The sequence below is a fragment of the Paraburkholderia sp. genome (assembly GCF_050742655.1).
In the GTDB taxonomy this organism is placed as follows: domain Bacteria; phylum Pseudomonadota; class Gammaproteobacteria; order Burkholderiales; family Burkholderiaceae; genus Paraburkholderia.
Genome location: NZ_JBOIGG010000008.1, coordinates 1 through 115,343, shown reverse-complemented (window position 1 = coordinate 115,343; position 115,343 = coordinate 1). Strand labels below are relative to the sequence as shown.

Genomic DNA, 115,343 nt, shown 5'->3' with positions numbered 1-115,343 from the left:
GACAGCGTGTGGTCACGGCGTCCGCAGCGAGCCGGCATCGAGACGGTGAATACGACGGGGGAGCGTGGCGCGTCGTAGGCGGTAGCGTCGTCACGCACGCAAAATGAAAAACGCCACCGGCTTTTGCAGCCGGTGGCGTTCTTACTGAAGCCCACATAACGAACAGTCGACTCGACGTCTAGAAGTCCGTCGTCATCGACAGCAGGAACGTACGCGGCGCACCCTGCGTCAGATATCCGCCAACCGTCGATGCCCAGTACCCCTTGTTAGCGACGTTGCGCACGCTCGCGCGGAACGTCGTCGGCCGGCCGAACAACGCGGTGCCGTAGCGCGCGCCAAGATCGAATCGATCCCACGCGGGGATCGACGCGGTGTTCGTCGCGTTGAGATACTGCGACCCGGTGTGGATCCAGCGCGCGCTCAGCGTGAGACCGGTCAGCAGCGGCACGTCGTATTCGGCGCCCAGATTGAACTGGAAACTCGGCACACCGATCGGCCGATTGCCGTCCGTCGCGCCGCCGTTGGTGTCGAGTAGTTCGGCATTGATCAACGACGCGCCGGCCAGCAGCCGCACACCCTTGTACGGTTCGCCGTGCACTTCCGCCTCGAGTCCGCGATGCCGCTGCGTGCCGTTCGTCGTGAAGATGTGCGTCGTGCTGTCGGTATAGGCGGACGGCTGCTCGATCTGATACGCGGCAAACGATGCGCCGAGACGCGCCGTGTCGTACTTCACACCGACTTCGTACTGCTTCGAACGGTACGGCGCGAGCGTCTGGCCCACGTTGATCGCGGTCGTCGGCGCCTGCTCGCCCTTCGCGAGCGCTTCGGTGCGATTCGCGAAGAGCGCGAGATTCTCCGACGCCTTGACGACGAGACCGAAGAGCGGCGTCGTGATGCTGTCGTCGTAGTTCGCGTTCTGCACGCCGGTGTAGCTGAAGCCGTTCTGATGGATCGACTGATGGCGCGCACCGACCGTGAACAGCACGCGGTCGTGCAGGAAACCGAGCGTGTCCGACACCGCGACGCTGCGCATCAACGTGAGCGAAACCGTGCCGGGGTCGCCGAGATCGCCACCGACATAACGGTCGGCGGGACGCGGCAGGTTCGGCGTGTTGTAGAGGTCGGTCGCGACCGTACCCGAAAGCGTATAGGCGGACTGGCTGTCGATGCGCGTAATCGACGCGCCCGCCGTCACCCTATGCGTCACCGGACCGGTCGCGAAATGTCCGCGCACGCCGGCTTCCGCGGACACCGCATCTTCCTTGTGCGGCACGCCGAGCCGCGAAAGGGTCGTGGTACCGGCCGCGCCGTTATAGGTCGGCGACGCGTAATCGCCGTGCTCGCTCGTGTGGCGCGTGCCGCCCGCGACGTAGGCCGTCCACGCCGGCAGAAAATCGTACTCGGCGCGCACGATGCCGACCGTGTCCTCGAGATCGCTGAACGACCACGTCTGCGCATAGTTATGAGTCGCCGACGGCACCGCGGGAATCTGGCTGCCGGTCACGTAGACAACCGGACGCCCGTCGTCGACGCGTTGCCGCTGATACAGAAAATCGCCGTACAACCGCAGCTTGTCGCCGCGCCAGTCGAGCGCGACGGCCGTCGTATTGTTGCGACGACGCTCGCCGTCGATGCTGGTTTCGCCGTCGCGATTCGCCTGGTTCACGCGAATGCCGAACTGCCCTTCGCTGCCGAAGCGACGGCCGATGTCGACGCGCGCGCCGAGCTGGCCGGAGCCGGAGCCGCTGCCGTCGACCGTGACGCGCGTGAGCGGCTTGTCGTCCGCGCGTTTGAGCTGCAGGTTCACACCGCCGCCGATCGCCGAGCCCGACGGCGACGCGCCGTTCAGAAACGCATTCGCACCCTTGAACACGTCGACACGTTCGAGCGCTTCAGTCGAGACAAGCTGCCGCGGCGTGACGCCGTACAGACCGTTCAGCGACACGTCGTCACCCTGCAACACGAAACCGCGAATCACGAAGACCTGCGCGAAATTGCCGTAGCCGGACGACACGCGCACCGCGGCGTCGTTGTCCAGCACGTCGCCGAGCGTCTCCGCCTGCTGGTCTTCGATCAGCTTCGACGTGTAGGTGGTCATGCTGAACGGCACGTCGATCATTTTCTGCTTGCCGAGCACGCCGAAGTCGGCGCCTCGCGCGACCTGGCCGCCTGCGTAGGTCGGCGCGAGATCGCCAGGCAATTCCACCGCGGACGCCTGCACCTTGACGGCGGGCAGCACGGTGCCGGGCGCGGCATCGGTCGTGGTGGACTGGGCGAAAGCAGGAGTGGAATAGCCGAAGGCGAGAGAAATGGCGGTACCGATCGCGAGGCGACTGGCCGCAAGTTTCGTCGGATGAACCGGCGAAAGAGGACGACGGGAAACGGGCATGTTGACGAAAGACGGGTTGGTCCGAATATCCGTCCCAGGGCGCGAATGGAATCTGGGCGGCGCTTTTCTTCGATTCGCTCGCCCCTCATTACAGAACACGAACGCGAATCTTATACGCGAATCTTATATATGACCAACGAGTATATCGCAAATGAGAATTATTATCATATAGAAAATGTAATACGCATGCAGAAGAGTCCGCGTCCAGCCTTGTACAGGGCCCCAAGCTTCGCAAAAGCCGTGCACTCCATGCAAAAGGCCGCTTCACAGCGGCCTTTCGTTTCCTTCAAACAGCCTTCCCCGGAATCAGGCGGCAACCGCCTCGACGGATGCCGACAGCAGCACGGGAATCGATTTCGACGTCGGCGTGCCCGCGCCGTCGGCGACCGATTCGAGCGGTACTAGCGGATTCGTCTCCGGGTAGTACGCGCCGAGACAACCGCGCGGAATGTCGTATTCGACGAGCAGGAAACCGTCCACGCGACGCTCGATGCCATCGTCCCAGACGCTCGTGATATCGACCCACTGCCCCGCCACGAAGCCGAGCATCGCGAGATCCTCGCGGTTCGCGAACAGCACGCGACGCTGGCCGAACACGCCGCGATAGCGGTCGTCGAGACCGTAGATCGTCGTGTTGTACTGATCGTGCGAACGGGTCGTCATCAGCGTCATCAGACGCTCTCCGTGACGGCTGCGCGCGCGATGGATCGGCGTATCGACGGCAATCGCATGCACGAGGAACTGCGCCTTGCCGCTCGGCGTCATCCAGATCCGCTCGCGCGACGCGACGCCGAGATGGAAGCCACCCGGATGCTTCAGCCGCTCGTTGTAGTCCTCGAAGCCGTCGATCACCTTCGCGATGCCGTCGCGGATCAGCGCGTAGTTCTTCGCGTGCGCCAGCCAGTCGACCTTCGCGCTGCCGAGCGTCGCCTGCGCCATCCGCGCGACGATCGCGATTTCCGACAGCAGGTTCGGCGACGCGGGCTTGTTCATCCCGTAGGAGATATGCACCATGCTCATCGAATCCTCGACGCTCACGCCCTGCGCGATGCCGTCCTGCAGATCGATCTCGGTGCGGCCGAGTGTCGGCAGGATCAGCGCGTCGCGGCCATGCACGAGATGGCTGCGGTTCAGCTTGGTCGTGATGTGCACGGTGAGATCGCACGAACGCATCGCGTCCCACGTGCGTGGCGTGTCGGGCGTCGCGATCGAGAAATTGCCGCCGAGCCCGATGAACACCTTCACCTTGCGCTCGAGCATCGCCTGAATCGTGTTGACGACGTCGAGACCGTGCTCGCGCGGCGGTTCGAAATCGTAGGTGGCGCCGAGCCGGTCGAGAAACGCTTCAGTCGGCTGCTCTTCAATACCGACCGTGCGATCACCCTGCACGTTCGAATGGCCCCGCACCGGGCACAGCCCCGCGCCGCGCCGGCCGATATTGCCGCGCATCATCATCAGGTTCGACAGCAGCTGCACCGTCGGCACCGAATTTTTGTGCTGCGTGAGTCCCATGCCCCACGTCGAGATCACCGCGCGGCCGCGCACGTAGATGTCGGCGAGCTTCAGCACGTCGTCGTAAGGCACGCCCGATTCCGCGACGATCGTGTCCCAGCGCTCGGCGCGCAGATCGTCGGCGAATGCGTCGAAGCCGACCGTATGTTCCGCGAGGAACGCGACGTCCAGCACGCGTTCGAGGCCCGACACGCGCGCTTCGTCGTCGAGTTCGATCACGCGCTTCGCGACCCCCTTGATCAGCGCGAAATCGCCGCCGACTTTCGGCCGGATGAACACGGAGCTGATCTTCGTGCTGCTCATCGTCAGCATTTCGACCGGATGCTGCGGGCTCGCGAAGCGTTCGAGTCCGCGCTCCTTCAGCGGATTGATCGACACGATGGTCGCGCCGCGCTTGGCACACTCGCGCAGCTCGCCGAGCATCCGCGGATGGTTTGTCGCGGGATTCTGGCCGAACAGCAGCAGCGTGTCGGCATGCTCGAAATCGTCGAGCGTGACGGTGCCCTTGCCGACGCCGACCGTGTGCGGCAAACCGCGGCTCGTCGCCTCGTGGCACATGTTCGAACAGTCAGGGAAATTGTTGGTGCCGTACATACGAACGAACAGCTGATACAGGAACGCAGCCTCGTTACTCGCGCGGCCCGACGTGTAGAACGCGGCGCGGTCGGGATCGTCGAGCGCGTTCAGATGCTTCGCGATCAGCGCAAACGCGTCGTCCCACTCGATCGGTACGTAACGGTCACGGGCCGCGTCGTAGACGAGCGGATCGGTCAGGCGGCCGTGCTGTTCGAGGTCGAAGTCCGATTGCGCCATCAGCTCGGTGACCGTGTGCGCGTCGAAGAACGCAGGCGTCACGCGCTTGCCGGTCGCCTCGGCAGCCACCGCCTTCGCGCCGTTTTCGCAGAACTCGAACGTCGATGCGTGCTCGCGGTCGGGCCATGCGCAGCCCGGGCAATCGAATCCGTCCGGCTGGTTCTGCGCAAGCAGTGTGCGGTAGTTGCCGCCCGCTACCCTCTCCTTGAGCAGATTGATCGCGACGTACTTCAGCGCGCCCCATCCGGCCGCGGGGTGGGTGTACGGTTCGATCCGGGCTTCGGGTTTCTTCTTCATGATGGGTCGCTGAAACGAGGGGCGCACTGCGCCGATGACCCCATCTTACTGTGCCCCAAAATACGCCCGGCACACAGAAAATGCAAAACTGAAGGAGTACAGTTGCGCCGATCTGCCCTACACTCGTACTGTTCCTGCTGCGACCGGATGCCGTGAAACTCTACGAACAGCTTGCCGATGAAATCGAGGCCACCGTACGGCGCGGCGTGTTTGCGGCCGGAGAGCGGATTCCATCGGTGCGCCAGGCGAGCCAGCAGCACGGAGTCAGCATCAAGACCGTGCTGCGCGCGTACGCGCTGCTGGAAAGCCGCGGCATCGTCGACACGCGGCCGCAGTCCGGCTACTTCGTGCGCGAACAGGCACGGCCGCGCGCCGCGCGCAAGCCCGCCGCGCAAACGCCGGCGGTCGCCGCGGAAGTCGACGTCAGCGGGCTCGTGCTGTCCACGCTGCGCAGCATCGGCAGCCGCGATGCGATGCCGCTCGGCTCGCCGTACCCGGACCCGTCGCTGTTCCCGTGGCGCAAGATCAACCAGTATGCGAACGCGATTGCGCGACGCCATGCGAGCTGGAATCTGATCGACGACCTGCCGCCCGGCAATCCCGAACTGATCCGCCAGATCGCGCGGCGTTACGCGGAAAACGGCGTACCCGTCGACCCCGACGAAATCGTCATCACGGTCGGTGCAACCGAGGCGATCAACCTGAGCCTGCAGGCGGTCGCAAAACCAGGCGATACGGTCATCGTCGAATCGCCGACCTACTACGCGATGCTCCACGCGATCGAGCGGCTCGGCATGCGCGCGATCGAGGTGCCGACGCATCCCGCTGATGGCATCGATCTCGACGTGCTCGCGCAGATCGTCGGCCGGCGAAAGATCGCCGCGTGCATGGTGATGCCGAACTTCCAGAATCCGCTCGGGTTCCAGATGCCCGACGAGCGCAAGCGAAGGCTCGTCGAACTGCTTGCCGCACACGAGATTCCGGTCATCGAGAACGACGTGTACCAGGAACTCTATTTCGGCGACACCCGCCCATCGACGCTAAAGAACTTCGACACGCGCGGGCTCGTGCTGCATTGCGCGTCGTTCTCGAAGAGCCTGACCGCGTCGTACCGGATCGGCTGGGCGATGCCTGGCCGTTATCGTGCACAGGTCGAGAAGCTCAAATTCCTCAACACGCTGACGACACCGTCGGTTCCACAGGTCGCGGTCGCGGACTATCTGCGGCAGGACGGCTACGACCGCCATCTGCGGCACGTGCGCAAGATCTATCGTCAGCAGGCGCGGCTGATGGCGGCGATGGTGCAGCGGTTCTTTCCCGACGGTACGCGCACGTCGTCGCCGCAAGGCGGATACGTGCTGTGGGTCGAGCTGCCGCCGCGCGTCGATTCGATGCGGCTCTATCAGGCGGCGCTCGCGCGCGGCATCACGATCGGTCCCGGCCACATGTTTTCGACGCGCAACGACTTTCGCCATTTCATCCGGCTGAACTACAGCTACCCATGGACCACTGCCATCGAGCATGCGCTCAGGACGCTCGGCGAACTCGCTGCGCAGATGGCTTGAAGAAGGACTGGCCAATGAACGATGCAATCGACCCCGCCCTCGTCGCGATACTCGCGCAGTTGTGGCGCGCCCAACAGGAGACGCCGGGCAAGGCATGGTCGCTCGCGAAGCTGTCGAAGCAGGCCGGCCTGCCGATGAGCGGCTTGCGGCGTCAGCTGACGGCGCTCGTCGACGGCGGCATCGTCGAGACGACATTCACCGAAGACGGCACCGGCACCGCGTGCCTCACCGATGCCGGACGGCAACTGTGCGCCGACGTGTTCGCCGGACCGACGACGTAACTTGTCCTGACGTGAGGCCGCGCGCAACCACGCTTGCTATAGTTCGACAGGCATGGTGCTTGCGTCACGCAGGCTGATTCGCCGCTGCAAGGCGTCACGATCCCGACGGGAAGGACCAGCATGGATACGTTCTCATCCGACAAGCTGCAGACAGCGGCCCGCAGGCAGGCTTCGTGGGCCCTCGGCGCCCTCCGGCAATTCTCCGACAACCGTTGCGCGGCGATGGCCGCGGGCATCGCGTTCTATGCGGCGTTCTCGCTTGCGCCGACCCTCGTGATGGTGATCGCGGTCGCCGGCTGGTTCTTCGGCGCCGACGCGGCACGCGGCGAACTGTTCCGTCAGGTGCACGGCGTGCTCGGCAACGAAGCGGCCGCCGGCATCTCGACGATCGTCGAGAACGCGCATCGCAGCGGCAACGCCGGTGGCATCGCGGCGATCATTTCGTTCGTGTTGCTCGCGATCGGCGCATCGGCGACGTTCTCGTCGCTCAACAGCGCGCTCAATATGGTGTGGCCGCCGGTGCGGTCGCGCGCGTCGAGCGTCGTCGCGCTCGTGCGCGTGCGGCTGATCTCGTTCAGCCTCGTGCTGGGCGTCGCGTTCCTGCTGATCGTGTCGCTCGTGCTCGATACCGCGATCACATTCATCGGCCAGTGGCTATGGGGCAATTCGCCTTACGTGATCATCGGCAACGTGCTGCAACTGCTCGTCGGCCTGTTCGTGCTCGCTGTCGCGTTCGCGGCGTTGCTGAAGTTTCTGCCCGATGCGATCGTCCGCTGGCAGGACGCGATGGTGGGTGGTCTCGTCGCGGCGGTGCTGTTTTCAGCCGGCAAAAAACTGTTCGCGCTCTACCTCGCGCACGCGGGCATGGCGAATTCGTTCGGCGCCGCGGGATCGCTGGCCGTGCTGTTGATGTGGCTGTACTTCTCGGCAGCGGTGCTGCTGCTCGGCGCCGAATTCTCCGCCGCGCGCGGACGGATGCACGACCCACGAGGCGCATGGGGGTTGCAGGACAGCGAGCCGCCGCCGGGCAGTCGCGCGAAGCTCGCGTCGGTTCTCGCGGCGTCGACAGTCGCGTCCCAGGCGCCACGTCGCCTCGACGAACCCGCGACGCTCGCCGCCGATCCCTCCACCAAACCGGCAGCGAGGACGAGTCCACGGCCCGAAGCCGTGCCACTCATGGCCGCATCGAAGCCAGTCCCTGAACGGGTGCCGGCGAACGGCGCGGTGCGCTTAGGCCGCACGGTTGTGCGCGTGGAAAACCAGGCGACGCGCGCCGCGGCCGCCACGCTCGTACAGGCCGGCCGCAAAGCCGTCGCCGCCGAGCGCTACGTCAAGCGGCATCCATGGGGATCGGTGCTGCTCGCGGCCGGTGCGGCACTCTTCGTGACCGCGGTCGCCGGTCGCCGCAATGGGAACAACGGAACTGACGCGCGGCCGGCGGCGAACGACGACCGCTAAAGGCACTGCGCGGCGGCTTAGTCCCCTTCACGCCGTCTGTCCAGTGCTTCTTTCGAGCGCCACGGACAACCCATCGAAAACGCATTAAAAGCAATGGTTCGATTGCCCGGCGGGTGGTCAAGTGCATTACTTCAGACTTTCAGTCTCACGTCACATTTGCAAAGATCGCCGGGATCACCATCAACAAAACAACAATAATGCTCATTCAGAGATGAAATGTTGTCAAATCAGGAATAGTCGACGAAAGGCTTTGTAGACAAGGCTCCGCGCGTCTTGTCACATTTTGGCTACAGTGTTTTTTTTTCAGTTCTTACACCTGGACACACTGCGCTATTCTGCTTTCCGCAACAACGAAACTAATCATCGCGTGGAGAAATGGATGAAACGAATCGCACTATCTACCCTCTCGCTGGCCCTACTGGGTGTCACGGGCGCGGCACATGCTCAAAGCAGCGTAACCCTGTACGGCTTGATCGACGAGTCCTTCCAGTATGTGCATCACGCTGACGCCAGCAACAACAACCTGTACCAGCTCTATTCGGGCAACCTGCAGGGTAGCCGTTGGGGCCTGAAGGGCACCGAAGATCTGGGTGGCGGCCTGAAGGCAATCTTCCAGTTGGAAAACGGCTTCAATCCGAACAACGGCAAGCTCGGTCAGGGCAGCCGCATTTTCGGTCGTCAGGCATACGTCGGTTTGACGCACGATTCGTACGGTACGGTGACCCTCGGTCGTCAATATGACCCGGTGGTCGACCTGGTTCAGCCGCTCACGGCAGACAACTACTTCGGCAGCACGTTCACGACCCCGGGCGACGTCGACAACAACGACAACAGCTCGCGTACCAACAACGCGATCAAGTACACGTCGCCGGTGTTCAGCGGCTTCCAGTTCGAAGGCTTCTACGCGCTGGGCGGCGTCGCAGGCCAGACGGGTTCGGGTCAAACGTGGTCGGGTGCGGCAACGTATGCAACGGGTCCGTTCAGCCTCGCGGCCGGCTACATCCGCATGGACAACGCCAGCTCGTCGACCCTGCGCACCGCGTGGGGCGGCACGTCGGACGGCACGTTCGACAGCGTGATCAACAACGCGTACCAGACGGCCAAGTCGATCGGCATCGCGTCGGTGGCAGCCCAGTACATCGCGGGCCCGTTCACGTTCAGCCTGCGTTACAGCAACGCTCAGTACAAATCGGATGCGGCATCGGCATTCGGCGGCACCGAGAAGTTCAACGTCGGCGCCGGCTACGTGGGCTATCAGCTGACGCCGGCTATGCTGCTGGGTCTGGGCTACACGTACACGCACGGCACCGGCGATACGAAAGCGACCTATCATCAGATCTCGCTGGGTGGCGACTACTCGCTGTCGAAGCGCACGGACCTGTATCTGGTCGGCGCCTACCAGCACGCGAGCGGCAGCCAGCGTCTGGCCGATGGGACGGTGGTCGGCGCGGGCGCTTCGGTGGCCGACTACGGCTACGATTCGAACTCGACGGGCTCGGAAATCGTCAGCCTGGGCATTCGCCACAAGTTCTAAGCATCTGGTCTGCGGCTGAAGTACCGAGCTGCAGCAAAGCCAGCCTGAGGCGCAAGCCGAAGGCTGGCTTTTTTATTGGGCGGATGGATTTGTGTGAACGGTCGCGTGTTACGGGCGCTGGTGCGCCCGCCCGCCTTACCGTTGAGCCTTTTGCTGCGCAGCCTGTGCAAGCGTCTGCTCGGGCATTGCGTCGGAGGCATTGGGCGTCGCGCCAGGCCCACGATAGGTGACCGGTCCGCGATCGCGTTGCGGCAGCGGCACGGGCGCCGCATCGCGCCAGTCCGGATCGGGAATCTCACTGAAGATCTGACGCAGCCGCTCACCCCACGTGCGATGGATCATCTCGTAATACGCGTTGTCGTGATCGATCGACACGAAGCGCGTCACGTGCAGCGCATCCGTTTCGTAGACCAGCAGATCGAGCGGCAACCCCACCGAGAGATTCGAGCGCAGTGTCGAGTCCATCGAGATCAGCGCGCACTTCGCGGCCTCGTCGAGCGGCGTGGCCGGCGTCAGCACGCGATCGATGATCGGCTTGCCGTACTTCGATTCGCCGATCTGGAAGTACGGGCACACCGTCGACGCTTCGATGAAATTGCCCGCCGCGTAGATCATGAAGAGCCGGGGCGCGTGCGGCTTGCCGCCGTCGAGGCCGATCTGCCCGCCAAGAATGAAACTGCAGTTGAAGTCGACGCCGAACTCCTGCAACGCCGCCGCTTCGCGCTGATGAACCGCACGCACCGCATCGCCGACGACGCGCGCCGCGTCCGCCATCGTGGCGACACTCCATAGCGTCGCGCGACCGTCGTCCGACGGCTCGTCGAGTTGATGCAGCACCGCCTGGGTCAGCGACAGGTTGCCCGCGCCGAGCAACACGAGCACCCGTTCGCCGGGCTGCTCGAAGACGGACATCTTGCGCGCCGTGCTGATGTGATCGACGCCCGCGTTGGTCCGTGTGTCCGACAGGAACACGAGGCCATCGTCGACACACATCGCCACACAGTAGGTCATGGGTTCATCCGGTAAGAAAAGACGCGCTATTGTAATGCCGCCGCATCGGCGATCGTCGGCGCGCGTCTGCTGTGACGTCGTTTCATGCAAAAAACCGACACACGCTCCGTGCACGCCACGTCATTTCATCGCTTTGCTACTTCGTCACGCGTCAATAAAAAATCCCCGCGGGTTACACCCGCGGGGATCGCATACTGCCGGCAGTGAATGCCGCCGCCCGAAGCACGACGGCACTCGAGTCCGTTCAGGCAGCCGCTGCGTCCTTCAGCTTCTTCAGCGCGCGTGCCTTGATGCGCACGCTAGCCGGCTTGGCCGGGAACCAGCGCTCTTCGCCCGTGAACGGGTCCTTGCCAAAGCGCTTCTTCTTCGCCGGCACTTGTTGCGCGACGATCTTCAGCAGACCCGACAGCGTGAATTCGCCAGCACCCTTCTTGTGCACCGCGCCGAGGATCGTATCTTCGAGCGCGGCCAGGACGGCCTTGGCGGACTTCGGTTCAACACCAGCGCGTTCTGCGACATGAGCAGCCAGCGAGGCCTTCGTGAAGGTGTCCTTGATCGGCGACAGTGCGCCGGACGCCTTCACGGCGACCTTCTTAGCTGCGACTTTCTGCGCAGGCGCTTTCTTCGCAGCAACCTTTTTGGTAGCTGCAGGAGCGGCCTTCTTGGCCACCTTTTTTGCGGAAGTCGGCATGTTTCTCCTACCTGTTGTGGTCAGTGAGTGCACGAAGCGCACACGGTATGCACACGCTTCAACGCCGGATTCTACAAGCGCTGCGGCGTTTCGCGCGAATCTTTTGTGCGTGAAACCCGGGTTTGTTGCGTGGTGCAGACTCCACGATGCATTTCGATGCCTGTTTTAAGGGGTAAACGTGGATTCGCTCCGCTCGTCCGATGCCGCGTGTGACCATGCACCGTGTCGAAAAGCCCATGAAAAGCGGGCTTTTTGTATCGACGAAGCGAACGCGCGCTGACGTGACACGGCATGGCGGAAGCTGAAACGGATTCGTCAGCGAGTCGGGGCAAGCGGTTTTCATCGACGTGCGAGCGTGGGCATCAGTCGCGCGAGCCGGCCGAGCGCCGCGTCGATATCGTCGGCGGCGATCCCGCCATAGCCGAACAGCAACCCCGGACGCGGCGGCACGCGCACGTGAAACCGCGCGAGCCCATAGAGGCCGATCGACGCGTCGCGCGCGGCCGCGACGAGCGTCGCTTCATCGAGCGGCGGTTTCAGATGCGCCGCGAGATGAATGCCGGCGTGCGGCACGATCGGTTCGAACCACGGCGCCAGGTCGCCGCGCAGATGCTCGAGCAGACACGTGCGTCGCGTCGCGTAGACCTTGTGCATCCGGCGCAGATGTTTCGCGAAATGGCCGTCGAGGATGAAGCGCGCGAGCGCGGTCTGCGTCAGCGTGCAACCGTGCCAGTCGCCGACCTGACGTGCCTTGCGCAGCGGCGCCTGCAGCGACGCGGGCGGCACGACATAGCCCATCCGCAGCTCGGGCAGCATCGTCTTCGAGAACGTGCCGACGTACGCGACGAGTCCTGCGCGGTCCAGACTCTTCAGCGGTTCCATCGCGCGCCCCTCGAAGCGGTATTCGCAGTCGTAGTCGTCTTCGACGATCAGCGCGCCGCGCTGCTGCGCCCACTCGAGCAGTTCGACGCGCCGCTCGAGACTCATCGGCATGCCGAGCGGAAACTGGTGCGACGGCGTCACGTACACGAGCCGCGCGTGCTTCGGCAGCTTCGCGACGATGAGCCCCTGCGCGTCGACCGGCACCGGGACCACTTTCGCGCCGAGCGCGGCGAAGCAGTCGCGCGCCGGCGGATAACCGGGATCTTCGACCGCGGCGACGTCGCCCGGACGCAGCGTGACGCGCGCGATCAGATCGAGCGCGTGCTGCGCGCCCTGCGTGACGAACACGTCCTCCCAATTGCCGGGCACCGCGCGGCTGAAGGCGAGATAGCGCGACACCGCGAGCCGCAGATCCTGTTCGCCCGCGGCTTCGCGATACGTGCCGCGACCGCGCGCCTGAACGCGCAACGCATGGTTCACGCAACGGCGCCACGCGTCGAACGGAAACAGCGTTTTGTCCGTCACGCCGCCGATGAAGTCGTGCGGCACACCGGCGGCCGGTATCGGCATCGGCGACGCGCGCAGCAACGTGTCCCAGACCGGTTGTGCCCTCGCGCGCGGCTTCGACTGCGAACGCGCCGTAACGGCTGCGCGGGTTTGCGCAGAGCTCCCGACCGGCAACCGACCGAGACCCTCCGCGACGAACGTGCCGGCACCGGCACGCGCGACCAGATAGCCTTCGGCGAGCAGCCGCTCGAACACGTCGAGCGTCGTCTTGCGCGATACGCCGAGTCGACCAGCAAGATCGCGCGTCGACGGCAAACGCGTGCCGCCCGCGAGTCGGCCCTCCACGATCCCCGCCCGCAGCTGTCGATAAATCTGTCCGGCGAGATCGTGCCGGCCTTCGATCGCGAGATGGATGTCCATCTGAACTGGTTACCTCGAATATCCAGAAAATGGTTATTTTACGCGACCACTATACGGCCTAAGCTTGATTCCGTCGCCCGCCAACGGGCATCTTCAACAGGAGCAGGTCATGCAATCACGTCTCGACTACTACAAGGCGAGCCCGGACGTCACGAAGGCAATGCTGGCACTGGGGGAACGGGTCGGCAGGAGCAGTATCGAGAAGCCGCTCGCGGAACTGGTCCGGCTGCGCGCATCGCAACTGAACGGCTGCGCGTTCTGTGTGGACATGCACGCCACCGACGCGCGCAAGGGCGGCGAAACCGAGCGACGGCTCACCGCGGTCGTCGTGTGGCGCGAAACGCCGTTCTTCACCGACCGCGAACGTGCCGCGCTCGAATGGACCGAGGCTGTCACGCTGATCGCGCAGACTCACGTGCCCGACGACGTGTGGGAAGCGGTCAAGCCGCACTTCAGCGATCAGGAAATCGCCGACCTCACGTTGTTGATCGTCGCGATCAACGGCTGGAACCGGATCGCAGTGTCGTTCCGCCAGATGCCAGCCTGACAACGGCCGAACGGCTCAGGCGCCGACTCCGCTCCGGCGCCCGACTTCCCCTCCTCCACAGCCGCCCGGCCCCGTCGGACCCACCGCTCCGGCGCACATTTTCCCGACACAAGTTTTCGCCATCGAAACACCGTTATTACCGCCCGACAGGTGTAGTATTTTTCGGTGCCTTTATGCGCGAAAACGTTAAATCATGACCGAAACAGAAGACAGCCTCGCTGCCTTGTGTCCAATCGTCGAACCGTCAGGATTAATGCAGACCGTGGTATGTTTGCCGATCGAAAACGGGTGTCCCGGACTGCCCCGCTTTCAGCGCGAAACAACACGCCGCGAACGGCATATACCGCCGGACAGTAAAAATCCATCAGAAATCGTTTTAATATGGCGCACGGCCGATTGCCCGCCACGCGAGCCGTCGCGGCTTGTGTCTGCCGGCCGGCCATGTTGTTTTTGCCCGACCGCATTTCGTTTTTGTTTTATCGATCGATCCGTTTCGACATCAGACTTTACTGTTCAGCTCGTATAAACGTCACAGGGGTATCTCGTATGTCCAAAGATATGACGACCGCCAGTACCAGCACGAACCCGGGCAAGGTCAAGCTCATCAAGTGGGGCATTATCGGTTTGTCGATTATCGTCGTCGCTCCGCTCGTGGTTCTGCTGCTGAAGGGTCTGGTCGGCCTGATCGCGGCGGGAATCATCGGGCTCGCGGCGATCAATTTCACGCCCGTCATCGCGATGAAATTCGCGAACCAGAAGGTCAAGATGATGGTGAACGAGGCCGGCACGAATCCGATCGAAACACTCTACAACCAGCTGGCCGAAAAAGAACAGGCGGCGCAGAAGTTCAAGGACAGCATCACGAGCTTCCGCACCGAGGTCTCGAACTTCGCGGCCAAGACCGCGCAGTTCAAGAAGCAGTACCCGGACGACGCCGACCGCTTCGAATCGCAGCTCGCGACGATGACCAAGTTGCTCACATATCGCGAGACACGCTACAAGCAGGTGCAGGCGGAACTACAAAACTTCTCGAACGCGATCGACCGCGCGAAGGCGCTGTGGGACATGTCCCAATCGGCGCAACGGATGAACAAGATCGCCGGCATGCAGACCAGTAACACGTTCGAGCAGATCAAGACCGATGCGGCAATCGACGCGGTGACGAACTCGGTCAACAAGGCGTTCTCCGAAATGGAAACGTCGCTGATGGAGAACCCGGAAGTCCAGCAGGCCCAGGCGGCAGTCGCTGGCGTCACCGCATCGCAGACCGCGCTGCCGACGTCGATTGCCTCGAAGCAGTGAGCGCCCGAACGGCGAATTCGACAGTCCAACCTCCGTATCCAATACGATGAAAAAAATACTCGGCTCGGCACTCTTTCTGATCGTTCTCGTCGCAGGCTGGCTGATCTACCAGGGCGGCCTGCTGCGCAACTTCCAGTCGCCTGCGCAGACCAGCGCCACCAGCCCGGCGAATTCCGGCACCGATAACAGCACCAACACAAGCAGCAACAACAGCACCGCCGCACCGAAGGTCGTGCAGTCCGTCGCGGTGGACGGCTTCGTGCCGGACAAGAACACGCTGAAATCGATCGTGACGAACGGCGTGGTCCGTGTGAGCGTCGAGAATCCGTCGCGGCCGTTCTATTCGGAAGTCGACGGCAAGGCGCAGGGCTTCAACGTCGACTTCGCGAAACTGCTGTTCGCGCAGAAGGAATTCACATCGGGCGATCACAGCACGATCAAGGTGGACACCGGGCACGGCGTGGACACGTACCCGGCGGTGCCCGCACAGCTCACGCAGACCGACAGTCAGGGCAACGCGGTGGTCGACGTGGCGATGGACGGCCTGACCTTCCCCGACGATTCGCCGAACGGCGTCGTCTACACCGTGCCGTACATCGACGACTTCGGCTATTCGCTGATCGTGCGCAAAGGTTCGCCGATCCATTCGGCAGCCGATCTCAGCGGTAAGACAATCGGCATCCTGCAGGGCGATCCGGACGTCAAGGCGTTCGTCACGAAGGCGTTCCCGGACAGCCGGGTCGTCGAACTGTCCGATGCCAGCATCAACGGCGAACGCTCGTGGATGGCGCATTTCCTGAACAACCGGCAGGTCGACGCGATCGTCTACGACTACCCGTTCGGCGTCGCCGAAATCGAAGGCACGGACCTCACGTTCGCGGTGACCAAGCTCGACGGCTCGAACCTCGCGTACAAGATCGGCGTGCGCAAGAGCGACAACGATCTGCTGGTGTACCTGAATTCGGCGATCGCGAAGGTCCGGCAGTCGCCCGAATACCTGGCGCTGCTGCGCAAGTACTTCATCAGCAACCAGATCGCGACGACCGCCGCGAGCGGCAACGAAAAGACCTACGTCGTGAGGTCCGGCGATACGCTCAACCTGATCGCATCGAGCCAGCTGGGCAGCGCGCAGCGTTACGTCGAGATCCAGAAGCGCAACAACCTTCCAAACCCGAATCTGATTCTGGTCGGCCAGCGGCTGGTGATTCCGCGCGGTTAAAGGTTTGATCTGAAAACGAAGCGGCCCCGGCATGGCATGCCGGGGCCGCTTCGTTTCAACCCGCGCGTATCCGTGCGGAAACGCGCAAAAACGCTAGTGCTTCGCGGCGACAGCCAGCGCACCCGGCGTATCCGCCGCCCGCTGAACACGCTGCTGATCCGCTCGCGCCTCCTCGCAGCAACGCTCATGCTCGCGCGACAACCGGCGCATCAGCGGCAGCAGCAGCACGGCGATCAACACGCCGAGCGCCGCCAGCCAGCCGAGCCCGTTGAAGAGCTTCGTGTACAACGGCAGCGACTGCAGCGGATCGAGATCGCCGGACGGCATCTGCGCGAAGTTCGCGACGACGCTGCCCAGATACTGCGACACGCCCGTCGCGACAAAGTACGCGCCCATCATGAAGCCACCCATCCGCACCGGCACGTAACGCGCGATCATCGCGAGGCCGAGGCCGCTGACGAGCAGTTCGCCGAGCGAATACAACCCATAGCCGCCGACCATGAACCACGACGACACGCGTCCGTCGACCGCATAGCGGCCACTCAGCGCATAGACGAAGAAGCCCGCCGACACCACCGCGAAGCCGAGCGCGTATTTCGCCGCGACCGACACGTCGCTGCCACGCCTGGCGAGCCGCGTGTACAGCAGCGCGAGCAGCGGGCTCAACAGCATGATCCAGATCGGATTCAGCGCCTGGAACTGCCCGGCGCTCCACGAGAACAGCGACACACCGAACAGCGAGAAATGCGGATCGACGTTGCGCAGCGCGAACAGCGTCAGCGACGTCGACATCTGCTGATAGAACACGAAGAACAGGATCACCTGCAGCGTGAGGATCAGCGCCGCGACGAGTCCCGCGCGCTCCGCCCGTTCGCAGCGCGTAAGCATATAGCCGAAGATCGCGAGGATCGCGACGCCGGCCACGTACACGCAGGCCACCGCGATCGCCTTGTGTTGCAGCACGTAGGTCGTCGCGAAGGCGATCACGACGCCGCCCGCCGCGATCGCGCCCAGCGCCTTCCAGCGCACCGGTTCGGCGTCCGGTTCCGAGCCGATGTGTGCCAGCGAGCGATACAGCAGGAAGAAATTCAGCACGCCGAGCAGCATGCCGGCGCAGCAGACGCCGAACGCCGCGTGCCATCCCCAGTGATCCTTGATCCACGGCGTCGCGAGGATCGACAGCGTCGAACCGATGTTGACGGCCATGTAGTAAATCGTGAACGCGCTGTCGATACGCGCGTCGTCGCCCTCGTAGATGCGCCGCACGAGGTTCGCCGCATTCGCCTTGAAGAGCCCGTTGCCGACGACGATCACGCCGAGCGACACATACATGTGGGCAAGGCTGTCGGTCGGCATCGCGAGCATCAGGTAGCCGCCCGCGAGCACGACTGCGCCGCAGATCATCGTGCGGCGCGTGCCGAGAATCCGGTCGCCGATCCAGCCGCCTATCGAAGGCGCCGCATAGACGAGCGCCGTGAACGCGCCCCAGGTCAGATTGGCGTGGCTGTCCGCGAAGCCGAGCCGGTTCACCATGAACAGCACGAGCAGCGCCGCCATGCCGTAATAGCCGAAACGCTCCCACATTTCGATCAGGAAGACCGTCGAGAACGATCGGGTCTGGGAGACGGGAGATTTCATCGTCGTATACCTCTTGTGCATGTACAGATAGCGACGCGCGCAGGTTGGGCGCGGCGCGGGAAAACCAGTCCGGAAACCGTCGCGCCATGGCGTGCGACGCTTGTCGAAACTGTGGAATCGGGAAATGGGAAGCAGGCACCGCGCCGCACCGCCGGGACGGCAGCATGACGGATAGGCCGTAGAGGCGCGATGCGGACCGTCACCGTCGGGCAGGCGGTCTCGCGAGGAGGGGCGCTGGGTCGTGCCGCGCGTGGAACTGAAGCGCGCGGACGACCCACGTCGAAATAGAAGGTGTCGTTCATGTCGATCAAAAACCGGCGATCCGGATAGGACCGGCCGGTCGAATAGCCGCGGCAGGATCGCTGCGCTGCGTGAATTTCCACAAGCGTTTCCGCAAGCAGACCGAAAGATTCGACGGTCCGCAAGCGGTGGCGATTCTGCTGATGGATGGCGGTGGCGTCACTCCGGGTATCCACTGAGATCGAAACGCATATCCACGCCCGGCATGATTTCCGGCCGGTCGACGTGCGACGGGATCGCTCGCTGTGTGCACAAGGCGTTATGCGGATCGGGTCTAATCACTTACTCTCCCGTTATTACTTCGCATCCAGCGGTAAGAACACCGCTAATTTCGACAAGTTTCATGCATTTAGCGGTTGGACGGGAGGGTTCTGGCGACATAGAGTGTGGTCTCAAAAAAAGCAGGGAGCCGGGTCGCGGGCACGAAACTACGGATCGCCGACGACCGGAAGGCTATCAAACAAGATTTACTTATATCAAACAAATTTTGACGGGGTGATTTCGTCCTGATATGGTCTCGACACTCGAAAAAAAGGATCCCGCTCTAGTGCTGGGCAGCAAGATACGCGCGTTGAGGCATCGCCTGAAACGCACCCTCGACGACACGGCAAGTGCAGCGGGCATTTCGAAGCCGTTCCTGTCGCAAGTCGAACGCGGCCTCGCGTCGCCCTCCATCACGTCGCTGGCGGGCATCGCGCACGCGCTCGGCGTGACTGTGCAGTACTTCGTCGATACGCCGAGCGAGGAGCGCTCGGTCTGTCGCGGCGATCAGTTGAAGTTTTTTGGGTTCGCGGATTCCGCGAACCTGTTTGCCCGGATGACCAATCTTTCCGGAGGCCGCCAGCTGGAGGCGATCCTCGTGAAGATGCCGCCGGGACAGAAGCGCTCGGAAGTCACGACGCATGCGGGCGAAGAGTTTCTCTACGTGATCGCAGGCGAAGTGTCGCTGACGCTGGAAGGCAAGACGTTCGTGCTGCACGGCGGAGATAGCGCGCACTACGAATCGACCGTGCCGCATAGCTGGGCCAATACGGCCCGTGTGGAATCGGTTGTCGTCTGGGTAGGTACACCGAGACTGTTTTAGATCGCAGGCGTTCGGATCGTTCACATGCGTCGAGCGGAATGCCTGCGTTACGTTTTACAAGGATTCCTGCATGCTGGACAGACAACAGGGGCCTCCCCGGCCCCGCGGCAGATAACCGGGCGCGCCGCCGCGCACCGGTAGTCCTTTCCACACTTTCTCTGCGATCTCACCCATGAAAAAAACGACCGCCTTCGCGACGGCGCTGGCCGCGCTCGTCCTCGCCCTGACCGGTCCCGCCGGTGCTGTTACCGTGCCGCCCGGCGTCACGCTCTCCGCGAGCCAGGAAATCACGCGCCAGGTGCGCGGCGAAGTCGAGTCGCTCGACCCCGCTCACATCGAATCGTGGAACGCCAATACCGTGGGCCTCGATCTGTTCGAAGGGTTGACGCGCATCGACGCGAGCGGTGCGGTGGTACCGGGCGTTGCACAGTCGTGGAAGCGTACCGGACCGGACACATGGGTATTCAAACTGCGTCACGACGCGAAGTGGAGCAACGGCCAGCCGGTTACCGCAGCGGACTTCGTGTATGCCTGGCAGCGCGTCGTCGATCCGAAAACCGGTTCGAAGTACACGATCCTCGTCGAGTTCGTGAAAAATGCGGAGGCGATCATCGCGGGCAAGATGCCGCCGTCGAGCCTCGCCGTCCGCGCCACCGATCCCTACACGCTCGAAGTCACCACCGCGGTGCCGGCCGCGTACTTCCCCGAACTCACGGCAATGGCGACGATGGTCCCGGTCGATCGCGCGACGGTGACGAAGTTCGGCGATGCGTGGACCCGTGCCGGCAACCTGGTAGGCAATGGTGCCTATACGATGACCGACTGGCAGCCGAACAACCGTATCGTGATGGTGAAGAACACCCACTACTGGAATGCGCCGAAGGTGGTGATCTCGAAGGTGACGTACCTGCCAATCGAAGACAACGAAACGGCGATGCGCATGTATCAGGCGGGCCAGTTCGACTACACCTACTCGATTCCGTCGGGTATCTACGCGCAGGTGTCGAAGCAGTTCGGCGGCGAACTGCGCACCGGCCTGCAGATCGCCACTTACTACTACAGCCTCGACAACAACGACCCCGCCTTCAAGGACAAGCGCGTGCGCGAGGCGCTATCGATGGTGCTGGATCGCGACCTGCTCACCTCGAAGCTCACGCAGGCGGGCGAACAGCCGGTGTACGGCCTGATCGTGAAAGGCACCAAGGGCGCGGGTACGTTTACCCCCGACTGGGCCGCGTGGCCGATGGCCAAACGTGTGGACTACGCGCGCAACCTGATGAAGCAGGCCGGCTACTCGGACGCGAAGCCGCTCACCTTCACGCTCACGTACGACACCAACGACCTGCATAAAAAGGTGGCGCTCTTCGTGACCTCCGAATGGCGTACCAAGCTCGGCGTCACTGCAAAGCTCGAGAACGTCGAGTACAAGGTGCTGCTCAAGCAGCGTCATGACGGCAAGGTTCAGGCGTCGCGCGATGGCTGGTTCGTCGACTACAACGACGCAATGTCGTATTTCGACCTGATCCGCTGCGGCGGCGTGCAGAACGACGTACGCTACTGCAATCCGAAGGTCGACGCGCTGGTCGCACAGGCCAACCAGCAACTCGACGACGCGCAGCGCACCGCCCTGCTCACGCAGGCGTTCGACCTCGCGATGAACGACTACCCGATGATCCCGCTGTTCCAGTATTCGGCGGACCGGCTCGTGAAGTCGTATGTGGGAGGCTACCTGCCGACCAATTACATCGACATGCGCGAATCGCAGGACCTGTACCTGCTCAAGCACTGAGCCCAGGAGTCCCGTCATGCTGGCGTACACCCTAAGGCGCACGCTGTGGGCGATCCCGACGATCCTCGCCGTGATCACCGCGTGCTACCTGCTGCTGCATCTGACTCCCGGCGGTCCGTTCGACACCGAAAAGCATCTGTCGGCGGCCGTGATGGCCAACCTCGATGCGAAGTACCATCTCGACCTGCCGCTGTGGCGCCAGTACCTGCTGTACCTGAACTCGCTGCTGCACGGCGATCTCGGGCCATCGTTCCGCTACGTCGACTGGTCGGTCAACGATCTGGTGTGGCGGGCACTGCCGGTGAGCCTCGGTGTCGGCGGCATCTCGGTGCCGATCGCGTTCGTGATCGGCGTACTGCTCGGCACGATCGCCGCCGTGCGACGCGACAGCGTGATCGACTACGGCGTGATGGTGCTCGGCAATATCGGCAACGTAATCCCGCCGTTCGTGCTCGGCCCGGTACTCGTCTGGGTCTTCGCGATCCTGCTGAAGGGTTCGGCAGGCCACGGCCTGCTGCCCGCCGGCGGCTGGGGCGACGGCGAATGGCACTATCGCGTGCTGCCGATCGTGCTGCTCACCTTCATCAACGTCGCCGCGATCGCGCGCGTGATGCGCGGCAGCCTGATCGAGGTGCTGTCGGGCAACTTCATCCGCACCGCCCGCGCGAAGGGTCTGCCGGGACACATCATCATCCTGCGTCACGCGATGAAGCCCGCACTGATGCCGGTCGTCTCGCTGATGGGTTCGGTCTGCATTTCGTCGATCACCGCTGCGGTCGTCACCGAGTCGGTGTTCGCGCTGCCCGGGCTGGGGCAACTCGTCGTGAACGGCGCGATCAACCGCGACTACACGCTGGTGCTCGGTCTCGTCGTGCTGACGACGGTCGTGGCCGTCCTGTTCAACCTGCTGGTCGACCTCGCGTATGCATGGCTCGACCCGCGCATCCGGTATTGATCCCATGAGCCGCCTCTCTCCTGCCTTCGACGCGCCGCCGGACGTCGTCGCGCCGCCCCGCTCGCGCGGCCCGTTGGCCACCGCCTGCGCACGCTTCGTGCGCAACCGTGCGGGGATGGTCGGGCTCGCCATCCTGCTGCTGATCGTGATCGCGTGCTTCGTCGGCCCGTGGCTGTTGCCCAACAATCCAATCGACAGCGACTGGGGGTCGATCAGCCTGCCGCCCACGTGGGCAAACGCACACTGGTTCGGCACCGACGAACTCGGCCGCGATCTGCTCGTACGCACGCTGGTCGGCGGCCGCGTGTCGCTCGAGGTCGGGCTGCTCGGCACGCTGGTGTCGGGGCTCTTCGGCGTCGCGTGGGGCGCGACGGCGGGCTATCTCGGTGGGCGCGTCGACAGCGCGATGATGCGCATCGTCGACATGATGTACGCGATCCCCTACATGCTGATCGCGATCCTGATGATGACGCTGTTCGGCCGCGCGTTCTATCTGGTCGTGCTGACCATCAGCGCGTTTTCGTGGCTCGACATGGCGCGCGTCGTGCGCGGCCAGACACTGTCGCTGCGCTCGCGCGAATTCGTCGACGCGGCGCGGGCAATCGGCGTCGGCTCGCGGCCGATCATCACGCGTCACATCGTGCCGAACCTGATCGGCGTGGTGGTCGTCTACGCGACCGTCACCGTACCGAACATCGTGCTCACCGAATCCGTGCTGTCGTTCCTCGGCCTCGGCGTGCAGGAACCGATGACGAGCTGGGGCGTGCTGATCCAGGATGGCGCGCAAAAGCTCGAATCGATGCCGTGGCTGCTGCTGTGTCCCGCGGTGCTGCTGTGCGCGACGCTGTACTGCGTGAACTTCGTCGGCGACGGTCTGCGCGACGCACTCGATCCGAAGGACCGCTGACATGGCACTCCTCGAAGTCAAAGACCTGAGCGTGCGCTTCACGCGCCGCGAGGGACCGCCCGTCGACGCCGTGCAGCGCGTGTCCTTTTCGCTCGAAGCAGGCCGCACGCTCGGCATCGTCGGCGAATCGGGCTCGGGCAAAAGTCAGACCGTAATGGCGCTGCTCGGACTGCTCGCGTCGAACGGCAAGGTCACCGGCGAAGCGCGTTATCGCGGCGACGATCTGCTCGCGATGAACACCGCCGCGCTGAACCGCATTCGCGGCGACCGCATCGCGATGATCTTCCAGGACCCGATGACGTCGCTCAATCCGTTCCTGACGATCGAGCGGCAGATGACCGAAACGCTGCAGCTGCATCGCCGCGCGACGCGTCGCGAAGCGCGCCGTCGCGCGATCGAAGCGCTCGAAACGGTCCGCATCCCCGACGCCGCGCGCCGCATCGGCATGTATCCGCATGAGTTCTCCGGCGGCATGCGCCAGCGCGTGATGATCGCGATGGCGCTGCTGTCCGAACCCGAGGTCCTGATCGCCGACGAACCGACCACCGCGCTCGACGTCACCGTGCAGGCACAGATCATTGAATTGCTGCGCGAGCTGAACCGCGAGCGCGGCACCGCGATCGTACTGATCACGCACGATATGGGTGTCGTCGCGGGGCTGTGCGACGACGTGATGGTGATGTACGCCGGCCGCACCGTCGAACAGGCGCCGGCGGAAACGCTGTTCGCCACACCCACACACCCGTACACGATCGGCCTGCTGAATGCGCTGCCGCGTCTCACCGACGATCACGGCGGCGCGCTGCGCACGATTCCCGGCAATCCGCCGCTGCCCGGCCAGGCCGGCGCGGGATGCGCCTTCGCCGCGCGCTGCGCGTTCGCGCGCGACATCTGCCATACCGCGCAGCCGGTGCTGTCCGCGCTCGATGCGCAGGACCACACGCGCCGCGCATGCCACCGCCCCGTCAACGAAATCGTGGAGGCGCTGTGACGACCGCCCAGCAGATAAACACAGCAACAGATGCAGGCTCGCCCGTGCTGCTGTCCGTCAACGATCTGAAAGTGCACTTCCACGTGTCGCGCGGCAGCTTGCCGTGGTCCGGCAAGGCGACGCTGCGTGCCGTCGATGGCGTGTCGTTCGACGTGCGTCGCGGCGAAACGGTCGGGCTCGTCGGCGAATCGGGCTGCGGCAAGTCGACGCTCGCGCGCGCGATCGTCGGCCTCACGCCGGTCACCGCCGGCGGCGTGCAATGGCTCGGCAAAGAGACCGTGCAGGCCGAAGGCCGTCACGCGAAGCGCGACACGACGCAGTTACGCCGCGACGTGCAGATGATTTTCCAGGACCCGCTCGCGTCGCTCGATCCGCGCATGACGATCGCGCAGATCGTCGCGGAGCCGCTGATCACGCATCGTCCCGGCATCGGTCGCGAAGACGTGCGCCGCCGCGTGCTCGCGATGATCGAGCGCGTCGGCCTCAACGAGCAGCATCTGCGCCGCTATCCGCATGAATTCTCCGGCGGCCAGTGCCAGCGCATCGGCATCGCACGCGCACTCGTCGGCGAACCGCAACTGGTGATCTGCGACGAGCCGGTGTCCGCGCTCGACGTGTCGATCCAGGCGCAGATCGTCAATCTGCTGCGCGACCTGCAACGCGAACTGCATCTGTCGCTGCTGTTCGTCGCGCACGATCTCGCGGTGGTGAAGGCAATCAGCCAGCGCGTGCTCGTGATGTACCTCGGCCGCGTGATGGAGTTTGGCGAACGTCACGACGTGTACGGCGCACCCAGCCATCCGTACACGCGCGCGCTGCTGTCGGCGGTGCCGGTCCCCGATCCGGCAATCGAACGCGCACGCAGCCATCTGCTGCTGCGCGGCGAGATTCCATCGCCGCTGTCGCCACCGTCGGGCTGCGCGTTCCGCAACCGCTGCCCCGACGCAATCGACGCGTGCGCGGGCGAAACGCCGCTGCCGCTCGTCCGCGGCGCGACCAGCGCACGCGTTGCGTGCATTCGCGTCGGTAGCGGCTAGCACCGGCTAGCTCTCGCCGCGGCTCCACGCAGCCGCAGCGCTCCCCTGCCTCCCCCCCTTTCCCCGGCGCGGCCGACCGCCGCGTCGATGGAGACGCTCGTCCTGCGACAACAGGATGGGCAAACGCGTGGACTGGCCGACCGCCAGCCGAAGACTGACAAACATAAGAAGAGACGTTTAATGAACCTTACCCTTGGAAAGTCGGATCATCCGAAACGAAGCTGGCTGGCGCTCGGCCTGCCCGCCCTCACCGCGCTCGCCGCAACCTGCAGCGCTTACGCGGACGATGCCGTGCCGTCGACCGCTGGCGCGAAACCCGCGCAGAGCAAGCAGGGCACGCAGATCGCGCAGTCCGCGCCGGTCGGTACGAACAATGCCGTGGTCGACGCCGAAGCAACGCAGACGAAGCTGCCGCCCGAGCAGCTGTCGAGCCAGGCGAAGAGCAACGGCTTCGTCGCCGACAGCCACCTCAACCTGCAATTCCGCAACTACTCGGATTACCTCGAGATCAAGAACACCGTGCATCGGCACGCATGGATTCAGGGCGTGCAGGCGAACTACGAATCGGGCTATACGCAGGGCTTGATCGGCCTCGGCGTCGACGCGTCGCTGTTCGGCGCGCTGAAGCTCGACGGCGGTCAGGGTGCGGGCAACATGGTGCACGTAGCGCCGGGCGGTGGCGGTTCGAACCAGCTCGCGTGGGCTTACCCGGGCATGTATGACATCAAGGGGCGTATTTCGGAAACGGTCGTGAAGTACGGTCTGCAGATCGTGACCAACCCGTTCCTCGAGCCGCACGACAACCGCGCGCTGCCGCCGACCTTCCTCGGCGTCTCGCTCGTCAGCAAGGACGTGAGGGACATGTCGCTCGAGGCCGGCAGCTTCACGAAGACCGACGCGCGCGGGCAAACCCATCTGACCTCGCTGTCGACGTCGTACGGCGGCGTGAAGTTCGATCGCCTGAGCTATGTGGGCGGCAGCTGGAACTACTCGCCGAATGGCACACTGTCGCTGTACGCGGATCAGGCCGACAACGTGTGGCGTCAGTACTTCGCATCGGTCACGCATTCGATCGGCGACCCGTCGACGATCAAGTGGACCGGCCTCGCGAACATCTACTCGACGCACGACGCCGGCGATTCGCTCGAAGGCCACATCAACAGCAACGCGTACAGCCTGTCGATCTCGGCACAGCACGGCGCGCACTCGCTGCTGCTCGGTTTCCAGCAGGTGCTCGGCGACCAGTTCTTCGACTACGTGAACGAAACCAACGGCATCTACCTGACGAACTCGATGGACGTCGACTACAACGCGCCGCATGAAAAGTCGCTGCAGCTGCGCTATTCGGTCGACGGCAAGTACCTCGGCGTGCCGGGTTTCAAGGCGATGCTGTGGGGCCTGACGGGCTGGGGCGCGGACGCATCGGCGGAAGCCGCGGCGAATGCATCGACGTCGAGCCCGCTTCACAACCTGTACTGGAAGAACGGCGAACCGGTGCACGGCCGCCATCACGAGATCGGCTTCATCCCGAGCTATACGCTGCAAAGCGGCCGCTTCAAGGACACGAAGATCACGTTCATCGCGATGTGGCACGTCGCGCAGGCGCACTACTCCGACAGCAACAACATGGAGTACCGCCTCGTGGTCAATGTGCCGATCAAGGTGTTCTAAGCCTCGCGCCTGCGGCCACCTGAAAAGAAAAGATCAGCCGATCGTCCCGGTCGCAATCGGGACGATCGCCTGCATCGGCCGTCGCAATGCCGCGTCGAACGGATTGGTCTGCGGACCGATCGCATCGGCCTGGCGGCGCAGCAGTTCGACGACCATCGGCAGACGGTCGTCGCCGAGCCGCGACGCGAGCGTCCCGACGCTCAGCGCGGCCACCGCGGTCCCGGTCCGGTCGAGCACCGGCACCGCCACCCCCGCCATCCCGTCGAGCAGACCGCTGCTGCGCCCCGCATAGCCGAGCTGCCGCACGCGTTCGATCTCCGTGCGCAGAAAGACTTCATCGAGTACGCCGTAGCCGCGAATGCGCGGCACGTTGTAGCGGATGATCTCCTCACGTTCCGCTTCCGGCAGGAACGCGAGAATCGCGAGACTGCCCTGGCCGACGCCGAGCGCAACCCGCCCGCCGATGTCGCCGGTGAACGAGCGGATCGGAAACGGCCCTTCGCACAAATCCAGACAGACCGCGTCGAAGCCGCTCTTCGCGAGCAGGAAGATCGTGTCGCCGAGGCTCGCGCACAACCGCAGCAGCGCCGGCCGGCACAGCGTGCGCATCCCGTTCGGATTGCCCGCCTGCGCAGCGAGCGCGAAGAACTCGACGCTCAGACGGTACAGCTTCGACTGCTCGTCCTGCTCGACCATCCCTTCGGCGATCAGCGACTGCAGGATGCGGTGCACGGTGCCTTGCGTGAGCCCGACGGCTTTCGCGAGCCGCGTGACGCGCGCACCGTCCTGCATGCCGGCCAGCGCGCGCAGCACCGCGAACGCCCGTTGCAGCATGCCGGGGCCGGGCGCGGCCGGGTCATCTGGTTCCTCTCGAGCGGCGATTGCCATCGTTTTTCTCCCCATCTATTCCATTTAATGGAATATTAGCACGATCGCCTTTCCGATGATCAAGAGCCAGTTACAGCGGCCTTTGGCTTAAATTATCGGAAAAATTAGGGGTAACCCGAATCCATTCAAACGGAATCTCTTTTCTCTAACTCATCAATTCGTTCCGTTTATCGGAATCTTTTTAAAATTCTTCTCGGTTAACGGAATTCCAAATTGACGCCCCGTAATTTGGCTGGCTAGAGTCGGCTCCAATGAAGCCCGGCAACTCGCCGGCGCGCATCGAAGGGCCCATCCCATGTCGTTCCTCACGCTCACGGACCTGACCAAATCGTTCGGCGACCTGCACGCGGTCCTCGACGTGAACCTGTCGGTCGAAAAAGGCGAGTTCGTGTCGCTGCTCGGTCCGTCCGGCTGCGGCAAGACCACGACGCTGCAGATGATCGCCGGCTTCGTCGATGCGACGCGCGGCCGCATCTCGCTCGACGGCCGCGACATCACGGAGATGAAACCGAACCGCCGCGGGCTTGGCGTCGTGTTCCAGAGCTACGCGCTGTTTCCGCACATGAGCGTCGCGGAGAACGTCAGCTTCGGGCTCGAGATGCGCGGTATCGACAAGGCCAAACGCACAGAGCGGATTCGCGAGGCGCTCGCGCTCGTGCGACTCGATACGCTCGCGCACCGCTTCCCGCGCGAACTGTCCGGCGGCCAGCGGCAGCGCGTCGCGCTCGCGCGCGCGATCGTCATCGCACCACCGGTGCTGCTGCTCGACGAACCGATGTCGAACCTCGATGCGAAGCTGCGAGAAGACATGCAGTTCGAACTGCGCGCGATCCAGCGCAAGATCGGCACGACGACAATCATGGTCACGCACGATCAGTCCGAAGCGCTGTCGATCAGCGATCGCGTCGTCGTGATGGAGGCGGGACGCATCACGCAGATCGACACGCCGTATCACGCATACGAACGTCCCGAGAACCTGTTCGTGTCGCAGTTCATCGGCAAGGCGAACATGCTGGCGGGCACGGTCGTCGCCCGCGACGGCGACGCGATCCGCATCGACCTCGGTCACGATCTCGCCGAAACCGGCCACACCGCGCAGTTGCCGATGCGCGAGCGCGCGGTGAACGTCGGCGACCCGGTGACGCTGTGCATCCGGCCGGAAAAACTGCGGCTCTGCGCACCCGGCAGCGGCCGGCTGTCCGCGACGGTGACGAGCCGGTTCTTTCTCGGCAGCCAGTGGCTGTATCGCGTCGACAGCACGCTCGGCGAAGTGCTCGTGTGCTGTCAGAACGAAGGCACGGAGCCGCTCGCGGAAGGCACACCGGTCGGCATCGACTGGAACAGCGACGCGATCCGTTTCATCCAGCGCGAGGCCCGCCATGGCTAGCGCGCTGCCCGCCTCGACGCCCTCACATGTATCACGTGCGCCGTGGCACGCGTACCTGCCGTTGTGGCTGATGTGCGCGCCCGCGTTCGCGCTGTTCGCCGTGCTCGTACTCGTGCCGCTCGCGATGACGCTTATCCTCACGTTCTATCGCTTCGATCCCGCGAGCGGCCCGATCGCCGCGTTCCAGTTCGGCAACTACGCGGACGTGCTGACGTCCTCGTACTTCCACACGATCTTCGCGCGCACCTTCGGCATCGCCGCGCTCACGACCGCGCTGTGCATCGCGATCGGCACGCCGGAAGCGTATGTGCTGTCGCGGATGCGCGATCCGTGGCGTTCGCTGTTCCTGCTCGTGATTCTCGCGCCGCTACTGGTGTCGGTCGTGGTGCGCGCGTTCGGCTGGAGCATGCTGCTCAACACCGATGGCCTCGTGAATCACGCGCTCGGCGTGTTCGGCCTCGGGCCCTACAAGCTCGAATACACGACGTTCGCAATCGTGATCGCGCTCGTCCACGTGATGCTGCCGTTCATGGTGATCCCCGTCTGGACCGCGCTGCAGAAACTCGATCCGCAGACGGAGAACGCCGCGCTGTCGCTGATGGCGTCGCCTGCGACCACACTGCGCCGCATCGTGCTGCCGCAGCTGATGCCCGGCATCCTGTCGGGCAGTCTGATGGTGTTCGGTCTGTCCGCGAGCGCATTCGCGATTCCGGGCCTGCTCGGTGGACGCCGTCTGAAAGTCGCAGCCACTGCCGTCTATGACGAGTTCCTCGGGTCGCTGAACTGGCCGCTCGGCGCGACGATCGCGCTGCTGCTGCTCGCCGCGAATCTCATCGTGATGCTCACGTACTACCGCGTGCTCGAGCGTCGCTACGCACGCAGCATCGGCTAGGGGCCCGCGATGAGAAAGAATGGCCCGCTGGCCCTCGCCTTCCACACGCTCGTGATCCTGTTCGTGCTCGCGCCGCTCGCGATCGTCGTGCTGGTCGCGTTCACACCCGACCAGACACTGACGCTGCCCACACACGGCTTCTCGCTGCGCTGGTTCCGCGCGATCCTCGACTACCCGGATTTCATCAGTGCGTTCTTTAACAGCCTGAGGCTCGCGTTCGCGTCGGCGACGCTGTCGCTTGTCGTCGCACTGCCCGCCGGTCTCGCGATTGGCCGCGCACGCTTTCCCGGTCGCGGCTTCCTGAACGGTCTGCTGCTGTCGCCGCTCGTGATTCCCGGCCTCGTACTCGGCATCGCGTTGCTGCGCTTCTTCGCGCTGATCGGCGCGACCGGCTCGTTCGCGTGGCTCGTGCTCGCGCACATGATCATCATCACGCCGTTCGTGATGCGGCTCGTGCTCGCGTCGGTGAGCGGGCTCGACCGCAGCATCGAACACGCCGCGTATTCGCTCGGCGCCGACAGCTGGACCGCGTTCCGCCGCGTCACGCTGCCGATGATCCTGCCGGGCATCACTGGCGGCTGGCTGCTCGCATTCATCAACAGCTTCGACGAGCTGACGATGTCGATCTTCGTCACGTCGCCGCAGACGGTGACGCTGCCGGTCCGCATGTACATGTACGCGACCGAATCGATCGACCCGATGATGGCGTCGGTGTCGGCGCTCGTGATCTTCATTACCGCAGGCGCGATGCTGCTGCTCGATCGCGTGTACGGACTCAACCGCATTCTGATCGGCCAACATTGATGTCTTCTTCCGATTCGCTCAACGCCCAGGCGGCCGGTGCGCAGTTCGTCCGGCTTGCCGAGACGCAGCGCGCACCGCTCGCGTTCGTGCTCGACGGCCAGCCCGCCGCCGCTCTCGCTGGCGACACCGTGCTCACCGCGATCCTCATGCAGCAGCGCAGCGTCCGCGCAAGCGAATTCAGCGGCGAGCCGCGCGCGGGCTTCTGCCTGATCGGCGCGTGTCAGGACTGCTGGGTCCGCACCGAGGACGGCGCACGCGTGCGCGCGTGCTCGACCGTTATCACCGACGGCATGCGCATCGTCACGCGCACAGCGGGAGCCAGCCGATGACGTCGACTGCCCGCATCGTGATCGTCGGCGCCGGACCGGCCGGCGTACGCGCCGCGCAAACGTTGGTCGCCGCCGGTCTCGCACCGGTCGTGATCGACGAGAACGCGCGCTGGGGTGGCCAGATCTATCGTCAGCCGCCGGAAAGCGGCGCGTTCGCGCGGCCGAAAAGCGCGCTGTACGGTTTCGAAGCGCACAAGGCCGACGCGCTGCACACGACGATGGCCGCGCTGCTGCCGAAGCTCGACTACCGGCCCGACACGCTCGCGTGGGCCTGCGAGCCCGGTCATCTCGACACGCTGCATGCGGGCCGCGAAGCGCGCGTGCCGTTCACGCATCTGATCGTCGCGAGCGGTGCAACCGACCGCGTGCTGCCGGTGCCCGGCTGGACCCTGCCGGGCGTCTACACGCTCGGTGGCGCGCAGGTCGCGCTGAAAGCGCAGGGCTGCGCGATCGGCCGGCGCGTCGTGCTCGCCGGGACCGGGCCGCTGCTCTATCTGGTCGCGTATCAGTACGCGAAGGCGGGCGCGCAGATCGCTGCGGTGCTCGACACGAGTGCGTGGTCGCAACAGATCGCCGCGACGCCGCGGCTCGCGCGGCTGCCTTCGACGTTCGCGAAGGGGCTCTACTACGTCGGCTGGCTGAAGGCGCACGGCGTGCGGATCGAACGCGGCGTGACGCTCGACGCGGTGCGCGGCGAACGCTTCGTCACCGGCATCGCGTGGCGCCGCAGCGAGCACGACACGACCGTGCAGACGCTCGAGTGCGACGCGGTCGGCATCGGCTTCGGATTGCGGCCCGAAACGCAGCTCGCGGATCTTGCCGGTTGCCGCTTCCGCTTCGATGAACTCAATCGCTGCTGGCTGCCGGAACTCGATGCACACGGACGCAGTTCGGTGCGAGGCATCTATCTGGCCGGCGACGGCGCGGGCATCGCCGGTGCCGATGCGGCCGAAGCCGCAGGGCGCCGCGTCGCACTCGCGCTGCTCGACGACCTCGGTATCGAAGCGCAGCCAGTCGCAGGTCAACCCGGCGCGGCGACACTCGAACGTCGTCTGCAACGCATCGCCGTGTTCCGCGCAGGCATCGAAGCGGCATTCGCTCCGCCCACGCGCTGCGCGTCGCGCTGGCCCGACGACATGACCGTGTGCCGCTGCGAGGAAGTCGATGCGGGCACGCTGCGCCAGTGCATCCGCGCGGGCGAAGCGACCGAGATCAATCGTCTGAAGGCACTGACGCGCGTCGGCATGGGTCGCTGCCAGGGCCGCATGTGCGGCGAAGCGGCCGCCGCGCTGCTCGCCGACGAAACCGGCCGACCGTTGCATGCGGTCGGCCGATTGCGCAGCCAGCCGCCGGTCAAACCGATCCCGATGTCGCCGATGCTCTACACCGAAGGCGTGACCTCGATTCCCGAGGAGGCGCGCGATGAGTGACGCACTGCACTACGACGTCGCGATCGCGGGCGGCGGTCTCGTCGGCGCATCGACGGCGCTTGCACTCGCGCGACGTGGTCTGCGCGTCGGGCTGTTCGAGCGGCGCTTCTGCGGCGCGCAGGCGAGCGGCGTGAACTACGGCGGCGTGCGCTGCCAGGGACGCCCCGCCGAACAGTTGCCGCTCGCGCTGCGTGCGCGTCGTGTGTGGGACCGGCTGCCGGAGCTGATCGGCATCGACGGCGAATTTGTCGTGTCGGGTCACCTGCGGCTCGCGCGCAGCGAAGCCGATCTCGCCGCGCTCGAAGCGTATGCGCAGCTCGCGCGCGAACATGGCCTCGATCTGCAACTGATCGCCGGCGCGACGTTCCGGCAGCGCTATCCGTGGCTCGGCGAGGCAGCGCTCGCCGGCTCGCTATGCGCGACCGACGGCCACGCGAATCCGCGCCTCGTGTCGCCCGCGTTCGCACGCGCGGCGCGCTCGGCCGGCGCTGACGTGCGCGAACAGACGCCGCTCATCGATGTCGCCCACGACGGCACGCGTTTCCAGCTACGCGCAGGCGAACGAGGCGAGCTTCGTGCAAGCGCCGACTGGCTGATCAACTCGGCGGGCGCATGGGCGAACACGATCGCGGAACGCTTCGGCGAAGCGGTGCCGATGAAACCGATCTACCCGAACATGTGGGTCACCGAGCCGTTGTCGCCGTTCATCACGCACAACCTCGGCGTGTACGGCGGCGGCATCTACGCACGCCAGGTCGCGCGCGGCAACTGCGTGATCGGCGGCGGTCGCGGGCACGGCGACGCGGAATACGGCCAGCCGTCGACCGAGACGACCCGCGCTGTGATGCGCGACGCGTGCGCGCTGCTGCCCGCGCTGCGCGACGCGCTGCTGATCCGGACGTGGAGCGGCGTCGAGGGCTGCACGCCGGACAACAACCCGATGATCGGCGCGAGCCGTAGCGTGCCGCGTCTGCTGCATGCGTTCGGTTTTTCCGGCGGCGGCTTTCTGCTCGCGCCGGGCGTCGGCGAAGTGCTCGCCGAGATGGTCATCGACGGCACGAGTGCGACGCCGCTCGATGCGTTCGCGATCGACCGCTTCGCGTCCCTGCCCGTTCCATCCGTCAACCTTTCCTGAGCCCCTTGAGGAGACCCCCATGAAACTGTCCCGAACGATCGTGGCCGCTGCCGCGTTCTGTCTGATGAGCGCCACGGCCCCCGCCTGGTCGCAGAGCAAAACGCTATACATCGGCATGAACGGCGGACCGATGGAAAAGGCGTACACGACCCAGGTGCTGCCCGACTTCGAGAAAGCGAACAACGTAAAAGTGGTCGTCGTGCCGGGCACGTCGTCGGACGTGCTCGCGAAGCTGCTCGCAAACCGCAACAGCCCGCAGATCCACGTCGCGTTTCTCGACGACGGCGTGATGGCGCGCGCGGTCAGCATGGGTGTGTGCCAGAAGCTCGACGATTCGCCGGTACTGAAGGAGTTGTACCCGTTCGCGCGGATGAAGGGCGACGTCGGCGCAGGCGTGCAGCTCGGCATGACCGGCATCGCGTACAACAAGAAACTGTTCGCGGAAAAAGGCTGGGCACCGCCGACGTCGTGGATGGACTTCGCCGATCCGAAGTACAAGGGCAAGGTGGTGTTCCAGTCGGCGTCGAGCAGCACGTTCGGTTTGCACGGCTTTCTCGCGATCAACCGGCTGCTCGGCGGCAGCGAGCAGAACGTCGAGCCCGGCTTCACGAAATGGGCGACCACGGTCGGCCCGAACGTCGTCGAATACATTCCGAACTCGGCGAAGATTTCGGAGATGGTGCAGACCGGCGAAGCGGGTCTCTTCCCGCTCACGCCGACCGCCGTCGGCGACCTGCAGGACAAGGGCATTCCGGTCGCTTACGTGAACCCGAAGGAAGGACCGGTGCTGCTGCTCGTCGACGTCTGCGTCGTGGCCAACAACCCAGACCCGCAGCTCGCACAGAAGCTCGTGCAGTTCCTGCTGTCCGCACCGTCGCAGACGAAGGCGGCCGAAACCAGCAGGCAGATTCCGACCAACCGCCTCGCGAAGATGCCCCCGTCGATGCAGCAGAGCCTCGGCGACCTCAACGCACTCGTGAGCAAGGTCACCGTGGTCGACTGGGAGACGATCAACGCGCACCGCGCGCAGTGGGACACGCGCTGGAACCGGCAGATCGAGCGCTAGGGGCGCTCGCTGCCGCCCGCGTCAGGCGCCGCGTGCCTGACGCGCCTCGTAGGCCTTCAGATGGTTGTACGCGATGCGCAGCAGCGACAGCGTGCCGCCGTTCTGCGGGTCGCCGCCGCGCGCGATCAGGTCGCCGAGAATGTGATCGGCTTCGATCGGTGCGTGGTTCTCGACGTCGCGCAGCATCGATGCGGTCATCGGCGAGCCCTGCGTGAACAGCACCGTGTTCGCACGGCCCTCAAACGCCTCGCCGACCGGATGCCCGTTGTGCGCCGCCACTGCACGGCACTCGGCGAGCAGCCCTTCGATCACACGGCGGCCGTCCGGTGCCGCGAGAATGTCGCCGATCGCCGCGCGGTTCAGACACGTCGCGGACGCGAGCGTCGCGAGAAACACCCACTTGTCCCACATCTGCTGCGGCACGTTGTCGACCGCGTTCGCATCGAAGCCCGCACCCTGCATCTGCGCGGCGATCGCCTGCACGCGCTCGCTCGTACCGCCCTGCAGTTCGCCGAACGTGATCGAATGCAGGTCGTTTAGATGGACGATCTCGCGCGCGGGGTTCAGTGTCGCCGCGATCACGCACAGGCCACCGAGCACGCGCTGCGCGCCAAACTTCTGCGTCAGCACGTCGATATGACGCATACCGTTCAACAGCGGCAGGATCGCGGTATCGGGACCGACGGCCGGTGCAAACGACGCGATTGCGTCGTCTAGATGGTAGGCCTTGCAGCTGAGCAGCACGACGTCGTACGGTCCGTCGATGGTATCGGCCAGCACCGTCTTCACGTCGCGCAGCGTCGCGTCGCCACGCGGACTGCGGATCACGAGACCCGCGTCTTTCAGCTGTGCGGCACGCGCAGGCCGCACGAGAAACGTCACGTCGCGCCCGGCCTGCGCGAGACGTCCGCCAAAATAGCCGCCGACGGCCCCCGCTCCCACCACGAGAATACGCATTACGCCTCCTGTATCGATCTGTTCGTGAGCGGCCCGGCGCGATATCGGTGTGATCCGGCCGCGACAACCGCAAGCCGGTCACTGTAGCAAGATTCGCTTACGCGCACCTGCAACCGCGCACGAATCCTTGCCGTCGTCAGGGTTACCCGCGCGGCGACATGGCGTCAGGCTTTACAGCACCTCCAGCGCAAGCGCGATCCCCTGGCCGCCGCCGATGCATAGCGTCACGATGCCGCGTTTCAGGCCGTCGCGACGCATCGAATGGATCAGACGCGTGGTCAGCACCGCGCCGGTCGCGCCGATCGGATGGCCGTGCGCGATCGCGCCGCCTTCGACGTTCACGATGTCCTCCGCGAGCCCGAGCTTGTCGATCACCGCGAGCGGCACCGCGGCAAACGCTTCGTTGATCTCGACGCGCTCCACGTCCTTCAGTTGCCAGCCCGCACGTTCGAGCGCGAGCCGCACCGCGGGCACCGGACCGAGGCCGAACAGACCCGGCTCGACCGCGGCGACGCCGTACGCGACGAGACGCGCGAACGGTTCGATGCCGCGCGCTTCCGCGAAGCCGCGTTCCGCGACGAGCATCGCCGACGCGCCCGCATTCAGACCCGGCGCGTTGCCCGCCGTGATCGTGCCGTCGGGGCGAAAAGCGGGGCGTAGCTTCGCGAGCGTGTCGATCGTCGTGTCGGGTCGCGGCTGTTCGTCGCGAGCGAAGCGCACCGGCTCCTTGCGCCCTTCGAGTTCGAGCGCGACCAGTTCTGCATCGAACAGGCCGCGCGCCTGCGCCGCGGCGAAGCGCTGCTGCGAACGCGCGGCGAACCGATCCTGCGCGTCGCGCGTGATTGCGCATTGCGCGACGAGGTCTTCGGTGTGCCAGCCCGAGTGTTCGCCGGAGAACGCATCGACGAGCCCATCGCTCAGCATGCTGTCGTGCACCTGCGCGTTGCCCATCCGGTAGCCCCAGCGACTGCCGTCGAGCAGATACGGCGCACGATCCATGTTCTCCATGCCGCCCGCGACTGCCGCGTCGCCGAAGCCGAGCCAGATCTCGTGCGCCGCCGACGCGATCGCCTGTGCACCCGAGCCGCACACGCGATTGACGGTCAACGCCGGCACCTCGACCGGCACACCGCCGCCGATCGATGCCTGGCGCGCCGGGTTCATCTTGTTGCCGGCCTGAATCACATTGCCGAGCACGACGCTCGCCAGCTGCGCGGGATCGAGCCCACTGCGACGCAGCGTTTCACGCACGACTGCCGCGCCGAGCGCGGTAGCCGGCGTGTCCTTCAGTGCGCCGTTGAACGCGCCGATCGGCGTTCTTACTGGATGACAGATCACTACTTCTCGTGTGTTCATATCGATACTCCTCTGGATGATTCAAATCGTGCAACGTGCGTTCAATGCACCGACGCAACGTCCGTGCTTGCCGCGCCCTGTTCCGCTTCCCAACCGCCACCAAGCGACCGATACATCGCGACCGCCGCGAGCGCATGCTCGCGCTGCGCCTCGTTCAGCGACTGCGCATCACGCAGATACACCTCCTGCGCATCAAGCACGTCGAGGAAGCTCGACGCGCCGTTCTTGTACAGCGCATTCGACAGCCGCAGCGCATCGCTCGACGCGGACAGCGCGCCGCCGAGCCGCTGCACCTGCGTCTCACCGCTGACGAGATCGCTGCGCGTGTCCTCGATTTCCTTCAGCGCCTGCAGCATCGTCTGCTGCAGATTCAGCTGCGATTCGCGCATGCGGCTCTCGTTCTCGCCGATGTTCGCGGTGATGCGGCCCGCGTTGAAGATCGGGCTCGTCGCGCTCAACGCGGCGCTGAACAGGTTGTCGGTCAGCGTCGGCAAGCCGAGGTACGACGATGCGAGCAGACCATCGGTCAGGCTCAGCCGGAACTGCGGATAACGCTGCGCCTTCGCCGCGCCGACTTCGGCGGCGCGCTGTTCGACGCCCGCATACGCGGTCAGCACGTCGGGGCGGCGCAGCAGCGCTTCGGACGGCAGCGTCTGCGGCACACCGGCCGGCGGCACGGGCACCGTCACCGGCTGCGCGGTTGCATCGTTGACGAGCAGGCCGTCGACGCTTTCGGGCGTGCGGCCCGAATACACCGCGATCAGGCTCATCTGATGCTGGATCGTCGACTGCACGCGCGGAATCCGTGCCTGCAGATCTTCGAGCTGGTTGCGTGCCCGCGCGACATCGAGTTGCGTCGACAGGCCGTAACGCAAGCGCTGCTGCGTGAGCTTCAATGCGCGCGCGCGAATCTGCTCGTTTTCATCGAGGATGCGCAGATCGGCCTGCGCCCAGCGCAGATCGACATACGCGCTCGCTGTGTTCGCCGCGAGCGCGAGCCGCAGTTCGCGCAGCGCGGATTCGCGACCGCTCGTCTGCGCGCGTGCCGCGAGCACCGCGAGACGCTCGCCGCCGAACACATCGGGCGTCCAGCTCGCGGCCAGGCCGAAACCGGCTTGACGGACGTAGCCGAGCGGTGGCGGCGCATTCTGGCGCTCGTCGGCGGCCTGCGCGTTCGCATCGAGTTCGGGCAGCAATGCGGCGCCGCGCTGTGTCTCGATCGACTGCGCCTGCTTCACGCGCTCCACTGCGGCTTTCACGTCGAGGTTGCCGTCGAGCGCGGACTGGATCAACTCATGCATCACCGGATCGCCGAACTGCGTCCACCACGCGTCGGCGTCCTGCGCATCGTGCGGGTCTTGCGGCCCATCGACGCTCCAGGCTGCGGGCGCAACGGTCTTTACGGTCTGCGGCAGATCCGCGTGGTCAGCGGGCGGCACCGCGCACGCGGCAAGCATCGTGAGGGCGACGGCCAGCAGGCCGTTCGTAGCGGCGCGTGTTGTTGCCGAATTTGTCAGGATCGATCTCACGGCAATTGTCTTAATGAGCCTCGGGAGGCGGCGCAGTGTTGCCGAACCGCCGCGTGAACAGCACGCTTAGCAGGCCGACGACGAAACACAACGCCACCGCGTAAAACGTGTCGGAGAAAGTGAGAACCAGCGCTTCGCGCAGCACCAGCGCGTGCAGCGTGCCGAGCCCGGCGTTCGCTGCGTTCAGCGCATCGCCACCTACCGCAGCAAAATGCGCGGTCTGCGATTGCAGCACCGATTCGACGACAGGCCGCCCCGCGGTGACGTGCTCGTCGAGCCGCAGATAGTGCAGATTCAGCCGGTCGTTGAGCATCGTGCTCGTCACCGCGATGCCGATCGCGCCGCCCAGATTGCGCATCAGGTTGAACAACCCGCTCGCCGATTTGAGCCGCGACGGCGGCAACGAGCCGAGCGCCATCGTGACGATCGGCGGCACTGCGAACTGCTGACCGATACCGCGCAGCGCCTGCGGAATCAGCAGTTCCTGCCAGCCCCACTGGCTCGTCAGTGGCACGTACAGATAGCAGCCCAGGCCAAAGCACACGAGCCCGAATATCAGTAACCAGCGCATGTCGATGAAGCGCGCGAGCTGCGAGTACGCGGCCAGCGCGACGAGCTGGAAACAGCCCACCGACAGCAGTGCGACACCGATCTGCAGCGAATCGAAACCGCGCACCCGCGACAGGAACAGCGGCGTCAAAAACACCGCGCAAAACAGACCAATGCCGGTAATGAATGACAGCAGACTACCGATGCCGAAGTTGCGGATCGCGAGCGCGCGCAGATCGACGATCGGATCCTTCGCGGTAAGCGCGTGCACGAGAAACAGGAAACCGCAGATCGCCGAGATCCACGCGCAGAAAAGAATCGCGTGATCGCCGAACCAGTTCTTGCGCGGCCCTTCCTCGAGCACGTATTCGAGGCAACCGAGAAAGCCCGACATCAGCAGGATGCCGAGGTAGTCGCCTTTTTTCAGCAGCGACAGATCCATGTCGTCGAAGTGCACGAAACGCGGCACCAGCACCGTGACGAGCAAGCCCGGCACGAGGTTCAGATAGAACAGCCACTGCCACGACCATTGCGATGTGATCCAGCCGCCGATCACCGGACCGATGGTCGGTGCGAGCGACGCGAGCGCTCCGATCGACGTCGACGCGATCAGCCGCTGCTTGCCGGGAAACAGCATGAACGCGGTGGTGAACACGGTCGGAATCATCGCGGCACCGAGCGCGCCTTGCAGACAGCGAAACAGGATCATCGAGTTGATGTCCCACGCGAGGCCGCACAGCATGCTGGTCACCGTAAAGCCGAGCGCGGACGCGGCGAAGACCCAGCGCGTCGAGAACACGCGTGTGAGCCAGCCGGACATCGGAATCACGAGAATCTCCGCGATCAGGTAAGACGTCTGCACCCACGAGAGTTCGTCCTGGCTCGCGGACAAGCCGCCGCCGATGTCCTTTAGCGACGACGCGACGATCTGGATGTCGAGCGTCGCCATGAAGAAGCCGACGCACATCAGCACGAACGCGAACACTTTCGTGCGCGTCGGGAGGTCGGCGGGATTGGCGGGAGCGCGGGCGGCAGGGTTGAAGGTAGCGGCGGTCATGATGCGCGCGGGCCGTGCGTTACGAGCGTGCGGACGCGTCGTCGCGCGCGCCGCGGATATGAACGTCGACCGTCGCCGACAGGCCCGGGCGCAGCACACCCCGCATGTCGCCCGGCACGTCGAGCCGCACGCGCACCGGCACGCGCTGCACGATCTTCGTGAAGTTGCCGGTCGCGTTTTCGGCGGGCAGTATGCTGAACGTCGCGCCCGTCGCCGGTGCGAGGCTTTCCACCGTGCCGTGCAGTTCGCGGTTCGATGCGTCGAGCGACACATCGACCGGATCGCCCGCGCGCATCTGCTTCAACTGGTCTTCCTTGAAATTCGCATCGATCCACAGACCGCTCGCCGGCACCACGGTGAGCAGCGAGACGCCTACGTTCGCAAGCAGCCCGACACGCGCCGTGCGGTTGCCAACGTAGCCGTCGATCGGCGAGCGGATCGTCGTGTATTCGACGTTCAGTGCGGCGACACGCTGTGCGGCCTGCGCGGTCGCGACCCGCGCCTGCGCATCGCCGACCTGCGCATCGAGCACCGCAAGCTGGCGCTGCGCGGCGAGCAGCGCTGCGTTGCTGCGATCCACCGCGGCCAGCGCCTTCGTGTGATCCGCATCGGCGCGCTCGACGATCTGGTTCGATACCGCATCGTCCTTCACGAGTTCGCGATAGCGCGTCTGGTCCGATGCGCTACGTGTCAGCTCCGCGCCCGACGCCCGCACTTCCGCGGACTGCTCGTTGATCGTCGCAAGCTGCAGCGATTTCCTCGCCTGCAGTTCGGTCACCGACGCCTGCGCGCTCGCCACTTCCGCATCGGCCTGCGCGAGACGCGCGTCGTAGTCGCGCGCGTCGAGCTGGATCAGCACCTGGTTCGCGTGCACGAACTGGTTGTCCTTCACGAGCACGTCCGTCACGAAGCCATTCACTTTCGGCGCCATCACCGTGACGTCGCCGCCGACATACGCGTCGTCGGTCGACTCGATGAAGCGGCCGACGAACAACCAGTACGACACCGCGGCTGCAAGCACGACGACCACGATGACGATCGCGAGCAGCATCCATGGAATGCGGCGCGGCGGATGGGCGGAACCGGCTGCGTCCGGTGCGAGGGTCGACGGAGAAGTGGACATGGTCTTTTGTACGTGCGTATGCACTCGTTAGCGTTAAAAAAAAGCGCGTCGGGCGCCGGGTCTTTATCGATGCGGATGCGGGCGATGCCTGAAACTAGCTACCGGTCATGTCCAGCAGTTCGCGCCGCAGCACAGCCGAACGCTGCGCGCCGAAGCGTTGCTCGAATTCGTTTTGCGCGGCTTGCCAGTAGCTTTTCGCCGCTTTCAGCCGCGTGAGGCCTTCGTCGGTCAGCACGAGCGAGAAGAACCGGCGGTCCGTCGCGGTTGCATCGTTCCCGACGAGACCGTCGCGCTGCAGCGGCCGAAGCGCGCGCAGCAGCGTCGTGCGTTCCATCACCATCTCGTCGGCTAGCGTGCGCATCGTCAGCCACCGGCCGCTGCTGAGCCGATGCAGGATCGAGAACTGCGTGATCGTCAAGCCGACATTCGCCAGATGCCGGTCGTACATCTGCGACGCGTAACGCGCCGCTTGCCGGACTGCAAAGCAGTCGTCGTCTGGAGTGAATTCCATCGGTTCGCACCTCGCCGGTCGTTGATAAGCACATCATGTAGTGCATATACACTCACGCGCCTGAAAAATTACCCGGATCGACCGCGTGCTACCTGTTGCGGTCGAAATCCGGGTTACCGATCATCCTGTCGTGACGTCGAACAGCTCGGCGCGCAACGCCTTCGCGCGCGTCTTGCCGAACTTGCTTTCGAATTCGTCCTGCGCCGCGCGCCATGCGATCACGGCCTGTTCGAACGTGTCCTTGCCCGCTTTCGACAGGCTGAACTGATACGTGCGGCCGTCGTGGTCCGACGCCTTCGACTCCACCAGTCCGTCGCGCTGCAGCGGCTTGAGCGCGCGCACGAGCGTCGTGCGGTCCATCACCATCGAATCCGCGAGGTCCATCATCGTGAGATGCGGCTTGCGCGCGAGCTTGGCGAGGATCGTGAACTGCGCCGCCGTCACGCCGACCTGCCCCATATGGCGCTCGTAAATCTGCGTAACGAAACGCGCTGCCTGCCGCAGCGCGAAGCAGTTGCACTCGTCGTAAGAGAGAGGTTTGTTCATGATGGTGCAGTCTATATGTGCGTATGCACGCTGTCAAGCCGAATTGCACGTCCGGGCGCATTGCGGTATGGTCCGGGACCGGGATAACCGAAGCCGAGCCTCGAAACCCAACTGATCCACCGGTGCGCGTCACAGCGCGCCGCCACATATCGGAAGGGCTTTATGGACTCGCGCATCTACTGGCTGGCGGCCACGGTTTTTCTCGCCGGCATCGACGAAAACATCTGCATCGGCATTCTGCCGGCCATTGCGGGCGATCTGCGCGTCTCGCTCGCCTCCGCCGGGCAACTCACCACGATTTTCTCCTGCGTATTCGCGGCGACCGCGTTCGGTCTGTCGCTACGCATCGCGCGAAGCAACCGCAAGCGATTGCTGCTCGCGGCGCTCGGCGTATTCGCGGTGAGCAACCTGCTCGCCGCGATCAGTCCCGGCTATGCGTCGCTGTTTGCCGCGCGGATCGCGATGGCGGCCAGCTGCGCGACCGCGATTCTCGTCGCGACCCGTCTCGCCGCCGACCTGGCCCCCGCCGACGCGCGCGGCCGCGCGATCGGCATCGTGTTCATGGGGATCAGCGGGTCACTGGTGCTCGGCGTGCCCGCCGGGATGACGATCGCCGATCTCGCGGGCTGGCGCGTGGTCTTCATTGCGATCGCGCTGCCGGTGCTGCCGCTCGCGGTTTATCTCGCGTCGCGCTTGCCCGACTCGCGGACAGCCGCTTCATCCACACCGCCGTTGCGTGCGTATCGCGCGCAACTCGCGCATCCGAAGATGCTGTGCGGGCAGCTTGTATCGGTCGCGATGATCGGCGGGCACTTCACGCTGTTCGCGTATCTCACGCCTTATTTGCAGGCGCGGCTCGCGCCGGCCGCGGGCACGCTGACGCTGCTGTATGCGGCGTTCGGCATTGCGGGTGTGGCGGGCGCGTGGCTCGGTGGCTGGTTCTCGGACCGCGCGGGGACGGCACGCGCGCTCGTCGCGTGCCCGGCGGTGTTTCTGCTGGCGATGGCCGCACTGCCACTCACGGGTCGTAGCCCTGCGCTGTTCGTCCCTGCGATGATGGTCTGGGGCTGTATCAGCTGGTCGATCTCGCCGATCGTGCAGAACTATCTGATCCGCAGCGCACCGGGCGCCGCCGACGCGAACGTCGGCATCAACGTATCGGCGATGCATCTGGGCGTGGCGCTCGGCGCGGGGGCCGGCGGTCTGCTGGTCGAACGCGGCGCGTTGCTCGCGACACCGTGGGCCGGTTGCGCGATCGTTGCGCTCGCGCTGGTGCTCGCATGGGTGTCGACACGCACGGCCGCGCCGGTGGATGCGATGGCGGACACACGAAGCACGAACGGCCGCACCATGGACGCCTGAACACACGGCACCGCACAGCACGGCACGTCGCCACGCAACGTGCCGCCCGCAACACCGTCCGCTACTTCTTCTGCTGCAACAGCGCCTTCAACTCCGCGACGTTCTCGTCGACGCGCTTTGCGATCACGGCATACGATTCCGCCTGCGAACGGTATGCCGCCTGCGCAAGCTGCTGCATGTCGGCGAGCGCCTTGTGCAGCGTCTGCTGGACCAGCTCGGCGGTCTGCGCCGACGGCGCACCGCCCGACGCCGTCACCTGCGTGGCCACCGACTGCAGCTCACCGAGTGTGCTGCGCAACATGTCGGCCTGCTTCTGCGCGAGCGCCTGCATGCCCTGCAACGCAGTCTGATTCGCGGTCACCAGTGCCTCGACGTCCTTGCGACGCGCGTCCATGATGGCGGGCACGTCGAAGCCCGGCAGCTTGAACTGTTCGAGCAGCTTGAAGAAGTCGCCAAACGGATTGGCCGGGTTCGGTTGTTCCATGCTCGAGTCTCCCTGACGTGTGCGCAGGCCCTGCGCAATGGGTGCACCGCCCACTGACGGCGTGCCACACGATCATGCCCGTTAGCAGCCCGTTACGCCAGCGAACGATATTGCGCGCCGCGACAGAGCAGCACCGCGTCAGCGCCGCCCGGATTCCACAGTAGAGTGCCCCAAGCCGTGCCTTTGGGCCGATGTTTGCCTATGCTTTGATCTCGCTGAGCGGTGTTATGCATCGCCACGGCAACCCTTAAGCAACCTTCAAGCAACCCGTTTCGCTGGAGAAGCCGGACCATGGATACCGCGACGAGCAGCGCCGCCACCGTGCGGCAGATCGCCGACCTGCCCTGCCCAAAGGGCTTGCCGCTGATCGGCAATCTGCATCAGCTGACGCCGTCGAAACTGCATCTGATCCTCGAACGCTGGGCGAACGAGCTCGGTGCGCCGTATCGCTTCCAGATCGGCGGCAAACCGATCGTCGTGTGGACGGATGTCGAACTCTGCCAGACCCTGTCGCGCGAACGTCCGCATCGTTACCGGCGCTTTCGCGTGCTGGAATCCGTGCTGCAGGAGATCGGCAGCAACGGCCTCTTTTCCGCCGAAGGTGCCGCATGGGAGCCGCAGCGCCGCCTCGTGATGCAGGCGCTGTCGATCCCGCACATCAAGGCCGTGTACCCGACGATCGCCGGGATCACCGGGCGGCTGCACGAACGCTGGCGCCGCGCCGCCGCGAACGGCGAGACCGTGGAGATGACAAAGGATCTGAAACGCTACACCGTCGACGTGACGAGCGCGCTCGCGTTCGGCGAAGACCCGCGCACGATCGAGAAGGACAGCGGTGTGATCCAGGAGCATCTCGCGCTGATCCTGCCGCTCGTCACGGCGCGCATCAATGCGCCGTTTGCGTACTGGCGTTACGTGAAGCTGCCGCGCGACCGGCGCGCGGACCGCGCGCTCGTCGAAGTGCATCGCTACGTGCGGCGGATGATGCAGCGGGCGCGCGAGCGCATGCGCGACGAACCGTCCGACGAGCCGCGTCATCTGCTCGAAGCGATGCTCGCGATGCGCGACGCGCCCGATTCCGGCATCACAGACGACCAGGTCGCCGCGAACGTGCTGACGCTGCTGCTCGCCGGCGAGGATACGACGGCGAACTCGATCGCGTGGGCGCTCTACTACGTCGCGACAGATTCTGCGCTGCAGCAGCGTCTCGCCGACCAGTCGCGCGCGGTGCTCGGCAGCGCGAACGTGTGCCCGGACTATGCACAGGTGAAGGATCTCGAACTGCTCGAAGCGGTCTGCACGGAAGCGAGCCGGCTGCGGCCGGTTGCAGCGGTGAGTTCGTTCGAGCCGCTGCAGGACGTGCAGCTCACCGACGTCCATGTGCCTGCGGGCACGACGATGTTTTTCGTGAACCGGCCGTCGATGCTCGACGAACGCCATTTCGCGCAGCCGCAAACCTTCGATCCCGACCGCTGGCTGCGTGCCCGCGATGCACAGACCGGCGCGCACGATACGCGCGCGTATCTGCAGTTCGGCGCGGGGCCGCGTGTCTGTCCGGGGCGGCACCTCGCCGGTGTCGAGATGCGGCTCGTGTTGTCGATGTTACTCGCGAACTTCAGGATCGAACTCGCCGTCGAGCCTGAGAGCATCGAGGAAATCACCGCGTTCACGATGGTGCCGAGCGCAATGCCGATGCGCGTGTCGCTGCGCACGTAAAGGTTCGGTCTCTCTCGACTGCCGGATTACGCGCAGCTATTCGCGCACGGTCCGGCGCGGGCGTTTGCCCGGCGCCGGCGTCGGCGCTTTCGGCGCGGGTGCGCTCTGCTGCGCGAGTTGCTGCGAGCGCATCATCCAGCGCTCGACGGCTTGCGCGCGGTTGGGCAAATCCGCCGCGTCATTCATGTCATTCGCTCCGTTCCCCACGCCATCGCTCATACCGCTCATACCGCTCACACTGCTCGCCCGCGCATCGGGCGTGAAGCCGTAAGCTGCGCCCTCTGCAGGCTCCGCGGCGTTCTTCATCAGCAGTTCCGCGTACGCGACGAGCGCCGCCTGCGCGCCATGGAAACTCTCCTGCGCATCGGCGGCATCGGCTGCATGTGCAGGTGCGGCCGAGGTGTCCCCCGGCGCGGTCCCGATCATCGCGGCCATCGCAGGCGCCGCCTGCTGTGTCCCGGCGACCTGCCCGACACTCACCGGCGTGTCGTCGCGCGGCTCCGCAAGCGACAGCGCATGCGCAAAGCTCGCAATCGCATTGACGCCCGGCGCCGGCTGGATGCGCCGGCACAGATACGGCAGCCCCCACTTCTCGCACGCGTAGCGCAGGATGCTCGTGTGATCGTAGACGGTGTGGTCGACGCCCTGCTTCACCCACGGCGACACCAGGATCGCCGGCACGCGCACGCCCAGCTGGTCGAACCCGAACGGCATCGCAGGATCGGTATGGTCGTCGGGTGCAATGGTCGGCGGCGGCGTCACGTGGTCGTAGAAGCCACCGTGCTCGTCGTAGGCGACCACGAGCAGCGTGGACTTCCATAGATCGTCGTTCGCGCGGATGCGGTTGTACACGTCGGCGATCAGTTGTTCGCCGGCGGGCACGCCTACCGGCGAGTGCTGGTCGTTCTCGACGCCGAAGATGCCCGCGAAATAGCGCGGCTCGATGAACGCATACGACGGGAAGTCCTTTTCGTCGCCGTCGCAGGCGGTGTAAAAATCGCTCATCGACTGATAGCCGCTGCCGAAGAAGCGCGGCTTGAGCTGGTCCAGCACGATCGATTGCGGAATGCTGTCGTGATAGATCTTCCACGAAACGCCCGCCCGGTCGAGGCTGTCGTAAAGCGTCGGCTGCGTATAGCGGCCGACGAACGCCTCGACCGCACCGGGCGTCAAGCCGTTGGGCATCAGTACGTCGCCAAGGCTCGTGCCGCTGTGCACGAACAGCCGGTTCGGCCAAGTCGGCCCTGGCAGCGACGAAAACCACGCGTCGCAGATCAGGAAATTTTTCGCGAGCGTGTGCAGCACCGGCAGATCGCCGTCCTTGAAATACGCCATCACCTGATCGCCGTCCGTCTCCGGCGAACCGGGATTCGCGTTGCGGTACGCGTCGATGAAATGCCCCATCCGGTCGCTGATCTGCTCGCGCACGTCGACGAATTCGTGCGGCACGTTGAAGTTCGTGCGCACGAACGGCTGTGCGATGGGTTGCTGCGCGACGGTGCGGTTGAACGCGGCATCGGCGTTCGTGCCCGGATGATCCGAATCGACACCGTTGATGTCGGTGTTGAAGCTCGCGCGCAACGCGCCGAGCATGTGATCGAACGAGCGGTTCTCGAGCATCAGCACGACGACGTGACGAACCGGATCGGCGACCGGCTGCGGCGTGTTTGACAGCGCAGCCTGTGCCGCGCCCTGCACGGCCCCCGGTGCGGCCGCGGCCAGCCCCGGACCCGGTGGGCCCGACGATGCGTCGCGCACACTGCCGTTGCCCGGGTGACTGCGCCGGTACACGCGGCCGCTGTGCGTGGCCGCCTTCAGATCGAAGCGGCGCAGCGCGGTGCGATCGAGGCCAAAGAACTGCCTGCTGCAATCCGACGCCGGATCGAAGTAGCCGATATAGCCGCCGGGATTCACGCCGAACGACGGCAACGTGGTACCGCAGAAGTCGTTGCGCGCGCTGCTGTCCGTTCCGACAGCGAAGTACTGCGGCAGTACGAAGTTCGACACCGACACGCCGTCGATCTCGTAGCTTTGTCCCTGCACCGCGTCGCACATCTCGAAGTAGTGATAGACCGTGCGCGACGGCGTCTCCGGATTCGGTCCCTGGACGAGCAGGTTGCACTGCGGATCGCCGATCAGCTCGAGTGCTTCGTGCGACAGCGTCGTCGACCATTCGTCGCCGAGCGCCCGGCACAGGTCCAGATAGACAAACCCGTATGGAATACCCGCGAGATTGCGCGTGTGATATCCGAGCGCATCGCTCGATGTGGCCGAATCGACGACATAGAGAAGCGCATCGCCGCGCAGTTCCGCCAGCTGGTTCAGCGACGCGGACGGCCCGGCCGGCCCATCGACGCGCAGCCGTCCGCCGAACGCCCAGTAGGGTTCGAAGTCTTCGGCAATCTGCCGGTTGATCGCGCGCACGACGCGGTGCATCTCGCGCTCCGCAATCGAACTCGACCGGTTCACGACGGAAATCTGGAACATGCGCGCTCCTTCTGTTCTCGCTGTGTCGCATCGCATGCGACGTCCGCCCCCGTTATAGACGAACCGGCCATGCATTTTTACATGGGGAAAACGCGCAGGTCCTCATGCCCGCATAACGGGCATGCATCATGCGACCGGTGTACTGTTACAAAAAAACGGCATCGTCAACGGAGGCATCATGCACAGATGGTTGATCGGCGGCGCGCTCATGGCCGCACTCGGCGCAGCAACATGGTCCGGCACGGCGTCCGCACAAAGCCAGGCGTACACGAACGTACCGGTGAACGTCCGTGCCGGCCCCGCTCCGGACTACCCGGTGGTCGCACAGTTACCCGGCGGTGCGAGCGTGTCGGTGATGGGCTGCGTGAGCGGCTACACGTGGTGCGACGTGGCGGTGCCGGGACTGCGCGGCTGGGTCTACGGCGGCAGCCTCAACTATCCGTATCAGGGCGCAACGGTACCGCTGATGAGCTACGGGCCCACGATCGGGCTGCCGATCGTCGTGTTCTCGCTCAACACGTACTGGGGCAGCTACTACCGCAACCGGCCGTGGTATCGCGACCGCTCGCGCTGGATGAATCGTCCGCCGCCGCGGCCGGGGCGACCCCCTGTACACGGCGGAGGGCGACCGCCGGGCCAGGGCAACGCGCGGCCACCGGGACCGCGGCCGCAGCCGGGCCAGGGCGCGGGCAGACCGGGGCGGCCAGGCGGTCCCTCGGCGGGCGGGCAACGGCCCGGCGGCCCAGGTGCACAGCCAGGCGGTGGCAGGCCAGGCGGCCAGGGCAATGCGCGTCCGCCGGGCGGGGGCAACAACGGCGGAAATCGCGGCGGGAATAACGGGGGAAGTAGAGGAAGCGGAGGCCGCGGCGGCCCGCCTCCGCGCAACTAGCGGCGAGCGCCGAACCCCATGCGCTAGAAAGACGTGCCGATCTGGAACTGGAACTTCTGGTATTGATCGCCCGCGTGACGCACGATCGGAAAGCCGATGTCGAGCTTCAGCGGTCCGATCGGCGAGATCCATTCGAGGCCTACGCCGTAGCTGTAGCGCAGGCCGTTCGCGCCGGTGCTGCTGCTGCCTTCGCTGCCCCACACGTTGCCGCCGTCGACGAACGAGAACACGCGCAGCGTGCGGTCGTAGCCGGTACCCGGCAGCGGGAACGTCAGTTCGACGTTACCGACGACCATCTTCGAACCGCCGATCGGATCGCCCGTCGACGTGTCGCGCGGCCCGAGCGAACCCGACTCGTAACCGCGCACCGAACCGATGCCGCCCGCGTAGTAGTTCTTGAAGATCGGGTACGGCTTGCCATCGAGCCCATTGCCGTAACCGGCCTGGAAGTTCAGCCCGAGTACGAAGCCGCGCGAGAACGAATAATAGTATTGCGATTGCACGTCGGCCTTGTAGTACGGCGTGGTACCGAGCGGCGTGCCGTACTCCGCGTTGGCCTGCGCGAAGTAGCCGCGGCTCGGCACGAGCGCGCTGTCGCGCGCGTCGCGCGACCAGCCCACGGTGAGCGGGATGTTGTTCGACACACGGCCGAACTCGCTCACGTAATCTTTGTAGCTTTGCGGCGTCGCCGAGTCGATGTCGATGCGATCCTGTTCGATGCCGGTGCCGAAGTACACCATGTCGTTTTCCGAGAACGGAATCCCGAACTTCAGGTCGGCGCCAACCGAGACAATCCGGAAACTCGAATCGCTCGAGTAGTACAACGGCTCGGTCGTGCGCCAGTAGACGTCGGTGATGCGCTTGATACCGTCGATCGTGAAGTACGGATCGACCTGCGTAACGCTCAGCGTGCGGGCCGTCGTCGATGTGTTCACGTTGACCGACAGGCTCGTGCCCGAGCCGAACACGTTGTCCTGCGATACGCCCGCCGAGATGATCGGCCCTTCGCCCGACCCGTAGCCGAGACCGAGCGAAATCGAACCGGTCGGTTTCTCGGTCACCTTGACGTCGACGTCGACCTCGTCGGGCGTGCCTTCAACCGGCACCGTCGTCACGTCGACGTCGGTGAAATAGCCAAGCCGGTTGATCCGGTCTTTCGACAGCGCGAGCCGCGTCGAATCGAACCACGCTCCCTCGAACTGACGCATTTCGCGGCGCACGACTTCGTCGCGTGTGCGCGTGTTGCCTTCGATGTTGACGCGCCGCACGTACACGCGCTTGCTTGGATCGATCTGCAATGTCAGCGCGACCTTGTGATGTACCTGATCGATGTCCGGCACCGCGTTCACCGTCGCGAACGCGTAACCGTATTCGCCGAGCTTGTCGACGAGCGCCTTCGTCGCGGCCTTCAGTTTTTCCGCCGAGAACCGGTCGCCCGCCTTGATCTTGACGAGCGTGTTCAGTTCGGCTTCGCGGTTCAACAGGTTGCCACCCAGCTTGAGGCTCGAGATCGTGTACGGCTCGCCTTCATGCACCGTCACCGTCAGGTACATGTCCTTCTTGTCCGGCGACAACGACACCTGGGTCGACTCGAAATTGAACTCGAGGTAGCCGCGGTTCAGATAATACGAGCGGACATTGTCGAGGTCGACCGTGAGTTTGTCCTTCGAATACAGATCGTTCTTCGTGTACCACGAGAACCAGTTCGGCGTGGACAACTGCATTTCGTCGCGCAGCGTGTCGGTGCTGAACACCGTGTTGCCGATGAAGTTAACCTGGCGGATTTTCGCGCTCGGCCCCTCGATCACCGCGAACAGGATCGCGACACGGTTGCGGTCGATCGGCGTGATGGTGGTCGTGACTTCGGCCGCGTAGTAACCACGCGTCAGGTACTGACGTTTCAGTTCCTGCTCCGCCTTGTCGACCAGTTCCTTGTCGTAGTAGCGCCCCTGCGACAGACCCACCGCGTTCAGCGCCTTCGTGAGGTTGTCCTTGTCGAACTCGTGAATGCCGGAGAAATCGATCGTGCCGATGGCCGGACGCTCGAGCACCTGGACGATCACGACGTTGCCTTCGGTCGAAATCTTCACGTCATTGAAGAAGCCCGTCGCGTACAACGTGCGGATCGCTTCCGATGCCTTGTCGTCGGTGAAGGTGTCGCCCTGCTTGATCGGCAGGTAGGAAAACACCGTGCCCGGTTCGATGCGGCTCAATCCTTCGATACGGATGTCGCGCACGACGAACGAGTCCGCGGCATGCGCGGACAATGCGAACGTGCCTGCGCCGAACAGGGCGAGGGCTTTGGCGCAGCGCGCCGAGAGAGTCTGAAACGTCATGCAGCCCAGAGAGAGAAGTAACGACGCAAACACGCGAACGGCGAACGTTCGCGTGGGAACCGCGGCACGGGCCGCGCTAAATCGGGCATATCGGCCATTGGCATCGCTATTGCATTCGCACGCCCGCTGGTTTGCGTGGCTTCGCGAGGCCGGTGGTCGCCGCGAGTACTTCAGTCATGTGCGCCGCCTGCGTGCGATCCATGCGGAACGACAACTCAGCCCCGCCCGGCAGACGAAACGACAGCACGAGGTGCAGTGCGCTGCGCACGTCGCCGGCTACCTGCCACGCCTCGCAGGGCATCGCGAACTTGCGGCTGTTCTGGCGATGACGAATCCGCTCGGACCAGCCGATCGCATTCGCGAGCGCCGCGAGCAGCTCATGCATCACCGAGCAATGCAGCGCGATGCAATCCGGCTGGTTGCTCTTCAGCATCAGGTACTGACCGTCCGCCGTGATTTCGAAACCGTTGAGAGAATCGATGGCGAGTGCGACTGGCGGTGACATGAGGACACTCCCGTTTCGATGCCGACGTGCGAATGTAGGCAATATCCGCACGCAGATGTTTACCTACGGATTACTGATTTTTTCTTTCATGCTGGTGAGGATTTCGATCGCGCATCGGGCATGCATTACGAGTCCTTACCTGCGCGGTTCGCAATGAGCCGTATGGACCGTTCGAGTTCTATCGCTTCGCCCGTGCCTTACGGACTATTTCGGCCCGCGCGTCGTCGCCCTACGCTTCGATGGACCCGCGCGCACCGCGCGTTCATTGCCAGTCATCGAGGAGAAGCGACATGCACGACGAACACGCCTGCACGGCAACCCGACCCGCGGCACGATCCCGCTTACCTCGCGCAACAGGGCGCGCATGGATCGCATGTGCGGGTCTCGCATTGATGCTGTGCGCGGGCGCCGTGCGCGCCGCGGATGGCTGGACACTCGAGATCAACGACGGCAACACGCCGACAAGCCACAAGCTCAGCGGCAAGAAAGTCCGTGGCTGCGAACTGAAGATCGGCGCGCAAAGCTTCAAGGAGGCGAACGGCTTCAACGGTACGTTCAACGACACCGACGCGTTCTATACGAACTGCACCGCCGACGACGCGACGCTCAACGTCGGCACCACGCTCGCGCCCGGGCTGTTGAACATCAACGTGCCGGCCTGGAAGTATCTGTTCAACGTACCCGCGCTGACCGTCGGCAATGTCGTGTCGCTGCAGAATCAGACCATCCTCAGTGCGCGCAACGACCTGTGGCCCGCGTGGACGCACGATTCGAGGCAACTGATCGACAACGTGCTGAAAAAAGGCTTCGTCGTCACCGAGAAAACGCTCGCGAAAGACACGACGCTCTATCACGGCACCACGACGCAGGGCGCGGAAGCGATCTGGAAGAACGGCGTGAGCGTCACGGCCAGCGATACCGAACTCGGCACCGCGTTCTACACGACGACCAGCAGCGCACTCGCCACCGAATACGCGGGACCGGGCGGCGTCGTGCTGTCGACGAAAACGGTGAAGCCGCTGTGCGTGATCCATCTGTACGACAAGATCAAAAACGACGTCGCGGGATTCGTCATGAATCGCCCGGTGGATTCGCTGCGCCGGCTGCTGACCTGGTCGGGCAAAGACTGCGTGCTGAGCCGCGGGATGATCACCGGCCCCGGCGGCGTCGCGACCGGCACCGAGTACGCGTTCTGGACCGTGCCGCAGCTTGCGTTCATCGGTCCGATGAAGCGGTAACCGCACGGCGTTTTTTACTTCCTGTTTTCCGTACGTTCGATCTTTATTACCGGGTCTGCGCGTGCGCGTCAGCGCAGCAAAGCGGCGCGCAGGCCCGGTCGCAATCTCCCCCTCGTCCGTCCCTCACGCCGCATAGCAGCACGCAACCTGTGCCCGCTGTCTCCGCGCCACAACATCGGCTGCTCATCGCATACTTGAAGTTGCCACGCTCCCGAAGTGCCTGCTAGAATCGTTCCGTGGGCGCTCGTCCCACTTTGTTTTTCCGGTCGTTCAAGCAGCAGCTCCGGCCTCAGTTACTTCAAGTCACTTCACTTCAACGTTCAGGGAGGCGTCAGATGCAAACCACAGCACACATGTCGCCCCCATACGCGTCTCGACCTTTCCAATAGGTCCCAGTCGCGCAGGCCTTATACCGCTGCATCACCGTATACCGCCCGCGTCGTCTCCCGACAGTCCGTTTTCCGTTTCGCCGGCCCATGCCGGCCAGCTTCGTCTGTCGGCGTCCAATACTCTCGATGGATAGTCGCGCAACGCGCCACGTTGCGGGCTATGGCAAATGGCTAATAAAAAACTCGATCTTGGCGGCCAGGCGTTCAAGAACGTCCTCGGCTTCACTTTCCTCCACTGGCGCCGCCAGCCGGCGCGCATCGGTGCGATCGCCGCATTCGCGCTGCTCGCCGCGCTCGCCGACGTGCTCACGCCGCTGTTCGCCGGGCGGCTCGTCGATGCGCTTGCTTCAGGCGCAGCGGGCAAGGCGCTCGCCTGGAAGGCCGCGGTCACGGCGTTCTGGACGCTCGCCGCGCTCGGCGTGACCGCCACGCTGCTGCGCCAGTTCATGTTCATGAACATCATCCAGCTGACGCTGAACATGATGAGCCGGATCGCCGCGAACGCGTTTCATCGCGTGCAGCGCTTCTCCACCGACTGGCACGCGAACAGCTTCGCCGGCTCGACCGTGCGCAAGATCACGCGCGGCATGTGGGCGCTCGACCTGCTGAACGACACGCTGCTCGTCGCGCTGCTGCCGTCGATCATGATGCTGGTCGGCGCGACCGTGCTGCTCGGCCTTCACTGGCCGGTAATGGGGCTCGTCGTGGGTCTCGGCTCGATCATGTACGTGTCGGTCACGGTCGCGCTGTCGCTCGGTTTCGTCGCGCCCGCCGCACGTCTCGGTAACGCATGGGACACGCGCATGGGCGGCGCGCTCGCCGACGCGGTCAGCTGTAACGGGGTCGTCAAGGCGTTCGGCGCGGAAACACGCGAAGAAACGCGGCTCGACCGTGTGATCCGCAAGTGGAACAAGCGCACGCGGCGCACGTGGGTGCGCGGCACGCTGAACGGCGGCGTACAGGGCACGATGCTGGTGCTGATGCAGGCCGCGATACTCGGCATGGCGCTGACGCTGTGGGCCGAAGACAGGGCGAGCGTCGGCGACATCACGTTCGCGCTGACGATGTTCTTCGTGTTGCAAGGCTATCTGCGCGAAGTCGGCATGCACGTGCGCAACCTGCAGCGCTCGGTCAACGACATGGAAGAACTCGTCGCGCTCGAGCGCGAGCCGCTCGGCATCGACGACAAGCCAGGCGCACCGACGATCGTGATAGATCGCGGCGAGATCCGCTTCGAGCACGTCACGTTCCGCTACGGCGTGCAGCGGAACCCGCTGTACGACGACTTCTCGGTGCGCATTGCGCCGGGCGAGCGGATCGGGCTCGTCGGTCATTCCGGCTCGGGCAAGACGACGTTCATCAAGCTGATCCAGCGGCTGTACGACATCGACGGCGGCCGCATCACGATCGACGGCCAGAACATCGCCGACGTCCAGCAGGCGTCGCTGCGCGCGCAGCTCGCGATCGTGCAGCAGGAGCCCGTGCTGTTCCACCGCTCGCTCGCGGAGAACATCGCTTATGCACGGCCGGGTGCGACGCAGGCGGACATCGAGCGGGCCGCGCGGCTCGCGAGCGCGCACGACTTCATCATGGCGCTGCCGCAGGGCTACGACACGCTGGTCGGCGAGCGCGGCGTGAAGCTGTCGGGCGGCGAACGGCAGCGGGTCGCAATCGCGCGCGCGTTCCTCGCGGATGCGCCGGTGCTGATTCTCGACGAAGCGACGTCGAGCCTCGACAGCGAAAGCGAGGTGCTGATCCAGCAGGCGATGGAACGGCTGATGGTCGGCCGCACGACGCTCGTCGTCGCGCACCGGCTGTCCACGGTGCGCGCGCTGGACCGGCTGCTGGTGATGGATCGCGGCAGGGTCATCGAGGAAGGCAGCCACGACCGGCTGATCCGCATCGAGGGCGGCCTGTACCGGCGGCTCTTCGAACGGCAGGCGCTGGAGCTGACGAAGGGGCTCACCGAATACGTGCCGCCGCATGTCGTATCGCGCGGCGGCACGGACGATGACGACGCCGCCGACTACGAGGACGATCCGAGCCTGCTGGCCGGCAAGTAAGCCGGCAAATAAGCCGGCATCGACGCCCGCGTATCTCAGCGGGCGGTCAAAAGATGGCCTGTGCCAGGCCTCCCATGCAGGCGGACTTGATCGTGCCGAAAGCGCCGAAAGCCGCGATGGCGCGATGCCGTCCGGCAAGGCGACAACTGACAGTGCTAGCGCTCATGTGCCCGGCGCTTCACCGATTTGTCATTTTCAGTACCGCTTCAGGCAAGCGTTCGCCAGTCACCTCAAACCCGGACAACTCTTCGGCGATCTGGTCAAGATCGCCCTTCGTCAGTTCGAGTTCGATAGCGCCAAGGTTCTCGTCGAGGCGGTGCAGTCTGGTCGTCCCCGGGATCGGCACGATCCACGGCTTCTGCGCGAGCAGCCACGCCAATGCCACCTGTGCAGGCGTCGCATGCTTGCGCTCCGCAACCGCCTTGATCACGTTCACCAGGGCGAAATTCGCCTTGCGCGCCTCGGGCGAGAAGCGAGGCACGCTGTTGCGGAAATCGGTTGGATCGAACTTCGTGTTCTCGTCGATCTTGCCAGTCAGGAATCCGGCGCCCAGCGGACTGAAGGGCACGAAACCGATGCCGAGTTCCTCAAGAAGCGGCAGCAATTCCGCTTCGGGGCCACGCCAGAACAACGAGTATTCGCTCTGGACGGCCGTCACCGGCTGCACGGCATGCGCGCGGCGAATCGTCTGGATACCTGCCTCCGACAAGCCGAAGTGCTTCACCTTGCCCTCGGCGATCAGATCCTTGACCGCACCGGCCACGTCTTCGATCGGCACTTCCGGATCGACGCGGTGCTGGTACAAGAGGTCGATGCGGTCGGTGCTCAGGCGCTTCAGGCAGGCTTCGACCACTGCCTTGATGTGCTCGGGGCGGCTGTTGGTGCCGCCACGTCGCGCTCCAGTCTCCAGATCGATGTCGAAGCCGAACTTGGTCGCGATGACCACCTTGTCGCGAATTGGCGCAAGCGCTTCGCCGACCAGTTCTTCATTGACGAACGGGCCGTACGCTTCGGCCGTATCAAACAACGTGACGCCGCGGTCGTGCGCAGCGCGAATCAGCTTGATCATCTCTTGCTTGTCGGCAGGCGGCCCATACGTCGCGCTCATGCTCATGCAGCCCAAGCCAAGGGCGGAGACTTCCAGGTTGTTTCCAAGTTTGCGAATTTTCATGGTTCTACTCACTAAATGGGGATGATATGAGTTTGTGCCGGCCGGAAAATGTGGCCGCAATGCAGGTGGAGCTAGCTGTTGATCTTGACTGCGCTCAGCCAGTCGTTAACCTGATTCATCGTTCGCCGTTCCTGATCGGCCTCCATCACAAAACCCGGGTGCAGCCGAGCTTTCGGTGCGTGGCTGGCGAGTACGGATTGACTGTTTCCCAGTCCATAACCGCCGTGGGTAACAAAGGGAATCAGCGTCCTGCCGGACAGATCGTGCGCGGAGAGGAAGGCGCGGATGATCGGCGGCGTGGTCTCCCCCCAGATGGGGAAGCCGAGGAACACCATGTCGTAGTCCGGCATGTTAGAGACCTCGGCCTCTAGCGCCCGCTCGCGACCACTATCGCGTTCCTGCCGCGCCTGCTCGACCGTCTCCAGATAGTCCTCGGGGTAAGGCGTAGCAGGTCGGATCTCGAACAGGTCGGTGTGGAGCGTGCGATGGATCAGGCCAGCGACCACTCGTGTGTTTCCGGAGCGGGAAAAGTAGGCCACAAGCTTCCGCGCTCCGACTCGTCGCAGCTCGCCACCGGCACCGGACGTTGCTGCAAGGCCAGTCAGCGGAAGTGTCGCAAGTGCTGTCATGAGCATGCGGCGAAAAGCATCGGGTGACGATGACATCGCGACCTCTCGTGACCTACCGCCCCACGCGCGCCTGGTGGGCAGCGGAATAGCGGTCGCCCACGACCTTGACCTGCTCCAGCAGTTCCGCGAGTTTGCGCTTGTCGTCATCGGTCAGAACGACGGCCGCTGCGCCGAGGTTCTCCTCCAGGCGATGCAGCCTGGTCGTGCCCGGGATCGGAACGATCCACGGCTTCTGCGCCAGCAGCCAGGCAAGCGCGATCTGCGCCGGCGTCACGCCCTTGTTCCCCGCAATCTGGTGGAGCAGATCCACCAGGGCCTGGTTAGCTTCGAGCGCCTCGGGCGAGAAGCGCGGTACCTGGCTGCGGTAGTCGTCGCTGCCGAAGATGGTGCCGGCACCGATTGCGCCGGTCAGGAAGCCTCTACCGAGCGGGCTGAATGGCACGAAGCCGATGCCGAGTTCTTCCAGCGTCGGCAAGATATCGTGCTCAGGCTCACGCCACCACAACGAGTATTCGCTCTGCAGCGCGGTCACCGGCTGCACGGCATGGGCGCGACGAATGGTTTGCGCGCCTGCCTCCGACAAGCCGAAGTGCTTGACCTTGCCTTCGGCGATCAAGTCCTTGACGGTGCCGGCCACATCCTCGATCGGCACCTCGGGATCGACACGGTGCTGGTACAGCAGATCGATCACGTCGGTACGCAGGCGTGTGAGCGATCCTTCGACGGCCCAACGGATGTGATCCGGCCGGCTGTTGAGGATCTGCTGCCTGTTATCGATACCGAAGGTGAAGCCGAACTTGGTGGCGATGACTACTTGATCGCGTACCGGGGCAAGCGCCTCACCGACCACTTTCTCATTGAGATAGGGGCCGTAAACTTCGGCGGTATCAAAGAAGGTCACGCCGCGATCCACCGCGGCGCGGATCAGCGACACGGCTTGCTGAGTCTCCGTGGCTGGCCCATAGCCGTGACTCAAGCCCATGCAGCCCAGGCCGATGGCCGACACTTCGAGTTGAGTGTTGCCGAGTTTGCGCGTCTTCATCATGTTCTCCAGTAAGGGCAAATTTAGACCCAAACGATTGGCAACACTAGATGGCATAATCGGAAAGGGTTAATAACAGGAGCGGATAAATGCCTGCCGAGAGCTATGACCAGCTCGCGATTTTTTCGGTCGTGGCACGGGAGCGCAGCTTTACCCGTGCGGCGGCCAAGCTCGGCATGTCGCAGCCCGCGCTAAGCCGAACCATGCGAAATCTGGAAGAACGGCTGGGCGTCCGCCTCCTTGCGCGCACAACCCGTAGCGTCTCCGCTACGGAGGCAGGTGAGCGCCTGCTGCGAGTGGTCACCCCCCGATTCGAGGAAATCAATACTGAGCTAGCGTTGCTCAGTGAATTCCGGGACAAACCCGCGGGTACGTTACGCATCACGGCCGGCGAACATCCGGCGATTACGGTCCTGCAACCCGCGCTTGCGAAAATCCTGCCAAACCATCCGGACATCCACATCGAGGTCACCGTGGACTACGGCCTGACGGACATCGTGGCCGAGGGCTACGACGCCGGCGTCAGGCTAGGCGAACAGGTCGCGAGAGACATGATCGCGGTGCGCATCGGTCCGGACGTGCGGATGGCCGTGGTCGGTTCTCCGGACTACTTCGCCCGGCATCGGCAGCCCAAGTCCCCGCGCGATCTCATCCGGCACAACTGCATCACCATCCGCCTGCCGACCTACGGCGGCATCTTCCCCTGGGAGTTTGAAAAGAAAGGACAGGAGTTGAAAGTGCGTGTCGAAGGCCAGCTCGTCTTCAACAATATCGCCATGCGGCTCGACGCTGCCCTCAAGGGGCTGGGTTTGGCGTACATGCCCGAGGACCTGGTGCAGACTCACGTCAAGCAGGGCCTGTTGATACGCGTGCTCTCAGACTGGTGCCCACTGATCCCGGGATACCATCTCTACTATCCGAGCCGGCGCCAAAGTTCACCCGCCTTCACGGTATTACGTGACACGTTGCATTACCTTGGCTGACTCGCCTGGTACTGAGCATCAGCCACCAACTCCATCCAGTCGACCGACTTTCCGTCAAGTGCTTCAGCGATTGCAATGTGCGTCATGCCCGTCGTGCGAGTGGCGCCATGCCAGTGCTTGACCTCCGGCGGAATCCAGACGACATCGCCAGGTTTGATGACCTGAATCGGACCGCCCCACTGCTGAACCAGTCCCATGCCGGCCGTGACAATCAACGTCTGTCCCAATGGATGCGTGTGCCAGGCTGTGCGGGCGCCCGGCTCGAACGTCACGATCGCACCACCGATGCGCGCCGGTGCCTCCCCCTGGAATCGCGAGTCCACCTGTACCGAGCCGGTGAAATGATCGGCAGAACCTTGAGTGGAAGGTTGAGACCCTGCGTGCATGACCGTGATCACTCGATTCTCCTGAGCCCACGCGGCAGGAACACCCAGCAGGAGTGCGAGCGTGGTCACGCGAATGGCGCATTTCATTTCTGTTGTTCAGGCTTTTGCGCCGCCTGATCGGACTGGCCCGCCGCAGTGTCCGCCGTCCGGAACACCTCTCTCGCCACCGGCACTGCCGAAACGGCATTGGGCCAGCCCGTATAAAAGGCGAGCTGCGTGATCGTCTCGACCAGTTCCTCTCGGGTCACACCGTTCTGCAGGGCCAGCGCCATATGCGAGCGAAGCTGATCGGGGCGATTGAGCGCGATGAGCGCGGCGACAGTAACAAGACTGCGGTCGCGCTTCGAGAGCTGCTGACGCTCCCAAACGTCCCCAAAAAGCACCTTGTCGGTGAGCTCCGCCAGCTTGGGGTCGATGTCGCCCATCAACTGCTGAGCCCGGGTGGGTTGCGGGTTGCTGGTTAGCGCGGACTTTTCAGACATCGGGGATGCCCTTTCTTGAGCATGAATTGGAGTGATCAAGCTTTGAGCCAGAATTGCACCTGACAGCATCAGGGCCCACGTGAACAGTTTCATGATGTTCCTCCGTACTTCGCACACCGTTTTTATTGAGAAACGAAACAGATCAGTCGAGACGCTTTTCAGAGAGGAATGTCGAGACCTGATCTGCGATCTCGAAATCGGTGTACGGCATGCGGGATCACAAGGTTCTCGCGTAGAACGGAGTCAGCTTGCCCATCGCTGCATCCACGTACCTGGGAACCCAGTAGGTTTCGATGTGTGTGGCGCCATCGATCTTGAACAATTCCTTATCCTTCGTGCCAGTGGCCTTGGGAAATGCGTCCTCAGTCATGTACAGGCTGTCGGCCTTGCTGCCCGCGATCATCAGCAGCGGCTGGTCGATCAGTTCGATATGGTCGGTGGCATCCCAACGCATCAGATCCAGCAAGCTGCTCATGGTGTACTTGAAGGTCGAGCCGGGATGCGCGTGCGTCCTCCAGTAGTATTCGTAACCCTGCCGATACATCTCGAACGGCAACGCAGCGATCTGCTCATCCGTCATATCGGCATCGCCTGCATACAGGATTTTTCCGCCAGCCATTTCCTGGGCGCGCGCATCGGATGCCTGCCGCAGGCGCTTCTGGATCGTATCAAGCTGCGAATCCGCGAAGCCATTGCGACGGACCCGTCCGGAGTTGAACATGCTGAGCGTCGCAATCGACTTGAAGCGCTTGTCGGTTTTCGCCGCGGACAACGAGTAGCCACCGCCGCCGCAAATGCCGAGTAGTCCCAGACGGGCGGCATCGACGCCCGGATAGCGGACGATGAAGTCCGCCATGCCGTGGATGTCCTCGATGCGGTATGCGGGTTTGTCCACGCTGCGGGGCTCGCCGCCGCTGCCACCCTGATATGCGGCATCCGCAGTGATGGTGATGTAGCCCTGTTCGGCCAGGTGCTGGGCATATAAGCCTGCGACCTGCTCCTTCACCCCGCCATTCGGATGCGCCACGACGAGCGCAGGGTATTGCTTCTGCGGATCATAGTTTGCCGGGGTGTAGACGTTGGCGACAATATCCAGGCCATTGAGCCTGTAGGTGACCGGGTGGATATTGACCTTGCCCGGTTCGTTCTTCGTGATGGCGCCGGCATACACCAGCGTGAACGGATTCTTCCTGTAGTCGGCTGCAATAGCGGTTGTGGTCATTGCTGGAACGCCTATAAGTGCACATGAGAAAGCGAGCGCAGACACTCCAAGGAACTCGCGCCGATTTTTGTCGACGACTTCATCGCTCATTTGAAATCCTTTCCTGTCTTTTCGAATGATGGATTCGCAGAACTTCGCGAGAGATCGCGCGGTGCGTGTTAATCCAGATGCTTCTCCTCAAGGAACTTCGAAACCAGGTCTGCGATCTGGACGTTGTTCAAATCAGAGAATGCGAAGTGTGTGTTGCCCCGGATGCCGATGTCCGGCAGATGCACCAAGGTCACATCGCCGCCATGTTTATTGACGGTGTCCCGCCACAACCGCGCCATCTGTAGCCGTGCACGCCAACTGTCCTGGGCGGGCAGCTCTACTGGATGATCGGGAATGTTGTCGCCGTAGACGACGAGGATGGGAATCCTCGTCAGCTCCATGAACTGGGTCGGAGGAACGGCCGCACCCTCGACCGTATCGAACGCACTCGGTATCGCCCGCGGCACTTCGCCTTCCGGGAAGATAAAACTGCTACCTGGCTCAAAGGCCACGATCGCCTTGACGTTGGCGCTCTTGATCGCCGTGAGCCAACCGGGGCCGCCGCCCTGGGAATGCGTGAACAGGATGCCGGGGCCGATCTTCACGAAGGCGGCCGCAACACCGTCCGAGACGACATTCATGTCGAAAGGACCGGTGTTCGGCGTCATGGCGCGAAAGAACTGATTCAACGACTCCGGGTCGCACGAGAACTGCCCATGCGGGAAACAGTTCGGCCATAGACCGATGCGGAATTGATTGAACCAGAGCTGTTCGTCAGGCGTCGGCTTGATGGTCGTCCCGACCATGCCGCGACCCGCATCGCCGCGGCGCGGTTGATCGACCAGGTACACACCAAACCTGCGGCGCAGGAAAATGGTCTGGAACCCTTCACGGCCATCGGCTGTGGTTTCCCACGTCTTCGAGAACTGCCCCGCACCATGCCACATGACGATCGGATACTTCCGGGCGTTCACGGGGATCTGATAGAAGGCGTAGGCATGATCGCCGTGGTAGCTCTGGCCGGCCGGGTCCAGCGGCTTGCGTGGGTCGAATGTTCCCGGTGCTGTCGTAACCGTGCCGCCCGCTGCGAAGCTCCCCTGTTCCTTGATGACCAGCGGGCTGTGATCGGCCGCACTCGCGACAGCACCCGTGCATAGCGCGAAACAAACGATACCCGCCTTGATTGCGGACCTGAATCTACCGACGACACGCTGGTTCATGAATTGCCCTTGGCCTGAAAGCACAAGGAGCAATGTACTGTCCAACTATTTGATCGATAAAGATCGCCAGTCGAATAGAACTCATATCAAAATCACATAAGCGGGACTTGCAGAGTTGCAAACTTGCTTCGAGTGGCGGGGCTGCTCTGGGTACCTGACTTCTGGTTTAGTTGTGCGCCATCTTCAATCGTCCTTGCCAAAGAACAACGAAGCGATCAGATCCTGCCCCCGGCGCACGTTCAGCAACCCTCAAAAGCGCCACCAGAAATTCCCCGAGATCGCATTGTCGTGCGAGCCGCCGCCGTACTGGCCGCTATACGCTACACCGAGCGTGATGTTCTTCGTCACGTTCGCATCGACGCCCAGTTCGAGCACCGCGGTATCGCGTGCGATCGGCACGCCCGTCACCTGGAACGCCGAGCCGCCCGCGACGAACGACAGCGTCGAGGTCGGTTGCACGTTGCCGAACGCATGGCGCCAGCCGGCCATCGCGTGCGCGCTGAACGCCGCTTGCGGGATCGAGCCGAGACGCGTCGAGATGCGCAGACCCAACGTCGAGAAGCCAATGTTCTCGGAATCCGTGCCGCTCTGGAGCGCTGCTGCGCCGCCGTTTTCGGTGAAGCCGTCGGTATGCAGGTTCACATACGCGAGACCCGCGAACGGTTCGATGGCGAAGCGCTGGAACGGGATCGCGTAACCCACTTCGCCGAACACCTGCGCGGTCTGCGCGTTGTAGCTCGAACCGTTGTGATCCGAGAAGCCGGCGAAGTTCTGGTACCGGTCCATGCTGATGTCGTTCCACGTGTACGACGTACCGAGCCGCACGCCGATCGGGCCGTACTGTGCGCCGCCGTACAGCGCGACGTGGTAGCTGTCGACCGACGCGGACGAGCTCAGGTCGTTGTCGAGCGAGCTGTGCGCGAAGCCACCCGCGACACCGACGCGCCACGTATCGTCGAGCGCCATGTCGGCGCCGCCGACAAAGCCCGTCGTGCTGCGGTCGATCCCCGACGCATTGTTGTTGCCGGCGAGCTTGCTGCTTGCGCCGTACGCCTGCGCCCACACGACCGGCTTGTACGGCCGGCTGTCGACGCACGCGTCGCGCGAGCCACGGTGTCCTGGATCGTTCGCGTTCTGCGGCAGCACGCCCTCGCCGATACTGCTGTCACACAGTGCCGAGCCTGCCGACATCGCCGACAGCGGTCCGGACGTCGGTGCAAGCCCTTCGCGCAGACGGTCGGTCACTGCGTCACGCAGATAACGGCTGTCGAGCAGCAGCATTGTCTTCGTGCTCGCATGCAGTTCGCCGTCGAGCGTGGAGAACGCGCGCTGCGCGGTCGCCGTATCGGTCGACAGCAGCGCCGCCACGGCGCCGTTGCTGGTCGGCAGCGTAGCGAGCGCCGCAGCCACCGCGCGCTGGTTCGGCGTCGCCGCGACCTGGGTGAACTGCACCGCATTGCGCGCGAGCAGCAGGTACACGTCGTTCGCGTCGTAGTTCAGCGTTGGTGTCAGGAACGCGAGGTTCGACGTGACGCCGCTGAATGTGCCGCTCACGCCGTTGGTCGCGCTGAGGATCTTGTACTGCGTCGACGGTGCATACGTGCCCTGGTCCGCCAGCACCTGCACCGCGCCGCCGCCCAACTGCGCCGTGCCGCCCGCAGCCACCGCGCCGGCCTGCTGCTGCGCGTTCGCGGCCACCTCGAATGTCGAGCCCGGCTGGAATGCGACGTTGCCGGTCACGGTCAGTTGCGTCCCGGGTTGCGCAATCGTCGAAGTACCGCCGGTCTGCACGACCAGCCCGCCGATCGTGCCGACGCCCGTCAACGTCGCGCCGGTCTGCACGGTCACCGTCGAATTCGCCACCGAGCCGTCCACCGCGAGCGTGCCGCCCGTCACCGTCGTCGGACCACTGTAGGTATTCGTGCCCGCGAGCGTCAGCGTATCGCCACCGGTCTTGGTCAGCGAACCGCTGCCGGCCACGGTGCCCGCATAGGTGCCGCCGCCGTTGACTGTCAGGTTGCCGGTGCCGAGATTCAGCGTGCCGGCCGCGGCGCCGTTCAGCGAGTTGACCGTGATGTTCGTGTTGGCCGTATCGACTGTGCCGCCGTTCAGCGTGAGGCCACCGGTGCCAAGTGCACCAGCGTTGCCGAGCGTCAGCGTGCCGGCGTTCATCACGGTGCCGCCGCCGAACGTGTTGTTGCCGGTGAGCGTCAGGTCCGCGCCGCCGTTCTTCACGAGACCGCCGGTACCCGACACGACACCGGACAGCGTGACGTCCTGGGTGCCGCCCAGCGTCGCGGTCGAGTTCAGGCTGATCGGGTTCGCGAGATTCACCGACGTGTTCGCATCGAGTGTCGACGGTGCGTTCACTGTCACTGCGCCGGTGCCGAGCGCGCCGCTATTGCCGACCACGAGCGAGCCGCCCGCGAGCGTCGTGCCGCCGCTGTAGGTGTTCGCGGTGCCGAGCGTCTGCGTGCCCGCACCGGACTTGACGATGCCGCCGGTGCCCGCGATCGTGCCGCCGAAGCTGCCGTTCGCGCCGCCGCCGAGCGTCAGCGTGTTCCCACCGAGCGACACGTTCGTGCCCGCGCCGCCGCTCAATGCGCCGATGGTCGGTGTGCCGGTCGCGCCGCTAACATCGAGCGATACGCCCGCATTCGCGAGAGTCACGTTGGTGCCCGCCCCGAGCGAGCCGCTACCGGCCAGCGCGAGCGTGCCTGCGTTGACGGTGGTGTTGCCGGTGAGGGTGCTCATGCCGGTCAGCGTTTCAGTGCCGGCACCGTTCTTCACGATGCCGCCGGTGCCGGTGAAGCCGCCGCCGAAGGTCTGGTTCGTCGCATCGCCGAACGTGAGACTGTTCGCGCCGAGTCCGACCGTGGTGCCCGCGACACCCGACAGCGTGCCGATCGTCTGGCCGCCCGACGCTCCGCTGATGTCGAGACCCGCGCCCGCTCCACCCAGCGTCACCGCGCCGGTCGACAGCAGGGTGCCGCCCGCGCCGAGCGCGAGCGTGCCGCCGTTGATCGTCGTGCCGCCAGTGTAGGTGCTTGCGCCGCCGAGCGTCAGTGTGCCGGCACCGGTCTTCGTGAGACCGCCCGTGCCCGACACGCCGCCGTTCAGCGTGAGGCCGTTGTCGCCCGCGACCGTCAGCCCCGCGTTCAGCACGACGTTGTTGCCGAGCGCCGTCGAACCGGTGCCACCGATCGTCGCCGCGCCGCCGACGGTCAACGTACCGGTGCCGAGCGCCGTGTTGTTGCCGAAGATCAGGCCGCCCGCGTTGAGCGTCGTGCCGCCGCTGTAGGTGCTCGCGCCGTTGAGCGTCGTCGTGCCGCTGCCGTCCTTGACGATGCCGCCGGTGCCTGCGATGCCGCCGCCGAACGTCTGGTTGGTGTTATCGCCGAAGGTCAGGTTGTTCGCGCCGAGCGTCACCGTGCCCGCGGTGCCGGCCAGCGCGCCGATGGTCGCGTTCCCACCTGCGCTGATGTCGAAGCCCGCCGTCGCGCCGCCGAGCGTCACGCCGCCACCCACCGCAAGACTGCCGCCGGCGCCGAGTGCGAGTGTGCCCGCGTTGATCGTCGTGCCGCCGCTGTAGGTGTTCGCGCCGGTCAGCGTTTCGGTGCCGCTGCCTTGCTTCACGATGCCGCCCGTGCCGCCGATCGAGCCCGCGAAGGTGCCGCTCGTGGTGCCGCCCAGCGTCAGCGTGTTGCCGCCGAGCGCCACGTTGGTACCCGCGACGCCGGTCAGCGTGCCGATGGTCGGTGCGGCCGTCGCACCGCTTATATCGAGACCCGCGCCGATGCCCGCGAGATTCACGTTGGTCGAGGAGGACAGCGAGCCCGCACCCGACAGTGCGAGCGTGCCCGCGTTCACTGTCGCGCCGCCGCTGAAGGTGCTCGCGCCGGTCAGCGTTTCGGTGCCGATGCCGTTCTTCACGATGCCGCCAGTGCCCGTGATGCTGCCGCCGAAGGTCTGGCTGGTCGCGTCGCCGAACGTCAGGTTGTTCGCACCGAGCGCGACCGTGCCGGCCGTGCCCGACAGCGCGCCGATCGTCTGGCCGCCGGTCGCGCCGCCGATGTCGAACGTGGCGCCCGCACCGCCCAGGGTCACCGCACCGCTCGCCGCCAGACTACCGCCTGCGCCGAGCGCGAGCGTGCCGTCGTTGATCGTCGTGCCGCCGGTGTAGGTGTTCGCGCCGGTCAGCGTTTCCGTGCCGGTGCCCTGCTTGACGATGCCGCCGGTGCCGCCGATCGTGCCGCCGAAGATCTGGCTGGTCGCATCGCCGATCGTCAGGTTGTTCGCGCCGAGTGTCACGGTGCCCGCAGTGCCACCGAGCGCGCCGATGGTCTGGTTCGCACCCGACCCACTGATGTCGAAGCCCGCACCCGCACCGCCGAGCGTCACGCCGCCAGTCGCCGCGAGACTGCCGCCCACGCCGAGCGCGAGCGTGCCGGCGTTGATCGTCGTGCCGCCGGTGAAGGTGTTCGCGCCGGTCAGCGTTTCCGTGCCGGTGCCGACCTTCACGAGACTGCCGGTACCCGCGATGCCGCCGCTGAACGTGCCGTTGGTCGCGCTGCCGAGCGTCAGCGCGTTGGCGCCGAGGTTCACCGTCCCGCCGCCGGTCAGTGTGCCGAACACCTGCTGGCCGTTGCCGGCCGACAGATCGAAGGTCGCGCCGTTCGCCACGTCTACGATGCCGCTCGCCGCGAGGCTCGCGTTCGCGCCGAGCGCAAGCGTGCCCGCGTCGATGTTGGTGCCGCCGGTGTACGTGTTGGTGCCGTTCAGCGTCAGCGTCGCGGCGCCGTCCTTGGTCAGGCCGCCGGTGCCGGACAGTGAGCCGTTCAACGTCAGATCGTTGGTGCCGCCGACGGTCAGTCCGGCGTTCAGCACGATGTCGTTGCCGAGCGTCGTCGCGGTGCTGCTGTCGAGTGTCGCCGCGCCGCCAACTGTCAGCGTGCCGGTGCCGAGCGCCGAATTGTTGCCGACGATCAACCCGCCCGCGTTCAGTGTCGTGCCGCCGCTATAGGTGTTCGCGCCGGTCAGCGTTTCAGTGCCGCTGCCTTGCTTGACGATGCCACCCGTCCCGCCGATCGCGCCCGCGAAGGTCTGGTTCGTGCCGTCGCCGAACGTCAGCGACTTCGAGCCGAGTGCGACCGTGGTACCCGCCACGCCCGCGAGCGACCCGACCGTCTGGTTGCCCGTCGATGCGCTGATGTCGAGCCCGGCGCCCGCGCCCGCGAGATTCACCGCGCCCGTCGCCGACAGACTGCCCGCGCCGGACAGCGCGAGCGTGCCGCTATTGACGGTCGTGCCGCCGCTGAAGGTGCTTGCGCCCGTCAGCGTTTCGGTGCCGCTACCTTGCTTGACGAGCCCGCCCGTCCCGGCGATCGATCCGCCGAAGGTCTGGTTCGTGGTGTCGCCGAACGTCAGCGTGTTCGCGCCGAGTCCGACCGTCGTGCCCGCGACACCGGCGAGCGAACCGATCGTCTGGTTCGCGCCCGATGCGCTGATGTCGAAGCCCGCGCCCGCGTTGGCGAGGTTCACCGCACCGGTTGCCGCGAGGCTGCCGCCCGCGCCAAGCGCGAGCGTGCCGGCGTTGACTGTCGTGCCGCCGGTGAAGGTGTTCGCGCCGGTCAGCGTTTGGGTGCCGGTGCCCTGCTTGACGAGTCCGCCGCTGCCCGTGATCGCGCCGCCGAACTGCTGGTTCGTCGCATCGCCGAACGTCAGCACGCTCGCGCCGAGTCCGAGCGTCGTCCCCGCGATACCGGCGAGCGAACCGATCGTCTGGTTGGTCGACGCGCCGCTCAGATCGAGCGTTGCGCCTGCGCCGCCGAGGTCGACCGCCGTGCTCGCCGACAGACTGCCGCCCGCGCCGAGCGCGAGCGTGCCGGCGTTGACCGTGGTCGCGCCGGTGTAGGTGCTCGTGCCGGTCAGCGTCTCTATGCCGCTGCCCTGCTTGACGATGCCGCCGGTGCCGGTCAGCGCGCCGCCGAAGGTCTGGTTGGTCGCGTCGCCGAACGACAGCGTCTTCGCGCCGAGCGCGACCGTCGTGCCGGTCACGCCGGTCAGCGAGCCGATCGTCGGATTGGCAGTTGTCGCGCTCACATCGAGCGTCGCGCCCGTGCCCGCCAGGTTCACGTTGCCGGTCGTCGACAGGCTGCCCGCGCCGGACAATGCAAGCGTGCCGCCCTGGATCGTCGTATTGCCGCTGAAGGTATTCGCGCCGGTCAGTGTTTCGGTGCCGCTGCCGAGCTTCGTGATGCCGCCCGACCCGCTGATCGTGCCGCCGAAGGTCTGGTTCGTCGCGTCGCCGAACGAAAGCGTGTTCGTGCCGAGCCCAACCGTCGTGCCCGCGGCGCCGGCGAGCGAACCGATCGTCTGGCCCGCACCCGATGCGCTGATGTCGAAGGTCGCGCCCGCGCCCGCGAGATTGAGCGCCGCGTTCGCGCCCAGGCTGCCGTTTGCGCCGAGCGCAAGCGTGCCCGCGTTCACCGTCGTGCTGCCGCCGATCGTATTCGCGCCGTTCAGCGTCACCGTGCTCGCGCCGTTTTTAGCGAGGCTGCCTGCGCCGGAGATGATGCCGTTCACGCTGAGAGCGTTGCTGCCGCCGAAGGTCAGCGTATTGCCTGTGCCGAGGTTGATCTGGTTGACGAGCGTGAGGGCTGCCGTCGTGTCGAGCGTCGCAGCGCCGCTGACGTTCAGTGCGCCCGTCCCCAGCGCGCTGCCGTTGCCGAGCAGCAGCGAGCCGGCATTCAGGTTGACGCCGCCGGTGAACGGATTCGCGCTGCCCAGCGTGAGTGAGCCCGCATCGTTCTTCGTCAGCACGCCGCTGCCGCCGATCGCACCCGACAGCGTGAGACTGTTCGGACCTTGCACGGTCAGGCCGCCTGCGCCAAGCGTCAGCGCATTGCCGATGCCGAGCCCCGCGACCGCGGACTGCAGCGCGCCGCCGTTCGAGGTGATCGCGCCGGTGCCTAGCGAAAGCGCGTTGTCCGCGATCGCGACACCGCCGTTGAGCGTTGCATCCAGTACCGTCGATGCGCCGCTCAGCGTCCACGTGCCGCTACCGACATTCAGGTGCTGGAAGTTGATGTAGTTCGGATTCAGGATCGTGCCGGTCGCAGGGCCGCCGGTCGCCTGCCTCAGCAACAAGGTGTTGTTGCCGCCCGCGCCGCCGTCGACGACGCCTGCGGCCGCGAAGCCAAGCGAGAACCCCAGCACGCCAAGGATGTTCCCCGACGCACCGACGCCCGCGGTCACCGTCGAGCCCGTGTCCGCAGTAAACGTGTTCGTGCTACCCGCGCCCAGCGACACGCTGCCCGTGATGGTGCCGCTGTTCTCGAACGTGTTGCCCGCGCCCGGTGTGCCCGACGCCTGGAACGCGACGCGTCCGTTGATCGTGCCGTTGTTGACGAAGTTGACCTGACCACCGCCGTACACCGCGACTGTCGGAAGGTCTGCCGTCCCGAGCGTCACGCCGAGAATCGGTGACGAACCCATCGTGCCGGTCGCCGTGTTCGTGATGTTCGATACGCCGCCGGTGCCGTTCTGTACCGCCAGCGCCATGCCGGTCAGATTGCTGAGGTTCACGCCGAGCAGCCCCGACGTGCCCTTCATCGTGCCGCTGTTGTTGACCGTGACCGTACTCGCCGCCGCATTGCCGATCACCGTGCCGCTCGCTAACAGGCTAATCGCTCCGAGCAGCGACGGATCGATCGTGCCGGCGTTGTTCAGCGTCACGTTGTTGCCGAGCAGCGTCAATGCCGTGCCGCCGATGCCGAGCAGCACACCGATCGAGCCGGTCGCATCGACGTTCACCGTCACGCCGTTGTTCGCGTTCGAATAGTTCGGCGCGAGGACGTTTGCCGCGCCCGTGCAAGTGACGGTCGTCGTGCCGGTACACGCCGCCTGTGCCTCTCCAATCCCGGCGCCGAACAGCGCAAGGAAAACACCCATGACCGGGACGATTTTCTGCAGATCGTATGCGCTCTGATTGTCGGCGTTTTTCATTTTTCCATCCCTCGTAACGCTGAAATTAAACGTCTGTCGAAAACACACGCTGCGATTCATCCAGATTCAAAAGGCGATAAAAATCCATCACCGGATTCGCAATCGAATCAGCGATATTTGCCTTGAATACGGAGCACAGGCGCACGCCGGGACGCACTGGCAAAAACGCGGGGCGCACGAATCCCCGACGCTTCAGCCTGCGCGTCACCCGGCAAACCGGTTCAGATTAAAAAAAGGCGCGACCCCGCGCGGTCATGAGATGGTCATGGATCAACTGCCCTCCGGATTATTTCTCTCTCAGTAAAGTAATTCTCTTTTTTCGCCTTCGCGGCAATCATCAGCTTATATCAAACTTTTACCATTTCAAGAAGTAACCTTTTGGAATCGTTTTATAACGATGCGAATTGGAAAACCTCGCAGATAATTATGTCGTTTGAGTTGCAATGCGGCATCGGCAAACTACGGCGCAGCCGAGGTTGGTGGAAACAGTGGCTGAAAAGCGGTACGGCGAACGCAGTGCGACGCAGCGAGGTGCGCGCAGCTAAGCGTTCGCTGCGTTCGGGCGGCTAAGCGCTCGCCGCGTTCGAAAGGGTCAGCGCGGCGTGGCCGCGAGCGACGCGAGATCGGCGGGAAGGGGGTCGAGCGTGGGGCGCATGGCGAACGGCGCGGGCGCGCCGTCGGGCATCGGCAGGTCGATGCGGTTGTGCCAGTACGTGCGCAGTCCGACTTTCGCGGTACCGAACAGATCGTAGGCTGAGCCCGCGACGAATACCGCGCGGTCCGCGTGCACGCCGAGCCGGTCGAGTGCGAGCTGGTACGGCGCCGGGTCGGGTTTGTAGAAGCCCGCTTCCTCCGACGTCACCACGACGTCGAATGCGACACCCGGAATCGCGGCGGCGAGATGACCGAGCGTCGTCGAGCAGTTCGTGACGACGCCGAGACGGTAACGTTGCTTCAGCTGCGCAAGCACCGTTGCCGCTTCGGGCCACGCGCGCAGTTCGCCCCAGCGGCGCGCGAGCGTGGCCGGGTATCCAGCATCGAGTCCGACGCTCGCCGCGGCTTGCTCGACCAGCGTTTCATAGCGAACGTAGCGCCCGCATCCATAGGTGAGCTTCAGATAGGCCATGCGCCAGCGCCGGCCCATTTCTTCCGAGCCGGCGACGTCGTTCCACAGTGTCCATGAGTCGAGCACGGCGGTGAGCAGGTCGAACAGCACGACGTCGACGCGCTGTTCTTCGGATGAGGAGAGTTGTACGTCCGACATCGTTCAGCCCTCGTTATGCGCATGCACTTCGGCGATCGCGTTGATTTCGATCAGCGCGCCGTGATGCAATTCGGGGACCGGCACTACCGTGCGCGCCGGGCGATGATCGCCAAGAAACGCTGCGTACACGCGGTTAATGTCGGGCCACCGTTCGATGCCGACGATGAACAGCTGCACGCTGACGAGCCCCCGCACCGACGATCCGCCGGCCTCGAGAATCGCCTGAACGTTCTGCAGCGCGCGCAGCGCCTGCGCGTCGATGCCGTCGGGGATCGCGCCAGTCGCGGGATCGATCGGCAACTGGCCCGCGACGTACACGAAGCCGCCCGAGACGATGCCTTGCGAGTAATGTCCCGCGGGCGTCGGTGCGCGGTCGGTAGAAACGGTTTGCATCGGTGAGTCTCCTGGTAATACGTGGTAATTCTCTGATAGTGAGCCGTGGCAAGAGTAGCGAATCACGAAACGGCAGAGTTACCAGCCTGAGATGCGCGGCCAGTAGTCAGTCACCCGCTGTCCGTCGAGCACGTGATAACCCGCGTGCTGCGCGGATGTCGCGCATGCGTGGTTCGGCAGGATGCGCAGCGGCGTGCCGACTGGCAGATGCGGCCCGTGCGCGTGCTGCGTGGCGTGATCGCGCCGCGCGACGATGCCGTGCTCCTGGTTCGCCCCGATCACGATCAGATCGTCGAGCGGCTTGCCGTCGACGTCGCACACTACACCGTAGCCCTGGTCGACTGCCTGCGCGGCCGTGCCGCGATCGCGCGACAGTGCCATCCAGCCCGCGTCGACGATGGTCCAGCCTTTCTCCGGCTGATGACCGATGACGCTGGTCAGCACCGACACTGCGATATCCGTCTGACGGCACACGCCGAGTCCCGCCATCACCAGATCGAAGAACACGAACACGCCGGCGCGCACTTCGGTGACGCCGGTGAGGTCGTCGGCGAACAGCGCGGTCGGCGTCGACCCAACGCTGACGATCGGCGCCGCGAACCCCGCGTCGCGCAGACCTTGCGCGGCGACGACCACCGCATCGCGCTCCTGGCGCGCGTAGCGAAGGATGTCGTCGGTGGAGCGGCTGTCGTACGAATTGCCCGCATGGGTCATCACACCCTGCACGTCGATGCCGCCGGCCCGCAACGTCCGCGCGATTTCGACGATCAGCGGTGACGTAGGCGGCAGACCCGACCGATGCCCATCGCAGTCGATCTCCAGCAGCACGTCAAACGATTGCGCATGCGTGCGCGCGTAATCCGCGAGCAGTGCAGCCGTTTCGGCGCTATCGAGCACGAGCTTCAACCTGGCGCCCGCGCGGATCAGCTCCGCCGCCTGCGCAAAACGGTTCGGCGCAATCGCGACGCCATACAGGATGTCGGTCAGCCCGTGCTCGAAGAAGTAGCGCGCCTCGCGCAACGTCGACACCGTGATCGACCCCGTACCGTTGTCGAACAGACGCCGCGTCGCGTCGATGGACTTGCTGGTCTTCACGTGCGGACGCATTTGCACGCCAAGCGCCGCGAGATGCGTGCGCATTCTCGCGATGTTGGCGTCCATGCGGCCGGGCTCCAGCAGCAGCGCGGGGGTATCGATCGAGGACAGCGACGCTGACATATTCATCTCCAGTAGAGCCACTAGGATAAACTCGGCCGCATGCCCGTGGATTTAGCCACACTGATTCTTGAATTTAGCCAGACTGAAATGAAAGATTCCGCCGACCTGCGCTTTCTGCTGACGATCCGCGCGAGCACGAGCCTGCTCGATGCCGCGCGCAAGATGGGCCTCACTCCGTCCGCCGTCACGCAGCGGCTGCAGCAGATCGAACGGATGCTCGGCGTGCGGCTCGTCGACCGTTCGTCGCGGCGCCTGCGCTTCACCGAAGAAGGCGAACTGCTGTGTACAGGCGGCCGCGAAGTGATCGAGCGGTTCGACGCGCTGCTCGACGACCTGCACGCGCGCCGCGGCGGCATGGTCGGCACGCTGAAGATCAATGCGCCGTTCGGTTTCGGGCGACGCTACGTCGCGGCCGCCGCGTCGCGGTTCCAGGAACTGCATCCCGAGGTGAACGTCGCGCTCACGTTGTCCGATGCGCCACTGACCGAAATCGCGGACCGCTTCGACGTCGTCGTGCATATCGGCGAGTTGCGGCTGTCGAATCTGGTCGGCTATGCGGTCGCGCCGAACGCGCGCTTTCTGTGCGCGTCGCCGGCGTTCGTCGAACGTCACGGCCTGCCCGACACGCCCGAGGATCTCGCCGCATTGCCTTGCATCGCGCTGCGCGAGAACAACGAGGATGTCACGCTATGGCATTTCAGCAAGGGACGCGTCGCGCGCAGCGTGCGCGTGCCGGCTCGCCTGAGCAGCAACGACGGCGACGTGATCCGCGCGTGGGCGTATGAAGGACGCGGCGCGATCGTGCGTTCGGAATGGGACGTCGCCGGCGATCTTGCGCGCGGCACGCTGGTGCGGCTACTGCCGGCGTGGAAGCTGCCCGACGCGAACGTGATCGCGCTCACGCATCAGCGCACCGGCCTGCCGATGCGCACGAAGATGTTCATGCGGCATCTGCAGGAGCGGTTTAGGCCGGTGGCGCCGTGGCGGGTGCGGTGAACCTCGACCTGCGTCAGCTATCGGCAACCGGCGCAATGACGATCGCCAGCAACAGGACGCTGATGATTGGCATATGACATCTGGGCATTTTCATTTTTCTGGCTTGACCGTTTTGAAGGATGGCATGTCGACGCGTTTATGGCTTGCAGATCCCCGGCTGACGATCTGTTTCCGTCACCGGGATACGCTGGCCACCGATCTCAAGGTTGCGCAAAGACGGTACCGTCAAATGATAGTTTCCGCTCGACAGCGCATCGCGAACGCTCCCGCAATCCGGCGCAATATTGAACTCGCCGAGTACCTGCCATTCCCCCGCGGGATTCTGGCCAAACACCGTGCCAAAAGCGCTCCTCACAGGGATCAACAACACATTCGGCTTGCCTGTTCCCGTCAGGTCCGCAAGGTACGCATCGCATTGCGATGCAGTCACTTTCAGACAGGCCGGCAGTAGCCATAGCTCCTTCTGCGGCCAGTTGGTGGCGAGGAAGGAAGCCGGCAGCGCTTGCCCAGGCATACGCGAAACGATGTTGCGCGACAGGGTGTCGGCGTCGGGAGCGGTAGTGGGGACCGGGGCGTTCGCCTCGTACGGGCTGGTCGCTTGCAGCGCCTGCGCGCTCATTTGCCTGATTGCCGCTGCATTCGATCCCTTGTCCGTCGACTGAAGCCGCGCCAGCGCCTGTCTGCCGTAGATAGCCGACCGGAAGCGCAGGAACTTGAAATCGAATTTGTCCGGCGTCACGCGACCCGAGAGCAACCTGCTCACCTGACTGTCCACCGACAATCGCGCCGGGTCGGCCAGCGGTGTGAATAGTGCAAACACGACAGCCAGCGACACCCATGCGGTGATGACGTTAGTGGGTGCGATGCGCTGCAACCAACTTTTTCTGTCGAATGCCGCCCATGCATAACCGACGGCGTAACAGCCCGCCACCAACGTGCATGCACTGGCCTGCACCCGGGAACCGGTCACCCCATATTGGCCGATCCGCAGAGCCAGCGCGTAGGCGGTCACCAGCACCAACACCGGCAACATCAGGCTACCCGCGCGAGCACTGATACGCAGCACGCGCGGTACCGCCTCGCCTTCAAAACCGTTCTTGAAGACCGCGTTAATCAATACGATCGCAAGCGCCACCACACCGAGCAATACACTCGCCGTCGACCGTGTCGCCCACAAAGGCTCCAACCCGGCAAACAGCGAACTGACAAGAAAGCCTGCAACGATCAGCACGAGTAACGGCAAAAGCCAGGACATCAGCGTCAGCAATAGCGTCCGCATGCCGCGGATGAAATCCTCCCGCACATCGGTGATATGCAGACCAACGGAGAATGCCATTGCACACACCGGCATATAGAACCACGACTTCTCCAGCAAATCCCGGAAGAAAGTCAGCTTAAGCAGCATGAACAATTCAGCGCCGGCCCAGAGAACAAGGTAGAACACGCCCACGAATATCAGCGACAGCGCAATCTGCAATGCCAGCTTCCATGCGAGCACAAAATACGATGCATAGGGCGCAAACCAGGCTTTAGCAGCCTCCCCCGCGAGGATCAACGTATAGCCGACAAACACCATCGCAGCAGAAAAGAATGCGGCATGAAATGTAGGGAAATTCACCTGGGACGCTCGGCCGGCGCCGCTCGTGGCCCAGAGTGGCTGAACGTCCCGCCACGCATCGTGGTGTCCCACGCACGCGACAACCACCGCCAGCACGACGCACCATAAAAGCAGTCTGCGGACTCTCAGGTAATTCAAACCGATCGCCGCTGCAGGGGGAATCAGAAATGCAAGCAGCAGCGACGGAACGAATAGCAAAGCATGCTGCGCAAACGGATGCTTGAGGTGAGCCGCTTCGAACAGAAAATACAGAAGAACGCCTTGTGCCAGTCCAATCAATAGACGCCACGCAAAAAGCCCTTTTAAAACCGGCGCAACCATTCTGGAACCTTCCCCCGTCTGCCCATATTGCATATCGCCACCTTCTTATTGGTTGAGAGCTATCGCAGGTTAAACGAATCGACGCGATCGTTCTTCAGTCGTCGATATCCCGTGCGACCCGGTAGCTGACGCCCCTGCTTGACGCCCCCGCTTGACGCCCCTTTAGCAATGTGGTTACATGTCGCACCATGTACGCCACCCACGCCCTCCTGTCGCTAAGCCTACTAGCCCGCTCTTCCGGGCCTGGTCTGCTACTGCGCGCGTACATCGTCTGATTTTTCCGAAGCGCCGTTAAACCCCCAGTTTGCTGACCTTGCCCCGGTTTCCGACCGGAGGCGATGCGTCGTCGTTTGCGTCATCCGGTCGACTTTCACCCTTTGAACTGTCGCCCTGTCGATGACCATGCACACCTTCTTTTGCCTTTCCCGCCCGTCGATTCCGCACTGCGCCCGCTCGCAGTCGCAATACGTCCCGGCCGCATCGCACCCCACCCCTCATTTCCCTCATTGAGCGAGACCATCATGTTGAAGAACCCCGCCGTCAAATACCGTCCCTTTACGCCCGTCAATCTGCCGGACCGCACGTGGCCCACGCGCACCATCACGCACGCGCCGATCTGGATGAGCACCGATCTGCGCGACGGCAATCAGGCGCTGTTCGAACCGATGAACGCGCAGCGCAAGATGCGCATGTTCAAGACGCTGGTCTCGATCGGCTTCAAGGAAATCGAGGTCGCGTTTCCGTCGGCGTCGCAGACCGATTTCAACTTCGTGCGCGAACTGATCGAGGGCGGTCATATTCCCGACGACGTGACGATCGAAGTACTCACGCAGGCCCGCGACGATCTGATCGAGCGCACGTTCGAATCCCTGCGCGGTGTGCCCCGCGCGATCGTGCATCTGTACAACGCGACCGCGCCGGAATTCCGCAAGATGGTGTTCGGACTCGACCGCGACGGCGTAAAAGCGCTCGCAGTGAATGCGGCCCGCACCGTGAAGCGTCTCGCGGATGCCGCAACCGACACGCATTTCACGCTGCAATACAGCCCCGAAACGTTCACCGCGACCGAACTCGACTTCGCGAAGGAAGTCTGCGACGCAGTGTTCGATGTATGGCAGCCGACACCCCAGCACAAGGCCATCGTCAACCTGCCCGCGACCGTCGAGGTCGGCACGCCGAACTTCTACGCGGACCAGATCGAGTGGATGCATCGCAACCTCGCGCGCCGCGATGCGTTGATCGTGTCGGTGCATCCGCACAACGACCGCGGCACGGCAGTCGCTGCAGCGGAACTCGCGGTGATGGCCGGCGCGGATCGCGTCGAAGGATGTCTGTTCGGCAACGGCGAGCGCACTGGCAATGTCGATCTCGTCACGCTCGCGCTGAATCTGTACACGCAGGGTGTCGACCCGGGCCTCGACTTCTCGCACATCAACGAGGTTGCGCGTACCGCCGAGGAATGCACGCAGTTGCCGGTGCATCCGCGTCATCCGTACGTCGGCGATCTCGTGTTCACCGCGTTCTCCGGCTCGCATCAGGACGCGATCAAGAAAGGCTTTACGCAGCAGAAGCCCGACGCGATCTGGGAAATGCCGTATCTGCCGATCGATCCGAGCGATCTCGGCCGCACGTACGATTCGATCATTCGCGTGAACAGTCAATCCGGCAAGGGCGGCATTGCGTACCTGCTCGAGCAGTCGTACGGCATCGTGTTGCCGCGCCGGTTGCAGGTGGATTTCAGCGCAGCCGTGCAGCGCCTCACCGACGACAGCGGTCACGAAGTGACGCCGCAGCAGATTTTCACGCTGTTCCAGCGCGAATACGTCGATTCGCACGCGCCAGTGCAATATGTGTCGCACAGTCTCACCGAGCAGGCAGGCCGCGAACGCATTCGGCTGACGGTGGACATCCACGGCGAACGAACAGTCGTGAGCGGCGAAGGCAACGGTCCGCTCGACGCATTGATGCACGCGCTGCGCACACCCGTGCAGCTTCAGCATTACGAAGAACGCGCACTCACGCAGGGTGCGGATGCGCGCGCGATCGCGATTGCGGAGATGTCCGGCGGCGGCGTGACCGGCAGCGCGTTCGGCGTCGGCATCGATGCGAATCTGGTGACCGCATCGATCCGCGCGATGATCAGCGGTATCAACCGTGCGTATGCGCGCTGCGAACGCGACACGCAACAGCATTTCTTCGATGCCGTGCTGCGCGAAGCGAACGACACCGATGCGCACCGGCAAGCAGCGGCACACGCCGAATAATGTCCAGGTAAAACGCTGAAAGTTCTACGCTGCAAATGAGGGCGTCCGCACACGCGGACGCCCTCATCGTTTGTGTGGACCTGTGGGCCATCAGTTATCGGCACCTGCACACAAAACTTTAGCCCTCACCGCATGATTTTTTTCAGTGCTCGATGCATTCCAACGAAAGTACCTCCGGGCAAGCGATTCGTCCGACGGATTAACGTTTCTGTCATGTGGCAGCGCTAATTTCGCGAGCGCTGCGCCGTTTCCCGCATCTCGTCCCTGCACCGTCCGCACAAGACGTGTGCGCGAAAACCGCCGGCACCCTCCGACTTTCCGCAGCGACGAGACCTCTCATGGCAAGCATCGAACAGCTGTACAGCGTGCTGGCGACCGCCAGTTCCGATCAACAGGACCCCGCGCAGCCCGCGCTCGTCGTTCACGCGGGGCAGATAGCGGTCGACACGCCCGCGGTCGCGGCGGAGATGACCAACGCGGAACTGCAGAACTGGTTTCTCGAAGCGCCGGATGTCGAAGCAGTCGCGATCGTCAAAGAGAACGTCCCTGTCGCGCTCGTGAACCGCAACGTGTTCATGGAGCAATACGGCCGGCCGTTCAGCCGCGAAGTGTTCGGCAAGCGCAGTTGCATTTCGTTTGCGAACCAGAAGCCGCTGATCGTCGACGCCAACACACCGATCGAAGTGGTCGTGCGTGCCGCGGTCGAACCCGAATCGCGCGTGATGAAGGACGGCTTCATCTGCAACCGCGACGGTCACTACTTCGGCATCGGCAGCGGCATGGCGCTGATCCGCGCGATGTCGGACATCGAAGCCGCGAAGACGCGCCAGTTGCTGTCGAGCATCGAGTACGCGTCGGCTATCCAGCAGTCGAACCTGCGGAATTCGCAGGCTGAACTCACTACGTGCCTGCCGTCCGCGCGTCTCGAATGGCTGCCGCGCGATGTCGTCGGCGGCGACTGCTATTTCTTTCGCGCGACGCGTAACGGTCTGTTCGGCGCGATCGTCGACTGTACGGGGCACGGCGTGCCCGGCGCGTTCATGACGCTGATCACGCTGTCGTTTCTCGAGAACCGCGTCGCGACGGGCAGCGACGAACCGGATCCGGCTCACGTGCTGTCCGACCTGAACCGCTACATCAAGAAGGTGCTGGGCCAGCACGCATCGACGAAAAGCGGCGAAGAAGCGCACGTCGTGCGCGAAGGCAAATCGGACGATGGTCTCGACGCCTTCATGTTCGTGCTAACCGGCAACGGGCTCGATCTGCAATACGCAAGCGCGCGCCTCGAAATGGCCGTGCTCGACGGAGCCGCCAGTCCCGCGGAAGCCACCGACGTGCAGATTCTCGAAGGCGACCGGATGGGCGTCGGCTACAGCGACACGCCCGACGATTTCGCATTCACCACGCGCAGCCATACGCTGCAGCCGGGCTACCGCGCGTTCGTCACGACCGATGGCGTGATCGATCAGGTCGGCGGCCCGAAGAACATCGCGCACGGCCGCAAGCGTCTGTACAAGCTGTTCGCCGAACGTCGCGACGAGCTGCCGCAGCAGTTTGGCGACACGTTGCTCGACAGCTTCGCGCAATGGCAAGGCGACCAGCATCGTCGCGACGACGTGTGCTTCTTCGTATTCACGAACGAGGTTTGACGATGGACTTCCGTACTTTCGAAAGCTTCAGCGACGCCGCCGGCGAAGCGGGGCTCGTCTACTACTACGCGGGCCACTTCGACGAAGAAGTGCGGCGCGCGCTGTCCGCGAACCTGAAAAGCAGGCTCGAAATGGAAAACGTCGGCAGCCCGGCAAAACGCAAGCTGTTCTCCACGTTCATGGAAATGGCGCAGAACGTACTGCATTACGGCGGTTGCGTCGAAACGCAGGATAACGAGGAACGGCCCGGCGCGATCGCGGTAGGACGCGACGCCGCGTCCTACTGGATCGTGTGCAGCAATCTCGTGCCGGTCGAGCACGTGTCGCGCATCGCGGGCAAGCTCGACCAGTTGAAGCAGATGTCGCTCGACGAGATCAAGACCGCGTACCGCGAGCAGCTCGCGAACGACGATCACGCGGAAACCGACACGGTCAGCAAAGGCGCGGGTCTCGGCCTGCTGACGATCGCCCGCGACAGCATCCAGCCGGTCGAATACGCGTTCCGTAACGACGAAGCGTCGGACGGCCGTTTCGCCCGCTTCACCATCAAGGCTTTTGTCTAACTCGAGGCTGCATCATGACGCCGATCAAACTACCCCGTACCGACTTCACTCCGCAAATCGAATTCTCGCCTGCCGATGCAAGCATGTCCGTCGAAGGCGAGTGTCACCCGGAAAATCCGAACACGTTCTTCGGTCCGATCCTGCAACTGATCGGCGGGTACCTGCAAACCGCCACGCCGCCACGCTTCGTGATGCGCGTGCGGCTCACGTACATCAACAGCGCGTCGACGAAAGCGATGCGGCAGCTGTTCATGGTGCTGAGCGACGCATCGAAGCGCGGCTGCAACGTCGACATCGACTGGGAATTCGATCCCGACGACGATGCGATCCAGGAGCTCGGTCAGGACCTGCTGTACGGGCTCGGCGCGACGACGGTGATGTTCAACGAAGTGCTGATCGAAACCTGATCCGCGCGCGGCATCGCCCTACACCGATTTACACCGCGACCGCGCCGACGTAGTTTTCCGCCAGCGCGGTCGACGCTGCTCGCGACGTAGTCACGTGTTCGAGTTCGGCAATCTGTAGCTGTTGTTCGAACGGCGATGCATCATCCAGGCGATGCAGCATCCGCGTCATCCAGTACGAGAAGTGTTCCGCGCGCCAGACCCGTTTGAGCGCGGTCGCACTGTAGCCCTCGAGCAGATCGGTGCGGCCCTCGCGATAGAACGCTTCGAGCGCGCGCGTCAGCACGCGCACGTCGGCGACCGCGAGATTCAATCCTTTCGCGCCGGTCGGCGGGACGATGTGCGCGGCGTCGCCCGCGAGAAACAGGCGGCCATACTGCATCGTCGTCGACACGAAGCTGCGCATGCCGACGATATTCTTCTGGAAGATCCGCCCTTCCACCACGTGCTCCCCTTCCGATGAATCGACGCGCGCATGCAGCTCGGCCCAGATGCGATCGTCGGACCAATGCTCGACCGTATCGTGCGGATCGCACTGGAAGTACATCCGCTGCACGTTCGGCGAACGCGTGCTGATCAGCGCGAAGCCGCGCTCGTGCCGCGCGTAGATCAGTTCATGCGACGACGGCGGTGCCTCGACGAGGATGCCAAACCAGCCGAACGGAAACACGCGTTCGTAGTCCCGCCGCAGCGCCTGCGGAATAGCGGCGCGCGACACGCCCTGCGACCCGTCGCAGCCGATCACGTAGTCGCACTGCAGTTCGTGCGATTCGCCTGCATGCTGAAAGCGGATCGACGGCGTGCCGGTATCGACGTCGTGCAGCGACGTGTCCGACACGTCGAACAGCAGTGCGCCGTTCGCCGCGATGCGCGCGGCGACGAGATCCTTCAGCACCTCATGCTGCGCGTAGACGGTGATCGAATGGCCGGTGAGTTCCGTGAGGTCGATACGACGGCGCTTGCCTTCGAACGCGAGTTCGATGCCGTGATGCACTGCGCCTTCCGTTTTCATCCGCGCGCCGACGCCGGCTTCGGTTAATAGATCCGCGGTGCCCTGTTCGAGCACGCCTGCGCGAATCGTCGATTCGATCTGCGCGCGGCCGCGCGCTTCGAGCACGACCGAGTCGATCCCGCGAAGATGAAGCAGATGGGACAGCAGCAGCCCTGCGGGCCCCGCGCCGACGATGCCGACCTGTGTGCGCATTGGAACGTCTCCTCAAAGGATGAATTCGTTTTGCGCCAGTGTGGCGACCCCTCCTGTATCGGGCAACGCGATATCGCGAATACGTACTATCGTGATTGAGAATAGCGGTGTTTTTGTGGTCTACGCGGTGCGTTTAGTCGCACCCTCACGCGCGATTCGCATCGCTTCGAGCAGCGTCGCGTGATCGCCGATGTGATTCGCGAGCAGCAGGATCAGTTGTGCGTTCGCGGCCTGGCTCTGCGCGTCGTCGAGATCGCGATGCATGTCGATCAGGGCTTCGTAGAAATCGTCGGGGTGCGCGAGATTGGGGTTGATGTTTAGCGGCATGGTGGTCTCCTTGCGGTACGTTCACTTATGTTGTGCATGGAACACCGAGCGCGCGTTCGAGCGCCTGCGCGACGTTGCGCGCGTCGAGGCTGCGCCAGCGCGCGCACACGTGCTGGTCGGGCCGAACCAGATAGAACGTGCCCGGCGATGCGTCGTAGCGCGCGGCGGCAAGGCCCTCGACGTCGACTGCGATGCTCGCGTGCGGTGAGTGGCGCGCGAGCATCGCCACGTTGCTGCGTGCGTTTGCGTTCATCACGAGCACGAGTACGAGCTTCAGCGGGACCGCTGCTTTGACGAATGCATCGAATGCAGCAAGCGTCGCCACATCCATATCGTCTGCGCAGAACAGCATTCCCGTGAACTGCTGCCCCAGTTGCGGCAACAGCCATGCGGCCGCACCGTCGATCTCGATCGGCGCATCGCAACACGACGCCCCCGGCATCATCTTGCCGTCGAACCGTTCACCGTCCGGCGTATTCAGCGTCGAATCCGCCAGCATAGCCGGCACCGACAACCGTCCACTGTTCACGAGTTGCCGCGCGAACGCGTGATCGCGCGCAAGCGTCAGCACCGCGTCGCGAAACACGCGGCTTGCCGCGCTCTTCGGCGTGATGAAATCGGTCGAATGGGTGGAATGACGGATGTTTTCGTCGGCCGCGTATTCGCGTTCCGCGGCATACGTGTCGAGCAGCGCGTCGGGCGCGCGACCCGTCGTCACCATCGCGAGTTTCCACGCGAGGTTGTCCGCATCCTGCACGCCGCTATTCGCACCGCGTGCGCCGAACGGCGACACGCCGTGCGCGGCATCGCCCGCGAATAGCACGTTGCCGTGACGGAAACGCTCCATCCGCTGACACGAAAACGTGTAGACGCTGACCCACTGCAGTTCGAACTTCGCATCGGGTCCGAGCAACGCACGCACACGCGGCATCACGCGTTCGGGCGTTTTCTCGAGCACGGGGTCCGCATCCCAGCCAAGCTGGAAGTCGATCCGCCACACGTTATCCGGCTGACGATGCAGCAGCACCGACTGGTTCGGATGAAACGGCGGATCGAACCAGAACCAGCGCTCGGCCGGAAAATCCGCTTCCATCTTCACGTCGGCGATCAGGAAGCGATCCTTGAACGTGCGACCGTGACTGTCGAGTCCCATCAGCGTGCGGATCGGGCTGCGCGAACCGTCCGCCGCAATCACGTAACGGCCGTGCAATGCGTAAGGGCCATCGGGTGTGTCGACCGTCAGCGTGACGATGGCGTCCGGTGCATCGCTCTGACGGATGCCCGTCACGCGATTCTTCCAGCGTATCTCCAGATTCGGCAACTCGCTCGCGCGTTCAAGCAGATAGCCTTCGACGTAGTACTGCTGCAGGTTCACGAACGCGGGCCGACGGTGTCCGCTCTCCGGCAGCAGATCGAACGAATAGACAAGGTCGTTGCGCAGAAACACCTTGCCGACGTTCCAGCTCACGCCCTTCGCGGCCATCCGCTCGCCGCAGCCGAGGCGGTCGAAGATATCGAGCGTGCGCTTCGCAAAGCAGATCGCACGCGAACCGGTGGACAGCGTGCAGTCGTCGTCGACGAGCACGACCGGTATCCCCTGCTGCGCAAGGTCGATCGCCGCGGCGAGGCCCACAGGCCCCGCGCCGACGACGATCACCGGGTGGATGTGCTCATGTTGTTGTTCTCGCTGTTCGCGGCACGGCGCGTAGTCGAACGACAGCGTCTGGTAGTCGATGTCCATCGTGTCTTCGCCTCAACTCTGCAGCGCGCTCCACATCTCCTGGTCGCGCTGCGCGGTCCAGATGCGCGGATGCACGATGCCGCTCGCTTCATCGAATGCACGCGACACGTCGAACGGCAGGCAATGCTCGTAGATGAACACCTCGCCGAACTTCGGATCCATCGCCTTGCGCGCGTGCGCCATTGCGGCCTTCAGGTCGAGCTTCTGCGCGACTGCTTCACGGCCACTCTGCAATAGCGTCGTGACGAAATCCTTCGTGTAGTCGAGGCCCTTGTTCACGTCTTCGGGCGTGTGCAGCGCAGGGCCGCGGCCCGGCACGAGTTTCTGCGCGCCGAGCGCACGCAGCGCTTCGAGCGTCGCGGGCCACTGTTCGAGCTGCGCGTCGCCGCAATAACACGCGGCGTCGTATTCGACGAGGTCGCCGGAGAACAGCACCTTCTGCGACGGCAGCCACACCACCGTATCGCCTTTCGTGTGGCCTGCGCCGAGATGCGCGATGCGCACTTCGAGCTTGCCGAGGAACAGCGTGATTTCGCGCTCGAACACGAGCGTCGGCCACGTCAGGCCCGGCACCGTTTCGACGCCCGCGAACAGGCGCGGAAAGCGTTCGATCTCCGACTTCATGTCCGCCTCGCCGCGCTCGACGATCATCTCGTACGTCCCGCGGCTCGCGATGACCTGCTGCGCGCCTTCCGCGAAATACGCGGACGCGCCGAGCACGCGCACCGCGTGGTAGTGCGACAGCACCACGTACTTGATCGGTTTGTCGGTGACCGTGCGGATCTTCGCGATCAGGTCCTGCGCCATCGCGGGCGTCGCGGTCGTATCGACGATCAGCACACCGTCGTCGCCGACGATCACGCCGGAATTCGGATCGCCTTCGGCCGTGTACGCATACGCGTTGTCGGACAGCTGCGTGAACGTGATCTGCTTTGCTTCGAGATCGGCCTGGGATGCGAATGCCTTTGCCATGTCTGTCTCCTTGGGGACCGGTGAGGAGGCGAGACAGCGGGCGTATGCGGCACTGCGGCAGGGCGTGTTTCGTCCTGGTCTCGCCCCGCTTCGATATTTGACGGCTCGTTTTGACGGCTCAGTGTCGGGGTGAAGCCATGTTAGGAGCGTACGGTTTTATTTGTCAATAGCGAAAAACATCGCTATACGCAAATCTCTGGCGGCGTACGATGATGGGCATGCAGGCTTCGGGATTTCGCCCGGACCTCGCTTCAAGCTCGTTTAACATGGCTTTTTTTTCGAACGGCGAGACAGGTAGGTGAAACCCGTTAAGCAGGCAGCGCCTCGTGTCACACGGACGCAGCGCGGCATTCAGAGCGTCGAGGTGGGCGGCCGGCTACTCGACGCGCTCGCTCGCGCGCGCACGCCGCTCGCGTTGTCCGACCTCGCCGCCAGTGCTGCGCTTGCGCCGGGTCAGGCGCATGCGTACGTCGTGAGCCTGGCGCGGCTCGGGCTCATCAAGCGCGACGAGATCTCGGGCCGCTATGAGCCGGGGCCACTGTCGCTACGGCTCGGATTGCTGCATCTGGAACGGCAGCCCGCGTTTCGCGCAGCAGTGCCGCGCGTCGCCGTGCTCGCCGAAGTGCTTGGCTTCAGCATCGCAATCTGCATCGCGGGGCCGCAGGGTCCGACGATCGTCCGCTATGAGCATGCTGGGTTTCCGTTGCACGTGAACCTGCACGTAGGCACCGTGATGTCGCTGCCGGCCACGTCGACGGGACGTGTGTTCTGCGCGCATCTACCGACGTCCGAGCTACACGCGATGTGGGCAAACCAGGCCGGCACGCCAGGTTCCAGCCGCGCTGCGCCGCCGCTCGTACCCGCATCGGAACGCGCCGCGTTCGACGCAACGCTCGCGACGATCCGCACGCGCGGCATCGAGCGCGGCATCGATGCGCCGAGCCCCGGCATCAGCAGCCTGAGCGTGCCCGTGTGCGATGCGACGGGTCGTATGCTGCTCGCGTTGACGGCGATCGGCACGACCGGTTCGATCGACGTCGCGTGGCAAGGTCCGGTTGCGCGCGCGCTGCGCGACACGGCCCGCGCGATCGGCGCGGATCTCGCGGTCGAAGAGATCTCTGCGGAGGCCATGCCATGACAGGCGAACCGCGATGAGCAAAGTGAACAACCTGAGCCAGGCGAAACCGCAGCGCGGCATCCAGTCGCTCGACAGCACGGGCGCGTTGCTTGCCGCGCTCGCCGACGCGGGCGTGCCGCTCGCGTTGCGTGATCTCGCGGCCGCCGCGAATATGTCGCCGGCCAAAGCGTTCCCGCATCTGGTCAGCCTGCAGAAAATCGGCCTCGTCGCGCGCGACGCCGCCGGCCGTTTCGAAGCGGGACCGCTTGCGCTCGAACTTGGATTGATCGGTTTGCAGCGTCTGTCGCCGACCCGCGAAGCCGAAGCCGAAATCGTCGAACTCGCTGCAGCAACCGGCATGAGCGTCGCGATGGCCGTGCTCGGACCGCTCGGGCCGACCGTCGTGCGGCTTGAGGAATCGCCGCGGCCGCTGCACATCAGCCTGCGCGTCGGCACGGTGATGTCGCTCGTCAACACGGCGATCGGCCGCGTGTTCGCCGCCTACGTCGCCGACGACGTGCGCCGCGATCTGCTCGATCAGGACCATCTGCGACTCGCCGGTGCGTCGCCCGCAGAGATCTTTTCGCAGCCGGCAGCACGCAACGCCTCCACACGCCCGCTCGAAACCAGCTACGCTCAGCGGCTCTTGCAGATCCGCACGCACGGCATCGATCACGCGCGGAACAAGCCGATCCCCGGCATTCATACGCTCGCCGCGCCCGTGTTCGATCACACCGGCAGCCTTTGCCTCACGATCGCAATCATGGGTCCGGCCGGCAGCTTCGACAGCGATACCGCGGGCGGTCCGGCGGCGACGTTACGCGCCGCGACGCGGCGGCTGTCGCATCGCTTCGGCTATTCACCTGGCAGCGCCTGAACCCATCACGTCCCACCATTTCAACGAGAGCAACCAGAGGAGACCGACCCTGTGAGCGACCAGCCCTTCGGACGTACCCGCCGCGATTTCATGCGACTCGCCGTGACCGCCGGCGCCACCGCGTCGCTGCCGTGGATGCAGCAAGCCGACGCACAGACGCCGGCCCCTACCGCTTCTTCAACAGCAACAACCGCGCTCACCGAAAAAGGCACACAGCTCGTGCTGCTCGGCACGAAGGGCGGCCCCACGCCGTCCGATCTGCGCGCGGCACCGGCCAACGTGCTGGTCGTCGATGGGCAGCCGTACGTGGTCGATTGCGGCAACGGCGTCGCGCTGCAACTGACGAAGGCCGGCATCAAGCTGCCGAAGCTGCGCGACATCTTCATCACGCATCATCATTCGGATCACAACGCCGACCTTGGCAACCTCGTGTTTCTCGCGTGGGCCACGGGTCTGCATACGCCGGTGAATCTGTACGGACCGTCGCGGATCACGAAGATGATCGACGATTTCGTCGACATGAACGCAATCGATCTCGACGTGCGGATGCGTGAAGAAGGCCGGCCGCCGCTGCGCCCGCTGATCAACGTGCACGAGTTCGACGGACCGCGCGTCGTGATGCAGGATGACCGCGTGCGCGTGACTGCCACGCTCGTCGATCACTACACGATCAAGCCCGCGTTCGCGTACCGCTTCGAAACGCGCGACCGCACCGTCGTGTTCTCCGGCGACACGACGTACTACCCGGCGCTCGCCGAGTTCGCGAAGGGCGCGGACGTGCTGGTGCACGAAGTGATGTACCTGCCCGCGCTCGCCAGGCTGATGAAGACGGTCGACAACGCGCCGACGCTGCTCGATCACCTCGTGAAGAGTCACACCACGACCGAACAGGTCGGCAAGATCGCGGCCGCGGCCGGCGTGAAGACGCTCGTGCTGAGCCACTTCGTGCCGGGCGGCGACCCCGCGATCACCGACGACATGTGGGCCGCCGATGCGCGCCGCCACTTCGACGGCGACGTGATCGTCGGACGCGACCTGCAGGTCATATGAACGACGGAGCGATTCCGGTCACGCTGCTCACCGGCTTTCTCGGGTCGGGCAAGACGACGCTGCTCAACCGGTTGCTACCGCAGCCGGCAATGGGCCGCTGTGCGGTCGTGATCAACGAGCTGGGTTCGATCGGCCTCGATCATCTGCTCGTCGGTGCGATGCGCGACGATACGATCGCGCTGCTCGAGAACGGTTGCCTCTGCTGCGGCGTCCGCGACGGTCTTGCCGAAACGGTGGCGACGCTCTTCGAACGTCGTGAGCGCAACGAGATTCCGCCGTTCGAACGGTTGCTGATCGAAACGACGGGACTCGCGCGGCCGGGTCCAGTGATCTCACTGCTGCTCGGCGACGAAGCCCTCGAAGGACGCGTGCGACTCGACGGTGTCGTCGCGACCGTCGATGCGAAGCACGGCGCGGCGCAACTCTCGCGCCACGAAGAATCGCGCCAGCAGGTAGCGGTCGCGGACCGTCTGCTGCTGACGAAAGCCGATCTCGTCGACGACACCACGCTTGCTGAGCTTGAAGCCGCACTCGCCGCGCTGAACCCCAGCGCGCCGCACATCGCCGTGCACGACGGCGAACTCGACGCCGCGCAGATCCTCGACATCCTGACGCCGCGCGCGCTGCGTCCGTGGCTGCGCGCGCAGCCGGCATCGCAACCGTTCCTGCGCGGCGCAGCGACCACACGCCACGCGCATCCGGACATCGCGAGCTTCTGCATCAGCTATGCGGAACCATTGCCGATGCAGGCACTCGAAACTGCGCTGACGGTGCTGCTCGGCTATCACGGCGAGCGCATCCTGCGGCTCAAGGGCATCGCGAACCTGCTCGGCGAAACGCGACCCGTCGTGCTGCACGGCGTCCAGCAGTGGCTGCACGAACCACTGCGCCTCGACGCGTGGCCCGACGACGATCGCGCGACGCGGCTCGTATTCATCGTGCAGGGACTCGAAGCGTCGGTCGTCGAGCAAACGATTGCACATTTTCTGCGCGAAGCGGGCGTGGACTGCGCCGCGAGCATCGGCTGACCACGTCCGCGGAAAATCGGCAAAAACACCCGAACCCGCAGGCGGTGGTCGACAGGCACGCGCCCGGCAAGCGAACCGTTGCCCCTGAAATTCACCCCGGTATCGCCCCATCCCCGGTAATACAGCGTAACCTGACGGACCTTGACAACCGGACGGCCGGCACGGGGTTTCCCCGCTTCAGCTTTCGGTAAGGAATGCCATGATATAAAGTCGGTCCATTTGTTTGCGACCGGACCGATTCACTGCTTACACCGGTCTTGCGGGACCGGACGCCTCGCGGCATCGACCGCACAGGCCATACGAAAGACATTTATGCATGTTCAAAACGCCCGCCGCTGGGCACCACGCGGTGTTCGCCCGTGGATCGCCGCGGCGGCCGCACTCGTGATCGCCGCCACCGTGCGGTTGATGCTGCACCCGTTGGTCGGCCCGATCATGCCGGGCACCGCGTTCGGTATCGCGGCCGCGCTGATTGAGTATTACTTCGGACTGGCGCCCGCGCTGACCGTGATGCTGCTCGGCCTCGGCCTCGCCGACTACCTGTTCGTGCCGCCCTACGCGCAGATCGACGTCTTCAATCGCGCGGACCTGATCCTGCTGATCTCTTACCCGCTCGTCACGCTGATCGTGATCACGCTGATCGAGCGCCTGCGCCGCGCGCAGTTTCGCGCGGAACTGATCGCATCGGTCGCGCAGTCGCGCTACGAAATGCTGCTGCGGCACGACAACGAACGCGTGCTCGCGCGCCGCGCGGTCGATGAAACGCATCGCCTGCTGCGCCATCTCGCGCAGCACAACAAGACCTTCATCCTGATCCAGGCGCTCGAGCGCCATGCGGTCGTAGCGGCCGGCGGCGAAAGCACGTCAACCGCACGCGCGCTGCCGAGCGAAATCGCGCCGGGCCCGCGCTTCACCGACGTGCACCCCGAAGACATCCAGCGCTTCTGGAATGGCCTGCGGCCCGGCAGTCATCGCGTGCGGATGGAATCGGACGACGGCACATCGAAGCTGGTGGACTGCGTCTGCGAACGCTTTACGACGCACGCGGGGGATTTTCTCGTGCTGCGCCTCGGAGATTGACCATCGAACGCGCGACCACTCTTTTCAACGCCGGCGATCACCACGCCGTACTGATGCTGCACGGGCTGTCGAGTTCGCCGCTGGAATTGCGCTTTCTCGCACGCTCCCTGAACAACGAAGGCTTCACCACCTGCGCGCCAGTGCTCGACGGCTATAGCGCAGGCACCGTCGAACAGCGGATGGAACGCTGGCTCGATGCCGCAGTGGCCGAGTACGATGCGCTCGCAAGCCGCTATGCGCGCGTGTCGATCTGCGGACTGTCGATCGGCGCGGCACTCGCGCTGGCGCTTGCTCGCCGACGGCCGAACGCGCAGGCGCTGGTGCTGCTGTCGCTCACGCTGGCCTACGACGGCTGGGCCATCCCGTGGTATCGCTTCCTGTTGAACTGGGCGTACTTCACGCCGCTGCGCACGCGCTGGCGCTATCGCGAGGCGGCGCCGTTCGGCCTGCGTAACGAGGCACTGCGCGCGAAGATCGCACGAGCGATGCAGCGCAACGACTTCAGCGAAGTCGGGCCGTCGACGATCTCGCTGCCCGCACTGCATGAAGCAAGCCGCCTCGCGAGCAACGTGCGCTCGCATCTGCACGAGATCCGCAACGACTGCCTGATCGTCCACGCGATCGACGACGAAACCTCCAGCCCACGCACTGCGCGCGACGTCGCCGCGCGGCTCGGCACCAGCTTCCTGCGGACCATCTGGCTCGACGATTCCTATCACATGATCACGTCCGACAACGAGCGCGAAGTCGTCGCGCGCGAAACCGCCGCGTTCCTGCGCGAAAGCGAGATCGCGCACAACGGCGACCGTTCGCGAGTGCCGGTCGTATCGAAAGCGCTGGCGCGCCGGTTGCGGCAACTGTCCGCGCTCGGCAAGGAAAACGCATGACGGTATCTCCCTTTCGCGTTGCACTGCTATGCGCGGCGTTCACGTTCGCATCGACTGCCGCGCACGCGGACGCGGACGGAACCACGAGTCCAGCCAGCCCTTCCGACAGCAAATGGAAGATCGCACTCGGCCCTGGCCTGTTCATCACGCCCGCGTATCCAGGCTCAAGCAAAACGAAGGTCTACCCATTTCCGGCGCTCGACATTTCATATGACGACCGCTTCTTTTCGCAGGGCCCCGACGTACTCGGCGTGAACGTGCTGCGCAGCCCCGCCTACCATCTCGGCGCCGCGCTCAGCTTCGACTTCCAGTCGCGCAGCGACTCCGACGACGCACGCCTGCGCGGTCTCGGCGATGTGCACTCGAGCCCGAAACTGAAACTGTTTGGCGACTACACGTGGTGGGCATTCACGGGCTCCGTCGCGATGTATCAGGACATCGCAGGACATGGGCAAGGCAAGACCGTCGTCAGCGATCTCTATGCATCGCTGCCACTCGACAACTGGCTGTTCTCGATCGGCCCGGGCTTCACGTGGGCCGACGCGGAATACACGCGCACCTTCTTCGGCGTCTCGCCGCAGCAGAGCGCCGCGTCGAAACTGCCGACGTTCGACACCGGCTCCGGCATTCGCGACGTGCATCTGAACGTCTACGTCAGCCACGATTTCTCGAAGCACTGGACCAGTTCCATCTCGATCGTCGCCGGCAGGCTGCAGCACTTTGCCGCCGACAGCCCGATCACGTCGCGCCGCTTCGAACTCAATTCGCTCGCGGCGGTCTATTACCGCTTTTGATTCCCGGTGCTTCCGCGCGATATGCTGACGAAGAGAAACGACCGTCCGTCGTCCCTTTCGCCAAACGCCTACCCCATCGCCCATGAAGCCCAAGCAACCCGACCAGCCTGCCAATACCGGGGCTGCGCTCGCGCAGGACGCGCTGGCCGTTTATGAACGAGGCGACGCGCCGCTGGCCGAAGATCTCTACCGGCGCCGGCTCGCCACGAACGATCGCGACGGCATCGCGCACAACAACCTCGCGAATCTGCTACGGCAGTCGAGCCGTTACAGCGAAGCAAAACTGCATTACGAGCGCGCGCTCGAGTCGATGCCCGATTCAGCGGAGATCCGGCAAAACCTGGCCGGCCTTCTCGAGACGCTTCACGAATACGATCGCGCAGAAGCCGAGTATCGCCGCGCGCTTGAACTGCGACCCGATTTCGTCGAGGCACGCTTCAATCTTGGACTGCTTCTGCTCGCCGCGGGACGCTATGCGGAGGGCTGGCCGCTCTACGAAAGCCGGTTGCAGATCGATCACGAACACGGGACATTGCCGTTTCCACGCTGGAACGGCGAAGACCTGAACGGCAAGACACTATTGCTCGTCCCCGAGCAGGGGTACGGCGATACGATCCAGTTTTCCCGTTACGCGTCGTTGCTGAAAGCGCGAGGCGTCCGGACACTCTCCATGCTCTGCAAGCCGCAACTCGCACCGCTGCTGCGAACGGTGAAGGGCATCGACGCACTCGTCACGGATCCCCAGGCGCTTCATGTCCACGATTACTGGGATTCCGTGATGAGCCTGCCGTATCACTTCGGCACGACGCTCGAATCGATTCCCGCGGAGATACCCTACCTGGGCGTATTCACGAACCGGCTGGATGCGTGGCGCGAACGCCTGCCGTCCGATGGCGTGCGCGTGGGGCTCGTCTGGAAGGGAAACCCTGCGCATGACAACGATGCCGAGCGATCGCTGCGCCATTTTTCCGATCTGTCACCGCTGTGGTCGATCGATGGAGTTCGCTTTGTCAGCTTGCAGGTAGGTAACGCGGAGGCAGAGACGCAGGACTGCGACGCGCAGCAGCCGATTCTTTGCCTTGGAAAAGAGATCCGCGACTTCGCCGATACGGCAGCGATCGTGGCCCAGCTCAATCTCGTCATATGCGTCGATACGGCGGTGGCGCATGTGGCCGGCGCATTGGGCATCGCGTGCTGGTTGATGTTGCCACGCGCCGGAACGGACTGGCGTTGGCATCGGAGCGGCAATCAATCGCCGTGGTACCCGAAGGACATGTATCTCTTTCGACAAACACCGGCCGGATGGAGCGCCGTGGTTGAGGAGGTCACGGCAGCGCTCGCGGATGTGATGCGGGGGAGGTAGTCGGGTACGTCCCCGCTCGGTGCTTGACGTCAGCTGTCGCCCGCCGCCGGTTCCGCTTCGTGCCCGAGCCGCGCCTTCGCATGACGCATTTTCTCCAGCGTCTTCGGCCCGAGCCTTAGCGCGACGCCGATCGCGAGCGCATCCATGATGCACAGATGCACGAGCCGCGACACGCCCGGCGTATTCGGATCGATCGGGCTCGCGACGCGCAGCAGCAGCGGGATGTCGACGAGCCACGCAAGCCGCGACCCGACGCTCGTCAGTGCGATCGTCGTCGCGCCGCGTTCCTTCGCGATCTGGATGCTCTCGTTCACTTCGACGCTGCGCCCCGCGTGCGAAATCGCGAACGCGACGTCGCCGGGTTCCATCAGGCCCGCGTAAAGCCGCTGCAGATGACCGTCGGTGAACGCGGTCGCGGCGAGATCGAGACGCAGGAAACGCAGCGCCGCGTCCTGCGCGACGAGGCCTGAGCCCGAACCGACACCGAAGAAGAACACGCGCCGCGCATGGGTGATCGCCGCGATCGCCGCAGCGACTGCAACCGGATCGAGCGCACCGCGCGCATGCGTGATGCCATCGACGGCCGCTTCGCCAACCTTATCGAGGAGCGTCTGGATGTCGTCGTCGTGCGCCACCGCCGTCGACGCATACGGCAACCCGCCCGCGACGCTCTGCGCAAGCTGCATCTTGAAGTCGCGCAGACCGTGCGCGCCGACCGCGCGGCAAAAGCGCGTCACCGAAGGCTCGGACACGTCGGCCCGCTGTGCGAGTTCGGTGATGCTCGCGCGCATCGCGAAGTCGACGTCCGAGAGCACCATGTTGGCGACCTTGCGCTCGGCCGGCCGCAACGACGTCAGCGCACTGCGGATGTGGGGAATCAGATTCGGTGCGGACACCCGTGCGTTCCTTATGGCTTGAGGGCTGGAATCCGCGCGTCGTTCGCGGCGCCGGTCGACACTTCGACGATCCGCGCCGCACGCGGTGTCAGGCGATCCTCTGCCCACTCTCCGTGTCGAACAGGTGAAGATGCTCCGCCGGCAGGCGCAACGTCACGCGCTGGCCGGGCTCGAACGCCGCGCGCCGGCGGGTCGTGACGCACCACGTACTGCCACCGATCTTGCCGTACAGATGCGTTTCCGCACCGGTCGGCTCGACAACCTCGATGTCCATCGCGGTCGCAGTGTCGTTCCCGCCATTCCCACTGCCCGCGACATCGAGTTCGACATGCTCAGGCCGCACGCCGAGCGTGAGCTTCGCGCCCGGCGCGGCCTCGGCGGCAACTGCGCCCGGCAGCGCCACTTCCACACCGTCGCCGAACTTCAGCGCCGGTCCCTGCGCGCCCGCGGTAACGATGCCTTCGGCGAAATTCATCGACGGCGAGCCAAGAAAACTCGCGACGAACAGATTCGCGGGCCGGTCGTACAGATCCAGCGGCCGGCCGATCTGCTCGATGCGCCCTGCGTTCATCACGACGATGCGATCGGCCATCGTCATCGCTTCGATCTGGTCGTGCGTCACGTAGATCACGGTGTTCTTCAACCGCTGATGCAGCGCCTTGATCTCGGTGCGCATCTGCACGCGCAGTTTCGCGTCGAGGTTCGACAGCGGCTCGTCGAACAGGAACAGCGACGGCTCGCGCACCACCGCGCGGCCCATCGCGACACGCTGCCGCTGACCGCCCGACAGCGCGCGCGGCAAACGATCCAGATAGCCGCTGAGATTCAGCATCTTCGCCGCGGCCTCGATGCGCGGCTTGAAGTTCGCGACCGGCTCCTTGCGGATGCGCGGACCGAACGCGATGTTCTCGTACACCGACAGATGCGGATACAGCGCATAGCTCTGGAACACCATCGAGATGTTTCGCTGCTGCGGCGCGAGTCCGTTCGCGCGCGTGCCGCCGATCATCAGATCGCCGCCGCTGATTTCCTCGAGGCCCGCGACCATCCGCATCAGCGTGCTCTTGCCACAACCCGACGGGCCGACCAGCACGACGAATTCACCGTCGTCGATATCGAGGTCGATGCCGTGCACGACCTGGATATCGCCGTAGCGTTTGAAGATGCCGCTCAGTTGCACTGCTGCCATGCTGTCCTCGTGACGGGTTTTACGTGTTGCTTTTACGTGTTGCTGTGCCGACCGGTCCAATCGCTTCAGATCGACTCGAGCGTCAGTTCTTCGGTCATCAGCCGGTTGCCGGCCATCAGCCCGCCGTCCACCGGCAACGCGACACCGGTGATCACGCGCGCCATCGGCGACGCGAGGAACAGCACCGCGTCGGCGATATCGTCGGGCGTCGCGAAATCGCGCAACGGGTACCACTTCTTCAGATCTTCGAACACCTGCGGATTCTTTTCGACGCGTGCCTTCCACGCCTTCGTCTGCACGGTGCCCGGACAGACGATGTTCGCGCGGATGCCAAAGCGCCCCAGCTCGATCGCGAGCGCCTTCGTATAGCTGATCAGGCCGGCCTTCGCCGCGCTGTACGCGGGATGACCAAGCGACGTGATCCCGTTGACCGAACCGATCAGCACGAGCGCGCCGCGCTGCCGTTCGATCATCGACGTGCGCACCGACTCGACTACGTGGTACGTGCCGTTCAGGTTCAGGTGCACGTCGCGATGCCAGCTGGCGACGTCCGTCGTCGCGAGCGTTGGGCTCTTCGCACCGCCCGCGTTCGCGACCAGCACGTCGACCGGTCCGCGCACCGCCACCGCCGCGTCCACCGCGGCGCGCACCGCAACGGCGTCGCCGATATCAGCCGCGACCGGCGTCACGTGCGCCGCGCCGAGTTCGGCGACGAGCGCATCGAGCCCGGCGGCATCGACGTCCATCGCGAGCACCGTGTCGCCGTCCGCAACGAACCGCCTGCACAGCACGCTGCCGATCCCGCCGCATGCTCCCGTCACCAGTACGACACGCTTCATGTTCGCTCCTGCTTCTGCCCGAACGCATGGTCAGGCTTGTAAATTTCCAACATTTGGGTTGATGCACCGTTGCGGCGAAGGTCCCAGGGTAACCCCTGGCCGATCCTTGCAGCACGCAGGATCCCCCTTCTTTTACAGCATCTTATGCACAAATCGCTCCGAGAAAAAATATCGCCAACCCTACGTGACAACATTTTTTTCGTCCTGTAGGATTTTTACAAACAACAATTCCAACCCCGCGGCCGGTTGCCGGCGGCAGACCACCCCAAGGAGAGTCGAAATGTCGTTGCATGCACGTGCTTCCCTCGTGCTCGGCAGAATTGCCGTAGCACTCGCATTTGCAGGTATTGCCCATGCGGCGCAGGCCGACACGGTCCGCGTCACCGTCGCGCACTACAGCGACGCGACGGCGCCGTACTTCGAAAAGATGGCCCGTAACTTCGAAAAAGCGAATCCGGGCACCACCATCAAGATCGAAGATGTGAACTGGGACACGCTGCAGCAGAAACTGCAGACGGACATCTCGGGCGGCGCGAACGCCGACCTCGCGATCGTCGGCACGCGCTGGCTGCTCGACTTCGTGAAGGACGACGTCGCCGAGCCGCTCGACGGCTACATGGACCCGAGTTTCAAGAACCGCTTCATCGGACCGTTCCTCGCACCGGGCGAGATCAACGGCAAGGTCTACGGCCTGCCGATCGCAGCGTCCGCGCGCGCGCTCTACTACAACAAGGACCTGCTCGCGAAGGCTGGCTTCCCGAACGGCCCCAAGACATGGGACGACGTGATCGCCGCATCGAAGAAGCTGAAGTCGATGGGCATCGCTGGCTTCGGTCTGCAAGGCAAGGAAATCGAAACGGACGTCTACTGGTACTACGCGTTGTGGACCAACGGCGGCGACGTGGTCGGCAAGGACGGCAAGGCCGCGTTCAATTCGCCGGCCGGCGTGAAGGCCGCGACGCTGTACAAGACGCTGATCGACGACGGTCTGACGGAGCCCGGCGTGACCGGCTACAGCCGCGAGGACGTGCAGAACCTGTTCAAGCAGGGCCGCGTCGCGATGGTCATCTCGGCGCCATTCCTTTCCAAGCAGATCAAGAAGGAAGCGCCGACCCTCAAGTACGGCATCGATCCGATCCCGATGGGCACGACGCACGCCACGTACGCGGTGACCGATTCGATCGTGATGTTCAAGAACTCGAAAGTGAAGAAGAGCGCGTGGAAGTTCCTCGACTATCTGTTCACGAAGGAACCGCGCGTCGAGTTCACGAGCACCGAAGGCTTCCTGCCGACAACGAAGGCTGAAGCCACCGACCCGGCATTCAACGATCCGGACACGAAGGCTTTCGTCGCGCTGCTGCCGACCGCGAAGTTCGCCCCGACCATCACCGGTTGGGAAGACACCGCGAAGGCCGTGACGAACGCGATGCAGTCGATCTACCTCGGCAAGGCGAAGCCCGCCGATGCGCTGAACGCGGCCGCGACCGAAGCGAACAAGTCGCTCGGCAAATGATGCGGATTGACGCGCATTGATGTACTGCGGGCGGGCCGGTCCGCCCGCCGCCTCGCGCACGAATGGCCACGCGCGGGGCGGCCTCTGTCCTTTCTGTCGCGCCGGCCGCGCATCGCCGCGTATGCCGCGTATGCCGGACCGGCGCTTCCTGAGATCGAACCCGCATGAGCCGTTCCAGCATTTCCAGTCGTTCTGCTAGACAGCGCCTGTCGGCGCCCTGGCTGCTGATCGCGCCGAGTCTGATTCTCGCGCTGTTCATCATCAGCTACCCGATCTACAACATCGTGTTCCAGTCGCTGCACGAGGTGTCGCGCTTCGGCATGATCCGCGGCTTCAGCGGGCTCGCGAATTTCTCCAATGTGTTCTCCGATCCGGTGTTCGCCGACGCGGCGCGGCGCACCGTCGTCTGGACCGCCTGCGTGGTCGGCGGCACGGTGCTCGTGTCGGTACCGGTCGCGCTGGTGCTGAATCAGGATTTTTACGGCCGCGGCGTCGCGCGCACCATCGTCATGCTGCCGTGGTCCGTGTCGCTGACGATGACGGCCGTCGTGTGGCGCTGGGCGTTCAACGACGACTACGGGATGGTCAACGTCACGCTGCAGCGCCTGGGTCTGATCGGCGGACCGATCCACTGGCTCGCGACACCCGAATTCGCGTTCCCCGTCGAGATCGCGGTCGGCATTCTCGTGTCGATTCCGTTCACGGTGACGATCCTGCTCGGCGGGCTGTCGTCGGTACCGGGCGATATCTACGAAGCGGCGCGCATCGACGGTGCGAGCGCGTGGCAGCAGTTCCGCAAGCTGACGCTGCCGCTGCTGCGGCCGTTCATCAACATGGCGATCCTGCTTAACGTGATCTACGTGTTCAACTCGTTTCCGATCATCTGGGTGATGACGCAGGGTGGCCCTGACGACAGTACGCACATCCTCGTCACCTACCTGTACGAACTCGGCTTCCGGCTCGGCCGGCCCGGCGAAGCGGCGGCCGTCTCGCTGATCATGCTCGCGATGCTGCTCGTGTTCTCGATCGCGTACCTGCGCATGGTGCCGCAGAAGGAAGGAGACGCCGCATGAGCTCGAAAATGAAACGCACGCTGTGGTGCTGGCTCGCGCTCGCGCCGCTCGTCGTGCTCGTGCTGTTTCCGTTCGCGGTGATGCTGTTCACCGCGCTCAAGCCGGCAAACGAAGTGTTCGTCTATCCGGCGCGCTGGCTGCCGGTGAACTGGCACTGGCAGAACTTCGCGGACATGTGGGTGGCGGCGAATTTCGGCGTTGCGCTGCGCAACAGCGTGGTGATCAGCCTGCTGTCGACGGCGCTCGCACTCGCCGTCAGCCTGCCTGCCGCGTATGCGCTCGCACGCTTTCCATTCCGTGGCCGCGGCGCGTACCGGCAGTTCCTGCTCGTCACGCAGATGCTGTCGCCGATCCTGCTGGTGGTCGGCCTGTTCCGCCTCGCCGCGATGATCCCGTACGGCGACGGCAACCTCGTCGATTCGAAGATCGGCGTGATCGTGTCGTACGCGGCGTTCAACATCGCGTTCGCGGTGTGGATGCTGTCGTCGTATTTCCAGACCGTGCCGCGCGATCTAGAAGAAGCCGCGTGGCTCGAAGGATGCGGCCGCACGCGTGCGGTGTTTAAAGTATTCCTGCCGCTCGCGGTGCCCGCGATCGTCGTGACGGCGATCTTCACGTTCATCAACGCGTGGAACGAATTCGCGGTGGTGTACACGCTGATCCGCTCGCCCGAAAACAAGACACTCACCGTTCAGGTGACCGACATGGTCGCGGGTAAATACACGGTCGAATGGCACCTCGTCATGGCAGCGACGCTGTGCGCGACGCTGCCGGTGTCGATCGTGTTCGCGTGGCTGCAGCGGTATCTGGTGAAGGGGCTCGCGCTGGGGGCGGTGAAGTAACGGGGTTACCCTTCGAAGACTAACCTTGGCATCGACGCAAAACGATACCAGCAGCGGTTTACCGAGCGTCCAAAACGCCAGAAACCGCTTGTGAAACCGCCTGCCGCGGCGGCCCGCGCTGCGGCGATTTCCCTGTACATCGACGCCAGACCGCGTAGCATGGGGTCAAAGCCGGGCGTGCCCGTTCCGTCCGCTTCGCCCGCTGCGTGCGCTCGACAGCCGGGCCGGCTCATCGACCGGCCGACCGTCTATCCGATGCGGCGTTCCGTCCCGAACATCATCGCCCGATGCAGCCGCGCACTTTCATTTGCGGCGGCCATCGCCCCATCCCTAAGGGCCGCATGTGCGGCCACCGGAGTTCGTCATGGCTACCGCTTTCCGTCTTTACCGCGGCTTCGAGATCTATCCGCTCGTGTACCCTCACCGCGCGACGCAGGCCGGGTTCGGCCACAACTATGACGAAGGTTTCGATGCGTCGGTACGCATCAGCCAGCCGGATGCGACCGGCGCGCGTCCGCGCAGCCGCGTGTTTCATGTACCGGTCAAGCGGCCATTCGAAAGCGCGGGGGAAGCGAGGCGCGCGTCGTCGGTTTACGCGGAACAGCTGATCGACGAAGGCGGACTCGATCACACGGCGTGGGAACGTCAGGCCTGACACATCGAGCGCAACACGGATTCAGATGGAACATATGGAACTCGCGATTCAACCCTGCGTGCCCTGCGCCGAACTGCACGGCCAGCCCTCGACCGCCGAAGCCCACGCAGATCTACGACCGCTTAGCCTGGCCGGCTCGGACACCGCGCGCGAAACCGAGCACTATCGCTGCCGGCGCTGCTACGCGGAGTTCGTCCGCGTGCTCGAAGGGAACCAAAGTCAGGCAGTGTGGATGTTGATCAACGCCGGGCAGCATTGATCGCGCTCATAGGCTCATAGCCCCGCTACAGCCCCACCACCGACACACAGAGCCCCGGCCCAGGCTGGTTATTACGCAGCGACAGCGTGAGCCCCTGGCGCTCCGCAATGCGCGTGACAATCGATAACCCGAGGCCGCTGCCCTGCCCCTGCGCGCCTTCGCCGCGGTAGAAGCGGTCGAATACGCGCTCCAGCTCCGGCTCGGGAATGCCCGGCCCCGAGTCGATCACCTCGAAGCCCATGCCCGTCTTCGCACGCGTCAGCACGACGTCGACCTTGCCGCCGGCCGGTGTGTGACGGATCGCGTTGTCGATCAGATTGTTCAGCAGCACCGCGAGCGAATGCGGTTCCGCGAACACCTGGCACGCGTCTGCCTGGGTCAGCGGCGCACGAAATTCGAGCCCGATATCGACCGACTTCGCCTCCGCAATCAGCGAGAAATCGCTGACCGCCTGTTCGCCGATGCGCCGCAGACTCACCGACTCCTTCGTCGTCGCCGGCCGCGCGTCTTCGCGCGCCAGCGTGAGCAGTTGCTGCACGAGATGGATGATCCGGTTGAGCCGGCCCTCGACGCGTTCGAGCGTCTGCCCTTCGCCCTTCAATGTGCCGTCGCGCGACGCGGCCTGCAATTGCAGCTTCAATGCGGCCAGCGGCGAACGCAGTTCGTGCGCGGCATCGGCGATGAACGTGCGCTGCGCCTGCGAGGCGGTGTTGAGCCGTTGCAGCAGATCGTCGAGCGCATCGACGAGCGGCCGGATTTCCACCGGCACCGTGCCACGGGGCCGCAGCGGTTCGAGCGAATCGATCGAACGCGTCGCGAGCGCGCGCGACAATCCGCCGATCGGTGCAAGTCCGCGCGCGACGACGAACAGCACCAGCACGATCGTCACCGGCACCAGCACCGCGAGCGGCCACAGCGTGTGCAGCGCAAGCTGCAGCGCGAGTTCTTCGCGCACCGACACGGGCTGCGCGACCTGCACGAATCGACCGGCCTGCTGCAGCCCCAACACGCGCCAGTGACGCTCGTCCCGCTCGATCGTGCGCAGGCCTTCAGGCAGCCGCCCCAGCAGCGGCGGACGCCGCGAGTGGTAGACGAGCGCACCGGCCTGGTCCCAGATCTCGATGACGATGTGGTCGTCCGACAGATCTCCGAGGTCGGGCGCACGATACCCGGCGGCGGGCGCCGTTTCGAGGTTCGACGGCAGCGACGTCGCGACGGTGCGCAGTTCGTAGTCGAACAGCTCGCTCGCCTCTTCGCGCGCGGTGTGAAAAATGCCGAACGCGGCAATGCCCGACGCGGCAGCCAGTCCGAAGATCAGCCAGCCCAGCAGCCAGCGACGGATCGACCTCATTCGCTCCTCTTGAGCCGGTAGCCGACGCCGCGCACGGTGACGATCTGCTCCGCGCCAATTTTGCGTCGCAGGCTATGGACGTGAACCTCGATCGTATTGCTGCCGACTTCCTCGCCCCATCCGTACAGCTTGTCCTCCAGCTCCGCTTTCGTGAACACGCGCGTCGGCTCTTCGATCAGCGCCTGCAGCAGCGCGAATTCGCGCGGTACGAGCGATACAGGTGCGCCCGCTTTCGTCACTTCGTGCGCGGCCGGGTCGAGCGTCAGTTCGCCGTGCGCATAGACCGGCTGCTTCTGGCCGGTGCGCCGGCGCAGCAGCGCGCGCACGCGCGCCGCGAGTTCGTCGAGATCGAACGGTTTGATCAGGTAATCGTCGGCGCCGGCATCGAGGCCGGAAATGCGGTCGTCGACCGCGTCGCGCGCGGTCAGGATGATCACCGGTGCCTGGCCGTCGTGTTTGCGATAGGCGTTGAGTACGGCGATGCCATCAAGCTTCGGCAACCCGAGATCGAGCAGCACGAGGTCGTACACGCCGTTGCCGAGCGACAGCTCCGCTTCGCGGCCGTCGCGCGCCCAGTCGACCGCATAGCCCGCGCGGCGCATCGACTCCTGCACCGTCTCCGCAATCATCTCGTCGTCTTCCACCAGCAGCAGACGCATCGTTTCTCCCTTGTGCGCATTTTCGCGCCTGTACATGGCTGTATTGTCGCGTTTAGCGGGTTAACGTACCCTTAAGCGTCACTTAAGCGCTTCATCGGCAGAATCGACCGCTTGCCCTCTTGCGCATCGAAGCGCTACGTTTATTCAGGAGCCGGACCTTGCCCGTCAGGAAGCCGCCCACCACCGTCGACTCTACGCGTGCGGCGCCCCCCATCATCGCATCGCGCGCTCTGCGCACGACCGCGCGAATCACACGTATGACCGCTCTGGTAGGCACAACGCTTGTCGCCGCATGCACGTGGTATCGGCCCGCGCCGCTGTCCGCCCACGATACGTCAACGTCGGCGACCGCGCTCGAACACGTGCAGATCGACCCCGCGACGATGCCGCTGCCCGAACTCGCCGCACATCGCTTCGATCCGTCGGACGGCCTCGACATCGAAGAGGTCGCGATGCTGGCGGTGGCCAGCAACCCCGACCTGAAGCTCGCCCGCGACGACCTCGGCATTGCACGCGCGCAGGCCTTTTCCGCCGGCCTGCTGCCCGACCCGCAATTGAGTGTGTCGAGCGACTACCCCGGCGCGCTCGGCACCACGCGCGCGTTCAATTATGGCTTGAGCATGGACGTGATGGCGATCGTCACGCGCGGCGCGAACAAAAAATCCGCCGATGCGACCGTCGTCAAGACCGACCTCACGCTGTTGTGGCAGGAATGGCAGATCGTCGCGCAGGCGAAGCAGCTGTTTCTGAAAGCGCGCTTTCAGGACGCGACGCTGCCGCTGCTGCAACAGCAGCTCGACCTTGCGCGCACGCGCTACGAGCGCATGGCCGCCGCGCAGCGCGACGGCAACCTGACCGCGGACGCAACGACCGCCGCGCTCACGTCCTATGCGGATGCGCGCAAGCAATACGCCGACGCGCAACGCGCAGCGGAACAGACCCATCACGACCTGAACGCGCTACTCGGCCTCGCACCCGACGTGCAACTGACCCTGACCGGCGCTGAAGACGGCAGCGTGCCCGACGATGCGACGATCGACTCGGCCGTCGCCGCGCTGCCGAAGCGGCGTCCCGATCTGCTCGCGCTGCGCGCGGGCTACGACGCGCAGGAACAGAAGTATCGCTCGGCGATCCTGAGCCAGTTTCCGAGCCTGTCGGTCGGCTTCGTGCGTGCGCGCGACACGTCGAACATCTACACGAGCGGCTTCCAGATCAACCTGAGCCTGCCGATCTTCAACCGCAACCGTGGCAACGTCGCGATCGAGCACGCGACACGCCAACGTCTGCGCGACGAGTACCAGATCCGGCTGAACCAGGCGTATGCAGACGTCGCGCATCTGCGCACGGACAGCGCGCTGCTCGCGGGTCAGCTGCAGCAGACAGAAGCCTCGCTGCCCGACGTCGACCGTGCCGCGCGCGATGCGGCGAATGCGTTCGCCGCGCATAACCTCGCGCTCGGCGCGTACACCGATGCGCAGAGCGCCGCGCTCGTCAAGCGCATCGACGTCGCGACGCTGCGCGAATCGCTTGCCGAACAGAGCATCGGGTTGCAGGCGCTGCTCGGCAGCGCGATCCCCGATCCGTTCTCGACGGCATCGCCGTCTTCCTCCGCTTCAACTGCTTCAACTGCTTCCGATACTCATGCGAAATAGCCGTCTTTCGACCCCCGCGCGACGGATCGCCGTCTGCGTCGCGCTGCTCGCCGTCGTCGTCGTAGGCTGGCGCCTCGTGTCGCACTTCGCGACGTCGGGCGCCGCCGTGCCCGACACATCCGCTTCCACCTCCCCCGCCGATAACGGCAGCGTCGCCGTGCAGATCGCGACCGTGCAGCGCGGCCCGATCGCGCAGCCAGTGCGTGGCTACGGCGTCGTGTCGTCGTCTGCGTCGAACGTCACCGCGATCAATCTGCCGTACGTCGCGCGGATCGTGCAGATGCGCGTGCAGCCGGGACAAACCGTCGCGCGCGGTGCGCCGCTCTTCGTCGTGCAGGCCGATGCAGCCGCCGTGCTGGCCGCCGCGCAGGCACGCAGCGCACTGACGCTCGCGCAGGGCGAACTCGCGCGCACCCAGTCGCTGTACCGCAATGCCCTTGCAACGCAATCGCAGATCGCCGCCGCGCAGAAGGCCGAAGACGACGCGCGGCAGGCACTCGCCGCGCAGCAGGCAACCGGCATCGCGGCCGGTCCGCACACGATTGTCGCGCCACTCGACGGCGTCGTGACGCAGCTCAGCGCGAACCTGGGCGACCAGGTGCAGGCGGGCACGATGATCCTGCAGCTCGCCGCCGCGAACGGCGGCAACGATGCGCGCGCGAACGTGACGCTCGGTGTCGAGCCCGCCGATGCCGCGTCGATTCACCCTGGCGACACGGTCACCCTGCACGGCCTGTCGACCGCGCTCGCAGGCACGGCGCTCGCGGGCCGCGTGACGCTGGTGGGCGCCGCGATCGATCCGCAGAGCCAGCTCGTCGACGTCGGTGCAACCGTGCCGCTCGGGCAGACCGCGTTCATTCCGGGCACCCGCGTCGGCGCGGACATCGCGACGCGCGCCGGCACCTGGTGGATCGTGCCGCGCTCAGCGGTGCTGAAGGACGAGCACGGTGCCTACGTATTCCAGGTCACGCCGCAGCACAAGGCGCACCGCGTCGCGGTCGTCGCGAAGGTCGAGGACGGCCCACGCTACGGCGTCGACGGTGCGCTCGACGGTGCGCAGCCGCTCGTGACAAGCGGCAACTATGAACTGCAGGACGGCATGACCGTGCGCGTCGACGGAGGCGCCGCACGATGAATTTCGGTCAATGGATGCAGGCGCACCGGCGCTCGCTGCTGTTCGTCATCGCACTGCTTGCGATCGCCGGTTCGCTCGCGGCGTTTCGTGTACCGATCTCGCTGTTTCCGAACGTCGCGTTTCCGCGCGCGGTCGTGTCGCTCGATGCCGGCGACCGCCCCGCCGAACAGATGGCGACGCTCGTCACGATGCCGGTCGAGGAAGCGCTGCGCCGCGTACCGAACGTGCGCGACGTCGAGTCGAGGACGAGCCGCGGCAGCGCCGAAGTGTCGATCAACTTCGACTGGGGCACCGACATGGCGCAGGCCACGCTGCAGGCGCAATCGGCCATCAGCGAGATCCTGTCGACGCTACCGCAGGGCACGTCGATGCAGGTGCGCCGGATGGACCCCACGGTGTTCCCCGTGCTCGCATACAGCCTCACGTCGTCGCAGCAGTCGCTGTCATCGCTGCGCGATCTCGCGCAGTTCCAGATGCGTCCGCTGCTGTCCGCGGTGGATGGCGTCGCGCGCGTCGAGGTGATGGGCGGCGCGCAGGATGAGTTCGAAGTCGCGATCGACCCCGCCCGGCTCGCTGCGTTCAAACTGTCGCTGGCGGACGTGTCGAAGGCGATCGGCGCGAGCAACGTATTGATGGCGACCGGGCGCATCGAGGACCACGACAAGCTGTATCTCGTGATCGCGAACGCGACAGTCACGCGCATCGCCGAACTGAAGCGCGTCGTCGTATCGACGAACGGCGCGACCCAGGTGCGTCTCGGCGATATCGCGACGGTGCGCCAGGGCGTCGTGCCGCAATGGATGCGCGTCACCGCCGACGGCAAGGACGCGGTCCTGATCAATGTCTATCAGCAGCCGGGCGCGAACAGCGTCGCGATGGCACGCGCGATCCGCGCGAAGCTCGCGGATTTCAGCCACCAGATGCCGGCCGGCGTGCATCTCTCGAACTGGTACGACCAGAGCGAACTCGTGATCGCCGCGGCGACCAGCGTGCGCGACGCGATCATGATCGGCGTCGTGCTCGCGGCGTTCACGCTGTTCGCGTTCCTGCGCAACTGGAAGATCACCGCGATCGCGGTCGCGCTCGTGCCGATCGTGATGGCCGCGACGATCCTGCTGCTCGACGTGTTCGGCATGGGTTTCAACATCATGACGCTCGGCGGGATGGCGGCGGCGGTCGGCCTCGTGATCGACGACGCGATCGTGATGATCGAGCACATCGTGCGCCGCATGCGCGAAGGCGGTACGCACGCGTTCCACGGCCGCGTGCTCGCGGCAGCGCTCGAATTCACGCGGCCGCTCGCGGGTTCGTCGGCGGCGACGCTGATCATCTTCGTGCCGCTCGCGTTTCTGTCAGGTGTGACCGGCGCGTTCTTCAAGGCGCTGTCGGTGACGATGGCGAGCGCGCTGTTCATTTCGTTTCTCGTCACGTGGCTCGCGGTGCCGATCCTGTGCGACCGCTGGCTCAAGCAGAAGGACGCCGAGGAACATCAGGAGACGCGTTTCTCGCTATGGATGAACCGGCGCTACACGTCGCTCGTCGAGCACGTGACCGCACGGCCGTTGCTCGTACTGTTAGGCGTGGTGCCGTTGGTCGTCGTGGCCGCGCTGGCGTTCACACGGGTAGGCAGCGGCTTCATGCCCACCATGGACGAAGGCGGCTTCGTGCTCGACTATCACACCGAACCGGGCACGTCGATTACCGAAACCGACCGGCTGATGAAGCAGGTCGAGACAATCATCAGCGCGAACCCGAACGTGTCGACGTATTCGCGGCGTACCGGCGCGGGACTCGGCGGCGATCTCAACGAACCGAATCGCGGCGACTTCTTCGTGCGGCTGAAATCCGGTAACCGCGAACCGATCGAAACGGTGATGGAAGAAATCCGCGCGCGCATCGAGAGTCAGGTGCCCGGCGTCAGCGTCGAACTCGCGCAACTGATGGAAGACCTGATCGGCGATCTGACCGCCGTGCCGCAGCCGGTGCAGATCAAGATTTACTCCGACGACGCCAACACGCTCGACACGGTCGCGCGCAAGGTGGCCGCGCGAATCGGCACGATAGCCGGCGTAGTCGACGTGAACGACGGCATCAATCCGGCCGGCGATGCGCTCGAACTGCACATCCGGCCCGACGCGGCCGCAGCCGAAGGGATGGACCCGCAGTCGATCGCGCAGGCGGTGTCGGACATGGTCGAGGGCAACGTCGCGACGCAGTTCCAGAACGGGCCGAAGACGGTCGGCGTGCGCGTGAGCATCGACGGCGCGCTGAAGCTGACCGATACGCAACTGGGCCGGTTGCAGATTCGCGCGCCGGACGGTCATCTGTTCGCGCTAACGCGCGTCGCCGACATCGTCGCGGTGACGGGACAGCCCGAGATCAGCCGCGACAACCTGAAGCGGATGGTCGCGGTGACCGCGCGCATCGACGGCCGCGATCTCGGCTCGACGATCGCCGACGTGCAGCGCGCGCTCGGCGACAAGGGGCTGTTGCCCACGGGGGTCTACTACGAACTCGGCGGCCTGTACCAGCAGCAGCAGATCGCGTTCAAGGGCCTGCTGGGCGTGTTCGGCGCCGCGGTCGCGCTCGTGTTCGGCCTGCTGCTGTTCCTGTACGAACGCTTCCGCGTCGCGTTCGCCGTGATGGCGATGCCGCTCCTCGCGACGGGCGCGGTGTTCATCGGGTTATGGCTCACCGGCATCGAACTGAACATCTCCGCGATGATGGGCATGACGATGATCATCGGGATCGTCACCGAGGTCGCGATCTTCTACGTGTCGGAGCTGCACGGGCTCACGCACGAAGAAGGCATGCCGTTCGAACGGGCGGTCGTCGAAGCGGGCCGCAACCGTCTGCGGCCCATCGCGATGACCACGATCGCGGCGATCCTCGCACTCCTGCCGCTCGCGTTCGCGCTGGGGCAGGGGTCGGCGATGCAGCAGCCGCTCGCGATCGCGATCATCTCGGGGCTGATCGTGCAGTTGCCGCTCGTGTTGCTGTTGCTGCCGGTGCTGTTGAAACTGCTGATGAAGCAGGCGCTCTGAGATGAGGGGGTATTAGCGGCAGTCCGCAACGTCCGCGAAGCCGCCGCGCATCGCACCCGTCGCGTCGAGCGCGGCGGCGACGCGCGGCGACAGCAGCGCACTCAATTCGTCCGCGTGACGGTAGAGCCGCATCCCGAGCGTCAGCGCGCTGTCGCCCGCGATCGCCGGATGACAATAGATTTCGCCGACGCCGTCGGGCAGTCGTTGCAATGCACGCAGCCACGTCGCTTCGTCCATCCGGCCTGTTTCGTCGATGCCGATCACGTAGTCGTTGTGCGCGATCCGCGCGCGGTCGAGCCGCCGGCGCGTGAGCGCGATCCACGGTCCGAGCCACGCCGGCGCATCGGTCTCGACCGGCAGACGCATCGCGCGCATCCCGTAGTCGCGACCGATCCGCAGGATCAAATCCAGCACGACCGGATGCAGATGAAAATGCTTGTGCGTGTTCACGTGATCGAGCACGAGACCGGTCTTCGCGAACGCATCGAACTGCGCGCGAATCTCGGCGGCAAGCTGGCGGCGCACGTGCGGCAGGAAGAAAAAGCGGAAACCATCGCGCACCATGTTGTCGCCGAAGCGGCCCTCCGCGTCGACCAGCGCGCCGATCTGGCCGCACGGCAACACTGCGTGGCCGTCGGCCAGCACTACGTGCAGCCCGACGCGCAATTCCGGCAGCCGCAGCGCGCGCGTCACCGCGTCGCGGGCGAACGGCGCGCCGACCATCAGGCTCGCCGCCGTCAGCACGCCGCGCAGATGCGCCTGTTCGACCGCTTCGTTGACACGCGGATGCAGGCCGAAATCGTCGGCGGTGATGATGAGGCGGCGCGCGGGCTGCGGTTCGTCCGCCTGTGCGCGGTCAGCCGCCATCGGAAGTCTCCATCGCGTCGACGATACTCCGGTTCGGGTTCGGAGTCAGGCCCGGCGCCGCGAGCGGCGTGACCGACGCAACCGACGACGTCACTGGCACGCGCGAGCCGCGCCACACGACGTGCGTGCCGACCGTCGCGCCGAGCCATTGCAGCGCGAGCAGACCGTCACGCAGCGGCACGAGCGGCAGGTCGCGCCAGAAGCTACGCGACGCGTGCGCGCAGCGCGCATGCAGCAGCACCCGCGCAACGAGACCGGCAGATGCGCAGACAGTCATCTCTATAGCGAACCCCGGGTGACCGGTCGACGAACCGTGCAGCGCGAGCCATGCGGCAAACACCAGCCACGGCGACGTGAACGAGATCGGCAGAAACGCGAAGCCCGGACGATTCACCGAGCGAATCGTGCGCAGCCAGCGCGTTTCGCGGCGCCACAATGCGCCGAGGGTCCGTTCGATCACGTCGGTCGCGACCACCACGGGCGACAGTACCGTGCGCAGCCCGAGTTCGCGCGCATGCCGCGTGAGCCAGTAGTCGTCGGCGAGGCAGTCGCGCAGCACGGCGAAGCCGCCCATCTGTTCGAGCGTCGTGCGCCGCAGCGCGAGTGTCGCGCCAAAGCCGAAGCTGCTCGAACCCGCCGCGTGCGCGATGCGCACCGACGGCACGAACCATTCGTTGATGAACAGCGCGCCGACGCGCGGCCAGAACCCGCCGATACCCTTCGCCTCGTACAGGCACGTCACGACGCCGACCGACGCGTCGGCAAGCGGCGCGACGACCGTCTCGAGATAGTCGGGCTCCACGGCGATGTCGCTGTCGGCGATCACGAATACGTCGTACCAGGCGTACTCCGCCATGTTGATCAGGTTGCTGACTTTCAGGTTGCTGCCGTACACGCGCGGGTCGACCGTCAGTTCGATATCGACCTGCGGATAGGCGGCCCGCAGACGCTGCACGACCACGATCGCCGGGTCGTCGTAGGACGACACGCCGAACAGCAGCTGGAAGCGGTTATAAGTCTGCTCGCAAAAAGTAGCGAGGTTTTCGTAGAGGCGCGGCTCGTCGCCGCATAGCGGCTTGAACACGGTCACGGCCGGCAGAGGGTGCCCGCCGCGCACTGCGCGGTGCCGCGCGACGCTCACGAACGGCATCGCGACCGCGGCGCAGATCGCATACAGCGCTGCAGCGCCGCATCCGCCCGCGAGCAGCCATTGCGACAGTGGCAAGGCATGCATCATCGCCGTCATCGGCGAACTCCCGCGACCGCGCCGCGAAAGACATGCAAGCCGTTGTCCGGACAGGACCCGGTGTCGAAGGACAGCGCGGAGCGGGCAACGGTCGGATGCAGCATGTCGTGGGTATCAAGCGAGTTCGAACGGTATTCCGGTAAGACGCAGATGCAGGATGACAAGGTGACGCCGGGGACAGTCGGACGCCACCGAGATACGTCTCGTCCGCTGATCGCAGCATACCGCATGACCGCTTTTCACGGCGCCGCCGAATGCGAAATGTGCGATGTGGCGCGCCGCGAGTATGCCGACGACGATCACCAGCACGCACGACACGCGGAACGCGGCGGAATCGAATACGCTTTCGGAAATGCCGAGCAGCAGCAACGACGCCAGCGCTGCCACCTGTACGACCATTGCGGCAAGCGCGGCCATCAGCAGATGGGCGCGCAGCATGTCGACAGTGACGGATTTCACGATGATCATGGCGATACGGAACGCTCGCAGAACGGGCCGTGATCGCTCGACCGCGGCGGCCGCCCCATGCTCAAACACGACGGGACCAGGACGAAACACTACGCTTCGTCCATGACAGAACTCCGAGCGATGCTAGCCATGCAACCTGAAGGAAACCTTAAGCGGCGCGGCGTAGCGTGCAAGCGGGCGCGCAGGTGGTTACACTGCTTCGTGCAGCGCACGGCCGGCCCGGAACGGTTCGCGACGCGGCGCTTTTCAGGTAAAGGATGTTCCATGCGGATACTTCTCGTCGAAGACGACGAGCTGATCGGTTGCGGTATCGAGGCTGGCTTGCGCCAGGCCGGCTTTACCGTCGACTGGACACGTGACGGCCATGACGCGCAACTCGCGCTCACCACCACGGAATACGCGCTCGTCGTGCTCGATCTCGGCCTGCCCGGCCTCTCCGGCATGACGCTGCTGAAATGGCTCCGGCAGGCTGGGAAAGATCTGCCCGTGCTCGTGCTCACGGCGAAAGGCACGGTCGTCGATCGCGTGAGCGGCCTCGAAGCCGGCGCCGACGACTACATGGGCAAGCCGTTCGATCTGACCGAACTGGTCGCGCGTTGCCGCGCGTTGTTGCGGCGTGCGCAAGGCCGCAGCGTCGAACTGATCCGCTATCGGGACCTGACCGTGAATCCCGTCGCACAGACAGTCGAGCTCGGCGAGTTGCGCGTGCCGCTCACGTCGCGCGAATGGGCGGTGCTGATCCAGCTGCTGACCAACCAGGGCATTCCGCAATCGCGTTCGCGTCTCGAGGAAAGCCTGTATGGATGGCAGGAAGAAATCGAAAGCAACGCAATCGAAGTGCATGTTTCGAATCTGCGCAAGAAGCTCGGCGCACAGTTGATCAAGACCGTGCGCGGCATCGGCTATGTCGTGGAGAAACCGTGAGGCCTATGCCGATCCGCCGCCGCCTGATGCTGCTCGTGCTGGTCAGCATCTCGATCGTGTGGGGTGTCGCACTCTTGTCGAGCTACCGTCAGGCATCACGCGAAGTCGGCGAATGGGAAAACGCGCGGCTTGCCGAACTCGCGCAGATTCTCGCGCTGCTGAGCCCGCAGGACCTGCACACGCTCGCAGAGGCACGCATCGACGTACGCGAGGAAGAAAGAGGTGGCGACCCCGGCGCGAACGACGATGATGACGACGACACGCTGCCGCGCGACGCGCTCTTCCAGGTTCGCGACGCGCAGAACCGCGTGCTGGCCGGCAGTCCGCAGCTCGCCGCACTCAACGCATGGGACCTGCCCGTGCCGCCGCACAGCGGCGCGCAGACCATCGCGCTCGGCGGCAAGGAATGGCACAGCTTCACGCTGCGCAACACGCTGCTCGGGCACACGGTGCGCGTGTTCGAGCCGGCCAACACGCGCAGCGATCTCGTGAGCGGCGTCGCGCGGCGCATCGCGCGACCGCTGGTAATCGCACTGCCGGTGCTCGCGCTCGTCGTGTGGTTCAGCGTCGGCATCAGTCTCGCGCCGTTGAAGACATTGTCGCGCGCGGTGCTCGGGCGCGACATCAACCGGCTGGAACCGGTCGACAGTGGCAGTGTGCCGAAGGAGGTGCGGCCACTCGTCGACGCAATCAATCACGTGCTTGCCAGACTGCAATACTCGCTCGAACGGCAGCGTGCGTTCACCGCCGACGCGGCGCACGAACTGAAGACGCCGCTCGCCGCGATCAAGGTGCAGGCGCAGGTCGCGCTCGGCGAACCTGATCCGCAGCGGCAGCGTCTCGCGATGGAGCGCGTCGTGCAGGGTGTCGATCGCAGCGCGCGGCTCGCCGAACACCTGTTGCTGCTCGCGCGGCTAGACGAGCACGAGAAGGTATCGACGTCGCAAATCGTCGCCGCGGCGATCGCGAAAGATACGATTCTCGCCAACGATCAGACCGCACGGCAAAAGAACATCCGCGTGACACTCGCCGGCGACATGCATGCGACGATCGCCGCCGAACCGGTGCTGACCGGCATCCTGCTCGACAATCTGATCGACAACGCGATCAAGTATGGCCGCACCGGCGGCACCATCGAAGTCACCGTGCAAAAGGACATGGGCCGCGTGCGGCTCACCGTGCGCGACGACGGCCCTGGTGTCGCGCCCGACGACCTGGCGCATCTGACCAACCGCTTCTTCCGCGCGACCGGGAACCAGGCGACCGGCAGCGGGCTGGGGCTATCGATCGTCGAGCGGATCGCCGAGCATTTCGACGCGCAGCTATATTTCGGCGCGGGGATTGGCAAGCGCGGGCTTGCCGTCGAAGTGTCGTTTCCCGCGCCCGCCGTGGTGAGCTGAACGCGCGAACTATTCGTCGACGGTCGCGCGACTCGCCGCGAGCGCCGGTGTGCCGTCAGGGCCAGGCAGCGATGCGAGGCCGGACGACCCCGCGATCTGCCACGCGAACAGGCCCGGCACGAACACCAGCAGATCGCGCAGGCGGCGCGCGCCGGCCAGCGCGAGACACGTCGACGGATCGAGACCGAGCGCGCCGCCGATCAGCACGAACCCGCCCTCCTGCACTCCGAGCCCGCCGGGCACGAAGAACGCCGCGCTGCTCGCCGCCTGAATCAACGCTTCGAGTACGAGCGCATCGAGAAACCCCGCGTGTGAGCCGAGAAAATGCAGCGCGATCCACAGTTCGAGCGACGTCGCGGCGTACTTCACCGGCTGCCAGAACAACAGATAGCGCAACACCACGGCGCGCCGCCGCCAGATCGACAGAATGGTCTGATCGATACGTGCCGATTGCCCGACGAGCGCCGCGAGCTTGCCGCCCGCGACCCGGTTCAGCACGCGTGTGATGCGTTCGAACGGACTCGCGTGCTGAACGAACGCGAACAGCAGCAACAGCGGCGCGAGCACGACAACGCCCCAGGCAAGATCGCCGGCAAGACGCAGCGTGTCGGATTGCGCGGTCATCGACAGAAAGCCGATGCCGACCATCGTGAACAGCAGCTGGGCGATCACGGTCAGTTGCATGTCGACGACGAGACTCGCCGCCGCGATCGACGGTCGCACACCCCAGCGCTGCAGCAACCGGAACGACACGACTTCGCCGCCCACGCGCGCGACCGGCAGCATCCCGTTGACCGATTCGCGAATCCATACGATACACAGCATCGCGAGCAACGTGGGGCGACGTGGGCCGCGCATCAGCGAACGCCAGTCGAACGCGCTCGCGGCCATCGGCAACACGTGCACGGCGGCGGCCAGCGCGAGCCCGGCACCCGCGGTACGCATCAGGCCAAGCACCGTGCGGGGATCGTCGTGCCACACGAGCCAGCATGCCAGCAGCAGGCCGGCGAATGCGGCAATGCGGCCGGAGTGGCGAATCACGCGCGCCCCTCGTACGACGATGCTCGCATGGACCGCGCGATCATGCCTCGTGCGCGCGCAGGAAGCGGAAGAACTCGACGCCTTCGCGCAGGCGCCGCTTCATCATCTCCCAGCTCGTGAGCATCTCGCGCACGATCTCCCAGATCTTCGACGGCCGGAA

General features: G+C 64.8%; 93 protein-coding genes and 1 pseudogene (1 of these 94 running past the window's edge). 52 read left to right on the top strand and 42 right to left on the bottom strand.

Annotated features, from left to right (window positions below; all coding sequences use genetic code 11):
- A protein-coding gene (locus tag ACREXZ_RS13540) for a PepSY-associated TM helix domain-containing protein (RefSeq protein ID WP_431764593.1) crosses the window boundary here: on the top strand, positions 1-78 show its 3' portion. Its footprint begins 1,557 nt before the window's first position; the window shows 78 of its 1,635 coding nt (coding positions 1,558-1,635); the start codon falls outside the window, past its left edge; the stop codon is at positions 76-78.
- A 100-nt stretch (positions 79-178) separates the two neighbouring features.
- Here the strand turns inward: ACREXZ_RS13540 and ACREXZ_RS13535 are convergent, their stop codons facing one another.
- Positions 179-2,389 (bottom strand): TonB-dependent receptor, encoded by a 2,211-nt coding sequence (locus ACREXZ_RS13535; protein ID WP_431764592.1) that lies wholly within the window; start codon positions 2,387-2,389, stop codon positions 179-181.
- Between the two features lie 306 nt (positions 2,390-2,695).
- Positions 2,696-5,011 (bottom strand): FdhF/YdeP family oxidoreductase, encoded by a 2,316-nt coding sequence (locus ACREXZ_RS13530; protein WP_431764591.1) that lies wholly within the window; start codon positions 5,009-5,011, stop codon positions 2,696-2,698.
- Between the two features lie 152 nt (positions 5,012-5,163).
- On the opposite strand from ACREXZ_RS13530, the gene ACREXZ_RS13525 reads away from it, so the two are divergent.
- The 4 genes from ACREXZ_RS13525 (at position 5,164) to ACREXZ_RS13510 (ending at position 9,849) form a co-directional block, all read left to right on the top strand.
- On the top strand, positions 5,164-6,576 hold the full coding sequence (locus ACREXZ_RS13525) for a PLP-dependent aminotransferase family protein (protein ID WP_431764590.1): 1,413 nt from the start codon (positions 5,164-5,166) through the stop codon (positions 6,574-6,576).
- Positions 6,577-6,590: 14 nt separating this feature from the next.
- Positions 6,591-6,857: a helix-turn-helix domain-containing protein gene (locus ACREXZ_RS13520; RefSeq protein ID WP_431764589.1), complete on the top strand. Its 267-nt coding sequence runs from the start codon at positions 6,591-6,593 to the stop codon at positions 6,855-6,857.
- 120 nt (positions 6,858-6,977) lie between these two features.
- Positions 6,978-8,315, top strand: coding sequence for a YhjD/YihY/BrkB family envelope integrity protein (locus tag ACREXZ_RS13515; RefSeq protein WP_431764588.1), 1,338 nt, complete (start codon positions 6,978-6,980; stop codon positions 8,313-8,315).
- Between the two features lie 379 nt (positions 8,316-8,694).
- Positions 8,695-9,849 carry a porin gene (locus tag ACREXZ_RS13510; RefSeq protein WP_431764587.1) on the top strand — a complete coding sequence of 385 codons (1,155 nt, stop codon included), beginning with the start codon at positions 8,695-8,697 and terminating at the stop codon, positions 9,847-9,849.
- A 135-nt stretch (positions 9,850-9,984) separates the two neighbouring features.
- Here ACREXZ_RS13510 and ACREXZ_RS13505 read toward each other — a convergent pair whose 3' ends face one another.
- The 3 genes from ACREXZ_RS13505 to ACREXZ_RS13495 form a co-directional block, all read right to left on the bottom strand.
- Positions 9,985-10,860, bottom strand: coding sequence for a peptidase (locus ACREXZ_RS13505; protein ID WP_431764586.1), 876 nt, complete (start codon positions 10,858-10,860; stop codon positions 9,985-9,987).
- A 244-nt stretch (positions 10,861-11,104) separates the two neighbouring features.
- Positions 11,105-11,551 (bottom strand): HU family DNA-binding protein, encoded by a 447-nt coding sequence (locus ACREXZ_RS13500; protein WP_431764585.1) that lies wholly within the window; start codon positions 11,549-11,551, stop codon positions 11,105-11,107.
- Positions 11,552-11,890: 339 nt separating this feature from the next.
- Positions 11,891-13,360 carry a PLP-dependent aminotransferase family protein gene (locus tag ACREXZ_RS13495; RefSeq protein ID WP_431764584.1) on the bottom strand — a complete coding sequence of 490 codons (1,470 nt, stop codon included), beginning with the start codon at positions 13,358-13,360 and terminating at the stop codon, positions 11,891-11,893.
- Positions 13,361-13,469: 109 nt separating this feature from the next.
- Between ACREXZ_RS13495 and ACREXZ_RS13490 the strand changes: the two genes are divergently transcribed.
- From ACREXZ_RS13490 to ACREXZ_RS13480, 3 genes are all read left to right on the top strand, one after another.
- Positions 13,470-13,907, top strand: a complete 438-nt coding sequence (locus ACREXZ_RS13490) for a carboxymuconolactone decarboxylase family protein (RefSeq protein WP_431764583.1) — start codon at positions 13,470-13,472, stop codon at positions 13,905-13,907.
- A gap of 546 nt (positions 13,908-14,453) precedes the next feature.
- Positions 14,454-15,209, top strand: a complete 756-nt coding sequence (locus ACREXZ_RS13485; protein WP_431764582.1) for a hypothetical protein — start codon at positions 14,454-14,456, stop codon at positions 15,207-15,209.
- A gap of 46 nt (positions 15,210-15,255) precedes the next feature.
- Positions 15,256-16,428, top strand: a complete 1,173-nt coding sequence (locus ACREXZ_RS13480; protein ID WP_431764581.1) for a transporter substrate-binding domain-containing protein — start codon at positions 15,256-15,258, stop codon at positions 16,426-16,428.
- A gap of 93 nt (positions 16,429-16,521) precedes the next feature.
- On the opposite strand, the gene ACREXZ_RS13475 is transcribed toward ACREXZ_RS13480, so the two are convergent.
- On the bottom strand, positions 16,522-18,066 hold the full coding sequence (locus tag ACREXZ_RS13475) for a peptide MFS transporter (protein WP_431764580.1): 1,545 nt from the start codon (positions 18,064-18,066) through the stop codon (positions 16,522-16,524).
- Between the two features lie 811 nt (positions 18,067-18,877).
- Between ACREXZ_RS13475 and ACREXZ_RS13470 the strand changes: the two genes are divergently transcribed.
- The 7 genes from ACREXZ_RS13470 (at position 18,878) to ACREXZ_RS13440 (ending at position 26,800) form a co-directional block, all read left to right on the top strand.
- A complete protein-coding gene (locus tag ACREXZ_RS13470; protein WP_431764579.1) occupies positions 18,878-19,450 on the top strand; it encodes a helix-turn-helix domain-containing protein in 573 nt (190 codons plus the stop codon).
- A gap of 172 nt (positions 19,451-19,622) precedes the next feature.
- Complete coding sequence (locus tag ACREXZ_RS13465) at positions 19,623-21,239, top strand: peptide ABC transporter substrate-binding protein (protein WP_431764578.1); 1,617 nt, start codon at positions 19,623-19,625, stop codon at positions 21,237-21,239.
- A 16-nt stretch (positions 21,240-21,255) separates the two neighbouring features.
- Positions 21,256-22,194 (top strand): ABC transporter permease subunit, encoded by a 939-nt coding sequence (locus tag ACREXZ_RS13460; RefSeq protein WP_431764577.1) that lies wholly within the window; start codon positions 21,256-21,258, stop codon positions 22,192-22,194.
- Positions 22,195-22,198: 4 nt separating this feature from the next.
- Positions 22,199-23,101 carry an ABC transporter permease gene (locus tag ACREXZ_RS13455; protein WP_431764576.1) on the top strand — a complete coding sequence of 301 codons (903 nt, stop codon included), beginning with the start codon at positions 22,199-22,201 and terminating at the stop codon, positions 23,099-23,101.
- A gap of 1 nt (position 23,102) precedes the next feature.
- Complete coding sequence (locus tag ACREXZ_RS13450; RefSeq protein WP_431764575.1) at positions 23,103-24,092, top strand: ABC transporter ATP-binding protein; 990 nt, start codon at positions 23,103-23,105, stop codon at positions 24,090-24,092.
- A complete protein-coding gene (locus tag ACREXZ_RS13445) occupies positions 24,053-25,129 on the top strand; it encodes an oligopeptide/dipeptide ABC transporter ATP-binding protein (protein ID WP_431764574.1) in 1,077 nt (358 codons plus the stop codon). Before ACREXZ_RS13450 ends, ACREXZ_RS13445 begins: the two co-directional genes overlap by 40 nt.
- A gap of 180 nt (positions 25,130-25,309) precedes the next feature.
- Positions 25,310-26,800, top strand: a complete 1,491-nt coding sequence (locus ACREXZ_RS13440) for an OprD family outer membrane porin (RefSeq protein WP_431764573.1) — start codon at positions 25,310-25,312, stop codon at positions 26,798-26,800.
- 33 nt (positions 26,801-26,833) lie between these two features.
- Here ACREXZ_RS13440 and ACREXZ_RS13435 read toward each other — a convergent pair whose 3' ends face one another.
- Positions 26,834-27,688 (bottom strand): IclR family transcriptional regulator, encoded by an 855-nt coding sequence (locus ACREXZ_RS13435; protein WP_431764572.1) that lies wholly within the window; start codon positions 27,686-27,688, stop codon positions 26,834-26,836.
- 295 nt (positions 27,689-27,983) lie between these two features.
- On the opposite strand from ACREXZ_RS13435, the gene ACREXZ_RS13430 reads away from it, so the two are divergent.
- Genes ACREXZ_RS13430 through ACREXZ_RS13400 form a run of 7 tightly spaced genes read left to right on the top strand, consistent with a single transcriptional unit; the run spans position 27,984 to position 34,731 of the window.
- Positions 27,984-29,075, top strand: coding sequence for an ABC transporter ATP-binding protein (locus ACREXZ_RS13430; protein ID WP_431764571.1), 1,092 nt, complete (start codon positions 27,984-27,986; stop codon positions 29,073-29,075).
- Positions 29,068-29,967, top strand: a complete 900-nt coding sequence (locus ACREXZ_RS13425) for an ABC transporter permease (RefSeq protein ID WP_431764570.1) — start codon at positions 29,068-29,070, stop codon at positions 29,965-29,967. The genes ACREXZ_RS13430 and ACREXZ_RS13425 overlap by 8 nt, the downstream gene beginning before the upstream one ends.
- A gap of 9 nt (positions 29,968-29,976) precedes the next feature.
- Positions 29,977-30,771: an ABC transporter permease gene (locus ACREXZ_RS13420; RefSeq protein ID WP_431764569.1), complete on the top strand. Its 795-nt coding sequence runs from the start codon at positions 29,977-29,979 to the stop codon at positions 30,769-30,771.
- A complete protein-coding gene (locus tag ACREXZ_RS13415; RefSeq protein WP_431764568.1) occupies positions 30,771-31,100 on the top strand; it encodes a (2Fe-2S)-binding protein in 330 nt (109 codons plus the stop codon). The genes ACREXZ_RS13420 and ACREXZ_RS13415 overlap by 1 nt, the downstream gene beginning before the upstream one ends.
- A complete protein-coding gene (locus ACREXZ_RS13410) occupies positions 31,097-32,530 on the top strand; it encodes an FAD-dependent oxidoreductase (RefSeq protein ID WP_431764567.1) in 1,434 nt (477 codons plus the stop codon). Before ACREXZ_RS13415 ends, ACREXZ_RS13410 begins: the two co-directional genes overlap by 4 nt.
- On the top strand, positions 32,523-33,665 hold the full coding sequence (locus tag ACREXZ_RS13405; RefSeq protein ID WP_431764566.1) for an NAD(P)/FAD-dependent oxidoreductase: 1,143 nt from the start codon (positions 32,523-32,525) through the stop codon (positions 33,663-33,665). Before ACREXZ_RS13410 ends, ACREXZ_RS13405 begins: the two co-directional genes overlap by 8 nt.
- Positions 33,666-33,684: 19 nt before the next feature.
- Positions 33,685-34,731 (top strand): ABC transporter substrate-binding protein, encoded by a 1,047-nt coding sequence (locus ACREXZ_RS13400; RefSeq protein ID WP_431764565.1) that lies wholly within the window; start codon positions 33,685-33,687, stop codon positions 34,729-34,731.
- 21 nt (positions 34,732-34,752) lie between these two features.
- Here ACREXZ_RS13400 and panE read toward each other — a convergent pair whose 3' ends face one another.
- The 7 genes from panE to ACREXZ_RS13365 all read right to left on the bottom strand — a co-directional run bounded on the left by panE (position 34,753) and on the right by ACREXZ_RS13365 (position 42,359).
- Positions 34,753-35,688, bottom strand: a complete 936-nt coding sequence (gene panE, locus ACREXZ_RS13395; protein WP_431764564.1) for a 2-dehydropantoate 2-reductase — start codon at positions 35,686-35,688, stop codon at positions 34,753-34,755.
- Between the two features lie 171 nt (positions 35,689-35,859).
- Complete coding sequence (locus tag ACREXZ_RS13390; RefSeq protein ID WP_431764563.1) at positions 35,860-37,044, bottom strand: thiolase family protein; 1,185 nt, start codon at positions 37,042-37,044, stop codon at positions 35,860-35,862.
- A gap of 41 nt (positions 37,045-37,085) precedes the next feature.
- Positions 37,086-38,501: an efflux transporter outer membrane subunit gene (locus ACREXZ_RS13385; protein ID WP_431764743.1), complete on the bottom strand. Its 1,416-nt coding sequence runs from the start codon at positions 38,499-38,501 to the stop codon at positions 37,086-37,088.
- 82 nt (positions 38,502-38,583) lie between these two features.
- The gene (locus ACREXZ_RS13380; protein ID WP_431764562.1) at positions 38,584-40,179 is read right to left on the bottom strand and encodes a DHA2 family efflux MFS transporter permease subunit; all 1,596 of its coding nucleotides are present in this window, start codon (positions 40,177-40,179) and stop codon (positions 38,584-38,586) included.
- Positions 40,180-40,198: 19 nt separating this feature from the next.
- The gene (locus ACREXZ_RS13375; RefSeq protein ID WP_431764561.1) at positions 40,199-41,302 is read right to left on the bottom strand and encodes an HlyD family secretion protein; all 1,104 of its coding nucleotides are present in this window, start codon (positions 41,300-41,302) and stop codon (positions 40,199-40,201) included.
- Between the two features lie 94 nt (positions 41,303-41,396).
- Complete coding sequence (locus ACREXZ_RS13370) at positions 41,397-41,813, bottom strand: MarR family winged helix-turn-helix transcriptional regulator (RefSeq protein WP_431764560.1); 417 nt, start codon at positions 41,811-41,813, stop codon at positions 41,397-41,399.
- A gap of 120 nt (positions 41,814-41,933) precedes the next feature.
- Complete coding sequence (locus ACREXZ_RS13365; RefSeq protein WP_431764559.1) at positions 41,934-42,359, bottom strand: MarR family winged helix-turn-helix transcriptional regulator; 426 nt, start codon at positions 42,357-42,359, stop codon at positions 41,934-41,936.
- Positions 42,360-42,521: 162 nt separating this feature from the next.
- On the opposite strand from ACREXZ_RS13365, the gene ACREXZ_RS13360 reads away from it, so the two are divergent.
- Entirely contained in the window at positions 42,522-43,721 is a 1,200-nt protein-coding gene (locus tag ACREXZ_RS13360) for an MFS transporter (RefSeq protein WP_431764558.1), read from the top strand.
- Between the two features lie 61 nt (positions 43,722-43,782).
- Here the strand turns inward: ACREXZ_RS13360 and phaP are convergent, their stop codons facing one another.
- Entirely contained in the window at positions 43,783-44,205 is a 423-nt protein-coding gene (gene phaP, locus ACREXZ_RS13355) for a TIGR01841 family phasin (protein ID WP_431764557.1), read from the bottom strand.
- A gap of 291 nt (positions 44,206-44,496) precedes the next feature.
- Between phaP and ACREXZ_RS13350 the strand changes: the two genes are divergently transcribed.
- Positions 44,497-45,921: a cytochrome P450 gene (locus tag ACREXZ_RS13350; RefSeq protein WP_431764556.1), complete on the top strand. Its 1,425-nt coding sequence runs from the start codon at positions 44,497-44,499 to the stop codon at positions 45,919-45,921.
- Between the two features lie 36 nt (positions 45,922-45,957).
- Here ACREXZ_RS13350 and ACREXZ_RS13345 read toward each other — a convergent pair whose 3' ends face one another.
- Positions 45,958-48,408, bottom strand: coding sequence for an alkaline phosphatase family protein (locus ACREXZ_RS13345; RefSeq protein WP_431764555.1), 2,451 nt, complete (start codon positions 48,406-48,408; stop codon positions 45,958-45,960).
- 178 nt (positions 48,409-48,586) lie between these two features.
- Between ACREXZ_RS13345 and ACREXZ_RS13340 the strand changes: the two genes are divergently transcribed.
- Positions 48,587-49,297, top strand: coding sequence for an SH3 domain-containing protein (locus ACREXZ_RS13340; protein WP_431764554.1), 711 nt, complete (start codon positions 48,587-48,589; stop codon positions 49,295-49,297).
- 23 nt (positions 49,298-49,320) lie between these two features.
- Here ACREXZ_RS13340 and bamA read toward each other — a convergent pair.
- Positions 49,321-51,564, bottom strand: a pseudogene (gene bamA, locus ACREXZ_RS13335) (outer membrane protein assembly factor BamA); the annotation flags it as partial.
- A 175-nt stretch (positions 51,565-51,739) separates the two neighbouring features.
- Positions 51,740-52,138: a hypothetical protein gene (locus tag ACREXZ_RS13330; protein WP_431764553.1), complete on the bottom strand. Its 399-nt coding sequence runs from the start codon at positions 52,136-52,138 to the stop codon at positions 51,740-51,742.
- Positions 52,139-52,428: 290 nt separating this feature from the next.
- On the opposite strand from ACREXZ_RS13330, the gene ACREXZ_RS13325 reads away from it, so the two are divergent.
- Together ACREXZ_RS13325 and ACREXZ_RS13320 are read left to right on the top strand one after the other, a co-directional pair.
- On the top strand, positions 52,429-53,376 hold the full coding sequence (locus tag ACREXZ_RS13325; RefSeq protein WP_431764552.1) for a hypothetical protein: 948 nt from the start codon (positions 52,429-52,431) through the stop codon (positions 53,374-53,376).
- Between the two features lie 556 nt (positions 53,377-53,932).
- On the top strand, positions 53,933-55,828 hold the full coding sequence (locus tag ACREXZ_RS13320) for an ABC transporter ATP-binding protein (protein ID WP_431764551.1): 1,896 nt from the start codon (positions 53,933-53,935) through the stop codon (positions 55,826-55,828).
- Positions 55,829-56,006: 178 nt separating this feature from the next.
- Here the strand turns inward: ACREXZ_RS13320 and ACREXZ_RS13315 are convergent, their stop codons facing one another.
- From ACREXZ_RS13315 to ACREXZ_RS13305, 3 genes are all read right to left on the bottom strand, one after another.
- The gene (locus ACREXZ_RS13315; RefSeq protein WP_431764550.1) at positions 56,007-56,999 is read right to left on the bottom strand and encodes an aldo/keto reductase; all 993 of its coding nucleotides are present in this window, start codon (positions 56,997-56,999) and stop codon (positions 56,007-56,009) included.
- A gap of 71 nt (positions 57,000-57,070) precedes the next feature.
- On the bottom strand, positions 57,071-57,664 hold the full coding sequence (locus ACREXZ_RS13310; protein ID WP_431764549.1) for a flavodoxin: 594 nt from the start codon (positions 57,662-57,664) through the stop codon (positions 57,071-57,073).
- 16 nt (positions 57,665-57,680) lie between these two features.
- Entirely contained in the window at positions 57,681-58,670 is a 990-nt protein-coding gene (locus ACREXZ_RS13305) for an aldo/keto reductase (protein ID WP_431764742.1), read from the bottom strand.
- Between the two features lie 89 nt (positions 58,671-58,759).
- Here ACREXZ_RS13305 and ACREXZ_RS13300 point away from each other — a divergent pair, with 89 nt between their 5' ends.
- A complete protein-coding gene (locus tag ACREXZ_RS13300; protein ID WP_431764548.1) occupies positions 58,760-59,653 on the top strand; it encodes a LysR family transcriptional regulator in 894 nt (297 codons plus the stop codon).
- Here the strand turns inward: ACREXZ_RS13300 and ACREXZ_RS13295 are convergent.
- The 8 genes from ACREXZ_RS13295 to ACREXZ_RS13260 all read right to left on the bottom strand — a co-directional run bounded on the left by ACREXZ_RS13295 (position 59,641) and on the right by ACREXZ_RS13260 (position 73,875).
- Positions 59,641-60,126 carry a (R)-mandelonitrile lyase gene (locus ACREXZ_RS13295; protein ID WP_431764547.1) on the bottom strand — a complete coding sequence of 162 codons (486 nt, stop codon included), beginning with the start codon at positions 60,124-60,126 and terminating at the stop codon, positions 59,641-59,643. The two genes, ACREXZ_RS13300 and ACREXZ_RS13295, sit on opposite strands and share 13 nt — an antisense overlap.
- Positions 60,123-60,614, bottom strand: a complete 492-nt coding sequence (locus ACREXZ_RS13290) for a carboxymuconolactone decarboxylase family protein (RefSeq protein ID WP_431764546.1) — start codon at positions 60,612-60,614, stop codon at positions 60,123-60,125. The genes ACREXZ_RS13295 and ACREXZ_RS13290 overlap by 4 nt, the downstream gene beginning before the upstream one ends.
- 124 nt (positions 60,615-60,738) lie before the next feature.
- Positions 60,739-61,743: an alpha/beta hydrolase gene (locus tag ACREXZ_RS13285; protein ID WP_431764741.1), complete on the bottom strand. Its 1,005-nt coding sequence runs from the start codon at positions 61,741-61,743 to the stop codon at positions 60,739-60,741.
- A gap of 158 nt (positions 61,744-61,901) precedes the next feature.
- Positions 61,902-62,993 carry an alpha/beta hydrolase gene (locus ACREXZ_RS13280; protein WP_431764545.1) on the bottom strand — a complete coding sequence of 364 codons (1,092 nt, stop codon included), beginning with the start codon at positions 62,991-62,993 and terminating at the stop codon, positions 61,902-61,904.
- A gap of 249 nt (positions 62,994-63,242) precedes the next feature.
- A complete protein-coding gene (locus ACREXZ_RS13275; RefSeq protein WP_431764544.1) occupies positions 63,243-71,000 on the bottom strand; it encodes an autotransporter-associated beta strand repeat-containing protein in 7,758 nt (2,585 codons plus the stop codon).
- 592 nt (positions 71,001-71,592) lie between these two features.
- Positions 71,593-72,264 (bottom strand): HAD-IA family hydrolase, encoded by a 672-nt coding sequence (locus ACREXZ_RS13270; RefSeq protein WP_431764543.1) that lies wholly within the window; start codon positions 72,262-72,264, stop codon positions 71,593-71,595.
- A 3-nt stretch (positions 72,265-72,267) separates the two neighbouring features.
- Positions 72,268-72,657 carry a RidA family protein gene (locus tag ACREXZ_RS13265; RefSeq protein WP_431764542.1) on the bottom strand — a complete coding sequence of 130 codons (390 nt, stop codon included), beginning with the start codon at positions 72,655-72,657 and terminating at the stop codon, positions 72,268-72,270.
- Positions 72,658-72,735: 78 nt separating this feature from the next.
- Positions 72,736-73,875 (bottom strand): alanine racemase, encoded by a 1,140-nt coding sequence (locus ACREXZ_RS13260; protein ID WP_431764541.1) that lies wholly within the window; start codon positions 73,873-73,875, stop codon positions 72,736-72,738.
- An 87-nt stretch (positions 73,876-73,962) separates the two neighbouring features.
- Here ACREXZ_RS13260 and ACREXZ_RS13255 point away from each other — a divergent pair, with 87 nt between their 5' ends.
- Complete coding sequence (locus ACREXZ_RS13255; protein ID WP_431764540.1) at positions 73,963-74,871, top strand: LysR family transcriptional regulator; 909 nt, start codon at positions 73,963-73,965, stop codon at positions 74,869-74,871.
- Positions 74,872-75,007: 136 nt separating this feature from the next.
- Here the strand turns inward: ACREXZ_RS13255 and ACREXZ_RS13250 are convergent, their stop codons facing one another.
- Complete coding sequence (locus ACREXZ_RS13250) at positions 75,008-76,810, bottom strand: DUF4153 domain-containing protein (protein ID WP_431764539.1); 1,803 nt, start codon at positions 76,808-76,810, stop codon at positions 75,008-75,010.
- A gap of 521 nt (positions 76,811-77,331) precedes the next feature.
- Between ACREXZ_RS13250 and leuA the strand changes: the two genes are divergently transcribed.
- From leuA to ACREXZ_RS13230, 4 genes are all read left to right on the top strand, one after another.
- Positions 77,332-79,074 carry a 2-isopropylmalate synthase gene (gene leuA, locus ACREXZ_RS13245; RefSeq protein WP_431764538.1) on the top strand — a complete coding sequence of 581 codons (1,743 nt, stop codon included), beginning with the start codon at positions 77,332-77,334 and terminating at the stop codon, positions 79,072-79,074.
- 338 nt (positions 79,075-79,412) lie between these two features.
- A complete protein-coding gene (locus ACREXZ_RS13240; RefSeq protein WP_431764537.1) occupies positions 79,413-80,723 on the top strand; it encodes a SpoIIE family protein phosphatase in 1,311 nt (436 codons plus the stop codon).
- Positions 80,724-80,725: 2 nt separating this feature from the next.
- The gene (locus ACREXZ_RS13235) at positions 80,726-81,286 is read left to right on the top strand and encodes a SiaB family protein kinase (RefSeq protein ID WP_431764536.1); all 561 of its coding nucleotides are present in this window, start codon (positions 80,726-80,728) and stop codon (positions 81,284-81,286) included.
- 14 nt (positions 81,287-81,300) lie between these two features.
- Positions 81,301-81,693: a DUF1987 domain-containing protein gene (locus ACREXZ_RS13230; protein WP_431764535.1), complete on the top strand. Its 393-nt coding sequence runs from the start codon at positions 81,301-81,303 to the stop codon at positions 81,691-81,693.
- A 28-nt stretch (positions 81,694-81,721) separates the two neighbouring features.
- On the opposite strand, the gene ACREXZ_RS13225 is transcribed toward ACREXZ_RS13230, so the two are convergent.
- From ACREXZ_RS13225 to ACREXZ_RS13210, 4 genes are all read right to left on the bottom strand, one after another.
- On the bottom strand, positions 81,722-82,894 hold the full coding sequence (locus ACREXZ_RS13225) for a 4-hydroxybenzoate 3-monooxygenase (protein WP_431764534.1): 1,173 nt from the start codon (positions 82,892-82,894) through the stop codon (positions 81,722-81,724).
- A 120-nt stretch (positions 82,895-83,014) separates the two neighbouring features.
- On the bottom strand, positions 83,015-83,221 hold the full coding sequence (locus tag ACREXZ_RS13220) for a DUF2783 domain-containing protein (RefSeq protein ID WP_431764533.1): 207 nt from the start codon (positions 83,219-83,221) through the stop codon (positions 83,015-83,017).
- Between the two features lie 25 nt (positions 83,222-83,246).
- Complete coding sequence (locus ACREXZ_RS13215) at positions 83,247-84,962, bottom strand: FAD-dependent oxidoreductase (RefSeq protein WP_431764532.1); 1,716 nt, start codon at positions 84,960-84,962, stop codon at positions 83,247-83,249.
- 12 nt (positions 84,963-84,974) lie between these two features.
- Positions 84,975-85,934 carry an MBL fold metallo-hydrolase gene (locus tag ACREXZ_RS13210; RefSeq protein ID WP_431764531.1) on the bottom strand — a complete coding sequence of 320 codons (960 nt, stop codon included), beginning with the start codon at positions 85,932-85,934 and terminating at the stop codon, positions 84,975-84,977.
- Positions 85,935-86,232: 298 nt separating this feature from the next.
- Between ACREXZ_RS13210 and ACREXZ_RS13205 the strand changes: the two genes are divergently transcribed.
- The 8 genes from ACREXZ_RS13205 (at position 86,233) to ACREXZ_RS13170 (ending at position 94,130) form a co-directional block, all read left to right on the top strand.
- Positions 86,233-87,072, top strand: a complete 840-nt coding sequence (locus tag ACREXZ_RS13205) for an IclR family transcriptional regulator (RefSeq protein WP_431764530.1) — start codon at positions 86,233-86,235, stop codon at positions 87,070-87,072.
- A gap of 13 nt (positions 87,073-87,085) precedes the next feature.
- The gene (locus tag ACREXZ_RS13200; protein WP_431764529.1) at positions 87,086-87,928 is read left to right on the top strand and encodes an IclR family transcriptional regulator; all 843 of its coding nucleotides are present in this window, start codon (positions 87,086-87,088) and stop codon (positions 87,926-87,928) included.
- Positions 87,929-88,018: 90 nt separating this feature from the next.
- A complete protein-coding gene (locus tag ACREXZ_RS13195) occupies positions 88,019-88,978 on the top strand; it encodes an MBL fold metallo-hydrolase (RefSeq protein ID WP_431764740.1) in 960 nt (319 codons plus the stop codon).
- Positions 88,975-90,006: a CobW family GTP-binding protein gene (locus tag ACREXZ_RS13190; protein WP_431764528.1), complete on the top strand. Its 1,032-nt coding sequence runs from the start codon at positions 88,975-88,977 to the stop codon at positions 90,004-90,006. Before ACREXZ_RS13195 ends, ACREXZ_RS13190 begins: the two co-directional genes overlap by 4 nt.
- 312 nt (positions 90,007-90,318) lie before the next feature.
- The gene (locus tag ACREXZ_RS13185) at positions 90,319-91,086 is read left to right on the top strand and encodes a DUF4118 domain-containing protein (protein ID WP_431764527.1); all 768 of its coding nucleotides are present in this window, start codon (positions 90,319-90,321) and stop codon (positions 91,084-91,086) included.
- A gap of 53 nt (positions 91,087-91,139) precedes the next feature.
- Positions 91,140-91,973, top strand: a complete 834-nt coding sequence (locus tag ACREXZ_RS13180; protein ID WP_431764739.1) for an alpha/beta hydrolase — start codon at positions 91,140-91,142, stop codon at positions 91,971-91,973.
- A complete protein-coding gene (locus ACREXZ_RS13175; protein ID WP_431764526.1) occupies positions 91,970-92,767 on the top strand; it encodes a MipA/OmpV family protein in 798 nt (265 codons plus the stop codon). Before ACREXZ_RS13180 ends, ACREXZ_RS13175 begins: the two co-directional genes overlap by 4 nt.
- 82 nt (positions 92,768-92,849) lie before the next feature.
- Entirely contained in the window at positions 92,850-94,130 is a 1,281-nt protein-coding gene (locus ACREXZ_RS13170) for a tetratricopeptide repeat protein (protein WP_431764525.1), read from the top strand.
- Between the two features lie 29 nt (positions 94,131-94,159).
- Here the strand turns inward: ACREXZ_RS13170 and ACREXZ_RS13165 are convergent, their stop codons facing one another.
- From ACREXZ_RS13165 to ACREXZ_RS13155, 3 genes are all read right to left on the bottom strand, one after another.
- Entirely contained in the window at positions 94,160-95,026 is an 867-nt protein-coding gene (locus ACREXZ_RS13165; protein ID WP_431764524.1) for an SIS domain-containing protein, read from the bottom strand.
- A gap of 88 nt (positions 95,027-95,114) precedes the next feature.
- Positions 95,115-96,215 (bottom strand): ABC transporter ATP-binding protein, encoded by a 1,101-nt coding sequence (locus tag ACREXZ_RS13160; RefSeq protein WP_431764523.1) that lies wholly within the window; start codon positions 96,213-96,215, stop codon positions 95,115-95,117.
- Between the two features lie 65 nt (positions 96,216-96,280).
- On the bottom strand, positions 96,281-97,054 hold the full coding sequence (locus tag ACREXZ_RS13155) for an SDR family oxidoreductase (protein ID WP_431764522.1): 774 nt from the start codon (positions 97,052-97,054) through the stop codon (positions 96,281-96,283).
- Between the two features lie 280 nt (positions 97,055-97,334).
- On the opposite strand from ACREXZ_RS13155, the gene ACREXZ_RS13150 reads away from it, so the two are divergent.
- The 5 genes from ACREXZ_RS13150 to ACREXZ_RS13130 all read left to right on the top strand — a co-directional run bounded on the left by ACREXZ_RS13150 (position 97,335) and on the right by ACREXZ_RS13130 (position 101,396).
- Positions 97,335-98,567: an ABC transporter substrate-binding protein gene (locus ACREXZ_RS13150; RefSeq protein ID WP_431764521.1), complete on the top strand. Its 1,233-nt coding sequence runs from the start codon at positions 97,335-97,337 to the stop codon at positions 98,565-98,567.
- A gap of 164 nt (positions 98,568-98,731) precedes the next feature.
- Positions 98,732-99,640: a carbohydrate ABC transporter permease gene (locus ACREXZ_RS13145; protein WP_431764520.1), complete on the top strand. Its 909-nt coding sequence runs from the start codon at positions 98,732-98,734 to the stop codon at positions 99,638-99,640.
- A complete protein-coding gene (locus tag ACREXZ_RS13140; protein ID WP_431764519.1) occupies positions 99,637-100,482 on the top strand; it encodes a carbohydrate ABC transporter permease in 846 nt (281 codons plus the stop codon). Before ACREXZ_RS13145 ends, ACREXZ_RS13140 begins: the two co-directional genes overlap by 4 nt.
- Positions 100,483-100,846: 364 nt before the next feature.
- Positions 100,847-101,137: a hypothetical protein gene (locus tag ACREXZ_RS13135; protein ID WP_431764518.1), complete on the top strand. Its 291-nt coding sequence runs from the start codon at positions 100,847-100,849 to the stop codon at positions 101,135-101,137.
- Between the two features lie 34 nt (positions 101,138-101,171).
- A complete protein-coding gene (locus ACREXZ_RS13130; protein WP_431764517.1) occupies positions 101,172-101,396 on the top strand; it encodes a hypothetical protein in 225 nt (74 codons plus the stop codon).
- A gap of 25 nt (positions 101,397-101,421) precedes the next feature.
- Here ACREXZ_RS13130 and ACREXZ_RS13125 read toward each other — a convergent pair whose 3' ends face one another.
- On the bottom strand, positions 101,422-102,747 hold the full coding sequence (locus ACREXZ_RS13125; protein ID WP_431764516.1) for an ATP-binding protein: 1,326 nt from the start codon (positions 102,745-102,747) through the stop codon (positions 101,422-101,424).
- A complete protein-coding gene (locus ACREXZ_RS13120; RefSeq protein ID WP_431764515.1) occupies positions 102,744-103,406 on the bottom strand; it encodes a response regulator in 663 nt (220 codons plus the stop codon). The genes ACREXZ_RS13125 and ACREXZ_RS13120 overlap by 4 nt, the downstream gene beginning before the upstream one ends.
- 257 nt (positions 103,407-103,663) lie before the next feature.
- Here ACREXZ_RS13120 and ACREXZ_RS13115 point away from each other — a divergent pair, with 257 nt between their 5' ends.
- Genes ACREXZ_RS13115 through ACREXZ_RS13105 form a run of 3 tightly spaced genes read left to right on the top strand, consistent with a single transcriptional unit; the run spans position 103,664 to position 109,237 of the window.
- The gene (locus ACREXZ_RS13115) at positions 103,664-105,058 is read left to right on the top strand and encodes a TolC family protein (protein WP_431764514.1); all 1,395 of its coding nucleotides are present in this window, start codon (positions 103,664-103,666) and stop codon (positions 105,056-105,058) included.
- Entirely contained in the window at positions 105,048-106,193 is a 1,146-nt protein-coding gene (locus ACREXZ_RS13110) for an efflux RND transporter periplasmic adaptor subunit (protein ID WP_431764513.1), read from the top strand. The genes ACREXZ_RS13115 and ACREXZ_RS13110 overlap by 11 nt, the downstream gene beginning before the upstream one ends.
- Positions 106,190-109,237: an efflux RND transporter permease subunit gene (locus ACREXZ_RS13105; protein ID WP_431764512.1), complete on the top strand. Its 3,048-nt coding sequence runs from the start codon at positions 106,190-106,192 to the stop codon at positions 109,235-109,237. The genes ACREXZ_RS13110 and ACREXZ_RS13105 overlap by 4 nt, the downstream gene beginning before the upstream one ends.
- Positions 109,238-109,249: 12 nt before the next feature.
- On the opposite strand, the gene hpnK is transcribed toward ACREXZ_RS13105, so the two are convergent.
- Together hpnK and hpnI are read right to left on the bottom strand one after the other, a co-directional pair.
- A complete protein-coding gene (gene hpnK / locus ACREXZ_RS13100; protein WP_431764511.1) occupies positions 109,250-110,104 on the bottom strand; it encodes a hopanoid biosynthesis-associated protein HpnK in 855 nt (284 codons plus the stop codon).
- Positions 110,094-111,341, bottom strand: a complete 1,248-nt coding sequence (gene hpnI, locus ACREXZ_RS13095; protein ID WP_431764738.1) for a bacteriohopanetetrol glucosamine biosynthesis glycosyltransferase HpnI — start codon at positions 111,339-111,341, stop codon at positions 110,094-110,096. The genes hpnK and hpnI overlap by 11 nt, the downstream gene beginning before the upstream one ends.
- Positions 111,342-111,410: 69 nt before the next feature.
- Here hpnI and ACREXZ_RS13090 point away from each other — a divergent pair, with 69 nt between their 5' ends.
- The 3 genes from ACREXZ_RS13090 (at position 111,411) to ACREXZ_RS13080 (ending at position 114,142) form a co-directional block, all read left to right on the top strand.
- Positions 111,411-111,851 carry a hypothetical protein gene (locus tag ACREXZ_RS13090; RefSeq protein WP_431764510.1) on the top strand — a complete coding sequence of 147 codons (441 nt, stop codon included), beginning with the start codon at positions 111,411-111,413 and terminating at the stop codon, positions 111,849-111,851.
- 231 nt (positions 111,852-112,082) lie between these two features.
- Positions 112,083-112,742 carry a response regulator gene (locus ACREXZ_RS13085; protein WP_431764509.1) on the top strand — a complete coding sequence of 220 codons (660 nt, stop codon included), beginning with the start codon at positions 112,083-112,085 and terminating at the stop codon, positions 112,740-112,742.
- Between the two features lie 5 nt (positions 112,743-112,747).
- Complete coding sequence (locus ACREXZ_RS13080) at positions 112,748-114,142, top strand: ATP-binding protein (protein ID WP_431764508.1); 1,395 nt, start codon at positions 112,748-112,750, stop codon at positions 114,140-114,142.
- Between the two features lie 9 nt (positions 114,143-114,151).
- Here ACREXZ_RS13080 and ACREXZ_RS13075 read toward each other — a convergent pair whose 3' ends face one another.
- Positions 114,152-115,183 carry a lysylphosphatidylglycerol synthase domain-containing protein gene (locus ACREXZ_RS13075; protein WP_431764507.1) on the bottom strand — a complete coding sequence of 344 codons (1,032 nt, stop codon included), beginning with the start codon at positions 115,181-115,183 and terminating at the stop codon, positions 114,152-114,154.
- Between the last annotated feature and the right edge of the window lie 160 nt (positions 115,184-115,343).

Excerpts from the sequence above, each read along its gene's own strand:
- ACREXZ_RS13180 (WP_431764739.1), top strand. The coding sequence starts at position 91,140 with ATGCTGCACGGGCTGTCGAGTTCGCCGCTGGAATTGCGCTTTCTCGCA.
- leuA (WP_431764538.1), top strand. The coding sequence starts at position 77,332 with ATGTTGAAGAACCCCGCCGTCAAATACCGTCCCTTTACGCCCGTCAAT.
- ACREXZ_RS13290 (WP_431764546.1), bottom strand. The coding sequence starts at position 60,614 with ATGAAACTGTTCACGTGGGCCCTGATGCTGTCAGGTGCAATTCTGGCT.
- ACREXZ_RS13120 (WP_431764515.1), bottom strand. The coding sequence starts at position 103,406 with ATGCGTCTGCTGCTGGTGGAAGACGACGAGATGATTGCGGAGACGGTG.
- ACREXZ_RS13130 (WP_431764517.1), top strand. The coding sequence starts at position 101,172 with ATGGAACTCGCGATTCAACCCTGCGTGCCCTGCGCCGAACTGCACGGC.
- ACREXZ_RS13310 (WP_431764549.1), bottom strand. The coding sequence starts at position 57,664 with ATGTCATCGTCACCCGATGCTTTTCGCCGCATGCTCATGACAGCACTT.
- ACREXZ_RS13425 (WP_431764570.1), top strand. The coding sequence starts at position 29,068 with ATGGCTAGCGCGCTGCCCGCCTCGACGCCCTCACATGTATCACGTGCG.
- ACREXZ_RS13145 (WP_431764520.1), top strand. The coding sequence starts at position 98,732 with ATGAGCCGTTCCAGCATTTCCAGTCGTTCTGCTAGACAGCGCCTGTCG.
- ACREXZ_RS13345 (WP_431764555.1), bottom strand. The coding sequence starts at position 48,408 with ATGTTCCAGATTTCCGTCGTGAACCGGTCGAGTTCGATTGCGGAGCGC.
- ACREXZ_RS13490 (WP_431764583.1), top strand. The coding sequence starts at position 13,470 with ATGCAATCACGTCTCGACTACTACAAGGCGAGCCCGGACGTCACGAAG.
- ACREXZ_RS13495 (WP_431764584.1), bottom strand. The coding sequence starts at position 13,360 with ATGGACATCCATCTCGCGATCGAAGGCCGGCACGATCTCGCCGGACAG.
- ACREXZ_RS13420 (WP_431764569.1), top strand. The coding sequence starts at position 29,977 with ATGAGAAAGAATGGCCCGCTGGCCCTCGCCTTCCACACGCTCGTGATC.
- ACREXZ_RS13520 (WP_431764589.1), top strand. The coding sequence starts at position 6,591 with ATGAACGATGCAATCGACCCCGCCCTCGTCGCGATACTCGCGCAGTTG.
- ACREXZ_RS13530 (WP_431764591.1), bottom strand. The coding sequence starts at position 5,011 with ATGAAGAAGAAACCCGAAGCCCGGATCGAACCGTACACCCACCCCGCG.
- ACREXZ_RS13150 (WP_431764521.1), top strand. The coding sequence starts at position 97,335 with ATGTCGTTGCATGCACGTGCTTCCCTCGTGCTCGGCAGAATTGCCGTA.
- ACREXZ_RS13315 (WP_431764550.1), bottom strand. The coding sequence starts at position 56,999 with ATGAAAATTCGCAAACTTGGAAACAACCTGGAAGTCTCCGCCCTTGGC.
- ACREXZ_RS13085 (WP_431764509.1), top strand. The coding sequence starts at position 112,083 with ATGCGGATACTTCTCGTCGAAGACGACGAGCTGATCGGTTGCGGTATC.
- ACREXZ_RS13505 (WP_431764586.1), bottom strand. The coding sequence starts at position 10,860 with ATGACCTACTGTGTGGCGATGTGTGTCGACGATGGCCTCGTGTTCCTG.
- ACREXZ_RS13515 (WP_431764588.1), top strand. The coding sequence starts at position 6,978 with ATGGATACGTTCTCATCCGACAAGCTGCAGACAGCGGCCCGCAGGCAG.
- ACREXZ_RS13305 (WP_431764742.1), bottom strand. The coding sequence starts at position 58,670 with ATGAAGACGCGCAAACTCGGCAACACTCAACTCGAAGTGTCGGCCATC.
- ACREXZ_RS13370 (WP_431764560.1), bottom strand. The coding sequence starts at position 41,813 with ATGGAATTCACTCCAGACGACGACTGCTTTGCAGTCCGGCAAGCGGCG.
- ACREXZ_RS13240 (WP_431764537.1), top strand. The coding sequence starts at position 79,413 with ATGGCAAGCATCGAACAGCTGTACAGCGTGCTGGCGACCGCCAGTTCC.
- ACREXZ_RS13125 (WP_431764516.1), bottom strand. The coding sequence starts at position 102,747 with ATGAGGTCGATCCGTCGCTGGCTGCTGGGCTGGCTGATCTTCGGACTG.
- ACREXZ_RS13155 (WP_431764522.1), bottom strand. The coding sequence starts at position 97,054 with ATGAAGCGTGTCGTACTGGTGACGGGAGCATGCGGCGGGATCGGCAGC.
- ACREXZ_RS13430 (WP_431764571.1), top strand. The coding sequence starts at position 27,984 with ATGTCGTTCCTCACGCTCACGGACCTGACCAAATCGTTCGGCGACCTG.
- ACREXZ_RS13170 (WP_431764525.1), top strand. The coding sequence starts at position 92,850 with ATGAAGCCCAAGCAACCCGACCAGCCTGCCAATACCGGGGCTGCGCTC.
- ACREXZ_RS13415 (WP_431764568.1), top strand. The coding sequence starts at position 30,771 with ATGTCTTCTTCCGATTCGCTCAACGCCCAGGCGGCCGGTGCGCAGTTC.
- ACREXZ_RS13450 (WP_431764575.1), top strand. The coding sequence starts at position 23,103 with ATGGCACTCCTCGAAGTCAAAGACCTGAGCGTGCGCTTCACGCGCCGC.
- ACREXZ_RS13300 (WP_431764548.1), top strand. The coding sequence starts at position 58,760 with ATGCCTGCCGAGAGCTATGACCAGCTCGCGATTTTTTCGGTCGTGGCA.
- ACREXZ_RS13470 (WP_431764579.1), top strand. The coding sequence starts at position 18,878 with ATGGTCTCGACACTCGAAAAAAAGGATCCCGCTCTAGTGCTGGGCAGC.
- ACREXZ_RS13380 (WP_431764562.1), bottom strand. The coding sequence starts at position 40,179 with ATGACCGCCGCTACCTTCAACCCTGCCGCCCGCGCTCCCGCCAATCCC.
- ACREXZ_RS13140 (WP_431764519.1), top strand. The coding sequence starts at position 99,637 with ATGAGCTCGAAAATGAAACGCACGCTGTGGTGCTGGCTCGCGCTCGCG.
- ACREXZ_RS13360 (WP_431764558.1), top strand. The coding sequence starts at position 42,522 with ATGGACTCGCGCATCTACTGGCTGGCGGCCACGGTTTTTCTCGCCGGC.
- ACREXZ_RS13480 (WP_431764581.1), top strand. The coding sequence starts at position 15,256 with ATGAAAAAAATACTCGGCTCGGCACTCTTTCTGATCGTTCTCGTCGCA.
- ACREXZ_RS13320 (WP_431764551.1), top strand. The coding sequence starts at position 53,933 with ATGGCTAATAAAAAACTCGATCTTGGCGGCCAGGCGTTCAAGAACGTC.
- ACREXZ_RS13365 (WP_431764559.1), bottom strand. The coding sequence starts at position 42,359 with ATGAACAAACCTCTCTCTTACGACGAGTGCAACTGCTTCGCGCTGCGG.
- ACREXZ_RS13185 (WP_431764527.1), top strand. The coding sequence starts at position 90,319 with ATGCATGTTCAAAACGCCCGCCGCTGGGCACCACGCGGTGTTCGCCCG.
- ACREXZ_RS13230 (WP_431764535.1), top strand. The coding sequence starts at position 81,301 with ATGACGCCGATCAAACTACCCCGTACCGACTTCACTCCGCAAATCGAA.
- ACREXZ_RS13225 (WP_431764534.1), bottom strand. The coding sequence starts at position 82,894 with ATGCGCACACAGGTCGGCATCGTCGGCGCGGGGCCCGCAGGGCTGCTG.
- ACREXZ_RS13285 (WP_431764741.1), bottom strand. The coding sequence starts at position 61,743 with ATGACCACAACCGCTATTGCAGCCGACTACAGGAAGAATCCGTTCACG.
- ACREXZ_RS13445 (WP_431764574.1), top strand. The coding sequence starts at position 24,053 with ATGCCACCGCCCCGTCAACGAAATCGTGGAGGCGCTGTGACGACCGCC.
- ACREXZ_RS13435 (WP_431764572.1), bottom strand. The coding sequence starts at position 27,688 with ATGGCAATCGCCGCTCGAGAGGAACCAGATGACCCGGCCGCGCCCGGC.
- ACREXZ_RS13325 (WP_431764552.1), top strand. The coding sequence starts at position 52,429 with ATGCACGACGAACACGCCTGCACGGCAACCCGACCCGCGGCACGATCC.
- ACREXZ_RS13080 (WP_431764508.1), top strand. The coding sequence starts at position 112,748 with ATGCCGATCCGCCGCCGCCTGATGCTGCTCGTGCTGGTCAGCATCTCG.
- ACREXZ_RS13440 (WP_431764573.1), top strand. The coding sequence starts at position 25,310 with ATGAACCTTACCCTTGGAAAGTCGGATCATCCGAAACGAAGCTGGCTG.
- ACREXZ_RS13465 (WP_431764578.1), top strand. The coding sequence starts at position 19,623 with ATGAAAAAAACGACCGCCTTCGCGACGGCGCTGGCCGCGCTCGTCCTC.
- hpnI (WP_431764738.1), bottom strand. The coding sequence starts at position 111,341 with ATGATGCATGCCTTGCCACTGTCGCAATGGCTGCTCGCGGGCGGATGC.
- ACREXZ_RS13535 (WP_431764592.1), bottom strand. The coding sequence starts at position 2,389 with ATGCCCGTTTCCCGTCGTCCTCTTTCGCCGGTTCATCCGACGAAACTT.
- ACREXZ_RS13105 (WP_431764512.1), top strand. The coding sequence starts at position 106,190 with ATGAATTTCGGTCAATGGATGCAGGCGCACCGGCGCTCGCTGCTGTTC.
- ACREXZ_RS13190 (WP_431764528.1), top strand. The coding sequence starts at position 88,975 with ATGAACGACGGAGCGATTCCGGTCACGCTGCTCACCGGCTTTCTCGGG.
- ACREXZ_RS13400 (WP_431764565.1), top strand. The coding sequence starts at position 33,685 with ATGAAACTGTCCCGAACGATCGTGGCCGCTGCCGCGTTCTGTCTGATG.
- ACREXZ_RS13295 (WP_431764547.1), bottom strand. The coding sequence starts at position 60,126 with ATGAAATGCGCCATTCGCGTGACCACGCTCGCACTCCTGCTGGGTGTT.
- ACREXZ_RS13110 (WP_431764513.1), top strand. The coding sequence starts at position 105,048 with ATGCGAAATAGCCGTCTTTCGACCCCCGCGCGACGGATCGCCGTCTGC.
- ACREXZ_RS13350 (WP_431764556.1), top strand. The coding sequence starts at position 44,497 with ATGGATACCGCGACGAGCAGCGCCGCCACCGTGCGGCAGATCGCCGAC.
- hpnK (WP_431764511.1), bottom strand. The coding sequence starts at position 110,104 with ATGGCGGCTGACCGCGCACAGGCGGACGAACCGCAGCCCGCGCGCCGC.
- ACREXZ_RS13390 (WP_431764563.1), bottom strand. The coding sequence starts at position 37,044 with ATGAACACACGAGAAGTAGTGATCTGTCATCCAGTAAGAACGCCGATC.
- ACREXZ_RS13270 (WP_431764543.1), bottom strand. The coding sequence starts at position 72,264 with ATGTCGGACGTACAACTCTCCTCATCCGAAGAACAGCGCGTCGACGTC.
- ACREXZ_RS13175 (WP_431764526.1), top strand. The coding sequence starts at position 91,970 with ATGACGGTATCTCCCTTTCGCGTTGCACTGCTATGCGCGGCGTTCACG.
- ACREXZ_RS13410 (WP_431764567.1), top strand. The coding sequence starts at position 31,097 with ATGACGTCGACTGCCCGCATCGTGATCGTCGGCGCCGGACCGGCCGGC.
- ACREXZ_RS13255 (WP_431764540.1), top strand. The coding sequence starts at position 73,963 with ATGAAAGATTCCGCCGACCTGCGCTTTCTGCTGACGATCCGCGCGAGC.
- ACREXZ_RS13475 (WP_431764580.1), bottom strand. The coding sequence starts at position 18,066 with ATGAAATCTCCCGTCTCCCAGACCCGATCGTTCTCGACGGTCTTCCTG.
- ACREXZ_RS13250 (WP_431764539.1), bottom strand. The coding sequence starts at position 76,810 with ATGGTTGCGCCGGTTTTAAAAGGGCTTTTTGCGTGGCGTCTATTGATT.
- ACREXZ_RS13195 (WP_431764740.1), top strand. The coding sequence starts at position 88,019 with ATGCGACTCGCCGTGACCGCCGGCGCCACCGCGTCGCTGCCGTGGATG.
- ACREXZ_RS13375 (WP_431764561.1), bottom strand. The coding sequence starts at position 41,302 with ATGTCCACTTCTCCGTCGACCCTCGCACCGGACGCAGCCGGTTCCGCC.
- ACREXZ_RS13135 (WP_431764518.1), top strand. The coding sequence starts at position 100,847 with ATGGCTACCGCTTTCCGTCTTTACCGCGGCTTCGAGATCTATCCGCTC.
- panE (WP_431764564.1), bottom strand. The coding sequence starts at position 35,688 with ATGCGTATTCTCGTGGTGGGAGCGGGGGCCGTCGGCGGCTATTTTGGC.
- ACREXZ_RS13210 (WP_431764531.1), bottom strand. The coding sequence starts at position 85,934 with ATGGCAAAGGCATTCGCATCCCAGGCCGATCTCGAAGCAAAGCAGATC.
- ACREXZ_RS13265 (WP_431764542.1), bottom strand. The coding sequence starts at position 72,657 with ATGCAAACCGTTTCTACCGACCGCGCACCGACGCCCGCGGGACATTAC.
- ACREXZ_RS13385 (WP_431764743.1), bottom strand. The coding sequence starts at position 38,501 with ATGCTTGCCGCGTGCGCGGTGCCGCCCGCTGACCACGCGGATCTGCCG.
- ACREXZ_RS13330 (WP_431764553.1), bottom strand. The coding sequence starts at position 52,138 with ATGTCACCGCCAGTCGCACTCGCCATCGATTCTCTCAACGGTTTCGAA.
- phaP (WP_431764557.1), bottom strand. The coding sequence starts at position 44,205 with ATGGAACAACCGAACCCGGCCAATCCGTTTGGCGACTTCTTCAAGCTG.
- ACREXZ_RS13200 (WP_431764529.1), top strand. The coding sequence starts at position 87,086 with ATGAGCAAAGTGAACAACCTGAGCCAGGCGAAACCGCAGCGCGGCATC.
- ACREXZ_RS13500 (WP_431764585.1), bottom strand. The coding sequence starts at position 11,551 with ATGCCGACTTCCGCAAAAAAGGTGGCCAAGAAGGCCGCTCCTGCAGCT.
- ACREXZ_RS13510 (WP_431764587.1), top strand. The coding sequence starts at position 8,695 with ATGAAACGAATCGCACTATCTACCCTCTCGCTGGCCCTACTGGGTGTC.
- ACREXZ_RS13405 (WP_431764566.1), top strand. The coding sequence starts at position 32,523 with ATGAGTGACGCACTGCACTACGACGTCGCGATCGCGGGCGGCGGTCTC.
- ACREXZ_RS13235 (WP_431764536.1), top strand. The coding sequence starts at position 80,726 with ATGGACTTCCGTACTTTCGAAAGCTTCAGCGACGCCGCCGGCGAAGCG.
- ACREXZ_RS13160 (WP_431764523.1), bottom strand. The coding sequence starts at position 96,215 with ATGGCAGCAGTGCAACTGAGCGGCATCTTCAAACGCTACGGCGATATC.
- ACREXZ_RS13455 (WP_431764576.1), top strand. The coding sequence starts at position 22,199 with ATGAGCCGCCTCTCTCCTGCCTTCGACGCGCCGCCGGACGTCGTCGCG.
- ACREXZ_RS13220 (WP_431764533.1), bottom strand. The coding sequence starts at position 83,221 with ATGCCGCTAAACATCAACCCCAATCTCGCGCACCCCGACGATTTCTAC.
- ACREXZ_RS13485 (WP_431764582.1), top strand. The coding sequence starts at position 14,454 with ATGTCCAAAGATATGACGACCGCCAGTACCAGCACGAACCCGGGCAAG.
- ACREXZ_RS13260 (WP_431764541.1), bottom strand. The coding sequence starts at position 73,875 with ATGTCAGCGTCGCTGTCCTCGATCGATACCCCCGCGCTGCTGCTGGAG.
- ACREXZ_RS13340 (WP_431764554.1), top strand. The coding sequence starts at position 48,587 with ATGCACAGATGGTTGATCGGCGGCGCGCTCATGGCCGCACTCGGCGCA.
- ACREXZ_RS13280 (WP_431764545.1), bottom strand. The coding sequence starts at position 62,993 with ATGAACCAGCGTGTCGTCGGTAGATTCAGGTCCGCAATCAAGGCGGGT.
- ACREXZ_RS13460 (WP_431764577.1), top strand. The coding sequence starts at position 21,256 with ATGCTGGCGTACACCCTAAGGCGCACGCTGTGGGCGATCCCGACGATC.
- ACREXZ_RS13275 (WP_431764544.1), bottom strand. The coding sequence starts at position 71,000 with ATGAAAAACGCCGACAATCAGAGCGCATACGATCTGCAGAAAATCGTC.
- ACREXZ_RS13215 (WP_431764532.1), bottom strand. The coding sequence starts at position 84,962 with ATGGACATCGACTACCAGACGCTGTCGTTCGACTACGCGCCGTGCCGC.
- ACREXZ_RS13115 (WP_431764514.1), top strand. The coding sequence starts at position 103,664 with ATGACCGCTCTGGTAGGCACAACGCTTGTCGCCGCATGCACGTGGTAT.